Raw genomic sequence first — 114,172 nt, 5'->3', positions numbered from 1 at the left:
GCGGGGCCGTCGGCCTCGCGGCTCTGATCGGGGCGTGGTCGCTGCTGTCCACCACGGTCTTCGGCCCGGGGGACGGCGTACCCACCCCCTGGGCGGTGGTGGCGAGTGTGTTCGACGACGGCTGGACCTTCTACAGCCCGCATGTCACACAGACCGTGGGCGAGGCCCTGACCGGGTATCTGCTCGGCAACGCGCTGGCGCTTGGCCTGGCGGTGCTGGTGCTGCTGGTGCCCGTACTGGAGCGGGTGGTCACCCAGATCGCGGTGGCCTCCTACTGCCTGCCGATCGTCGCGATAGGCCCGATCCTGTCGCTCGTCCTGGACGGAGACAAGCCGATGTCGGCGATGGCCGGACTGTCGGTCTTCTTCACCACCCTCATCGGCGCGCTGCTCGGGCTGCGCTCGGCCGATCCGGCCTCGCTTGACCTGGTACGCGCCTACGGCGGCGGCCGCTGGCAGCAGATGCTGCGGGTCCGTCTGATCGCCGCGCTGCCCAGCACGCTGGCCGCGCTCAGGATCGCCGGGCCGGCGGCGCTGCTCGGCGCGATCATCGGCGAGTACCTCGGCCGCGTCGACAGCGGGCTCGGCATCGCCATGACCATCGCCCAGCAGCAGCTCGACGTACCGCGCACCTGGGGCATAGCCCTGGTCTCGGGCGCGGTGGCAGGCGTGGCGTACGGCGCGGTCGGGCTCGTCGCCCGTTACGCCCTGCCGTGGTCGCGCACGACGACAGTGGAAGGCGCAGGCGCATGAGCACCGCGACACAGACACGAACGGCCCCCGCGTTGCGCTTCGCGGCGGGCGTGCTGCGCCCGCTGCTGAACGTGGTCGTGACGATGGCGGCCGTCATCGTCCTGTGGATCGTCTTCCTGCAGATCTACGACCTGGACCCGCTGGTGGCCAAGTCACCGGTCGACATCTTCCACTACCTGTTCACGGGCGCGGACGCGGGCGCCCACCGCTCCCTGGTCTCCTCCGGTCTGGGCCGCACACTGCTCGACGCCGGGTTCGGCTTCGTCGCCGGGCTGGTGGCGGCGGTGGCGGTGGCGGTCGTCTTCGTCCTGGTGCGGAGCGTCGAGCAGGCGCTGCTGCCGATGGCGGTCGTCGTGCGGTCCGTGCCCCTGGTGGCGATGACGCCGCTCATCACCCTCGTCTTCGGCCGCGGTCTGATGGCCACCACCGTCATCAGCGGCCTGATCGTCTTCTTCCCCGCCCTGGTCACCATGACCTTCGGCCTGCGCTCCGCCTCCCGCCAGGCGGCCGACCTGTGCCGCGCGTACGGCGCCGGGGACTGGACCATCGCCCGCAAGGTCATGCTGCCCAGCGCCGTCCCCGCCTTCTTCGCCAGTGCCCGCGTCGGCGTCCCCGGGGCCCTGATCGGCGCGATGCTCGCCGAATGGCTCTCCACCGGACAAGGCCTCGGCTACGCCATGCTCAAGGACTCCTCCCTCTTCGACTACGACCACCTCTGGGCCTCGGTCGCGGTCCTCACCGCCGTGTCCGCACTCGCGTACAACGTCATCGCGGCCATCGAGGCCGTCGCCCTGGCCCGCTTCGCACCGAACATCCGGCCGGGCACATGACCATCCTGTCCGTCGTCCGACTGTCCGTCGTCCGACTGTTCGCCGCCCTTCCGCCGGCGGCTCAGGAAGGCGCCCGGAGCGCGTCCACCGGTTCCATCCGGGCCGCGCGCAGCGACGGGTAGAGACCGCCGAGCAGGCCGACGAGGGCTCCGGCGAGCGGGGCGCCGAGGGCGAGGTTCAGGTCCAGGACCGGGGTCCACTCCTTGAACACGCCAACACCCACCACGACGGCGATGCCCAGGGCCGCGCCGACGATCCCGCCGAGCAGGCCGATCGTCGTCGACCTCGGTCTCCAGGGTGAGGCGGCCGTCGGTGATGCGGACACGCTGCACAACCGGTGTGGTGGGGTCCGGGGAGCCCGCCACCGGTGTCCGGTCGACCGTCACGCTTATCTGAGTTCGCGGAGCCGACAGCTGCGCCGGGGAGACTCGCCCTGGCGCAGCTGGAGCTCAGCCCGGCAGTGCCCGGGTGAGCACCTGGAGGACCAACCCCCCGGCACCCGGCCGGAGTTCACCGAGCTCGTCCCAGCCCCACGCCCGGAACGCGGCCCGCGCCCCCGTGTTGGCGGAGTCGAGCAGTACGACCACCAGTTCCGCGTCGCCGGCGGAGAGCAGCCTCTCCTGGAGGCGGCCGGCGATCCCGCGACGGCGGTGCTCCGGCAGCACCATCAACTCGGTGATGGCGAACACCTTCCCGGAAGCAGTGAGTTCCTCGACCTCGTCGGGAACCGCACCGACGAATCCCCGCCACCACGAGCCGTCACGGTGCAGCGGATACCCGTACGCCACCCCCGCGGGTTCGTCGTCGTCGCCGTCCTGGTCGTCGGCCACCACCATGTCGAAGCCCGGCCGCTGGACATCCTCCGCGAGTCGGGCCAGGAAGCGTTCCCGGTTGCGGTATTCCTCGCCCGCGGGTTCCTCGTAGGCAGCCACGTGCAGGTCCGCCAGCTCCTCCCGGTCGCTATCGGCCTGCCACCGGCTCAGCCTGCGGAAGAACACCTCGCCCATACCAGTCCCCTCGCCCGCGACGCCCGGCAGTCAGCCTGCCCCGCCGCCCCCGAGCTTATGCGGGACGCCCGGGTGCCGGCTCCCCGGTCACAGGATGAGGAGGGCGGCCGCCCAGAGGACGTAGAGCACCGTCAGCAGCGGGCCGAGCGGGAGGCCGTGGTCGCGGTCCGGGCTCTCCTCGGTGGGGCGGAGCTCCGGGTGGGCGTGCATGGCGGAGATCTCCTCCGCAGCTCTCACGTACGACGGGCGCAGGCGCAGCCGGCGTTCCATCCAGGGCCAACCCAGGGACGGCGCCCACGTCCTCCCGTCGACGCGGCGTATCTCCAGGGCACCGCCGGTGCAGCCGACCGCGCGCAGCTCTTCCCAGGTCACCTGGCGGACCTTGTACGCCCCGGCCAGCCACAGCCCCGAACGGTCGGCGGTGACACGCCAGTTGAGGAAAATCGCCAGCCATCCCGGCGTCAACGCCCCCACGTCGTCCAGGGCGAACTGGATAACAGCCGCGACGAACACCGCGCCGAGCACCGCCACGCACCGGGTGAACACACCCGGTCCCCAGCGCACCGGTCGGCCGACCGGCCGCATCGACGCCGCGATCCGCTCCACCAGCTCCGGATCCCGCTACTCGACGGCATCCTCCACCGGCCATTCGAGCTCTGGCCCCTGTCCGCCCTTCGGCAACCGCACCGGCCCGGCCGTGAGCAGGACCACTGGGTCCCCGTCCCAGTTGGCGGTGACGATCACCAACTCGCCCGCGTCACAGGGCGGCCCATACAGCACTGCCTCCCGCAGCCGGGTGTCGACATCGGGCCAGTCCTCATCCTCATCCTCCTCCTCGTTCTCGTTCTCGGCTTCGGCTTCGGCTTCGGCTTCGGCTTCGGCTTCGGCGTCGGCGTCGGCGTCAGGGGGATCGTTCTCACCAGCCCTGTCGTCGATGACCGGGTAGGCCAGGCAGCGCAGCAGCGGCGTACGGCCGGCGGTGTCGTCGGCGGCGTAGATCCAGGTGTCGGCGTTGTGGTCCACGCGTTGCAGTATCCGCAGTACGGGAACCGGCGCACGGCGCAGCGCGGCGGCCCGGCGGCGGGCCAGGGCGCCGACGGCGAGGAGCGTCAGTCCGGACAACCCGGCGGCCAGGACGAGCAGTTGCCAGCCGAAGGCGTCGTACGGCTCGGCGGCCAGGCGGTTCCAGTCGCCGTCGGACAGGAGCGTCACGACACTGTCGGTGTCGTAGTCGTCGGGGTAGGCGGCGTCGACGGTGCGCTTCGAGCCGTCCGAGGCGCGGACGCGCAGCGTGTCCTCGCCATGGCCGGTGACGACGGCCGACACCGATTCCGCCTTCGCGGCCCGCTGCTCGTCCTCGTGAACGCCCCGCAGGCCGAGCCCGACCGCCACACCGGCCACGGCGCACAGCACGAGCCCGGCAACGATCGGGACGACTCCTCGCCGCAGCGGACCGATGCCTTCGGGGAGCGGGTGCCGTGCTCCTGCGGCGGCTTGTTCGGCGAGGCGCCGCTGCCGCCGCCGAAGAGCGAGCCGCTGCCAGGACGCGGCCCAGCCGAAGGCGAGGGCGGCGATCACCGCGGCGTTGGCGGCATCGGCGGTCCCGGCCTGAGGGAACTCCTCCACCGCCACGATGACTGCCAGCACCGGTCCCGAGACGAGCGTGAGTTCCGGCAGCCGGAAGTACCACAGCAGTTGCACCACGGCGAGGCCCATCTGGATCATGCCCAGCCAGTCCGGCCCGCACGGGACCGCCACCGTGCAGGACGGCTCCGGTTCCAGGACGATCGCCGCGATCACGGTCACCAGCAGCGCCAGTGCCGGCCACCGGGGCTCCGCCCAGCGCGGCAAACGGGGCTCCGCCCAGCGCAGGGCGTCGTGGGACAGCCAGGCGGGAGCACCCGCAGGTGCGGCTGCGGAGGGAAGGGGAACGGGAACGGGCAGATCGCTCACGCGAGCGATTATGCGGTCCCTGCACTAGCCGTCGCCGGGCGGGGACGGCTGGAGGGCCCGGCAGGATCGGCCAGGTGTCCGCGACCCGACCCGTTCACCGCCGGAAGCGACGGAAAACGGGTGTGGATCGCCGGTGGCCGTGACCAGCGCGTCGGCGCACCCTCTGGTCGGGGGCGCCGTCCACGTCGATCCGCTGCTGGGACTGCCCCGCGAGAGCGCGCCGAGCACGTTGCCCGCCCCGCCGTGCGTCAGGAATACCTTCGCCCAGAGCCTTCACCTGCGGAAAACGGGTTCGGGCGATGCTGTGACAGCGCCGCCGAAGAGGGGCTCTCAAACACCCAGGCCGTCAGCACCCTGGCCGTCAGCGCCCGCCCCCGTTGCCCGCCCGCCCCGGGAGGTCCTGCTCGGCCCAGATGATCTTTCCGGCCTGGGTGTAGCGCGTACCCCAGCGGCGGGTCAGCTGGGCGACCAGGAACAACCCCCGGCCGCCTTCGTCGGTGGTCCGCGCATGGCCCATCCGGGGCGAGGTGTTACTGGCGTCGGACACCTCGCAGATCAACCTGTCATGCCGGATCATGCGCAGTTTGACGGGTGCGGTGCCGTGCCGGATGGCGTTGGTGACCAGCTCGCTGACCACCAGTTCCGTGGTCATCACCAGGTCGTCCAGCCCCCATCCGAGGAGCTGGCGGACGGCCAGCTCCCTGGCGCTCGAGACGATCGCCGGATCCGTCGGCAGGTCCCACGAGGCGACCCGGTCGGCGCCCAGCGCATGCGGCCGGGCCAGGAGCAGAGCGACGTCGTCGGTCTGCGGGCCGGTCAGCAGTTTGTTCACGACCGCCGAGCACAGTTCCTCCGGCGGCAGGCCGGACTGCGCGAGCACATCGCTGAGGCGGGACAGCCCGACGTCGATGTCCTGGTCGCTGGTCTCGATGAGGCCGTCGGTGTAGAGGGCGATCAGGCTTCCCTCGGGGAGGGATATCTCGGCGGACTCGAAGGGCAGCGAGCCGAGGCCCAGCGGAGGGCCCGACGGGAGGTCGGGGAAGGTGACCTTGCCGCTGGGGCTGACCACGGCGGGCGGCGGATGTCCGGCCCGGGCCATGGTGCACAGCTGGGTGACCGGGTCGTAGACGGCGTAGAGGCAGGTGGCGCCCAGTACCGCGGTGGCGATGGGCTCGTCGTCGCCACCCTTCTCCTCCGTCAGGCGGATCACCAGGTCGTCCAGGTGGGCCAGCAGCTCATCGGGCGGCAGATCCATGTCAGCGAGCGTCTGTACGGCGGTACGCAGCCTGCCCATGGTCGCCGCGGCGTTGAGGCCGTGTCCGACGACATCACCGACGACCAGCGCAACCCGGGCGCCGGACAGCTGGATCACATCGAACCAGTCGCCGCCCACCCCTCCCCGTACGTCGGTCGGCAGATAGCGCGAGGCCACCTCCATGGCGGCCCCACCGTTCAGCCCCTGCGGGAGCAGACTGCGCTGCAGGGCCAGCGCCGCGGCATGCTCACGGGTGTAGCGGCGGGCGTTCTCCACCCACACCGCGGCCCGGCTGACCAGCTCCTCGGCGAGCAGCAGATCGTCCTCCTCGAACGGCTGCGGATGCTCCATCCGGATGAAGGTCGCCACCCCCAGCACGGTGCCGCGCACGGACAGCGGCACCCACATCACCGAGTGCATCCCGAATTCCGCGATGCTCCTGGCCCGCGCCGGGTCCTTGGCGACCCACGCGGTGGTGGCCGGGTCCAGGAACGGTTCAAGCACCGCGGTGCCGTTGGCCATGCTCTCGAAGTACGGCGAGGACCTGGGTGCGTCGATCGAGTCGCCGGTGGCGATCACCGACTCCGGGCAGCCCTCGTGGATCGACTGCTGCCCGGCACGCCGCACCAGATACGCGCTGTCGGCCGGCCCCGAACCGGGTTCGTCGCCGTGCAGCACCGCTTCCAGCAGATCGACGGTCACGAAGTCGGCGAGCCTCGGCACCGAGAAGTCGGCCAGCTCCTGGGCGGTCCGCATCACGTTCAGCGTGCCCCCGATACGGGCGCTGGCCTCGCTGAGCAGTGCCAGGCGCTCCCGGGCCCGCCATCTGTCGGTGACGTCCATGCCCATGTAGCAGACGCCCAGCGGGTTGCCGTCCGGGTCGTCGAGCCGAAAGAAGGAGGTGGAGTAGGCGTGTTCCTCGTGCGGATCCGCCCAGGTCCAGCCCCGGTACTCGAAGTCGATGACCGGCATGCCCGACTCCAGCACCCACCGCATCTGCGCTTCGAGCGCGTCGGTGTTCAGGCCCGGCAACGACTCGGACATCCGGCGCCCGAGCCGCTCGCCGCGCGGGACACCGCCGTAGCGCTCCAGGGTGTCGTTCATCCACACGTACCGCAGGTCCGGGCTGAGCACGGCCATGCCGAGCGGTGAGCGGGTGAGGAAACCTTCCAGCACCTCTCCGCTGACCGCCCAGGTCGGGGACTTCGACACATCGATCGCCGATACGAGCCAGGCCCTGCGGTCGTCGGTGTCGGACATCGCGGTCACCCGCAGCCCGACCTCAAGACGGTGGCCGTCGCGGTGCCGGACGCCCACCAGGCCGCCCCAGCTCTCCCGGGTCCCGCACTCCTCGGCGACCTCGGCCGCCCGTGACGCGTCTTCGGGCTGCGCCAGCAGAGTGGCGGCGGAGCGGTCGAGGACCTCCGCCGCGCCGTATCCCAGGAGCCGCTCAGCGGCCCCCGTCCAGCCGATGACCGCGCCCTTCGCGTCGATCACCGCAGCAGCCACATTCGCCATCTCGAACGGTCCATGCGTTCCGTCCGGTGTTACCTCCCTGGGGAGCATCATCACAGCCGTCCCATCTGGCGGATGGCATATGGACGATTCTATGACATATCACCCGGCGCTGCCCCACGCGGACCACCCCTGGACCTCGGACCTCGGACCTCGCCCTAATCCTGCCCCTCGCCGGTGGTGAGCCGGGCGATCATCAGCGCCACGAGGATGATCGCGCCATAGATGGCCTGGATCCAGAAGGACGACACCTGCGCCAGGGTGAGCAGGTTCTCCAACATGCCCAGCAGCAGGACCCCGAGCAGCGCCCCGGCCAGGGACCCCTTGCCGCCGTTCAGACTGATGCCACCGATGACAGCAGCCGCGAACACGGTGAAGATCAGGCCCTGTCCCTGGTTGGCGTTGATCGCCCCGACCCGTCCGGCGATCACCAGACCGGCCAGCGCGGCCAGCGTCCCGCCGATGACCAGAACCCCCCAGGCCACCCGGTCGACCCGGATGCCCGCGGCTCGCGCGGCGGGAGCGTTGCCGCCCACCGCGTACACCGCACGTCCCAGCCGGTGGTGGCGCAGCGCCCACCCGGCGACGGCGAAACAGGCGCCGGTCACCCACACGGAGACGGGGACGCCGAGCCAGTTGTCGGACCCGAGGGTGAAGAACGCGGCGGGGGCGTCGAACAGGGTCTGGCCGGACACCATGCCGACCAGGACTCCGCGCAGCACGATGTTCATCGCCAGGGTCACGATGAAGCCGTTGAGCTGGAGCTTGACGATCAGCAGACCGTTCACGGCCCCGATCAGCGCCCCGGTGAGCGGAATGACCAGCAGGCCGAACCAGGTGGGCAACTCGCTGCCGAAACCCGCCGAGGCGGCCGGGATCACGACCATGAAGCCGAGGACCGGGGCGAGCCCCGCGATCGACTCCAGCGAGAGGTCCATCTTGCCGCTGATCAGGATCATAGCCTCGGCGAGCACCAGCAGCCCGAGCGCCGAGGAGGCGCTGAGCACATTCAGCAGGTTGTCCCGCGCGAGGAAGCTCTCGTTGCCGACCGCACCGATGACCAGCAGCAGGAGCACCGCGGGCAGCAGCGCCAGGTCGCGGATCCGGCCCAGGGCGATCGTGCGAACGGGGCGGCGGACCGCCCTGTCCACTCCGTCCGCCCTGTCTGCTCCATCCGCTCTGTCTGCTTTATCCGCTCTATCCGGTCCGTCGCCGGGCGTCGGGCCGTTCTGCGCGGTGTCATTCATGGCCGGTGCTGACCCCTTCGATCGAGGCCACCAGTTCCTCGTCGGTCCAGCCGACGGTGTACTCGGCGGCGAGAGAGCCGTTGAACATCACCAGGACGCGGTCGCAGGTCCGTAGGTCCGCCAGCTCGTCCGAGACGACGAGCGCCGCGCGTCCCGCGGCCCTGGCCCGGTCGACGACCGACAGCAGTGCCCGCTTGGACTTCACGTCGACACCCGCCGTCGGATTGATGAGCACCAGCACCCTCGGGTCGGTGGCCAGCGCCCGGCCCATGACGACCTTCTGCTGGTTACCGCCCGACAGGTCCTTGACCGGCTGGTCCGGGCCGTCCGTCGTGATGTCGAGACCGGTGATCGTCCGCCGGGCGAAGACGTCCCGGGCCCGGCGCGAGATCACGCCCAGCCGGCCCAGCCGGTCCATGATGGTCATGGAGGCGTTCTCGGCCACCGACAGCTGCGGTACCAGCCCTTCGTGATGCCGGTCGCGCGGCACACAGCCCACGCCCGCCGCGAGCGCCGAGGTGACGCTGCCCGGCCGCGTCGGACGGCCGAGAACCTCGATCCGCCCGCTGTCGGGCCGGTACAGCCCCGCCAGCGCCTCGGCGACGTGATGGCTCCCGGAGCCCGCGAGCCCGGTCAGCCCCACCGTCTCGCCGGACCGGACGGCGAAGCTGACGTTCGTGAAATGCGGGCCGCTCAGCCGTTGCACCCGTACGGCCACGGGCGCGTCCGCCGGCTGCGACCGGATCGCGCCGAAGCCGGGGACCGCATCCGCGCCCCGCTCTCCGGTCATCGCCTCGATGAGTTCCGTCCTGCCGAGCTCGCCCACGGGTGCCGTGGTGATCCAGCGGGCGTCCCGGAAGACGGTGACGACCTGGCAGACGGCGTAGATCTCCTCCAGGTGGTGGGAGATGTAGAGAAAGGTGATCCCGGCCCGCTGCAACCGCCGGACATGGGTGAACAGGCGGTCGATCGCCCGGCTGTCCAGCTGTGCGGTCGGCTCGTCCAGAATGATGAACCGGGTTCCGCGCGAGATCGACCTCGCGATCTCCACCATCTTGGCGTCCTCGACGGTGAGAGCGCCGGCCGGCACGTTCTCGTCGACCTCCACACCCCATTCGTCCAGCAGCTCGCGGGCCGCCGAGCGCATCCGCCGCCAGCTGATCACCTGGCCGTGAACCGTGGGTTGTCGGTTGACGTACAGGTTCTCGGCGACAGTGAGGTCAGGGATGATCGTCGACTGCTGGTAGACGCAGGCGACCCGCCGCTGCCACGCCTCACGGTCCGCCGGGCCGGGCGCGGGTTCGCCGTCGAAGAGGACAACGCCCCGGTCCGGCCGCTGCAGCCCGGTCAGGATGGCCACCAGGGTCGACTTGCCGGCCCCGTTACGGCCGACCAGGGCGTGCGACTCACCGGGCCGGACGGCGATCCGCACGTCGTCCAGGGCCACGGTGGGCCCGTAGCGCTTGCGGATCCCGTGGGCCTCGGCCACCGCGCGGCGGCCGGCGCCATCGGCGCGGGGTTCGGTCAGTGGCGTCTGGTTCATCGCGGTCTCGCTTCCTGGGACCCGGGGAGACGGCTCCCGGGGAGACGGTCTCCCCGGCGATCAGGAGCTCTTGCCGATCTGGTTGCCCCACAGCGACGCGTCGTCGACATTGCCCTCGGTCACCAGCGGTGCCGAGAGCTGGTCCTCCAGGATTCCGCTGGGCAGCCGGACGATGGTGCTGTCGTGGTCGGTCGGGCCCGGCTGGAAGGTCTGGCCCTCCATCGCCTGCTTGATGTAGAAGATGCCGTATTTGGCGTACTGGTCGGCCGGCTGGGAGACGGTCGCGTCGATCAGGCCTTTGCGGATCGCATCCAGCTCCTGCGGGATGCCGTCATTGGAGACGATCACGATGTGCTTGGGGTTACCGGCCGCCACCAGCGCGTCGTGCCGCCGCAGCGTGCTCAGGGTGGGGGCCAGATACACCCCGCCGGCCTGCATGTAGATGCCCTTGATATCGGAGTTGGCGGTGTACAGCGCCTCCAGACCGGCCGCCGCCTTCTCGGCGTTCCAGGCGGCGGGAATGTTCAGCACCTTGATGCCCCGGTAGTTCTTCTTGATGCACGCACTGAACGCCTCCGACCGGTCCCGCCCGTTGATCGACGCCAGATCGCCCTGGATCTGTACGACCTTGCCCGTCTTCACCGCGTCGCCGATCCGCCGACAGGCCTTCTCCCCGTAGGCACGGTTGTCGGCCCTGACCACCATCGCGACCTTGCCCTTGTCCGGCGCCACATCGACGGCGACCACCGGCACGCCCTTGCGCTGCGCGGCGTTCAGCCCGGCGACGATCGCCGCGGAGTCCAGCGGCGAGACGACCAGGCCCTTCGCGTTCTGGGCGAGCAGATTCTGGATGTCGGTGATCTGTTTGCTCGGATCGGCGTTGGAGTTCAACCTCTGAAGCAGGCGAACGTCCTGGGCGGCGGCTTGTTTGGGGATGTAGGAGTTGTACGACTCCCAGAACGGCGAGGTGAGGAAGGGCAACACCACCCCGACCTCGCCCGAACCGGTGCTGGTGGTGCTGCTCGTGCCCCCACCGCAGGCGGTGACGGCCGCCCCGCAGCCAAGTGCGAGGGCTGTTCCGACAGCGGCGATGCGTCGCTTCATGGTGCTCGGCTCCGAGTAAGTGGACGGTAGTCGGTCGGTAGCTGGTCGGTAGCTGGTCATCTCAGCCAGGTCAGCAATGTCAGCAATGTCAGCAATGTCAGTGGAAGGAGTCCGGACGTCTGCGGATGCCCTGTATCCCTCCGTCCACGGCGAGTGCCGTCCCGGTGGTGGCCCCGGCCAGCGGCCCGGCGAGATACGCGATGGCGTCCGCGACCTGCTGGGCGGTGACCAGACGGCCGCTGGGCTGGCGGGCGATGAGAGCAGCGCGTTCGGCCTCCGGGTCGTCGGCATGTCCGAGCAGCCGACGTACCCAGGGGGTGTCCACGGTGCCCGGGTTGACGCAGTTGACCCGGATGCCCTCGCCGATGTGGTCGGCGGCCATCGCCAGGGTCAGCGCGAGCACCGCGCCCTTGCTGGCCGCGTAGAGCGCCCGCTGCGGCAGCCCGGCCAGCGCCGCGACAGAACAGGTGTTGACGATGGCCGCGCTGGGAGACCGGCGCAGATACGGCAGTGCCGCCCGGCTGGTGCGGACGATGCCGAGCACATTGATGTCCAGCACGTGGTGCCATTCGTCGTCGGCGTTGTCCTCCACGGTGCCCAGCGCGCCGATGCCGGCGTTGTTGACCAGCACATCCAGACCTCCGAACAGGTCCGCCACCCGGCTCACGGCGTCGGCCACCGACGCGGCGTCCCCGACATCGGCCTGTACGGGGTGCAGCCGTGCGGGCACGGGCCCAGGCATCCGGTCGAGCACCGCCACGCGGCACCCCCTCGCGGCCAGGGTCTCGGCGGTGGCCAGGCCGATCCCGGACGCCCCGCCGGTGACGACCGCGGCCAGCCCCTGGAATTCCTCCCCGGGGTTCATACCGGGGGGCCTTCGGCCGGGGGCACGTCGTACGGGGGCTGCCAGGCGGCGCCGCCGGGGAACGCGTACGTGGCGAGCGACTGGGGCCGCATCGCCGAGCTGAAGCCGGGGGCGGTCGGGGCCGCGTACCGCCCCCGGACGATCACAACCGGGTCCAGGAAATGCTCGTGCAGATGATCCACGTACTCGATGACCCGGTCCTGGAGGGTGCCGGAGACCGCGAGACAGTCGAACATCGCCAGATGCTGCACGAGCTCGCACAGGCCCACCCCGCCCGCGTGCGGGCACACCGGGATCCCGTACTTGGCGGCGAGCAGGAGGATCGCCAGGTTCTCGTTGACTCCCCCGACCCGGCAGGCGTCCAACTGCAGAAAGTCGATCGCGTCCGCCTGGAGCAGTTGCTTGAACATCACCCGGTTGTGCACATGTTCGCCCGTCGCCACCCGCACCGGCGCCACTTCCCGGCGGATCTCCGCGAGACCGAGGATGTCGTCCGGGCTGGTCGGCTCCTCGATCCAGTACGGGTCGAACTCCGCCAGCCGCCTGATCCACCCGACGGCCTCGTCGACCCCCCAGCGCTGGTTGGCGTCCAGCGCCATCCGCACCCCGGGGCCGATCACCTCCCGCGCGGTACGGCACCGCCGTACATCGTCCTCCAGATCGGCGCCGACCTTGAGTTTGATCTGCCTGAACCCACTGTCCACGGCCTCCCGGGCCAATCCGGCGACCTTGCTGTCCGAGTAACCGAGCCAGCCAGGAGACGTGGCGTACGCCGGATACCCCTCAGCGAGCAGACGGGCCTCCCGGTCCTCCATCCCGTCCCGCGCCCGCCGCAGAATCCCCAGCGCCTCATCGGGGGTCAGCGCGTCCTCCACATAACGGAAGTCGACCAACGCGACCACCTGCTCGGGCGCAAGGTCGGCCAGCAGCTTCCACAGCGGCTTTCCCTCCCGCTTCGCGTACAGATCCCACACGGCGTTCACCACTGCCCCGATGGCCATGTGCACCACGCCCTTCTCCGGCCCCAGCCATCGCAGCTGACTGTCACCGACGAGCGAGCGAGAGAAACCCCCGAGGTCGGACAGGACCTCTCCCAGCCGCAGCCCCACCACATGCGGGCGCAACGCGTTGATCGCCGCCACCTCGACATCGTTGCCCCGGCCGATGGTGAAGCAGAACCCATGCCCCTCCAGCCCGTCCCCGGCATCGGTGCGGATGATCACGTATGACGCCGAATAATCCGGATCGGGATTCATCGCGTCCGACCCCTCGAGCCGACGAGACGTGGGAAACCGGATGTCGTAGGCGTCCAGCGCCGTGATCCGCCCCCACGTCGGGTGGGGCGTCATGGCAGGCGGCTCATCGACGTCATCGGGAGGACTCCAGAGAATCGGGCCTGACGGCAGGGTTGGACACCCAAATGAGTTTATATCCCCCCAAAGCCCCCGCCGCGACCACACGCCTGTGTATCCGAGGGCTTGCCCGAGGGGTTACCCGAGGTCTTGGACCGGCATCCTGCAAGCGGTCCAGGACCGGCGCACACCCTGTTGCACGCACTCTGCGGTACGGAGGGACCAGGTCGTCACCGCCGAGCGGGTCCGGCACCAACTGATGGAATTCGTGCGGGAGATCCTGCCGCCCGGCGGGACCCCGAGGAGGAACGACCGTGACCGACCCCCACACCCTGCACACCGGTCTGGCGCTGGCGGGCGAGCTCGCCGCAAAGGACGACGGCAGCGACTTCACCACCTACTTCAACACCCTGCTCATCGTCGGCATCACGACGATCATCGTCATACGCCAGTTCACCGCCCAGCAGGTCACGAACCGCATGTTCTTCTGGGTAACCGTGCTCATCGTCCGCGGCTGCGTTCCGCCGGGGCCCGCGGAGATGAAGCCGGCGAGCATCGCCCTGCTCGTCCTCTCCCTGCTCGCCTCGGTCGTCTTCGGCCTCCGGCGGGGAGCGGCCTTCCCCATGTGGCGGGACGCCGAAGGACGCGTCTTCCGCAAGGGTGACCGTCGGATCCTCGTCCTGTGGCTCCTGACCGTGGCTGCGCGGCTGGTCTTCGGTGGCATCGGAGCCGTCGCGTTCCACGAATCCTTCAACGCCGACGCGCTCTGGCTCGGCATGGGCGTCACGCTCGCCGTGCAGCACGTGGTCATGACGCGCCGCAAGGCGGGCGCACCGCTGCGCGTCGCGGACGGCGAAGCGGTACCGGCGGCCCGATGAGGGACGCCTGCACTCCCGGGCCCTCGACCACTTCATCGTCGCCGCGGAGCACGGAGGCTCCATGTGCCTGACGGACGTCAGCATGGGGATCGCCGCCGCCCTCACGGCTGTCCGGCTCGCCCAGCACGACCCGAAGGCGGCCCGGGCGATCACCGAACCGGCGTTGTCCACGTTGCGTGGGCTCGTTTCCTGGACGCGGGCCATTGGCCTGCTTCCCGTCGCGGTCGAGTCCGCGTCGGCCTGCGGGCACCGCTTGGCGGCCGAACAACTCGTGACGGAGACCGAGTCCGGTGTTGGCGACCGGGATGCGCCGGCTTCCCTGGCCGAGCTGGAACTGGCCCGGGGGCTGCTCCGCGCCACCGAGCCGGCGAAAGCCGCCGAGCACTTCGCCGAGTCGCAGCGGAGGTGGCAGGAGATCGGCCAGCCATACGAGGTGGCCAAGGCCGCGGCATGCCGGGGGGACGCCCTGACGTGCGCGAAGCCGGAGGACGCGGCCGTACACCTGACCGAGGCCGTGCGCGGCTACACCGGCCTCGGTGCGGTCGGTGACGCCGCGCGTTGCCGGCACCGCCTGCGTGAACTCGGCGTGGTGGCGGTGGGGCGCCGTGGCCGGCGTAGCTACGGGAGCGAGCTGTCTCCCCGGGAACTGGAGGTGCCGAGCTGCTGGCCGGCGGCGCCACCAACCAGGACATCGCCCAGACCCTGTTTCTGTCCTCGCGCACCGTTGAGAAACATGCGGCCCGGGTGCTGACGAAGCTGGGCACGCCGAGGAAAGACGTCCACACCGCCCTGCCGGACTCCGGCGGGCAACCGCTCGGCGGGACACGGCTCGGCGGGACACGGCTTGAGCGTTGGATCTTGCGCGCGACGCCGCCCGTCGGCCATATCTGGCCACGGCGAGGACGAGGAGGCCCCGGCAGCCGTGTACGCCAGTGAGGATCAGGCCCGCCGGCGAGTGCGTCTGCGGCCACTCGCGAGCGCCACTGAGCCCCCGGACGATGTGTCCAGGGGCTCAGTGGCCGAACGGCGGACCGGACGGCCTATGTGGTTGATCGAGCTTCAGCCCCTGCCTGCGATGGGCTAGTCCTGTCGGGTTGCTGTACCCCGCCGGGTCCGCTTCATGACGAAGAAGGCCGAGCCTCCGATGAATGCCAGCGCGGCTGCAATGGCGGCCATGATGCCGGTCTCGCTGCTTGAGTCGGCCGCGGCGAGGTCTGGCGACACCTCCTTCGGCTGCTGGCCGGAGGCGGCGCTCACGGGGTCCAAGTCGACGCTCTTGTCCGTGTGGCCGGAACCGCTGTGGCCCAGAGCATCCTCGAGGCCGCCTGGCAGGAAGTCGGCCCACGAGGGCTTGCTGCCCTGGTCGTGGCCGTCGTCACCGTGGCCGGGCTTGCCGTAGTCGTCGTTGCGACCCTGCTCGCCCTCGTCGCGACCGTGCTCACCCTCGTCGTGACCGTGGCCGGGCTTGCCGTGGTCGTCGTCACGACCGTGCTCACCCTCGTCGTGACCGTGGCCGGGCTTGCCGTGGTCGTCGTCACGACCGTGCTCACCCTCGTCGTGACCGTGACCGTGACCGTGGCCGTGATCGCCCGAGTCACCCTTTTCGCCCTTGTCGCCGCGAGGCCCCTTGGGTCCTGCGGGTCCTGCGGGTCCGGCGGGTCCGGCGGGTCCTGCAGGTCCAGCGGGTCCAGCGGGTCCTGCGGAGCCGGTGGGTCCGGGGCGACCTGCGGGTCCGGCGGGTCCGGGGCGACCTGCGGGTCCGGCGGGTCCGGCAGAGCCGTTGGGGCCGGGGGAACCTGCGGGTCCGGGGGAACCGTTGGGGCCGGGGGAACCGTTGGGGCCGGGAGAACCGTTGGGGCCGGGGCGACCTGCGGGTCCGGCGGGTCCGGCAGAGCCGATGGGTCCGGGGGAACCTGCGGGTCCGGCGGGTCCGGCAGAGCCGTTGGGGCCGGGGCGACCTGCGGGTCCGGCGGGTCCGGCGGGTCCGGCAGAGCCGTTGGGGCCGGGGGAACCTGCGGGTCCGGGGGAACCGTTGGGGCCGGGGGAACCGTTGGGGCCGGGAGAACCGTTGGGGCCGGGAGAACCTGCGGGTCCGGGGGAACCTACGGGCCCGGCGGGTCCGGCAGAGCCGTTGGGGCCGGGGGAACCTACGGGCCCGGCAGGTCCAATGGGGCCAGGAGCACCGGGGGCGCCGGGGCTGCCGGTCGGGCCAGGGGAGCCAGTCGGGCCAGGAGAGCCCGTCGGGCCGGGAGAGCCAGTCGGGCCGGCAGGTCCAGGCGGGCCAACGGCGCAGGCCGCCCTCGTGATGGTGTTCTTGTCCATCGTGACCGCGCCATTGCGCGCCAGGGCACGGCCTTCGATAACGGCGCCGTTATTCAGTGCGATGGATGTCAAGGCCAGGATGTTGCCCTTGAACTGGGAGGTCGTGTCGATGGTGGCGGAGCTGCCCACCTGCCAGAACACGTTGCAGGCATTTGCTCCGTTGATGAAGGCCACGACGCTCGCCGGAGCCGTGATCAGGGTCGAGGGGATCTGGAAGATGAAGACGGCGTCGGGGTTGTTCTGGCCGTCGAGAGTGACCGTTCCGGTGATGTTCAGCGTCGACGAGGCCGTGTAGACGCCGGGCGCCAGCGTTAGTCCGCCGATGTCGGCCGGAGTGGCGGTGCCGGGTCCCCGGCTTGCCGCGTCGTTGTAGGCGACGACGAGGTCGGACTTCGCCTGAGCGGCGGCGGCGTCGGTGATGTGCTTCGTTCCGTTGACGATGCCGGGCGGAAAGCCGGGCACCGCGGTGCCAGGATGGAGCCCCAGGTCTCCGTTGATGACGGTGGGGTTCGTGTTGGTGATCGTCGAACCGGCCAGGACCGCGTAGTTGGTGGCGGTCCCCAGTCCCACGGGGGCTTCCAGGGCTTGAGCGAGGTTTGGGACCCCCAGGGTTGCCGCCGCCAGGAGCGCCGCGGGGAGCAGGACGAGGGCTCCCCGTCCGAACAGATTGCGTTTAGGTCTTCTGTCGGGTGGACCCGACCGGATGACATCCAATGCCATAGCAGGACCTTTCTTGTTGCTTCGGGTCTCAGTCCTCCCGAAAGGGGCTCCCGAGCACCCGCGACGATGACTACTCAGGGCTGCAAGCCCCTCTACCTGCGCCGGTGCGCAGGCTCCCCCTGAGGGGGGACAGAGGCGACTCCCTGCCCGAGGTAGTGATACGCCGTCACACGGGAGTAATCACGCACATTTCACAGCAATAGGCAGAAAATCAGAAAAACTGATCTATATGAGTGACGTGATGTCAGGGACCGGCCGCACGTCCGGGCGAATCCGTGGTGTCGTCAAAGTGGAGAGCGCGCCGACGGCGTCCCCTACCGCCGCGTTGCTGCACCGGCGGACATCCCGTGGGTGACCGCAATCCGCTGGCGAAGTCCGGAGTTCGGCAGGGAAGCCAACTGCTGGTGGGCAAGCACCCCATGGCGGCGGGCCGCCCGTAGGAGGTATGGCGCACCTGCCGTCTTGCCAGGTGGGCGGAGTGCCGCGAACCGTGACGTCGACAGCGTGTGCGGCTGCGGACCTCAAAGCCGGCGTCGGGCGGGACGCGAAAGAGCCCGGCCGGGGTGACTGCGGACCGGCTGGGCTCTGGGTTTGTGGGCGAGTGGGTGCTCTGGTCAGAGGTTCTCGTCGTGCAGGTCCTCTTCGCGCAGCAGGTCGTCCTCGCGGCGGCGCGAGGTCTCCTTCTGCCCCTGCTTCTGCCCCTGCTCGCGGGACGACTTGCCCGGCTGGGGGTGCGCGGGGTCTCCGGGGCGCTGGTGCTCCTGTGCCTCGCGGCCCTTGCCCGACTTCTGGCGCTTGTCCTGCGTACCGCCCATGACGGCGACTCCTTCTGATGCGTGGGTACGGATTCCTCTCAGATCACGCTGACAGGCACATTGACGGTCTGCATCATGTCGACGACGAGGCGGGGCACACGGGTGACGCCGTCCCCGATGCGACGGCATCGGAAGGCGGGCCATCCCTTCAGTGCCGAGATGGGCGCGATCCCCCTCCCGCCTGCTGTCAGGAGCCCGTCTCATGCTGGAGCGCACGCTGCGCAAGGACCGCACGGAGGTCACATTCGTCCTGCCCGCCGACAGCCCACCCGGCCCGGTCAGCGTGGTAAGCGACTTCAACGACTGGCAGCCCGGTGCCCCCTGAGCTGGGCGCCGGGCACGGGCGCGACGCCCTGTATTTCGCACGCGAGGGCTTCACCGTGCAGGCCACCGACTTCAGCCCGGTCGGTCTGGAGCAGCTGCGCGGCTCCGCCCGGGACCAGGGCAGCGTTGCTGCAGGTCAGGCCCACTCGTGAACGGCCCCCGGGATCCTACGACCCAACCACCGTACAGAACACCGAAGTTATTAATCGTCAGCTCCCTGCTAATGCCCTGCGCCGGAATAAGGGCCCACAGGGTCACTGCCCGATGCTGTTGAGCTCTGCGATCGCCTCGTCGGGCAGTTGCAGGTCAGCCGCGGCGATGTTCTCCCGCAGGTGGGCGACGCAGGAGGTTCCGGGGATCAGCACCGTCGACGGCGAGCGCTGCAGCAGCCAGGCGAGCGCCACCTGCTGCTCGGAGGCGCCAAGGCGGCGGGCGACATCGCGCAGGGTCCGTGACCGCAGCGGGTGGAATCCGCCGCCAAGGGGGAAGAACGCGGCGTAGGCGATGTCCTCCTCGGCGCAGCGATCGACGAGGTCGTCGTCGGCGCGGTCGACCAGGTTGTACTGGTTCTGCACGGTGACCACGGGGGCGATGGCCTGGGCCTGGGTGAGCTGGGCGTGGGTGATCCCGCTGAGGCCGAGGTGACGGATCAGGCCCTGCTCACGCAGGTCGGCCAAGGCGCCGAACGGCTCGGCGATGGAGGACCCGTCACCGTCGAATGCGGCCGCGCGCAGGTTGACCACGTCCAGGGTCTCCAGGCCGAGGTGCCGGAGATTCTCGTAGACCTGGTCCTTGAGGTCGGCGGGGTCCAGGGAGGTGATCCAGCCGCCGGCGGCGCTGCGGCGGACGCCGACCTTGGTGACGATGTGCAGACCGGCCGGGTAGGGGTGCAGGGCCTCCTTGATCAGTTCATTGACGACAGTCGGCCCGTAGAAGTCGCTGGTGTCGATGTGGGTGATGCCGAGCTCGACCGCTGCGCGCAGCACGGCGATCGCCTGAGTGCGATCCTTGGGCGGTCCGAAGACACCGGGACCGGTCAGCTGCATCGCGCCGTATCCCATCCGAGTGATGCTCAGGTCGTCGGCGAGGGTTAACGTCTGCAGGGCGGGGTTACTCATCGGAAGGCCTCTCGGGTCTGTTCGCGGCATCGTTGCGGATCGCCGGCGCGTCCATTGGGTAAGTTTCCATATTTGCGGCGGAGGCAGGGATGCGGTCGGGTGGCCAGGGGCGCGAGTCCCTGGCCACCCGGCTGGTAGAAGACGAGCGGGCCTTGATTATTCGTGAACCTTGAGGCCGAGCCTCAGACCCCTCGTTCCTGCACGTCACCGCCGCTTCGTTAGCTGAACTCGACGGGAGTTCAGCCAAGGAAGCTCGCCGTGAGGTACGGCGAGCGGGCTGCTGACGTCAGCCAGTTCGGGCTGCATCGGGCGTGCTGGAAGATTCGCCAGCGTTTGACCGTGGCGATGCCATGCTCGACCGGGTAGCGGAGCCGGGCGTGGGCCCGGTTCAACGACCGTTGCCCGACGCTGAGTTCTTTGCGGGCCGGGCGTCTGGTGGGAACGGCGGCCGTGCCGCCGGCGCCGGTGTACGCCATGTCGGCCAGGGCCGGGATGCGGAGTCGGCCGCAGGTCTTCACGATGCGGTGGGTGCGGGCGGCGGTCAGGTCGTGGGTGCGGTCGGGCAGGGCCCCTGAGATCCACACGAGCTTGCCCGTCGGGTCGGTGATGACCTGGTGGTTCGCGCCGTGGCGGCGGTGCTTGCCGGAGTGGTCCGCGCGGCCGTCGCCGACCTGGTCGCACTCGGCGAGGGTGCCGTCGATCAGGACGTACTCGGCGTCCGCGTCGCGTAGCGCCCGGGTCAGGCCGGGCGCTACGCGGGCGAGCAGGTCGGTGACCTGATGGACGTAGGCGTGGGCTGTGCCGACGCTGATCCGGAGACCGGCCGCGATCTGGGCGAGCGTGTCGTGCTTACGCAGGTAGCCCAATGCGACCAGGGCCCGTTGCGAGGGCCGGAGCTTGCATCTGCGGTCTCCCTCTCGGATGACGATCAGCGTGGTGACCCACTCGACGAGCGCGTACGGCAGGTCCAGTGCGGCGGGACAGGTAACCACCAGGGCTCCCCGGCAACAGAGTTGAGACGTCAGATACCTCACTCAACTGCTCGGGAGCCCTGTCCGCTCTCCCCCCGCCTGCGACCGCCCGACCGTCACCCGATCGGTGGCCCCCCTGAAAAGGCTCCTTCACAGCCGCGCCCAAACCTCCTGAAGCAGCATGCAGATACCAGCGGCACACCGGCGGTTCATGCCACGGACGCTGCCGGATTGTTTCCGATAGCGGCCTTGGCGATGTCATCCTGCGGGGAAGTTCGAGCGACCGTCGCAAAGTTGAACGCCTTGTCGCGAATGGTGATTGTCCACGAGAGTCCAGACCTCTCGCCCACGGTAAGTCCCAGCACGATGATCGGCATATGCCACTCGTACTTCATGAGCGTGCCTTGATCCGCAAGGGTTTCCGAGCCGTCGTGCGCCGATACATTGCCGTAGTTGTTGACGGCAAAGACGTCGGGCGTGGCAATCATCTTCCCGATTCTGGCCTGGCCGGCTTCAATGAAGTCTTCTCGCCGCTCGACGCGAGACAGTAGGTCAATCTGCCGTTGCTCCTCGGCGCGATAGTAGTCACGGATCTGGATTCCCGTGCTTTGCGCGATTACGCTTCGCGGCACCGTCAGAAAGTGAAGCGAGTTGCCAAGGGGCAGCTTCGGCGAGTAAAGACTGTTCTTGAGGACGAACATGTTTGCGCTGTCGCGGTCAAGGAAATCCGCCCTCATTCTTTCCAAAAATGAGCCGATCTTGACCGGCGAGTCACAGCTTTCGGCAAACGTGACGGGGAGTTCCTTGTTCGCACCGGAGGGTGAAGTCTCAACGGGCGGCAAGAAGTCTGCCAGCTCATCAGCCCGGATCCCCAACTCTGCGAGGCCTTGGGTGATCTGGAAGCCGTCCTGCCGAGTCTTCAGGGTCCTCATCAGCGCCTGGTGAAAACGGAAGGTTTTGTATCCGTCTTGCAGCGGAAACGGCACGCACGTAAAGATGCCTTGCCGGTGCGGGTCGGAGCGATAGGTGACGGAAGCGACCAGAAAACTGTCGTAGTAGCTTTCGTACTTTTCCGCAAGGAGCCCTTGGAAGGACGAGAGGGGGAAATCCTCAGGAGTGTCGAAGGTCAGCTCCACCAGGTGGCACTTGGAGAAGAGCGGATTCCCCCGAAAGAAGTGCGTCATGGCCTCCTCGAACTCGGTGAGATCGAAGACCCTGTCAACCTTGTATGTTGAGAGCGCCGGAAAGAACTGTGACGCATCTATGAACGAGAACGTGGTCAGGGAGAGCCGAAGGACTTTGTCGGCGATGGAGAGGGGCATTTGGTTACCTCCATTAACTGGTGTGTGCCGGGAGGCGCCGCCGGCGATTTCCCGTCAAAACGCGCCACATGGTGCCCGGGGTGCACAATATTGTCGGCGGTTCAAGCAAGTACTGGACTTTCAGGAATTTCTCGGCCACGACCATGTCCGTTTCGGCTGCGGCGAGCACCTTGTCCATGTAGGAGTTGATGAGCCGCACGGGAAGTGGTCTCGGGCCTTCGATCTGAGGTAGGGCCAGGTCACTGCCGGTCGCCATCCGCCAGGCGACGCCGATGGGTTTGGCGGCCTTGCGGAAGAATCGTTGCGCGACCTGATCCAGGTCACCGCTCAGCGAGTCACGCAGCGCCATTGCCTGGAGCGAGGCCACCGTCATCCCCTGGGCGTAGATGGGGTTGAAGCTGGATATCGCATCGCCCACCACCAGCAGCCTGCGCGGGAATCGGGTCAGCTTGTCATAGCGACGGCGCACGCTCGCCGGGAACCGGTGCGCAGAAATCTCGCTGAGCGGCTCAGCGTCGCGGATCGCCGCGAAGACGTGTTCGGGAACCAGCGGCCTGGCGAACTCCATCCACCCGGCCGGGTCGGTCGGCGGATGGTGATCGCGGTAACCGATCAGCGTCAGGACCCAGCGGCCGTCCTCTTCCTCGAGGAATTCCGCGCCCATGGGGCTCCCCGGTGCGTGCCCGATGATCACGACCTTCTCACGGCCCATCGAACCAGGGGCCGGCCGCAGATACCGGCTGGTGTACATGATGTCGACGTCGATACGCTCCTCGAGCGGCGGCTCATATCCCATCTCGACCAGCCACTTGGTGGTCCGTCCAGACCGACCGGTTGCGTCCACCACCAGATCGGCGGGAATCACATCCTCAGAGCCGCTGCCCTGGTACCTGACAAGCACACCGGTGACAGTGCCATTGTCCGAGGTGGTCTCGAGACCGGTGACCTGGCACTGGTCGATTACCTTGATTTGCGCAAGAGCCCCGATCCGGGCGCGGAGCCGACTCTCCAAATGCGGCCGGCTCGGCTGGTAGGTGCGGGACAGATCGGCGTACTCGCCGTCCATGCACAACAAGTGCCCGCCCAAGCGCATCCGCAACTCGGCAGGTCCGTCGATTACGGGCGCGCCACCGGCAACGAAGTCGTCGAGTATCCCGGGGAACAGCTCCTCGAAGATCTTCGCACCCTTGGAAAGCAGGCCATGAGCGTGGCGGCCCTGCGGCACACCTCGCCGCTGAGTCCTCTGCCCGTCCGGCAGCTGGTCACGCTCTATCACCGTTACCCGGTCGAATGCCTCGGAGAGCACCCGAGCGGCAAGCAGACCCGAGATACTCGCGCCCAGCACCACCGCATGTTCACCGATACGCTTCACTGGAATTCCTTCTGGTTGGGCAAGTATCTCGTGTGGGTTACGTCATGCAATACATGGGTGATCGCGGCCGATACTCGGGCGATAGTTTCCCGAATCCTTCGATTCGGACATCATCGAGATGTTCGGTGCGCATCGCGAATGTATGTGCTCCATAGGTTTGGCCACCGCACGTGGCGCAGTATTGACTTGTTCGTTCCATCGAGCGCGGCTCGCGTGGCTGAAATTCACGTCGGATGCGAGGCTCCAGCGCGCGCCGGCGACCAGGCCGGCGGCACGTGTCCGGGCACCGGTACCGGGCCGGAGTTCCGGGCTGCCAGTAGTAGTCGCGGGCGTCCCTCGTACACGCGGGCGTCCCTCGTACAGGGGATAGGAGTGCAGGCCGGCCGGTAGGCGGGCCGACTCCCGGACGGCCGACTGGCCGTCGCCCTGAGCCCCGATCGGTGGATCGGGGCTCAGGTGCAGTCGCGCCTGCCATGGAGTCAGGGGGCATTGCCTGATCGCGAACTGACCTGTTTTTTGCCGGGCTTGTTCGTGACGTGCCGTCATGAGTGGCTGGTGGATGGGGCCCTGGAGAGCAGAACAGGCACGGCTCCGGTGATCATGTGGTTGTCGAGACCCATGCGAACCGAGCGAGACCGTGCCTGCCCGAACCTCATCTCCTATCCCCGCACCGCTGGAGCCACTGGCCCGTGCTGTCGTCGTCCTCAGCCCCCGGGAGGTCGTTGACCTGCGCCGTTTCCTGGACCGCGTACCTGATCCGCGCGGCCGGTGCGGTCGGCGCTACCCCGCGGTCACGCTGCTGACGGCCACGGCGGTGCTGGCCGGCGCGCGCTCGTTGGCCGCCGTCGGCGAGTGGATCGCCGGTGCCCCGCAGCAGGTGCGGGCCGCGCTCGGCCTGCCGCCGGACCCGCTCACCGCAACGCATGGAACCCGGCACCCCACGCCGCTACTGAACTTGATTGGGTGATGTCGGAGCTGTTTATCGGAGCTGTTCGTCGGAGCTGTTTGCCTGATTGCGGCGAAGTCGTTGCGGTAGCCCTGGGGTGTGCGGTACGTGCAGGGCGGCGGGTTGACCGACGCCGGGAGGGCTGTCCGGGAGCGGGAGCGGCTGCGGTCCGTGGAACGCTTCGAGGGCGGGGACAAGAACCGGGAGATCGCCGCCGCGTTGCGGGTCAGCGAACGGTCAGTGGAGCGGTGGCGCCGACAGTGGTGCGAGCGCGGCGAGGCAGGGGTCCTGTCGTGCTGGTCTGGGACAACGCCCTCATCCACCTCGTTCCGCCGCTGCGGGCGTTCTCCGAAGCGAACTCGCACTGACTGACGGTCTTCCAACTACCCACCTACGCACCGGATCCCAACCCACAGGAGGGCATCTGATCGCTGGTCAAGCGCGACATCGGCAACCTCGCCGCCGCCGACCTCGGCCAGCTGACCCGAGCCGTCAAGCGCAAGCTCAAGCTCAAGCTCAAGCAGATCCAGTACCGCCCGCACCTCATCGACGGCTGCCTCGCCGGAACCGACCTGATCACGGACAGCTGACCGACATCACCCAATCAAGTTCAGTAGTGCTCCACGCTGATACGTGTTTGACGCTTCGGGATCCGGGACGATGCGGCTGTGGCGAATCGTCCTGCTGCGGCGGGGTCTCCCTCGACGTCGCGGCCCTCGTGCGCACCGTAGCGATCCTGCAACTGGTGCCGTTCGCCATCGGGTTCATCCTGCGCCACTACGCCACCAACACCGCCGTGGCCTGGCACCCCACCCCAGTGAAGGTCTCCAGCGTGACCTTCCTGATCGTGCTGACCGGCATGCTGGTGGGCAACTGGAGCGACGTCGTCGCCCTGGTCGGCTCCCGCGCCCTGTTGGCCGGGTTCGTGTTTCTCGATCCTGGCCTTCAGCGTGGGCACGCTGCTGGCCACCGGCGACCGGGTACGACGTACCACCATGGGGTCGGTCGCCGCCGTCCTCGGCCGCCGCCGCACGCCTCAGTCACCCCGACGTGGTCCACGCTGGAGAGCCGGATGATTCCGAGGTCGATTCCGGTGGCACCAGGCGAAACAGTGCATGCCGCGCAGGCTGAAGATCAAGCTTGGATTGACCTCACGTGTGCCGGTCGTTTGCCGCTCTGGGAAATAGCCCGCAGGGACTCATGGGGTGAGGAGTTCGCACTCCTTGATGACCAGCACTGTTCCGTCCTCGCTGAAGACCCGACATTCTCCCCTGACGGTGACGGTGACGCCCAGGGGGACACTTCGCACAAGCCGGAATGATTCCTTAATTCGGTGGTCAAACGGCAGCACGAAGATGGCGAGGTGGGGGCCTCCGGGGACATCTGACACCTCCACCACCGGCGTACCATATTGACTTTCGCCCGTTCGGATTGAGATTCCCTCGAGAGTGAGGAATTTCCCATAGTAGGCACGCTCGGCGGCGGCGCGGTCCGCGGCGAATTCGTTGTGGAGGTCTCGAATTTTCATTGGTTGCCGCCTTCTCTAGTGTCGCGTGATCCTGCTGGTCTTATTCGAGTTGTCGTCGACCAGTGCTCCGCGCTTGAGATCTTCTTACGGTTGGCCTTCTTGAGGATGCCGTCTGCCGTCTTGGTCCAGGCGAATGGGTGGGCGCGGTCATTCCAGCCGTCGATGTAGGTGCGGAGCTTGGCGCTGAGGTCTTTGCCCGAAGTGTAGGTGCCGCGGTGGATGGCTTGTCGTTCGGCGATGGAGGAATCAGCTTACGACGAGGTTCATCGAGGAACGGGGCAACCGCTCCAACTCGCCACGGTCACCCTCACGCAACACCAACGCCGCAGCATGACGATTCGCCACAGCACATCGTCCCGGATCCCGAAGCGTCAAACAAGTTATCAGCGCGGAGCACTACCTGAACTTGGTTGGGTGATATCGGAGCTGTTTGCCTGATTGCGGCGGGGTCGTTGCGGTAGCCCTGGGGTGTGCGGTACGTGCAGGGCGGCGGGTTGACCGACGCCGGGAGGGCTGTCCGGGAGCGGGAGCGGCTGCGGTCCGTGGAACGCTTCGAGGGCGGGGACAAGAACCGGGAGATCGCCGCCGCGTTGCGGGTCAGCGAACGGTCAGTGGAGCGGTGGCGCCGGCAGTGGCGCGAGCGCGGCGAGGCAGGGGCCCTGTCGAAGGTCCGCCCGGGCGCCCTCGGCTCGGAGATGCTCAGATCGCCAGGCCGGAGCGCGAGTTGGAGCGCGGTCCGCTCTTTCATGGGTGGGCCGATCAGCGGTGGACACTGGCCCGGGTCAAGACGCTGATCGGCCGGCTGTTCCACGTCTCCTACACAGTGGAGGGCACCTGGCGACTGCCTGAAGCGGCACGGCTGTTCGTGGCAGCAGCCGGCTCGCCGTGCGATCGAGCATGACGACGCGGCGGTGGAGTTGTATAAGAAGGAGGTCTGGCCGCGGGTAAAAAACGTCGCGCAAGACCGTACGCGGCTCGCGCACCGCGACGGCCCCCGCGATCCAACTGCCGGCCGCGATGAACACCACGGCGTGGTCCTGGCCCCGCGTCAGATCAGCTCCAGAGCAACGAGATTCCCGCCTTCGCCCCGCTGCTGGACGACCTCGACCTCACCAACACCATGCCGACCACCGATGCCCTGCACACCCAACACGCCCACTGCCGCTACCTCATCCGCCGCGGCGCGCACTACCCGGCCATCGTCAAGAAGAACCATCCCGGCATCCATGGCCAGCCTGCGCAACCTCGCCATCAGCACGTTCCGCCAAGACGGCGACACCAACATCGCCGCCGCCCTCCGCCGCACCGGCCGCGACTACCGCCACCCCCTGGAAACCTTCGGCCTCAGCTGACAGACCAGGACAGATCGCCACATGCAATACCCCTGAGCATGGAGTAGATCCCTCAGATCATGGAGCAGATCCTTCAGACGGTGATACCGGCTGGAATTTTTCGGCCAGACAGCGGTGATCGGCTTCCCGAACCAGCCAGGGTATGAACAAGATTCCGCCTACCCGCCGTGCGCGGGAGGGGGAGTCAACAGAAATCTCATGAACCAATGCATGATTGTGCCCTTTCGGCGTCGTCATGACTGGTTGGGTCTGCCCTTGTGCGCGCGGTGATCCCGCTTTACTTCGGCACTACAGGAAGAGCCAATGGTCGACATCACCGGCACCGCTGAAACCACCGATACGCTGTCGAGGTCCCGCGGCGACGCGGAACTGCGAGCGAGCAACCGTGCGATCGTGGAGAAGTACATGAATACCCGCGGGCAGGATCGCCTGCGTCGGCACCTTCTGTTCACCGAAGACGGCACCGGTGGTCTCTGGACGACCGAAACTGGTCAGCCGATCGTCATCACGGGCAGAGATCGACTGGGTGACCACGGCCAATGGTCGCTCAAGTGCTTCCCCGACTGGGCCTGGACGAACGTCGAGATATTCGACACGCAGGACCCCAACCAGTTTTGGGTCGAATGCGACGGTGAGGGAACGATCCGCTTCCCCGACTATCCCGACGGCTACTACCGCAATCACTTCCTGCACTCCTTCCTGTTCGAGAACGGGAAGATCAAGCGCCAGCGCGAGTTCATGAACCCCTGCCAGCAGTTCAGGGCTCTGGGCATCGCCGTCCCTCAGGTCAAGCGGGCCGACATACCGACCTGAACGCCGTTCGCCGGGCGTCTTCTTATCAATCAATGGAGAAGGTCGTTATGGGAAACATCCTTGCCGACATCGATAGGGCCCAGGCGCGCCATCAGCCCGAATGGGACAATCCCTCACAGGTCGAGCTCGTACGAGCGATGCTGTCATCCGTCACACCGCTGGTGACCGCGGCGCAGGTGGAGAACCTCCGCTCCCACCTGGCCCGCGTCGCCACCGGCGAGATGCAGGTGCTGCAGGCCGGGGATTGTGCGGAGGACCCAGCCGAGTGCACCGCTGGGCACATTCAAGGCAAGACCGGACTCATCGACCTGCTCGCCCAGAACCTGGAGACCGCCACCGGCAAGCAGACGCTGCGGGTCGGGCGGATCGCAGGGCAGTTCTCCAAGCCCCGCTCCAGCCGGGTCGAAAAACTCGGCGATGCCGAACTGCCGTCCTTCTTCGGGCACATGATCAACGGGCCCGAACCTACCCACGAGAGCAGGCGTCCCGATCCACTGCGCATGCTCACGGGCTACATGGCGGCGCGGGAGATCATGATGCAGCTCGGGTGGGTCGGGTCAGCACCTCGGCTTGACGGATCTGTTGTCTGGTCCAGCCATGAAGCGCTGCTTCTGGACTATGAGATATCGATGCTCCGAGAGCTCGACGGCGGTCGGCACTGGCTCGGCTCCACCCACTGGCCGTGGATCGGCGAGCGGACCCGGCAGATCAACGGCCCGCACGTCGCACTGCTCGCCCAGGTGGTCAACCCGGTTGCCTGCAAGGTCGGTCCGTCAATGACCGTCAGCGAGATCGTCGAGCTGTGCGACCGGTTGGACCCGGAGCGGGAGCCGGGCCGGCTTTCACTCATCGTGCGCATGGGCGCCGACCTCGTCGCTGAGAGGCTGCCCCGGCTCGTCGAGGCTGTGCAGTCGGCCGGGCACCCGGTGGTCTGGCTCAGCGACCCGATGCACGGGAACACCGATTGCGCGGCTGACGGCACCAAGTACCGGCTCGTGGAAACCGTCGCCCGGGAAGTCCGCGGCTTCCGGCGGGTCCTGGACCTGGCGGGGGTTCCGGCCGGGGGGCTTCACCTCGAGGCGACCCCCGACGACGTGACCGAGTGCGTGCTGGACACGGCCGAGCTGGGGTCGGGCCCCGTCACCAGCCTGTGTGATCCGCGGCTCAACACCCCCCAGGCCATCAAGGTGGTCTCGGCGTGGTCCGAGTACTGAGATTCATAAAGAGGGAGCCTTGTGATGACGGGAATACCGCCGATCGCGCCTTACAGACTGCCACCGAGGGATGCGCTGCCGGGAAACACCGTGCGCTGGACCGTCGACCCGGATCGGGCGGTGCTCCTCATCCACGACATGCAGAGCTATTTCCTCAAGCCCTTTGAGGACGGCATGCGCAGCGAATTGGTGAGTAACATCGCCGACCTCAAGAAGCGCTGCGGAGCGCTGGGGGTGCCGGTGGCCTACACCGCCCAGCCCGGCGGGATGACGGACCGGCAGCGTGGGCTCCTGAAGGACTTCTGGGGCCCCGGCATGCGCACTGACGAGACCGAACGCGCGGTCGTTCCCGAACTCGAACCCGACGCGGACGACTGGGTGAGCACGAAATGGCGCTACAGCGCGTTCTTCGGGTCGGAGCTGCTGCAGCGCATGCGCGCGCTACAGCGTGACCAGTTGATCATTTGCGGCGTCTACGCGCACATCGGTGTGCTGTCGACCGCTTTGGAGGCGTTCTCCAACGACATCCAGCCTTTCCTGGTCGCCGACGCGCTCGGCGACTTCTCCGAAGACCGCCACAAGATGACCCTCGAATACGCGGCACGGTGCTGCGCCATGGTGGTCCGAACCGAGGACGTGCTCGCATGAGCGCCCTGCTTGAGCAGGTTCTCGCGCTGGAACTCCCCGCCTTCGCGATCATCCACCGTCCCGAAAGCGGCTCCCTCGGCAAGCTGGACATCCTGACCGGCCAGGTGACCGAGTACAAGTCGCTGGACGACATCCCGTTGGCCGACGGCTCCGGGCCGGGTCCCGCGCTCGACACGCTGGTGCTCGTCCCCTACCGGCAGCTGGCCGATCGCGGCTTCGCCGCGCGGGACGACGCCACGCCCCTGCTCGCGATGAGCCTCACCGCTCGCGACACGGTGCCGGTCGCCGAAGCGCTCGCCGGCTTCCCGCAGGTCCCGACGGAATTGGCCGACGGACACTTCGACGTGGACGACGACGCCTATGCGCAGATGGTGCGTCAGATCGTCACCGAGGAGATCGGCACCGGCGAGGGCGCCAACTTCGTGATGAAGCGCTCGTTCGTCGCGGACATCGGCGACTACTCGCTGACCAGCGCCCTGTCGTTCTTCCGGCGGCTGTTGGAGCGCGAGGAGAAGGCCTACTGGACCTTCATCATCCACACCGGCCGCAACACTCTCGTCGGTGCGACACCGGAGCGCCACATCTCGCTCGCCGGCGGCACGGCCGTCATGAACCCGATCAGCGGCACGTACCGGTATCCGTCCGGCGGCCCCAGCTTGCAGGGGGTCATGGAGTTCCTCGCCGACACCAAGGAGACCGACGAGCTCTACATGGTCCTCGACGAGGAACTGAAGATGATGGCCCGGCTGTGCGATGACGGCGGGCGCGTCCACGGGCCGTACCTGAAGGAAATGGCGCGGCTGGCGCACACCGAATACCTGATCGAGGGCAGGACCAACCGCGATGTGCGTGAGGTTCTGCACGAGACGATGTTCGCCCCGACCGTCACCGGAAGCCCGCTGGAGAGCGCCGCCAAGATCATCTCGCGCTACGAGCCGAAAGGACGCGGCTACTACAGCGGGGTCGCCGCGCTGATCGGACGGGACGCGGCCGGACAGCAGACACTTGACTCGGCGATCTTGATCCGGACGGCCGACATCGATCCCGCCGGCCGGATGAACATTTCCGTGGGGGCCACACTGGTGCGCCACTCCGACCCGATGGCTGAGGCCGCCGAGACCCGCATCAAGCTGGCGACCCTGCTGAACGCGCTCAAGTCCGACCGTTCATCCGGCTACGCGGCCAACCCGGAGGTCCGCGCCGCCCTGGAGCGCCGCAACGAGGGGATCGCGTGCTTCTGGCTCCGGGACAAGGCTGACTGCCCGCCGGCCGGGGCCTTGCTGGACGGCATGAGGGCACTGGTCGTGGACGCTGAGGACACCTTCACCGCGATGCTCGACCAGCAGTTGCGGTCACTGGGGTTGTCTGTGGAGGTCCGCCGCTTCGACGAGCCGTACGACGTGGCGGCCTACGACCTGACGGTCTTCGGTCCCGGTCCGGGAGATCCGCGGATGACCTCCCACCCCAAGATCGCCAAGCTGCGGCAGTCGATCGACACCGCGCTGGCGAGTCGTCGGCCGATGCTGGCCGTGTGCCTGAGCCATCAGGCACTCAGCATGAGGCTCGGCTTCGACCTGCACCGCCGCGAGGTACCCAACCAGGGTGTACAGCGTGAGATCGAACTGTTCGGCGTGCACGAACGAGTGGGCTTCTACAACACGTTCGCCGCGCACAGCGCGGTGAGCAAGCGAACCGTCGAAGGGATCGGCGTGGTCGAGGTGAGCCGAGACGAGGAGACCGGCGAGGTGAACGCGCTACGCGGGCCGGGCTTCGCCTCGGTTCAGTTCCACGCCGAGTCGGTACTCACCGTCGACGGCCCGCGCATCATCAGCGAGGCGATACAGGGGGTACTCGGCCGATGAGAGTGGATGTCGTCTGGTGGGACCTGGCCAGGTCCCACCAGACCGTCGAATCCCTGGAGAAGGATCTTCGTGACGGCTCCGTCGAGCCGTGGCGCGAAGTCAAGGGACTGCGCCTGAAGCTGTGGATCGCCGACCGTGAACGCGGCCGTTGGGGCGCGGTCATGTGGTGGGATTCTGACGTTCCGGCAGATCAGCAGCTGCCCCCCAACCGGGCGGCCGAGCTGATCGGGTACGCACCCGACCACCGCGCCGGCTTCGACGTCGCAGCGGTGGCCGAGGGGATCGACTCGCTCGGCCTCGCCTTCTCCGCCGGGCCCTCGGTACCGGCACAAGCCGCGGAGTGCCGATAATGCACCGATACATGGTCGTAGATGCTTTTGCCAGCGAGCCGCTGCTGGGCAACCCGGTCGCCGTCTTCTTCGACAGCGAGGATCTGACCGGTGAGACGATGCAACGCATCGCGAAGGAGATGAACCTCTCCGAGGTCACCTTCGTGCTGCCGGCCGAGCAAGGCGGCGACGCACGGATCAGGATCTTCACCCCGGTGAACGAACTGCCGTTCGCCGGGCACCCGATGCTCGGTACAGCCTTCGCGCTCAGTCGGACCTGGCGACGCGACAGGCTGCTGCTGGAGACCGCGATGGGTGTGATCCCGTTCGAGCTGGGCACCCGCGACGGCGCCGCGTGGGTCCAGATGGAGCAGCCGGTTCCCAGTTCGAAGCCCTACGATCTCGCCACGGAGCTCCTGGCCGCACTCGGGGTCGAGTCATCGACGGCCCCGGTCGAGATCTACCACAACGGGCCGCGTCACGTGTTCGTGGGGTTGAGCGACGTCGAGGCGCTTTCCGCTCTCCACCCGGATCATCGCGCCCTCTCGCGCTTCCCCGACATGGCCGCCAACTGCTTCGCCGAGGCAGACGGGGGTTGGCGGACGCGGATGTTCTCCCCCGCCTACGGGGTGGTCGAGGACGCGGCGACCGGTTCCGCTGCCGGGCCTCTTGCGATTCACCTGGCCAGACACGGGTTCGCCGAGTACGGGCGAGAGATCAAAATTACCCAGGGAGTGGAAATGGGACGCCCGTCGGTCATGAGGGCGACCGCCGAAGGGGTCGGCGAGTCAATCAGCTCGGTCCTCGTCGGCGGGCACGCCGTCATGGTTGCCGAGGGAACAATCAATGTCTAGAGGGGGGCCTTTCATGGACGCAAGTGGATACGAGTCCCTCAGCGGGAAGGTCGACCTCCCCTTCCCCGAGTACGACCAGCCGCCGTCGGAGCCTCTCCAGCTGGTGCGTAGCTGGCTTTCCGAGGCACGGGAAAGCGGAGTCCGCGAGCCCTCCGCGCTGGCGCTGGCCACTGCGGACTCCCGCGGCCGCGCCTCCAACCGGATAGTCGCCATCACCGATGTCACCGACCTCGGTCTGGTGTTCACCAGCCACAGCTGCAGCCAGAAGGGACGCGAACTCGCCGCTACGGGGTGGGCGTCGGGTTTGCTGTACTGGAGAGAGACCGGTCAGCAGATCATTCTCTCCGGTCCGGTCGTGCTACTGCCCGACGCGGAGTCGGACGCCCTGTGGTCCGCCCGGCCGATTCCGTTGCACGCCATGTCGACGGTCACCCGGCAGAGTGAGCCACTGGAGGACGTCGAGGCCCTGGGCGCCAGGGCACGCAGCCTGGAACTGACCGGGTCGCCCCAGCCCCGGCCGGAGTTCTTCGTCGGCTACCGGCTGCAGCCCGACGTCGTCGAATTCTGGTCCGCGAGCTCGGACCGGCTGCACCGCAGGCTGCGCTATGACCGCGACTCGCTCGAGTGGCGTACGAGCCGGCTGCAACCGTAGTCCCCCGCTCCTTCGACGAACCCTCCTGGCGCTCACCGCCTTTCACGGCTTCGGCGGCATCGTCGTCGTGCCCGGACACACCCGACCCTTTCCATGAGGAAGAGACAATGCCTCTTACCGCAGACCAGATCCTGGATCTTCCGTTCGACGTCCAGCCCGATCCGGACGAGTTCATCCGCGCCGCCATGGAGTGGCACTTCAATCCCGAGACCGGCTGCAAGTTCTGGCTGGACCGAGCCGCTACTCTCGGCTTCGATCCGCGAGCCGATGTCAAGACGCACGGGGACCTCCGGCTCTTCCCGAACGTGGCCGCGGAGCTTCGTGACGTCCGTGGCGAGGACCTGATTCCCAGGGGATACGGAAATCAGCCCGACGTGGTCGGGTTCTTCGAAAGCGGCGGCACCACCGGCGCTCCGAAGCGGGTCGTTCTGATGCGGGACTGGCTTGACCGCATGGTGAGTTGGAGCAACGCGAACCTGGACCGCCACGGTGTGCCGCGCGGAGGGAACTGGCTGGGAATCATCCCGACCGGACCGCACGTCGTGGGCACCCTGTTCCGGCAGCACGCCGTGACGCACGGCCGCCACGGCTTCACGATCGACCTCGATCCGCGCTGGGTGAAGCGGCTCATCGCCGACGGTCAGTTCGGGCAGGTCGACGCCTACGCCCAGCACCTCATCGACCAGGCCGCCGAGGTCCTGCGGACGCAGGACATCGGCCTGCTCACCATCACGCCCCCGCTGCTGGAACGGCTGGCCAGGGACGAGAAGCTGGCCGCCCTGGTGAACGAGCGGGTGAAGTGCATCAGGTGGGGAGGCACTCAGATGGACGCCGACTCCCGGCACCTCTTCAAGACCGAGGTGTTCCCCGAGGTCGCGCTGTGCGGCGAGTACGGAAGCACGATGATCATCGGGGTCGCGGGCGAGCGCGCCGGGATCTCCGTCGACGATCCGTGTGTCTTCGACTCGTTCTCCCCCTACGTGACCTTCACGGTCGTCGATCCGAAGAGCCTTGAGCCGGTGCCCTACGGAGAGCGGGGCCGGGTGCTGGTCAACCACGTCAGCAAGTCCTTCCTGCTGCCCAGCAACCTGGAACGTGACCTCGCCACACGGATTCCTCAGGTGAACGGCTTGGTCGGGGACTCGGTCGCCGACATCTCCACGGTCGCGGTCTTCGAGGAAGAGGACGTCATCGAGGGGGTTTACTGATGATCGACCTGCCCGCGCTCGGTGCAACGGGTGCCTACCGCTCCAGGAACATGCAGACGGTCACCGATGTGGCAGGCACTGCCCTCGCGGAACTGAGCCTCGTGCCGCCGTTGTACGTCAACCGCACCATGGCGGCGCTGCGCCGGAGCAGCATCATGCCGGCCGACGAACGGGCCGACGCGATGATCCGTGCGGCCAAGCTCTTCGCGACCGCGACGATCGACGGCCTGACCGTCGAGGAGTATCAATACGCTGTCAGCAGGGTCGGTGGAGTCCCGATCTCCTCCGTCGTCGCGGCGACCACGACGGTCGCCGAGCGGGTGGCGAAGGCTCATGCGAGCGTCCAGTACGCGCGCCCACGGGGGGCGGTCGACAATTGGCGCGATCCGCTGACGCGGACCGGGCGTTCGGTGTGGACACGGCGCGGAGACGTGTTCGCCGTGCACGCCGCGGGCAACCATCCCGGCACCCACAGCATCTGGCCGGAGGCACTGGCGCTGGGCTACCGCGTCGCGGTCCGCCCGTCGAGCCGCGATCCCTTCACCCCGCACCGGCTTGTGGCGGCACTGCGGAGCGCGGGATTCGCCGACGATCAGGTGGTGCTCCTGCCCACCGACCACGCCGGTGCCGACGCCATTCTGCGCGGCGCCGACCTGGGGATGGTGTACGGCGGCGAGGAGGTGACCCGCAAGTACGGCGAGGCCGCGACGGTGTTGCCGCAGGGGCCGGGTCGGTCGAAGATCCTCATCACGGCCGACGTGGACTGGCGCGACCACCTGGACGTGATCGTCTCATCCGTGAGCGGCCACGGCGGGACCGGATGCGTGAACACGACAGCCATCTTCGTGGAGGGCGACCCGACTCCGCTCGCCGAGGCGGTCACGGCGCGGTTGTCCGCCGCGACCCCCTTGCCGCCCGAGGATGACAAGGCCGTACTCCCCGTACAGCCGGTCGCGGTCGCCAAGGCGATCGAAACGCACCTGCTCAAGAAGGCGGCCGGCGCCCGGCCCTGGCTCGGCGGCGACGGCGTCGTGGGCGAACTCGGGGACGGGAGCGCCGCGCTGCTGCCCGCCGTCTTCCAACTCGACGATCCGGCCGCTCCGCAGGCAGGTGTGGAACTGCCGTTCCCGTGCGTGTGGATCGCGCCGTGGACACCCGAGGCCGGCACGGAACCGCTGAAGAACACGCTCGTGCTCAACGCGATGACCCACGACACCCAGCTCATCGACCGCCTGCTCGGCGAGCCGACCATCAGCAACCTGTACCTGGGAAGCCAGCACACCCACTGGATGGATCCCTCGGTACCGCACGATGGCTACCTGGCCGACTTCCTCATGCGGAACAAGGGCGTCATCCGGAACTGACTCCCCGTGCCTGTCAGCCGCCACTGAAAGTGGTTCCGGCGACGCTCACGTTCGCACCGTGAGCGCGGTTTTGATGTCGCCCGCGGCGGCTCGCCACCGGGACGCTCCCTCCAACTCCAACTAGATCGAAAGGGCCATACCTTGTCCCACTCTGTCGAACCGGCCGACGTCCTGATCGTCGGCGGCGGGGCGGCCGGCGCAGTGCTCGCCGCGCGCCTGAGCGAGAACCCCGCCCGGCGCGTCGTGCTGCTCGAGGCCGGGCCGGACTACGGCCCCACCCAGTTCCCCGCCGCGCTGCTCGACGCCAACCGCATCGCCGATCTCGATCACGACTGGGGATACACCTCACGGGGCGGGCGACTGAGCCCCACGATCGCCGCTCTGCGCGGCAAGGTGATCGGCGGGAGTTCCGCCGTCAACGCCGGCGCCGCCCTCCGCGCCCGCGCCCACGACTTCGCCCGCTGGGCCGAGAACGGGCTCGACGACTGGAGCTTCACCGACGTCCTGCCGTACTTCCGCGCCCTGGAAAACACCCCCACCGGCCAGGACGAGTTTCACGGGCGAAGCGGGCCGATGCCCGTGCGCCAACTGGCCGACTCCGATCTGACCGCCGCGCATCGTGGCTTTATCGACGCTGCGGTCGCCCGTGGCCACAAGCGGATCGCCGACTTCAACGGTGCCGAGCAGGGCGGCGTCGGAGCCTTCGCGGTCAACGTCCTCGATGGGATCCGACAGAACACCGCACTGGTCTACCTCACCGCTGAGGTGCGCGCTCGCCCGAATCTCACCGTGCACGGTGCAGTCACCGTCGACCGGGTCCTGTTCCGCGGTGGCAGTGCGACTGGAGTGGTCACCGCCGACGGGGTCGTGCACAATGCCGACGAGGTGATCCTCTCTGCCGGGACCTATGGAAGCGCGGCGATCCTGCTGCGCTCCGGCATCGGCCCCGCCGGCGAACTGGCGTCGCTCGACATCGAGCCCCTCGCCGACCTACCCGTCGGACAACACCTGCAAGACCACCCTTTCTACCCCGCGGTCTATGCACTCGCCCCGGGGCGATCGGAGATGACTCCGGCCCTTGGCGCGCTGCTGTGGACCGCCTCCAGCGAGGCCGCGGACGGTGAACTCGACCTGAACGTCGTCGCCGTGCATCCCAACGGGGCTCCGTTCATGCCCACCGGCGGCGTCATCGCCCTGTCCACGGCTCTCGTGCTCCCCGACGCGCAGGGCACGCTGCGCCTCGCCAGCCGCGATCCGCTTTCCCAGCCCTTGATCGACCACAACTACCTCGGCACCGAGCGCGACCGCCGACGCATGCTCGAAGGCGTACGAATCGCCCGTGATCTGGCCCGTGACCCGGCACTCGCGCCGTCGCTCGCCGAGCTTCTGATGCCGCGCGAACTGCCCGACGAAGCCGAGGAACTGACGCGGGTAATCGAATCCAGCCTCTCCATCTACGGTCACCCCACCTCCACCGCCCCTATGGGTGCCGCCGACTCGCCTCAGGCCGTCGTCGACTCCCGCGGAGCCGTGCACGGACTCGCCGCCCTGCGTGTCGTGGACGCCTCGATCATCCCGTACGTGCCCTCCAGCGTCACCAATCTCACCACGATCATGCTCGCCGAACGCATCGCCCACCTCGTCTACAACCACTGATATCCGTAGGCGGCCGAGAGGCTGGCCACTCACCTTGATTGTTCTGGGGCCGAGCCCCAGGCCCCGCGTTCCTGCACGTCACCGAGCTTCCCTGGCTGAACTCGACGGGAGTTCAGCCAAGGAAGCTCGGCTTGGGGCGCGGCGAGCGCCGCATCCGATGGGTGCGGTGGTTCGGCGCACTTCACGCAGGCCAGGCCACGCAATCAGACCTCTGTTGAGGAAACGAGGCTCACGCTACGAATCTGACTGATGGAGGCTCCGAACCCGCGTCAGGCTGAATTGCTACGTCTGGGGCTGCTGTGCAGGAACGGACTGCAGGTTTTCAGGGTCCTCTGGACAGGACTTGTTTCGAGCATGCGGATGGATTCCAGCGCGCTGAGCCTGTCGGCCAGGTAGTCATGCAGTTCACTGGGACTCTTGCACAAGACGAGGGCCACCAGGTTGGTTGGGCCGGTGGTAGAGGCCAGGAAGGCTAGTTCCCTGTGTTGGATCATGGTGCTCGCTACCTGGTTCAGGTGCGCGGGGGCGACCGACATCCACAGCAGGGCTTGCGTGGTGATGCCGTATACCTCCGCACTGATCTCGACGTCGAAGGTGAGCATGCCGCCGGCCTGCAAAGCAGCGAGTCGGCGCGTAATGGTCGAGGGAGACTGGCCGGTCTCGGCGGCGAGGTCTGTGTAGCTGATGCGGCCGTTATTCTGCAACGCGGCCAGCAGGTGCCAGTCCGCTTGGGTCAAAGACGAGCGGACCTTGGGCTCTTCAGCGTCATCTGACGAGTCGAGTGCTCGGCGCAGTTGTTCCTGCTGCTCGTTGGTGAGAGCGGTAGTGTGCCCCTGCCATGCGGTGGGACCGCCTAGATAGGTGTGCAGCAGACGGTGCGCCGACACCTCGGCGATGTTGGCCACACGAGGGATCTCGCGGAACAGCAGCGTATGGTGCGCCACGGAGTTCGTGACTAAGCATATTTCGGTTCCCCCGGACACGAGCCGCACCCAGGTGGTGTCGTCCCGCCGAGCCAGGCTCTGCGCGACACTCTGAGCGGTGTTCGGGCTGGCCGTGAGCCTCAGAATCCACTTCCCACCCGACGGTTGCCGCGGGTTCACCACCCCGACAACGCGAAGCGCCAGCTCGCTGCTCAGCCGCCCGTAGCGACGGGCGACTGTTTGCGTGGAGACGCCCAGAACCTCGGCGATCCGGCTGAACGGCGCCCGACCGTCGATACGCAGGGCATGAATAATGCAGTGGTCCAATTCATCGACTGTGGGGACCGTTGGCTCAGAAAAATCGCCACGTCTAGGGCCAGGGACGCTCAGCAAGGTTTGCGGCACCAGTTTCCCTCGGATAGCATGGGACAGGACCTCGTCAATGGGACTTGGCTGCCGGCGGACTTGGCGGTCGGCGACGGCGTTTTCCATCACCAGGACCCCGGCGAGTTCCGTTCCATGGTGATGGTCAGTCAGTTCTCATGATCGGTCATGCCTTGCCGGACTCGGCGCGCGCGCATGGAGTCGCATAATCGTGGTTTAAGGAATACATGTTCGGTATCACCAGCCTGCTGACCTCGGCCGCGGGACCCAGCGACCTGGCGATCCGCCAACAGCTGCACTGATCCGCCGAGTACCGGCAGCACGTCCTGGATGACACCTTCGAGGAGGAGCGCCGTCAGGCCCGCACTGCACGCCTGAGCCTCTCCACCCTGCACGACCTGGCATTCCAATGCAGCCGCTGCCACTACACCAGCCCCCCGACCAGTTCATGAGCTACTACGGACCATGACCATCACCACGAAGTGGACATCATAGGTCAAGAGGAACTCGCCGGGGTCCTGACTCATCGCCAGGGCTCGGTCGGCGGGATCCTCTAGGTTCAATCTTCGGGCGAGTGTACATGTTCTTGCTCTTCGTGGGTACGGCGGCCCGCCCAGGGAGCTGACGATTAATAACTTCAGTGTTCTGTGCGGTGGTTGAGTCGTAAAGATTTCGGAAGACACCGTCTCGCGCGGGGCGGCTGAACCGGACGCAGGGATGTCGCCCTCGGTGCGTGTGCGTCGGCCCGGGGCGGGGCGCAAGCGGCTGCGCGAGCACGACCCCGGTCTGGTAGCCGCGCTCTTGGCGCTGGTGGAGCCCGGGAAGCGCGGAGATCCGGAGTCCCCCTCGCAGTGGACGACCAAGTCGACCCGCAAACTCGCCGCCGAGCTGTCGGCTCAGAGGTACCGCATCGGCGCGGACACCGTGGCCGCCGTGCTGAATGAGGAGGGCTTCTCCCTACAGGCGACCTCGCGGACCACCGAGGGTGCCCAACATCCCGACCGGGACGCCCAGTTCCGCTACATCAACGACAAGGTCTGCGAGTTCACGCAGGCAGGCGAGCCGGTGATCAGCGTGGACACCAAAAGAAGGAAGTGCTCGGCGACTGCGCGGTGGCCGGTCGCGAGTGGCACCGCGCCGGTCAGCCCGTGCAGGTCCGCGCACGACTTCCCGGAGAAGAAGGCGGTGCCCTACGGGATCTACGACCTGGCCGCGGACGCCGGGTGGGTCTCGGTCGGCTGCGACGGGGACACTGCGGCGTTCGCCGTGGCCACCCTGCGCCGCTGGTGGGAGGCGGAGGGACGGGGCCCGCTACCCAAACGCGACCCGGCTGCTGATCACCGCGGACGCCGGCGGGGCGAACGGCTACCGGGTGCGGACCTGGAAGAAGGAGCTCGCCGACTTCAGCTACGCGGCCGGCCTGGAGGTCGTGGTCTGCCACTTCCCTCCGGGACATCGAGGTGGAACAAGATCGAGCACCGCCTGTTCTCGCGGATCAGCACCAACTGGCGCGGCAGGCCGCTCGCCAGCCATGTAGTCGTCGTCAACACCATCGGCGCGACCACGACCCGCACCGGGCTCACGGTCCGCGCCGACTCGACCCCGGCGCCTACCCGACCGGCACCACCGTTCCCGACCACGTCATGGACCGGCCCCCCCCTGGAGCCGCACGAGTGGCACGGCACCTGGAACTACAGCATCCGACCCGAACCGCTTGACCCCGAACCCCCGCGCCCGTCACCGGAGTTCGGCCGCTTCCCCACGAGGGACAAGGCCCCCGCATGGCTGCACCATCCCAGCCTGACCGGCATGGAGCCCACCGCCTGGCAGACTCTGCTCGGCCGCTACCGCGACTACCTGGACGAGCACCCGCCGATCATGATCCCCGGCAAGAAGACCGGCCCGGCACCGGCAGCCACCACCTCTCCACCATCGCTCCGACCGCCTCCTGGTCTGCGCCCTCAAGACCCGCTGGTCCCTGCCCCAGCCGCCGCTGGCGTCTTTCCTCAGCGGCTGCAAGGCCATGATCGGCGCCGCCGTCCGCGACGTCGGCCGCGACCTCGCGGCTCTCGGGCACACCGTACCCACTGGTGCCATCACCGTGTCCGCCGCCGAGCAACTCGCCGCCATCGCCGGACACACCCTCGTCCCGGACAGCACCAAGATCCCGAAGTAATTTCCGCCAGCTCCCAGGGCTCAGCCTGGGAGCGCAGAAACATAGCCCAACTCGGTCCGTTACGTCGTGGGGCCGGGTCGATACCGTGCCTCCCCAGCCGTCGTTCTCGCGGGCCATGCGCAGCAGAGCCTCGTGATCGAGGGATGCCGGCGCGGACACCCCGGGTTCTTGCGCCGCGATTTCTCCGCCCAGCGTCGTTTCACCACGGCCCGGTGCCACTTGAGGATTCGCGGCGTTGACGGGAATCCGCAGGCCCGCGTGCCGGGCTCGAGGTATCAGAGCCAGGAACGCGGCGAACAACGCCCGATCCGCCCATGTCAGCTTCGGGCGCGCGGTCACGCGACGTTCGAGCAGCGCGACTGGGTGGCCAAAGAGAAGGATCTCCGCGTCTTTCCAGGCCGGCGATCATCGCCGAACCGGCACGAAAATCGTAACCTGTGCCCTGCGGGTGACCTGCACGGACGGCATTATCGGCAAGCACAGGAGGAGTGAGTCGAGCTTCCTTCGCTGAACTCCCGTCGAGTTCAGCGAAGGAAAAAACATGGTGATTAATCGCGAAAACTCGAAGAATTCGCGAATAATCGAGGTCAGCCGACCGGCGTCTCACCGGTCGAGATGAGCTTGCGGTATTCCTTGGCGTCCAGGACGAGGTCCTCGTCCGACGGGTCGAATATCATGCCGTAGATGGCGTGAAAACCCTGGTAGTCAAGCTGGCAGAACTCCAGCGATTGAGTGACCGGGGCGAGGTACTCCTCGAGGGGCCGTCGGGCGAGGCCTTCCGCGGCGTAGGTCTCCAGGGTGCTGCCGACCGTGACGGCCAGCCAAGCCTTCTTGCCGTGCAGCGCGGAGGGGGAACCGTCGAAGGTGAAGGCGAAACCGTGAACCAGCACCGCGTCGATCCAGGCCTTGAGCATGGAGGTTACGTTGTACCAGTAGACCGGGAACTGGAGAACGACGGTGTCGTGCTCGCGCAGCAGCTGCTGCTCGCGTGCGACATCGATGTTGAAATCGGGGTAAGCCTGATAAAGGTCGTGGACGGTGACGTTGTCCAAGTCCTTGATCTCGGCGAGCCGGGTGGCGTTGGCACGGGATTCCGTGAGGTTCGGGTGGGCGACAATGACGAGGGTGCGATTGGTGGTCACTGACTGTTCCTTTTCTCGTGTAGGACGCGAACCCATGTGCGTCACTGTCAATGTTGGCGAGCGGGTCGGCCATGGCCGCGGGCATGCGTTCTTCTCGAGCGCTTTGAAAGGGCGATCGCTTTCGGAACGAGCGGCTGTGTCTCTGTAAGTAAAGGCGGTCGGTGATCCGGGCGGCGTTTCTCACGCAATATTGACGGACTCGTTCCACCGGCAACCGTCCGGGTGGTGGATATTCACGCGGACCCCCAACGCCCCAGGGCTTCGGCCAGAGGCATTGCATGTTGGCGATCTGTCCTGGTCTGTCAGCTGAGGCCGAAGGTTTCCAGCGGGTGGCGGTAGTCGCGGCCGGTGCGGCGGAGGGCGGCGGCGATGTTGGTGTCGCCGTCTTGGCGGAACGTGCTGATGGCGAGGTTGCGCAGGCTGGCCATGGTGCGGGGTAGCGCGGCGGTGCGGATCGGCCGTCAGCCGCGCGACCGCGGGGTAGCGCCGACCGCACCGGCCGCGCGGATCTTCGAGCGGCTCGTGGCGGCCTCTGGGCTGCCGCCGATCCGGCTGCACGATCTGCGGCACGGTGCGGCAACGCTCATGCTGGCGGCCGACATCCCACCAGACCCGGAACGACTTCCGGGCACCCGCCCGGGACAGGGCAGCACCCCGATGAGTGGCTGGATCAGCCAAGGATCCGAGGAGTTTCGAAGCGGGGAGCTACACACCCGCATTGGGATGAGAAAGGCAACCTGCCCCCTTGACCCGGGGCGGAGCAGATGACCGTTCTCGCAGGTCAGCCTCGCGGAAACAGCGTAGCGGGGTTCAGTCGAACGTCCACAGCCTGTGTGGATCAGACACGTCCCGGTTGCGCCAGGCTCGGCTCATTCGGCTGAACGTCACCAGTTCCGCCACCGGGTAGACCAGGGAAGGGACTTGGCTTGGAGATTGCGGAACTGCCGGCCCGGACATCATCCTGCGCGGCCACCCACTGCACCGAGTTCTTCACGGTCGGCACCCTTGGCGGTGTGCCCGGTCAGCTGCCACGACACCAGCTCCGGCGTCTTCGCCTTCACCGACACGACTCTCGCCATGGGCCTGGGCCCCTGTGGGGGGGGCGACCGCTTTCGCGGTCGACGTCCACCTGTACTGACCCCCTGGCCCCCTCTGGTTCAAGCAGGAGCGCAGCGAGTACCCCATTCGCACGCCCTAACGGGCATATGCGACAACCGGCGATTAGCTTGACCGTTATGGGAGATTAATCCGCCCGTTCGATCCTCCTCCGAATGTTCGTACGGCGGCGCTCCCCTTCCGATCCATCCCACCCCAGCCGGAGTAGCCATGCCCATGCTGCTGATCCAGGGCTCGTTCCACCTCAAGGACACCCAGCCCGACGGAGACACCGTCCATTTCATCGCCGACAACCCGGACGACTGGCAACTCGTCGGGGGCAAGAACCCCGTGCAGCTCACCGCCGCAGACCACGCCAAACTACGGCTGGAGGGCATCGATGCCCTCGAAACCCACTACGCCGGTACACACCAGCCCCTGCAACACGGTCATGCCGCGGCGAGCGAGCTCCTCGACTGGCTCGGCTTCACCAATGTGCAGCGCAAGCCGGACGAAACCGTCACGGCATCGACGCCGTCAAGTACGCCCGGATTCATCCTGACCCGGGGTGCCGACCTGTTCGGCCGCGTGATCGCTCTGGTCGGCCGAGGCAACCCTCCGGGGACGAGCGGCACGGAGATCAGCGTGGGCGTGCCCCTGCTGAAGCAGACGGCCAACCATCACCTCGTCTCGGAGGGGCTGGCGTTCCCGACCTTCTACCGCAGCCTGTTCACGGACCTGCGTGTCGAACTGACCACGGCGGCCCAGCAGGCCCGGGCGGCCGGCAAGGGACTGTGGCCCGATGACGTGACGACGTCCGGGGTGAAGATCACCGGACTGTCCTCCATCACCGACGACGCGGTGATCTTGCCCAAACTGTTCCGGCGGCTGGTGGACTTCCTGAAGCTCGACATGGCGGTCACCTGCTTCCCGGCCTTCCTCGCCGGTAAGGAGGACAAGGTCACGGTCCTGTCCACCGGCGAACGTTTCCCCGGTCTGCACAAGGTGGTCACCATCAGCAACGCGAAAACGGTCCGACTCACAAACCCCGCCGAAGATCTCCTCTTCGACGAAGGATGAGCGCCATGACCGACGGCCCGACTTCCTGGCACTGTCCGAACTGCTGACCGGGGAGCCGTCCCTCGACGCCGCGCTGGCCGACGCCTACCAGCAGCGCCTCGCCCGCGCCTGTCCGGCAGCCCTGCCCGGGCTCATCGCCGCGTACCGGACAGCCGACGCAGCGCCCGATTCCGCGGCCGCCCTGCAGGCGGCCCTGGACGCCGACGCCGCGCTGGCCCGGGTCGCGCGCGAGACGATCGCCGTCTGGTACACCGCTCAGTTCGCCCGGCCCGATGACACCCAGGATCCACCGGAATCCCCCGCGCAGTACCGCGCCGACCTGGTGTGGAAGGTGATCCAGACCCACCCAGTGTCCGCCACTCCCGTCCCACCGTCGCCGAACGGGTACGGCTACTGGACCCACCACCCCTAAGGCAAGGGCACAGGCCCATGGATACCCCGTACGACGTCGTCATCGTCGGAGCCGGTGTGGTCGGCGCGCTGTGCGCCTGTCAGGTCAAGCAGGCCAGACCCGATGCGCGCGTCCTGCTCCTGGACGCCGGCGACAACGCGCCCGAAGCGCGCGAACGGGACAGGTACGTGGACGCCTACCAGGTCTCCCCGGCCAAGAACGTGCCCTCGCCGTACGCGGACCTGCCCAACAACAAGCTGGAGTACGCCCCTTCGTCGGACGGCACCGGCGACGCAGCAGTGATGAACCGCTACTACGAAGAGGCGGGCCCGGACCTGTACAAGAGCGGCTTCCAGCGGATGGGGACGGTTTGGACGAACCGCTGGTGGGCTCCGTACTCACGCCGAGGAGCTTCGCCACTGCGGTGCGGAAGTCGGACATCGTGATGCCTGCGGGGGGTCCGGCTTGCCGGCCTGCCACTCCTTGGGGGCTATCACCGACTTCCCGGACCAGCCGTGCGCACAGCAGAGGGCCGCGCTCACCTTGTGCATCGCTTCCAGCTGGGCTTCCGGCCAGTTCTGGCCGCTGCCGGTGTTGATTCATTCGAAGCCGTAGAAGTGCAGGGTGCCGTCGGTGTCGTGGTGGACCACAACGCCGTGGACCGAGCCCCAGGCGCCCTTGTGGTTACGGTTGTGGATGCGCCAGCTGCCGTGCTCGACGACGCGGACACCGGACTTCTTCAGAACGGCGAGGAACTGGTCTGCGGACAGTGGCTGAGCCACGTCGTGACACTTTCTCCCCCGCGCCTCCGCGCCGTTGGCCTGCCAGGAGCCACCTGACGGTCCCTCGTAGTGCAGCCGCCGGCCATGGGCGGCGGCGGGTCGCCCGGCGCGCGGAGCCTTGTCCATCCAGCGTCGCCGTGTCCCGCGTAGGAGACCCTGTTGCAGGAACGAGAGACGCCCTGCCCCGGTGGTCGGGGCAGGGCGTCACCGGTGGGTCATGAGATGGGAGGCGGCCGTGCCGTCATGCTCGCTCAGGCCATGTCGAGGCCGAACTTGCACGTCAGGGTCTGGTGGTAGGTGTGCCCTGCCTGGGTGTAGTCCGTCTGGCAGCCTGTGAAGGGCTTGGTGATCTTCCCGGTGACCTTGATCCGTGCAACCGCGTACTTGTCGCTGAGCACCGATGGCCCAATGGTGTAAGGGTGCCCGGCATAGTTCGTGTACTTGTCGAGATCCACATCGCCGGCGGTGGGATGCGCGGTCTCCTGGTAGCCCAGCCGGTAACCGGGCGTGTCCTTCACGGAGTAGACGGAGTAACCGAGGACCTTGGCCCCCGCCGGGATGTTGAGGAGCTTGATCCCGGTGACGGAGACGGGCTGCTTGGACGTATTCCTCGTGAGGGGGAAGGCCATGCGGTAGACGTCACCGACCTTGACGTCCGAGAAACCGAGGGCACCGGTTGTTCCCGGCCCCTCCGCTTGCAGCGCCGTCCCCGGGGTGACCCCGCCGCCAGTAGTCGTCCCTGCGCAGCCTGCCGTGAGAGCCAGCAGGGCCGTGACGGTGAGCGCCCGGCTGCGACCGCGCCGACTAGTACGAGTAGATGACACCGGGGTGCCCCGAAATCTTGCCCTTGGCGCCCCAGATGTCATGCTCTTCGCCTCCCGACCCTGCGGTGATCTTCTGGAAGTGCGAGGCACCGTACTCCGTGTCGAGGCTGATCGACACCCCGAACACCTTGGCGGCAGTGCCATAAGTGACCGAGTCACCAGAGGTGATGGTCACGTACTGCTTCTTGCCGAGGACCGCACGATAGGCGGGATTCGATTTCCGGTATGCATCCAGGCCGTCCTTGGAACTGACATCGGCGCCGTACCTCGCCACGGCGCCCCCGGCCGGGATTTCGTAGCCCACTGGAACTATGGAGTACGAATGTGTGGTCTTGCCCTCGGGGCAGGCGTACTGGTGGTCGACGTCCTGGTATTTGACGGGAATCTGGAAGCGCTTGGCCCAGCGGGGCCCCTGGTTCGCGAAGCCGACCGAGTGGCCGGTGGTGTTCTTGCGGGAGATCTTTGAGGTGATGGACCAGTTTTTCCCGTCGACGCTGGTCGCGACCCCCCAGGTGCTGGACAGGGTGTTGTTGTACTCGAAGGCGGCGGTGGTGTCGTAGTAGGCGTGAGCCTCGCCGATGGTGGTGTAGTAGTCATGCTGCTTGATCACGTGCTTGCTGGGTATGCACCCTCCGCCGAGCTTCGGCTTCACGGCGCTGTAGTCGACTCCGTCGACCACGTCCGGTGAGAAGCCGGTGGTGGACGCGCCGTCCGCCGACTGCCAGGTGTTCCCCGACGTGGTGGGAGAGCTATCCGTGTCGTTCGCGCTGTCCGCGTTGTCTGTGGTGTCCGCGCCGTCGACCAGTGTCGAGTCTGCGGGCGTCACCAGCGTCCCGTCCACGTCGGGGTGGATCGCCACGGTGTCCGACGTCTCGGCGCGAGCAGCGACCGACCCCTCCGTGGTCGCGGAACCAGTGGCCATTCCGGCATCCACGTAGTCGGTACCGGTCAGCAGCGTGCCATCCGCGGCTTGGCCGTAGAAGGACGCCTCCAGGGAGAGCACGCCTCCGTTGTTGTCCGCATAGGTCTGCAGCGTGCTCGGCAGGGTCGAGGGCAGCGTGAACGACCAGCTGCCGTCCGAGGCCGTGGTCGCCGTACCCACCGTCGTCGGCGTGATCGTGCTGCCGTCCGCCGGCACCTCGTCCACCGGCGTCAGGGTCACAGTCGCACCGGCCAGCGGTGAACCGTTGCCCAGGGTGAAGACTCCCTTGACCGTCGGCGCTCCGGACACCGCGGTCAGGGTGCTCGGGCTGGGCGCGGCGGTGATCGTCGGACCGCTGCTGGGAAGGGCCGCGGAATCCGTCGGCTTGACGTCGGTCGCCGTCGGCGTCGGCGAGGGCGTGGGGCTACTGGTGCCCGTGGAGCCGCAGCCAGGCGTGTCCAGTGCCGCCGTGCAGGCGGCGTGGGCCGGTGCCGAGATCGCCAAGCCCATGACGGCCGAGGCTGCGACAACACTGAGTGCAGTGGCCAGAGTCAGCCGTCTGCCAGATATTTCGGTCATGAATAAATTCCCCGATTCCCCGATTCCCCGATTTCCCCCTGGAGTTCCCCGTATTTTCCGGGTCCCCGATGGGGCAAGTGAAGCCTCACGAAGCGCGGCTGCGAAATGCGGCGGGGCATGATCGATCGCCTTTGATGCGTTCCTCCGCCTTGCGCCGCGCTGGTCAGGTTCTTTGCGGCTTGACTGGAAACTAACGCGGTAAAACTTAAAGGGTCAACGAGCTTGGGGATCGTTTTGCCATAGAGATCAACTCGCTTTGCCGGTGAGCTCAAATTGTGCTCAAGTCCTGCGGAAATCCCCGGATCCCGCCGCGGTCTCAGGCGCTCTACGCGTCTCGTGACAACTACCGGCCGTCGATCAGCCGCTCGGCGAGGTACGGGGAGAACGTTCCGGCCGGGGTCGTAGGGCCCACGCCACACATGCCGTCCGAGTCACCCGGGACCAGCCGCTCGCCGTACGGTCGAACAGCACCGCACGGACCTTGTCGGCGAGCCACTGCGCCTGGTCGGCCCGCTCCCCCACGCCGGTCACCTGGTGCGTCCGGGCGGCGTCCGCATGCCAGTCGGCGAACGAGGGGCCGAAGAACTGCCCCAGTCCCCAGTGCGTCCCCGGGAGCCGCGTGACGCTCACACTGAAGGCCCTCCGCGATCTTCCACGGAAGGCCTTCAGCGCCAAGGAAAAGCAAAAGCCCCAGGTCACGGCGAGTGAGAATCCTGGGGCTTCGCAGAGCCGCCTTCGGGATTCGAACCCGAGACCTACGCATACGAGACCGTGAGGGATCGTGTTGTGTGGTGTTCCGCCGTGCCACGTGGTGACGTTGTGCCTGATCAGAGCACGTGCAACAGGTTGACCCGTGCCACCCGATGCTGCACCGTCCAAAGGCGTCCGGCCACCGACTGGCCACCGAGTCGGGCACCTAGGTGGCAAGGAACCGGATCACCGGAGTTGTCGGCCCTCCACAGACACCTCTTGCGGGCGGTCGTCCTCGTCCAGCGAACCGCTCCGGAGGAAGCCTCTCCAGCGCAGCCAGTGCCGACCAACCTGGTGGGTTGATCCCTCGACCGGTCGGCCGCGACTGGCTGTGTCTGGGACCGTGGGCGCACACGCTCATGCCTGCCCCGTACGCGCCGTTGATGGTGTCGGACTGGCATTTCGCCGCCGACGGATACCGCGGTAGTTGATCAGGCTGGGAAGGATCAGCTACTCGGTTTACTTGGTGCACCCGATGTTGCTGGCGGTGACTGACTGCAGCACAACCGGCAGTAACGGCTCGATCCGTACCCACAGCCCATCCGGCACGATTTACGGCGACTGCTGACCCTTCCTCATGTACCGGTCAGCAACCCCACAACTACCCACACTCCAGGGCCACTTTGTTGGGAGTTCTTACTGATGGTTTCAGAATGAAATGTGTTGTGGGGCTTGGCAGTTGGGTGTCGTGTCGGCAGGATCTGTTGGGTGCCTGCTGATCTTGTGCCTGATGACTTGTGGGAACGTGTGGCGCCGCTGTTGCCGGCTCGTGCGCCCAGGCGGCAGCGGTATCCCGGGCGGTTGCGCGTGGATGACCGGGCTGCGTTGCGTGGCATCGTCTACGTGCTGTGCAAGGGCGTGAGCTGGCGGGACGTTCCGGCGGAACAGGTCGGCTGCAGCGGGGTGACGGCCTGGCGGCGTCTGCGGGACTGGACCGAAGCCGGCGTCTGGCCGCAGCTGCACGAGGTGCTGCTGGCGGAGCTGCGGGCAGCGGGTCTGCTGGACATGGACCACGCCGCGATTGACGGCTCGCACGTCCGGGCACTCAAAGGGGGGCTGACACCGGACCTTCGCCGGTCGACCGGGCCCGGCCCGGCAGCAAGCACCACCTGATCGTCGACCGGCATGGCACCCCTCTGGCCGTCTCGCTGACCGGCGGGAATCGTCACGATGTCACTCAGCTCATGCCGCTGCTGGACGCCATCCCGCCCATCCGCGGCCTGCGCGGCCGGCCACGCAGTCGCCCCCGACGGCTGTTCGCCGACCGCGGCTACGACTACGACAAGTACCGCCGCCTCATCCGGGCCCGTGGCATCACCCCGAAGATCGCCCGCCGCGGCACCCCGCACGGCTCCGGACTCGGCAAGACCCACTGGGTCGTCGAGCGCACCTTCGCCTGGCTCCACCAATTCAAGCGACTCCGCATCCGCTACGAGATACGCGCCGACCTCCACCTCGGCCTGCTCCAACTCGCCTGCAGCATCATCTGCTTGCGACGACTCCGAACCTCATTCTGAAACGATCAGTTAGCCTTCAGCTATCCCACCCTGATTGGCGGATCCGTCGCAGGGGAACTGGGCAGCCTGCGCACCGTTGACAGTGTCGGCAGATGATCGTCGGCGTCCCCGACTCGGTGATCTCCTCAAAGCACTGCGCAGTGTGTCCTCGACGGCGTACGACTCGCGCAGGAACTCCGGGTTCCAGGCGTCCTCGACCACCACCGGCTGCCTCGACCACCAGGCCGCCCCGCTGCTGCGGAGCACCTTCTCCGACGAGATCGGCTGCGAACTGTTCCCCGTGACCGCCGAACTGTCCCGGCTCGCAGGCTTTGTTGCTGCTTAGACGTCATCTCAATTGGTGGATGACTGTGTAGATAGTCGCTGGCAGACGTGCTGTGGTGGCGGTTGAATGCCTTGGTGAGCGACTACTGGACACCCGCGCATCACGCGGTCGAGCACGAGGATGCCGAGACCCTGGCCCGGTTGCTGGCCCACGGTACCGATCCTGATGAGGCCTTCAGCAACATGACGCTGCTGACGCACGCGATCGACGCCGAGGGCGACGGCTCCCTGCAGAGCGGCCAACCGTTGACCGTGCACACCACTGCCGTGCTGCTGGCCTTCGGGGCTGACCCGGAGCTCGCCGATCCAGACGGTCGCACCCCCATGGACATCGCCAAGCACTACGGCCACGACCTGGCGGTGAAACTGCTGCGGACCCACATCAGCGGCCGAGCCGCCGGTAACAGATGAGGGTGCAGGCGATGCTCGTGAAAGCGAGGAAATGCTCGGCCTTGCGCTCATAACGACGGTGGAGACGGCGGCAGCCGGCGAGCCAGGACATGGTGCGTTCGATCGTCCAACGGTGACGTCCCAACCGCTGGGAGCTCTCAACTCCCTTGCGGGCGATACGGTGCCGGATGCCTCGGCTGCTTAACCATCGCCGCAGGTGGGCATAGTCGTAGCCCTTGTCGGCATGAAGCTTGTCGGGCTTGCGACGTCGGGGTCCCCGGCGGGAGCGGACCGGCGGTATGCCCTTCACGAGCGGGATCAGGGCCTGGCTGTCATGGACGTTGGCACCCGATATTCCCACGGACAGGGGCAGACCGGTCCGCTCCGTGATCAAGTGGATCTTTGAGCCGTACTTGCCCCGGTCGACAGGATTCGGACCTGTCAGGTCCCCCTTTTCAGGGCGCGCATGTTCACTGAGTCGATCGCACACCGAGACCAGTCCAGGTCACCGCGGGAGCCGAGTTCGTCAAGGACAAGGCGGTGGAGCTTCGCCCAGACCCTGGCCTTCGTCCACTCGGTGAAGCGGCGGTGAGCCGTCGCGCCGGACGGCCCGAAGGACGCGGCCGGCAACTGCTGCCAGGTGCAACCGGACGTTGCCACGAACACGATGGCAGCCAGCACTTCACGGTCACCGTGCCGCCGCCGACCACCGCCCTGAGGCCGTGAGGGCGCCTCCGGAACCACCCGCTGAAACAGCGCCCACAACTCGTCCGGCACCAGCCGCTCAACGATCCCCACCACAGCCAAGAGCCTAACAAGCCAGCCAAATGAGATGGCTTCTTAAGCCTGGCGCCACATGTCGGACAGACGCACGCCATGGAGTGTGCGCAAACGCCGCAACTCCCAGCGGGCCAGAAGCACCAGAGACACCGGGCCGGTCAGGCCGAGCAACAGGCGCATCGGCATCGAGACCTTGTCGTACATGGGGTCCCCGAGCGACGGCAGGACAATGGCCAGGACGGTGAAGAAGGGCACTACCGCCGGCAGGGCGTCGTTGATGTCGGCGGCACGCCCTCCGTTGAGGACGAGCAGCAAGCTTCCGTATCCGCCGAAAGAAACAGCCACAGCCCGCAGACGGCGGTACCGGGCGAGGCCGGCGGCCAGTGGGAGAGGCCGGTCTGCATACAGACAATGAAAGCGGTGAGTGTGAGGACGAACGCGAGGAGCGGGCCACGCCACCGGGCAGCCGCAGCCTGCTTGCGGCCCCTGGGTGACAACGCGATCACAAACCATGCCACGTAGAAGTTCAGCTGGACGGCACTGAAGCCGTAGGCGAAGCTCTGGCCGAACTGGCCGGGTATCTCCCGCAGAGGCATCAAGCCGAGGACCCACCACGCGCCGACGGTCAGTACCAGCCCCAGTACCAGCCGCCAGAGCCGGACCCTCCCGATCACAGGGTCCACGACCCGGCCCTGACGGGTCGGTGTACACAACCGGTGTGCGGCGATCACCGGCACCAGCCAACCCAGCCACCACAGAGCCCCACGCCGTGCCCGGGGAACCGTACGGAATATGGGTGGCGGAGCCTGGAGGGGCGGTCTTCCCGCCGCCGGCCCCGCACTCGGTTCCCCCGTGATCGGATACCCCACCGCTACCGCCCCCCGCTCTCGTAGCGGAAGGCCCCTTGGCCGAGACCCGGTACCTGCACCACCGGGCTTCCGGCCTCCTTCGGCGCCGAGGACAGCACGTACTTGTACTGCTTGACCGCGGTGGCCACGTCCCTCCATGCGGTGCAGTAGACGGTGGAACGGCCATCCGCCTTCGTCCCGGCCGTCCGGAAGCCCTGCAGGCAGGCGGCGCCGCTGCCCATCGCCGGATCGGAGCCGCGGCTGGTCTGCTGCCCCTTCGGCGGACCGTCCGTCGGCGCGACGGCGGCAGTCAGCGGGCCGAAGTCGACTTTCGGGCAGAGGTCCGTCAGCGGACGGTAGTCGCCCGGCCCGTTCGTCGGTGCGGCAGCCGCCGTTGGCGTGCCTCCGACGTCGGCTGCCGCCTTCCCGTCCCCGCTGCTGCACCCGGCCGGTGAGCCATGGACGAGCACCGCGCCCGTACCCCATCTCGCCGCACGAATGCCTTTGCCTGTTTGGGACAACCCCATGTTCTCTCCCCTCAGTGGCCGCCCGTCTACGGCCAACGGCGTCACGACCGTCGCAAAGCGCAGTCCCGAATCCATCGGGGAAAGTACGTAATCCTCTACGTAGAGAATGGGACGGGAACCGCCGGGTTGCCTCAGCCGACGACGATCAGCGCCACCAGCAAGGGCCTGCCGTGCGTCAACGTCAGGTGCACCCCGTTCCCGCCGGCCAGGTCGCCGGGCCGCTGGTCACAGCGCAGCACCGCCAGCACGATGGCGGCGATCTTCCCAGCGGGCAGGGCCCGCCACCGTGAGCCGATCTTCTTCAGGTGGCCGCGTATCAGGTCGGCGAGGTAGTTCAGTGTGGTGCTCGACAGCGGTAGGCGGGCGGTGTAGACAAGGCCGTCAGGGCCCTCGGTAAGACCGTTGTTTTTCTTCACACCAAACTCAACTGCCGCCGGGGGAGCGCCAGTTACGGGCTCTGACCGCCATGGCGTCCACGCGGTCACGAGCGGGCGGTGAACCGTCCGTCGGGCCGTTTGTGCAGCCAGCCGCGGTCGGCGAGTTTGGTCATCTTCGCCCGCAAAGGTTCCAGCTTGCCGCGCACCGAGGTGTTCAGGCCCAGCCGCTCGCCGACCGCCCTGACCTGCACCGGGCCGTCGGCCTCCCGCACGATCGCCAGGATCCTGCGGTAGTCGCCGGGCAGCGCCCCCTCGTCGGCCGCGTCGCTGCGGTGCGGGATGAGCAGGACCGCCCGCCCGGCCACCTTCGCCGGTACCGGAGCGACAGCACCAGCGTCGGCCTGAACCTGCTCGGCCAGGCGGTTCAACACCCGCTCCGCGATCGCCAGTTCATCCCGCTCGGCCTGGACCTCCTGAAGCTGCTTGGCCAACTGCTCGGCGAGGGCGTCCAGTTCGCTCCGACGAGCGGTGATCCACTGCCGCTCCTGCATCCCCGCAGCCTCTCACGGTCTCGTGGCGTACCGACCTGCTGACGGATCGTAGGCGGAGGCCGGTCGCGGGCGCAGCCGAACCGGCACTCAGCCGGAACCGGACTCGCCCGATGATCTACACCATGGTCATCGGCCACCGACCAGCGCGAGTGCCCGAGTCGTCACTCACACCAGACCCGTGACCTGCGAATTCACGATGCACACCACTCAGTGGCAGCTTCAGCGCCTCACATGGCGCCACGGATGCAAGGACGCTCAGATCTGCGGCGAACGCCTCCACCGGTTCGAGCCGTGCCCGGCGGATTGCCGGACGCACAAGAACTACAAGCGGGGTTGCCCCAAGCCGTGCCCGAAGGACTGCCGGAAGCACGCCACCGCATGTCCCGAGCGCAAGGGCGGCGGCCTGGTCTTCACGCGCCCGAAGACCAAAAAGAGCACGAACCCCGTACCGATCCCGCCGCCGTTCATCCCCTACCTGTACTCACACAAGGAGCAGCAAGAGGAGATGCGGACCGCCGCCGGCGACGAGTGGCAGGAGTTCGACGCGCTCTTCACGCGGCCGGACGGCCGTCCCCTCGACCCCCGCGCCGACTGGGAAGAGTTCAAGGAACTACTTGAGGAGGCAGGCATCACCGACCGTCGCCTGTACGACGGGAGCCGCCACACCGCCGGCACGATCCTGAACGAACTCGGGGTGGACATGCCCACGATCATGGAGATTCTCCGGCATACCCAGATCAGCCAGACCAAGCGGTACGTGAAGGGCCGATCCCACCTGTCCAAGGACGCGATGCGCCGTATGGGAGATCACTTCATGCCGCAGCCTGAACCCTCAATTGAGACCACAATTGAGACCACGGACAGCAAGGCGGCTCGCGCCATGCGCCGCCGCCGCGTCCGATAAAAGCAAAAGCCCCAGGTCACGGCGAGTGAGAATCCTGGGGCTTCGCAGAGCCGCCTTCGGGATTCGAACCCGAGACCTACGCACTACGAGACCATGAGCGTTCGTGTTGCATGGTGCTTCGTCACGCTGTCCGGTGACGTTTCGCCTGATCAGAGCACGTACAACAGGTTGACCAGTGCCATCCCGTGATGCACCGTCCAAAGGCGTCTGTCCACCGACTGTCCACCGGTGGGGCTCTCACCTACCCGTCAGTGAGACTACCGCTGAGCTGCCAGCGATTCTGTCGACCGGTCGGAGAGACGAGCGAAGATCACTGTCGGACCTCTACAAGCTATCTGCCAGTGGATTCCTCCACGGAAGCCTTCCTGATCCGCGTCAGAGGGTCGCGATTCAGCCGCCGCCGACAGGAGGCCCCGGCGAGCCTGCCGATCGTCCGGCTCCTACTGATGCCTGCATCAGCTACTCCAGGGGGCACACTGAAGGTCGTCTTCTGACGCTGAGCACACCTGGGTGACCGGGTGCGCCTCGTCTACCGCTCGGCGCCGATGGCGCATCTGATGGCGGCCCGGTCGACGACGATGGGGCTGTGGGTGGCGTACATGATCTGAGTGCCTCCTTCGGGCGCGGAGGCTGCCAACTCCTGCCACGATTTCGCGAATCGCTGCGGCGGATGCTGGAAGCGCTCATGTTCCTCGATGACGAGGCGCAAGGGCCCCGTGCCCTCCTTCGGGCGTCGACGATCCGTACTTCGGTCTTCCGCCGTGGACTTCTTCGGCTTCCTCGTAACGTCCGAGTGCCCGGAGGTTCTTCACGAGACGCGAGTGCGTGTGTTTGGTGCCCGAGTGGTCCTTTCCGCCCACGCGCTCGAATCTCGGCAGCAAGCCGGCGTTGACGGCGCGTGCCGTCTCGTAGTCCCCAAGCGTGTGAAGGGTTATGGCGATGCTCGCCTCCGCATTCAGCGTCAGTAGGGAGTTCTCGCCTGACGCACGTCTCCGCCGCTGGTGGATGTCCTGGTACAGGGTCAGCGCGGTCCGGTGCCGCTCCAGTCCGAAGAGGGTGCCCGCGAGGTTCTCGGTGGCCAGGATCGTCGTCTCGTGGTCCTCTCCGAGTTGCTGCTCACAACGCCGTACGGTGTCCTCGTTGAGAAGGAACGCCGCACCGTATTCGCCGAGTTGGGTGAGGCATGCCCCCAGGTTGCAGGCCGCGCGGAGAGTGGCGGGATCGTCGTCTCCGAACTGGCTCGCCTGCTGCTGGTGGACCCGCTCGAACAGCGGCCGAGCCCGTTTCGGCTCCCCTTGTGCGTACAGACACGCGGCGAGCCGCGACGTGGCATTGAGTGTGTCGGCGTGCACCTCCCCGAGCTGTGCCTGCCAGTCGCTGTGGACGAGCTCCGCGAGGAGGACGCCTGTCTTCGCTTTTTCGGACTCGTAGAGGTAGTAGAGGACACGGATCAGCAGGGCACGGAAGTGCTCCGACTCGCCGCTCGCAACGCCGGCTTCCCGCAGGTAGCCGAGGAGCGTCTGTACGTCCGCCGTGATCAGGGCGTACGAGTTCCAGGTGCGCGGATCGTGCGGGTCGAGGACAGGCATCGCCGTGAGCCGGTCCCGGACCGCGCGGCACACCTCGTCCAGTCCGGCCGGATGGCGGCGGAACAGCCCCATGACGTCTGTATGGGCCTGCGCCACCGCGGAGTCGACGGGATGCGTCATGATGCCTGCCTCCTGTCCGCCGGACCGGCGGCTACGAGTTGTGCGAGCCGGACGCCGTCCACTACATCGGGCGCCAGGCCTTCGGGAGAGGTGCAGGCGAGCCCGCGTGCGATGGCCGAGCCGAGGGTGGCCGCCGCGCCGGTGCCCAGTGCGTCGAGCACGGTGTCCGGCGCGTGTTCCAGCAGCCACATCGCGGAGGACCAGTCACTCGAAGCGTTCTCGTAGAACTTGCGGAGGGCGACCGCCGGGGACCGCTCCAACAGGACCGGGAACAGACGGACCACGACATGCCTGCGGATCCACTCATAGAACGGATAGCGGGGGTCGCAGCGGTCGGCTTCGCCCAGGAGGCCGACAGGATCCACCAGGTCACCGAGGACGGGCGACACCGCCAGGGCGACCAGTGCCTCCACACCGATCGCGGAACCGTCACCGGCTTTCGCGATGACCTCCGCGGCGAGCTCGCGAAGCCTCTGCTGGTTCTCCGGCCTGACTTCTGCGGCGAACGCGAGCAGTTCCGCTGCCGCGGGCAGCTTACCGTCGTCGAGCAGCTTCCGCAGGCGTTCGATGAACGAAGGGCTGAGGGGGGCGCCGGGCGCGGGCCTCACGAGGTCCACGGCGGCGGCGTAGACCGGGTTTTCGAAGCGGACCTTCGGCGTGCGGATCCGGTGTCCTGGCACCTCACGGGCGATCCGGTACTCGTGGTACGCGCATGCTGCCGCCATGATCTCGGCCAGATCGCGCCGGCCCAGGTCGTGCTGGAGGCTGAGATTCTCCGGATGGACCTGCGTGAACGACTCATGGGGGCTCCTCCCGTCGATCACGTCCCCGGCGTACGCCTCCGAAACCCACACAGCCTGGGAGAAGTGATGTGCGAAGGACAGGTAGGTCTGCCCCTCAATCGCATCCATGTCGTCCGTACGGCAGCCCAGAGCACGCACGGCGAGCTCGAACCGGACACGGTGGTCGGGACGCGCGTACGCCCACGCCTCCTGCTCCGCGACGTGTGCGTCGGGAACCGTCCACCGGTGGCGGGGCAATTCGCCGAGCGCCCGATCGACCTCCTTGGAGAACACGTCCGCCTCGGGCCAGTGATAGGAGTAACTGCTGACGGGACCGTGCGCGGCCCGGTGCAGTTCCGCGAAACCGATGGCCCGCTCCCCGGGGTCGGCGAGGGAACGTACGACGGCGCCCGCCACGGAGCGGTCCCGGTGCGCCAGCCCCTCCGCCAACCGCCGCACCGCTCTGGCGGTGTTGCCGCTCGAGTAGAGCTCGACCGCGCGGACGACGTCGGCAGGATCGCGAAAGAAGTGATCTCGCACGCGAGCGCCCCAGGCATGACTCAGATTGAAAACGGCCATGAAACCGCCGGTATTCATCCGTTCCCAGTCGTTCCTTGCCGGAGGCTCACTCGACGCCGGCAACGGACTCGCGAAGCTCGCACCGACACCGTCGCCGCCACGAAGCGGTGCGGGCTCCTCCCCGAGCTTCAGCAGTTCCTCCAGCATCTCGGCGGCCTGTCGGGGCTCGCCTCGGGTGACGCGGAGGTGGGCGATGCCCGCGAGGACCGAGTACCGGTCGTTTCCGAAGACCTCCCGGGCCGGGCCCGCGGTCGCGGCCATGGCCCTGTCCCGGTCGTACCAGTCGTCCCTCCAAGTGGTTCGGGCTATACCCCGGGCCATCTGTTCCGCCCGGTCGACGTCGTACTCGGCCATGGTCTTCAGCACGTGAATCAGTGCGTCGTCGCGTTTCCCACTGCGCATTGAGTGCGCCTTCGCATCGGCAGGCGGCTCGGGGAGGGCGGCGTGGATCCGTTCCACGAGCCGCAGTTCCTCCGCCCGGTTCGACTGCCCGAGGGCCTTCATCACATCGAGTCGATCCCAGGCGGCGGCCCGCAGGAAGCCGTGGGCCTGCGCGAGGTATCTGTCGGCGAGAGTCCGCGCGCGCTCGGGCCGCTCCCAGCGGGTCCAGAGCCGCATACCGTCGAGGAGTGAGCGTCCCGGCCCCGTCGCGACCGTGTCCAAACGGGCCAGCAGAAAGCGCGCCGTGGTCCTGTCCACGTCGGCCAGGACACCTGCCGCCTCGGCCAGACAGTCGTCGAGTCGCTTCTCGAACAGTCGGTCTTCGGTTTTCCTCTCCTCGCCGGCCGCGAACACTTGCGCGCGCACCTCGGCGAGCAGCCGCCGACCGGTGTCCGGATCGTGTGCCGCCCACCGGGAGGCCAGCCTCGCCAGCGCCAGGACAAGGGTCACCGGATCCACGGTCTCCAGGGCGGACTCGGCCGCGCGCAGCAGCTCGGGGACCCTTCCGGGATCGGCGCGCTCGGCCAGGTCCAGGTAGTCGGACCAGCGCCCCTTGCTGATCCCGTCGATGAGGGCACGGGCCTTGTCCAGGTCTGGTTCGGCGACCACGGCGGCGCGGTACACGGCGTCCGGCGCCTTCTCGGTGCCGGATCCTCGCGACGCCCCCTCCCCATCGGTACCGGATCCTCGCGATCGCACCTCCTGTCCGTGCTGCCACAGCCGCAGCGCGCGTTCGAGATCGTGCGGTGCCACCAGTCGCGCGGCCGCCTCGGCCGCGGTCCGCGCGTCCCGGGTGCCGTAGAAGCCGCCGCTTTTCGGGATCGTCAGCGCGGACTCGACCAGGAGGTCCAACAGGTCGTCGGGCGAGGGGTCGCCGGGTTTGGGGCGTGCGTAATGCAGGATCTCCGCGAAGGCCGTGAACTGCCACAGCGACGGCTTGTTCCCGGCCGCGTGCTCCAGGGCCTCCCTGAGGCGGCCCGTTCGGGTGAGCAGGCCGATCACCCGGGGCGGGAGCGCACCGCTGAACTGTGCGGCCTGGTGACGTACGACCGCGAGGTACGTCACCGCGGGCAGCCCGGTGGCGACAGGCGCGGTGTCCGCGACGTGGTGGGCGATGCTGTCGACGAGTTCGAGGAACCGGCCCTCGGCTCCGAACTCGACCCTGGCGGCTTTGCGCAGACCGGGGCAGACCAGGTCGACGGCCTCGTCGAAGCTGCCCGGCCCGGTCTTCAGGAGGTGGGCGGCGAGGTGGGCCAGGCCGTAGCGGTCCACCTGCGACCAGTCCACCGCTGCCCAGCTCGGCGCGGCGCCGCGGTAGTGCCGCACGATCCGTTCGTGCCACAGGGTCTCGTCGACCCAGCACTCCGGGTGCTTGTCATGGGCTTCCCGCCCGCCGAGGAACTCGCTGATCGAGGCGTGGAAGAAGGCGATCCGGTCGTTTCGGCGTTCCAGCAGCCAGCGCAGGCCATCGAGGAGCTTCCGGGCGGGATCCGCGCTCACGGGAGTACCGGACAGCGCGGTGAGCTGCTCCTCCGTCAGTGCCTCCCGCGCCACGGTCAGCACGCCGATGATCGGCCGGCCGACCCCTTCCCAGCCGGACGACGGACCGCCCCTGCCCCTCGGCCACGGGGTGAGTTCCTCGCGGACCAATTCCACGAAGAACCCGTACAGCCCGGGCAGATCGCCCGGTACGCCACTGAAGGCGAGCAGCCTGCCGACCATCTCGTCGTTCTGTTTCTCGGCGGCGTCGATCAGCGCCCGCGCGTAGGTGGCCAGAAACAGGAAGTTCCCGGCGGCCCTGTGGACGGCGTACCGCTTGGTGCTGCCCGGGAGACTGCCCCTGGTCCTCTCCGCGGCGATGACGGCTTCCGTCTCCAGGACACGGTTCGCGTATGTGTGGAGGTCGCCCACGACCTGGGGTGAACCGGCGTCGATGACCACGTCGGTGAGACGGTCCTCTCGGGCCGCGCGGAACAGCCGCAGCCCGGAGTGCGGTCGTGAGGTGATGACCACTTTGACGTTGGCGGGCAGTTCTGGAGAGCGCGCCAGCCAGCGCAGGAGCCCCTTCCTGGGCTCGGTCGTGTCGTCGTCGGCTATCTCGTCCAGCGCGTCGAGCAGGATGACGATCCTGGCCTCGGGATCCTGCGCGGCCAGCACCTGCGCGGGCCCGATCAGTGCCAGGTGCGCCAGGTTGTCCGGGTCCAGCAGCCGGGGCTCCAGGTTCGCGGTGCCGATCTCGACGGCGCTGGCCCTGCCCGCCACGTTGCGCATCCGCTGCTCGACTTCCAGGGTGGCGGTGCGGTGGAACGGCGACACCGTGAGGTCGTCGATCTTGATGCCGACCACGCGGCCCTCGGCCGCGACCGAGTCGATGTGCTGCTTGATCACCACTTCGAGGTGTTCCAGGGCGAAGATCTCCGGGCGCACACGGGCGAGCTGGTGCCCGATGGCCAGCAGGAAGGACTGGACGTCCCCGCCGGTGAGCGCGATCCGGCTGTCCCGTCTGAAGAAGTACCGAAGCCGTTCGGGGTGTGCCCGCGCCAGACCGGCGAGCAGGCTGGTCTTGCCCGCTCCCGGCTCGCCCGTCACCAGGACGTACTGGCCCCGGTCGGAATCCAGAGCCCGCTCGATCTCGTCGTACAGCCACTCGCGCTCGACGAAGTCCGCCTCTGTCCGCGCTCGGACGACGTCCTCGAAGGCACGGCCCGCCCCGGCCGCTCGTGCGGTCACTTCTCGTCCCCGGTGGTACGGATGTCCGCCCCGACGAATGTCCCGTCCAGGCGATCGATCTTGGCGGTGCCCTTGATGGTGCCTTCGGGGCGGTCCGTGCGCACCAGGGTCGCGGTCCCCGCTACCTCCTTCGCCTCAACGTCGATCTGCACCAGGGGCCCGCCGCTCTCGTTCATGGGAACGGCGGGCCCCTCAGACGGCCGCGGCGCTTGTTCCGCGCCTCGACCCACTTCGCCGGTCCCGGGCCCTGCGGTGCCCGGCGCGGTCACCTGCCGGACCGGCTCGAGGTCCAACTGCCATACGTCGACGCCCGGGACCCAGATCGAGGCCCGCCCCCGGTATTCCTTCTCCTCAACCTGTACCTGACGGAACTGGTCCGCCGGAATGCTCGTGTACGCGGCCCCGACGACATCGTCGAAGACCGTCGCCGACACGGCGACGGCCAGGCAGGCATCCGGCGCCACGTCCAGAGCCCTGCGCAGGGCCGCGCAGTCGAGGATGCGTCCGGTCTCGACCGGGGCCCGCCCGACGAAACCGTTGGCGCCCAGCGAGGCCGGGCCGAAGTGGACGGCTGCCCTGAGCCTGAGCCGGGCTTGTGCTACCCGGTTCCCGTTGAAGGCTCGTAGTCCCGCGTCCAAAGCTCGCATGAACGTGTCGATCAGGTCGGGCTCGTAAGCCTTCTCGGGCAGGACGGCGAACACGGAGTCACCTCCTTGCTGGGTCACCCATCCCGCACGGTCCAGCCGGGACGTGGCCGCTGCTCTGCCCAGCAGCCGCATGATCCCCTCCTGGAACTCACGCTGCGTCACCGCATCGGCGCGGCCGTATCCCTTCGCGTCGACCGCCAGCAGCAGCCTGCGCTCGAACGCTCCGGCGCCGTTCGTTTCTTCCGTACCGTTCGCTGTCATGACACCTCTCGCTGCACGCACTTGAGGGGGCAGGCCCCGTTTTCACCCAAATCCTTTGCCAGCCAACCGATTTTGCTCCTCGACAGAATGGCGCCCGCTCCCCCCTCGTACGAGCGCCGGTCCTGCAGTCGTACACCCGCGCCTCGGTGTGAACCCTGTGGAAATACGGGATGCCGGGATCTGTGAACGCTCGCGAGGCTCCAGAACCCGCAGAAGTGACTGGTTCGGCCAGGGCTGTCATCCGTTACTGGATGCAGCGCACCCCCGCCGACGGAGGAGACGTCCATGACACCCAGCGTCCAGGCAACCGACAGCCGCTCCGCGCAGTACATGTTCACCGCGCTGCAGACGACCCACCAGCACGCGGACGCGAAGGCCGGCATCCTGGCGGCGGTGCAAGCAGGACTGGCCGGCACGGCAGGGGCATGGAGTCGTGGGGTCGTGCTCGTCTGCGAACAGGGAGGCGCGGCCGGGGCGTTCGCGGGGACGCTGCTAACCCTGTTCGTCTGCGGCCTGATCGGTGGCGCGGTGAGTCTGGCAGCAGCATTGAGTCCGCGGTTGCTGCGAGGTCGGGCCGCCAACCGGTACAGCTTCGTCCACCTTAAGTCGGGCCCCGACATCCTGCCCGCCGAAGACGCGCCCGCGGACGAGGCCGCGGATCGCAGGGAGTTGTCACACACCGTGCGGTTCCTCGCCCACGTCGCCGTTCTCAAGTACCGCTGGTTGACTGGAGCGGTGGCGTGCACGGCCGTCATGGGCGTCAGCGCGGGACTGAGCGTGGCCCTGCAGCCGATGCTGCGCTGACGTCGGTTCGGCTTCGGTCATTCGTCCGCCAGGTCCGCAAGCCGCCTCAGCCAGGGCAGGTTCCTGATGACGGTGGCCCGGTAGCCCGTCTCCACCAGGCACTCTTCTCGTAGTTCGCGCAGTACCTTGTGGATCGTCGTCTCCGCGGCGCCGATCAGCGTTGCAAGCTCCGGCTGCGTCAGTCGGATGTCGATCACCACCCCCTCGGCCCGGGGAGTTCCGTAGGACGCGGCGAGCTCCACCAACACCCGGGCCAGACGCACCTTCGCCGGATACCCCCGAAAGTCCAGACGCCTGCGGTTGGCCCAGCGCAGCCGATCGGCGACGACCGCGGTCAGGGCCATGGAGACCTCGGGGCGGCGCATGAGCAGTTCCCGCAGTGCACCGTCCTGCAACACCCGGGCGGTCAGCGGACCGCAAGCGGTGACCGTCGCCGAGCGCGGGGCGGACCCGTCCATGGCGGCCATCTCGCCTACCGTGTCGCCGCCGGCCCTGACGGCCAGGAGCGAGGTCTCACCGTTCTCCACGACCGCTGTGACCTTCGTGAGACCGGACGACAGCAGTAGTACGTGCCTGTCGTTCATCCCCTGCCGCATCAGCACGGCATCCGCATCGAACCGAACCCCGGTCCCCAGGTCGAGCAGTTCCCGCCGCGCCGGGGAAGACAGCCTCCCCAGCAGACTGCGCGCCGGCCATCCCTCGGCCTCCTTGGGCACCGTCACGTGCATCCACCATCCCTCCACGTTCAGGCATGGTCATCAAGGAGGGCCTCTCCGAAACAACCAGGGGGTCCCGTCACTGTGCCCCTGCAACCGAGGCTCCGAAACCCCGCCCGGACGTGATGCCGTATGTGTTCCTGCGGGCCTCCCGACCTGGCCCGCGGTGGTCCTTGCTTGCTTCTACCAGTAGCGAGATCGCCATGGCGACACCCGCACCCCGGCCGCCACCTCTGTGGCCAACGCGGTGGCCACCAACTCCACTTCGGTCACTCGGGCTCCTTTTGGTTGTGCGGGTTGTGCGATGTCGTGTCCATCACCCTGGTCGAGGGTGCTGCAATTCTGATGAAATTTCGATGACTCACGGGAACGGGGGCTTCACGTGGACGGCGGATCTCCTCAGCCGCTTCGATTAGAGGTGCTCGGGCCGTTACGGGCATGGCGGGGTGGAACACCCCTGGAGCTGGGTCCAGCCAAGCGGCAGGCGGTACTGGCCGCGCTTCTGCTGCGCCAAGGGGCCCTGGTGAGTCATGAGCGGCTGCTCGACGCGGTGTGGGGGACGGAGCCGCCCGCAGGCGGTCGCAAGGTGCTGCCGACTCACGTCAACTCGCTGCGCAGGGCGCTCGATCCGGCAGGCACCCAGCCCGCGGAGTCGGTGATCCGCAGCGGCAAGGGCTGGTATCGCTTCGTCGTCGAGGGGGTCCGGCTCGACACGGCGGAGCTGGACGTGCGGGGTGACGAGGCACTGCGCACCGTCGCGTCGGGCGATCTGGCCAGCGCGGCGGATCAGTTGTCCGCGGCCCTGGCGCTGTTCAGGGGCGAGCCCCTGGCCAACCTTCCGGGACCGTTCGCGCAGGAGGAGCGGCAGCGGCTGGAGGAGCGTCGGCGGACGCTCCGGCTGGAGCGGCTCAAGTGTCTGGTCCTGCTGGCCCGTTTCGGCGAGGCCCTCGGCGGGCTGGGCGGGCTCGCGGCGTTCGACCGCTACGACGAGGCGCTGACGGCCCTGCGCCTGCGGGCGCTGTACGGCTGCGGGCGTCAGGCGGAAGCGCTCAAAGCCTACGAGGACTTACGCGTGCGACTGCGTGACGAGCTCGGAGCCGATCCCGGTGAGGAACTGCGTCGGGTGCACGAAGCGGTGCTGCACCAGGACGACGCCTTTCTCCTGCGTCCGCCGGCTCCTTCGCCGCCCCGGCTCACCAAGCCGCGCGAGAGCGCCGTGCCAGCCGAACTCCCCCACGACGCCCCAGGCTTCGCCGGCCGCACCGACGAACTCGCCCGGCTCCACGCCCTGCTTCCGCCCACGCAGGAGCGGGGGGCTGCGAACACTGTGGTCATCTCCGCCATCGGTGGCGCCGCTGGCATCGGCAAGACCGCGCTGGCCGTGCACTGGGCACATCAGGTCCGCGACCTCTTCCCGGACGGCCAGCTCTACGTCAACCTCCACGGCTTCGACCACGACCGGGAGCCCCTCGAACCCGGCGAGGCCCTTGAACTGCTGCTGCGCAGCCTGGGGCTCGCGGCGTCGGAGATCCCCCCGCACCACGAGGCCCAGGGCCGCGTGTTCCGGACCCTGCTGGCCGGCCGGCGCATGCTCGTCCTGCTGGACAACGCGGCCTCAGCTGAGCAGGTACGTCCGCTACTGCCGTCCAGCCCGACCTGCGGTGTCGTCGTCACCAGCCGCAACCGGCTCGGCGACCTCGTCGCGCACGACGGTGCCCATGCCCTGTCACTGGACATCCTCCAGCCGGACGAGGCCCGCGCGCTGCTGAGCCGCACCCTCGGCGCGGACCGGGTGGCCGCCGACGAGCGCGCGGTCGGCGAACTGATCCGGCTGTGCGGCAGCCTTCCGCTCGCCCTGCGCGTGGCCGCCGCCAGACTGGCGGGCGACCCGGGCCTGCGGACGGCCGACCTCGTCGCGGAGATGGCCGAGGGCAACAGGCTTCAGGCGCTGGAGCCGGAGGGCGAGGCCAGCTCCCCCTTGCGGACGGCCTTTTCGGTGTCGTACCAGGTTCTGGCGCCCGGCGCTCGTCGGCTGTTCCGCCTGCTCGGTCTTTTCCCTGGAGCGGAGTTCACCGCCGAGGCCTCGTCTGCTCTCCTGGACACACCGCTGCCGCAGGCGCGCCGTCTGCTCGGTGCTCTGGCCGCGGCGCATCTGATCGAGTCCGCCACGGCGGGCCGGTACCGGTTCCACGATCTCCTCCGTGAGTACGCGCAGGAGCGGGCTCTGGTGGAAGAGGCGGCGACGGATCGTGAAGCAGCGCTGAAACGGCTCCTGATCTGGTATTTGAACGCCACCCGCGCCACCGCGGGAACCTGGCTCTTCCCGGAACTGCCCCGCGACCTCGGCCACGGCGGTCAACCGGGTCTGCCATCCCCCACCGAAGCCTCACAGTGGCTGGAGGCGGAACGGGCCAATCTGCTCGCCTTCATCAACCATGCCGCCCAACACGGTCCCCGCCTCGTCGCCTGGCACATGGTCAACGCGCTGTTCGGCTACTTCTGGCTTCAGCTACCGCGCGCAGCGTGGCAGGCCATCGCGCTGACGTCGCTCGAGGCGGCCACGGCCGAATGCGACCTGTTCGGCCAGGCAGCCATGCACTTCAGCCTCGGACTGATCCAGTCAGACCGAGGGGATCCCAGCCAAGCCCTGGAGCATCACTCCCGCGTATTGGACATAAGCCGGGAGCTCGGTTGGGCGACGGGCGAGGCAGCGGCTCTCGGCGGCACAGGCCAGGCGGAGTGGTACATGGCGCGTCTCGACAGCGCGCACGAGCATGTCACCGCCGGTATGCGGATCGCCCGTGAAGCCGGAAATCCCTACTTTGAAACATTGGGGTTGGTTGTCATCGGTCTGACCTGCCGGGATCTGGGCCGGCTGAACGAGGCTGCCGAGCAGCTCGAGTTGGCCGTCATCCGAAACAAGCAGATCAGCTGGTGGGACGACAGCCTGGCTTTGCAGAATCTGGGCTGGGTGTACTGGGAGCTCGGCCGTCTGACTGACGGTCTTGGCGTCCTCGTACCCCGGGTGACCGCCGGCGAGGGGGACGGGAACCGTACCGCCCGCGCCACGGTGCTCGACGCAGTAGCCAAGATCAATATCGCACTCGGCCGACACGACGAGGCGCTGGAACAGGCCGAGCACGCCTTTGCCATGGCCAAGGACAAAGGACGGCGCTGGATTCAGGCCAGCATTCTCAACACGGTGGCCACTGCCCACCGAGAACTGGCACATTTCGACCGATCGATTCGGCTCGGCACGCAGTCGCTCGCCTTAGCCCGCGAGTCGAGATACAGACGCCCCGAGGCGGACAGCCTCGTGGGCCTCTCCCTTACCCTCAAGGAGATGGGCCGTAACTCCGAGGCCCGTGCCCACGCCGAGCGGGCCCTAGCAGTAGCACGCGACCACTCCTTCCGCGTGGTGGAGGGCCAGGCCCTGACGGTGCTGTCCGAAACAGCGGACTCCGAGGAAGCACACGTCACAGCCGTCAGGCTCGGCCAGGAGGCCCTGGCGGTACACCGCGAGACCGGCCACCGCCCCGGCGAGGCCCGCACCCTCTTGGCACTCGCCCGTGCTCACCGGAAGACCGACGGTGCTGCCGCTGAGCTGATGAGGCAGCAGGCATGGGACATTTTCTCGGACATCGGGGTGCCTGCGAAGGAGTACAAGGATCCCGCCCGGTGACGTTCCGGCGGCCGTACCCGTCAGGCCCGTTCCCGCCGTGTGCTCCGGCCCGTAGCGGTAGGTGCGGAAGACCGCATTCTGGGCCCCTCGGGAGGATTCCAGGCCCACGCCGGTGCCCCCCGACCTCATCCCCGGCGGCCACTGCGTGCACTCACGGCCAACCATCACCAGGACCCGAGCCGAACGTGAGAATTGTCCGGACCGGACAGTCCCGACGACGCTTCTCGTCCAATCGGAGACTGGTGGATCTCACCCATCACCCCAGGAGCAGCAAGGGTGCCTGATGGAGTGTCACGCACGCCTGTCCACCGTTTGTCCACCGGGACCTCTTGCGTCAGCATGATCCATCACCTAAGAGCAAGGAAAGGAACAGGTCAGAGCGTTAGATCGTCGATCTCGTCACAGAAACCGAACCTCCGACCTACGCATTACGATGCACAGATCACAGGTGCCCGATTTGCCACAGTTCCAAGGTCAATGAAAAGAAAAAACCCCAGGTCAGAGGCTTGGCCTGGGGTTCACCATGGAGCCGCCTTCGGGATTCGAACCCGAGACCTACGCATTACGAGACCATGGGGATTCGTGATGTCTCGTTCCTGCTCGTGCCACCCGGTGCTGTTCTGCCTAATCAGAGCACGTACGGACAGTTCTACAGTGACGCCCTGTATTACCTCGTCCAAAGGCATCCGGCCGCACTGTGGCCGCACATGGCCACACCCACGGGTGTTCCGGGCGGCCGGAACGCCATTGTCACCCTCCTACAGGGCAGCCGCAATGCTCCTGCTCCTGCTCCTGCTCCTGCTCCTGCTCCTGCTCCTGCTCCTGCTCCGAAGTGCCGATAACCGGTGAAAGAGCCCGCACCAGTTGGCGCCAGGGTCTGCTGGGTCATCTCTCGTCGAACCGTTCATCGAGGATCTCGGCAGCCCAGCCACGCAGCCGTCGGCGCATGGCCTCTACCTGGCCACCATCGACGCCGTAGGCCTCGTACTCCCGGTCCGGCCAACGGTCGACCGCCCGCAGCGCCTGGGCGAAATAGCGCGGATCGAACCCAGCATCGTGCTCCGACGCCAACTCCAGCAGCCGACCACCCGAGTACCGCCCGGAAGCAAGCGCGGCATTCACATCGAGGTAATCACGCGGCGCGGCCCGTCCGAACAGCGTGGTCACCTTGTTGGCCACCGCGTCGTCAGGGTGCAGTACGGGACCGATCTCCAAAACAGCAGGCGACCGAGCCCGCCAGTCGCACCCGAGCTCCACCTTCGCCGTGTGTCCCTGTTCGTCAGTAACCGCGAACCGGGCGAACACCCCACCGGACTTCTCCACCTCAACGGTCAGGTCTACCTCCCGGTACGCCGCAGCCACCGCATCGACTGCCTCGGAGAAGGCAACCGGGTCAGCGTTGTCCGTGAACAGGTCGACGTCATCCGACAGCCGCTCCAGAAACCCGTGCACCTGCACCGCATACCCGCCGGCCAGGACAAAGCCGTACCTCGCGGCGGCTCCAAGACCGATACGGGCGAGCCGGGAGTGAAACGGATCCATGCCGACGAATACTATGCAGCCCTGCGGGCCAGCTCCGGGAAGCGCCCCTCCCACATCAGCCGCACCCGCGGCGGAAGCCACAGCCTCTGCCACACGGCTGAGAGAAGCACGCGGTCGAGGAACTGCCGCAGTTCCTCCACATGCATGGCCTCGCGGATGACCGTCTCATAGAGCATCCGCAGGTCAACGTCATCCGACAGGTCGTAGGCACTCTTCGGTGTCCAGTCCAACGCGGTCGGCAAAACCACGACCCCGTCCGTCGGACCGGCCAGCTCATCCAGGGTCTCCGGAACCGTGTACGGCCGGATCTCCGCATACCGCACCCGTGTCTCCATGCGCTCAGTATGCCCAGCCTCGTCCCGGACAGCCACAGCCACCTGCCGTCGATCAGGGCCTGCAGGAGCCGGAGCGGATCCGTCCGGGTCAGGCCAGTGGGTAGCCCTGAGCGAGCAGGGCTTTGCGGAACGCGGGGAGCTTTTCAGCGGGGACGACCAACTGCAGCTCACCGAGGCGGGTGCAGAGGGCGCGCAGGCGGCGGTCACCCGCAAGGAGAGCAGCCAGCGCTTCGTCGGCGCACTCGATGAGGTGGGCCGTACCGGTGTCGCGGACCTTGGGACCTTGCCGAGTGGGTGTTCTGGACCAGCGCACCTCACGGGTCGCTGGTCCTGCGGAGAGCCAGAACAAACCCGGTCCGAAGTCAGACTGCGAGCGGGGCTCGCAGCGCGAGACGTTCCACGCCCAGCACAGCACGCTCGCGCCCGTGGATCGTGCCCATCTGATGCAGCCTTCACCAGTCGATGCCTCCAGTGGCCACCCGGACCAGGAGAGCGAGGGAATCGAGGACGGAAATGTCCTGATCGGCTGCGGTCCGGTCAGGATTTTTGGATCATTGACCCGTGGATGACTGGTCCGGGTGGGACGACCCCGCCGAGTTGCGGATCCGGCTCGACGTCGCGCTCGAGCGGATCGCCGAGCTGACGGAGGAGAACCGGCGGCTCCGGGAACGCCTCGGAATGCCGGCACCCGACACCGTGCCCGAGCGGCCCGAGGCGGTGGAAAGGCCGGCGCCGCCCACGTCGCCCGAGATGCCGTACGGCAGTGGCCTGCCCTACGCCGACGCGGCCTCCGCCCCGCAGGCCAAGGTCGCCCTGTTCCGCGCACTGTTCGTCGGCCGCGCGGACGTATACGCGAACCGGTGGGTGAGCGCGAAGAACGGCCGGACCGGATGGAGCCCGGCCGAGGAGAACCCCTGGGACAAGACCAAGTCGGAAGCCGAGCGGGTGTTCTTCCCGCTCACCGACCAGGTGATCTTCCGGCACCTGAGTCGGCCCGAGCCGGGACAGCGCGAGCTGCATGTGGGCCTGTACCCGATGTTCCCCGACGACACGACCCAGTTGCTGGCATGCGACTTCGACGACAAGGACTGGCAAGGCGACGCCGCCGCCTACGTGGCGGCCTGCACGGAAGCCGGGGTCCCCGCCTTGGCGGAGGTCTCCCGCTCCGGGTCCGGCGCACACGTATGGATCTTCTTCACCGCGCCGGTACCGGCCAGCCTGGCCCGCGCACTGGGCATGGCCTTGTTGCGGCGCGCGATCGACGCTCGCGACGGGATGTCCCTGGCCAGTTACGACCGGCTCTTCCCCGCCCAGGACTTCCTTCCCACGCACTCCAAGGGCGGGGCCCGGTTCGGGAATCTGATCGCGCTGCCGCTGCACGGGGCCTCCCGCACCGCGGGCACCACGCTCTTCTGCGACCCTGCCACCTGGACACCGTACGAAGACCAGTTCGCCTACCTGTCGCACACCGAACGCCTGGCGCCCGGGCAGGTGCAGGAGTTGGTGGAAACGTTGGGCCCGCTGCAGGCCGGCCCCAGCCCGACCACGCCGGTGCTGCCGGCCCGGCCGCGCCGCAGCGCGCTGGGCAAGGCCCCCAAGACGGTCAGGGCCAAGGCAGGAGCGATGCTCCGCATCGCCACCACCGGACTGCCACCGCAACTGATCGCGGCGCTCAAGCACGCCGCGTCCTTCCACAACCCCGAGTTCTACCGACGCCAGAACCAGCGGTTCTCCACCTTCAACACCCCACGCCTGATCTGCTGCTTCGACGCCACCGACCCGAAGTGGATCGCCCTGCCCCGGGGGCTTCGCGACGAAGCCGCCAGCCTGATCGCCGCCGCCGGCGGCACCTTGAAAGTCACCAGCACCTTCCCCGACCAGGCCCCGATCGACGCCCGGTTCACCGGCGAACTCACCGCCGTACAGGCCCGGGCCGTCGAAGCGATGACCGCCCACCCCACCGGGGTCCTGGTCGCCCAACCCGGTGCGGGTAAAACCGTGATGGCCTGTGCCCTGATCGCGGTTCACGCCCGGCCCACCGCGATCATCGTCAACCGGGCAGAGCTGCTGGCCCAGTGGCGCGAGCGTCTGGAGACGTTCCTCGACCTCGGTGAACACGCCGTCGGGTCGCTCGGCGCGGGCAAAGACCGCCGCGGCGGCGTGGTCGACCTGATCATGCTGCAGTCGCTGGCCCATCGTGAGGCCGCCACAGGACTGCTGGACGGCTACGGCCTGATCGTCGTCGACGAGTGCCACGCCAGCGGGGCTCCGGCCGCCGAGGCCGCGATCCGCAAGGTCAAGGCCGAGCGGTGGATCGGCCTGTCCGCCACCCCGTACCGGGCCGACCAGATGGACGCCCTGATCACCATGCAGTGCGGGCCGATCCGCCACGAGATCGAAGACCAGAGCAGCTTCGCCAAACACCTCATCGTGCACCGCTGCCACTTCACCACCGAAGAGCCCGGCACCGACGGCGCTTCCATCCAGGCCATCTACGGGGAACTCGCCGCCGACCAGGCGCGCAACCAGCAGATCGCCGCCGACATCGCCGACGCCTCCTGGCGTGGCCGGTGCAGCCTGGCCCTCACCAATCGCATCGAGCACGTCAACCAACTCGCATCTGCGCTCAAAGAGCATGGCATCGAAGCACGGCATCGAAGCACTGCTCCTGCACGGCGGCCTGCCCACGACCGACCGGGACCGCGTCCGTGCCGAACTGTCCGGCGCCCGTACCGGTCCCTTGGTACTGCTGGCGATCGACAAGGTCGCCGGGGAAGGGCTGGACGCACCCGTGTTGGACACGTTGTTCCTGGCCAGCCCCATCTCGTTCAAGGGCCGGGTGATTCAGCAGGTCGGCCGGATCATGCGCAACACCGAGGCCAAGAAGAGCCACGTCGAGGTCCACGACTACCTTGACTCGGAGGTACCGCTGCTGGAGCGAATGCACCACAAACGCCGCAGGATCCTCGACCGCAGAGGATCACCACCGCGGCCCCGCCACGGTCGGACCCGCAGTCGGGTCGGACACCGCGTCCCGGTGGCGAACCGGGCACGCCCCGCGTTGCCTCCGTAGCCGAGGACCGAGCGCAGGAGCCAACCACCGCCCAGGTCCGCTCGTGGGCCCGAGGCCAGGGCATCGACGTCCCGCCCCGGGGAAAGCTGCGGGCGGCGATCTGGGACGCCTACCAGGCCGCCCACCCCAGGCGCCCGTGAGGATGAACCGTTCCGGGTGCGGTGGACAACTCTGAAAGCAACGGCGCTGGTGCAGCCGAAGCCCACCCAGCCTCATGGCGGGCTGGCCGTGACCTACCGGACCGTGGGCGATCTCGACGCGGCGGGCAGCGGTGCCCAGCTCGCCATCCACCGCATAGCCCAAGAAGCCCGGACCAACACGCTCAAGCACGCCAGCACCGACTCCACCGCCGCAGTGACTGCGGCCGCACACGCCGACCGGGGCGCATCCGCGCGGCCGCCGAGCCGGAAGCCGCGGTCATCCGTTCCGCAGGGACATCAGCCATGCCAGGTCCGCCGTGGCCTGGCTGCGGACCGCCCGTTCACGGGTGAACAGTTCCTGGGTCTTCGTCAGTACCAGCGTGTACGGGCGCCCCTGCCTCCGGGTCTGGTGGCGCACCGGCAGCTCGGCCGAGTCGATCCTGGTGTGCACATGCCGCCGCCCCTCCTTCGCCAGCGGCCATTCGAGAACCCGCCGCGACCGGGACCCGAGGAAGGCGCCGAGGACACCGCACAGCTCGCAGCCGCACCCGTCCCAGGCGACTGACCAGTCGTCAGCAGCGCGTGGCGGCCGCTCGCACACCGTGCGGAGCCGGTCCGCGCTGTCCTGTGCGAGCGCGTCGAGCCCTGCCACGCCCCACTCGGCCGACGTGCTCGCCTCCGCGGCGCGGCGCAGCAGTGGCATCAGGCACTCGAGCACCGTGTTGCCGCGTTCGCGCAGCGCTGCCAGGATCCCGTCCCTCAGCTCTTCGTCGGCCGCCGCCAGGACGTGTCGCAGCGGCAGGGCCAGCTGCTGCAGCCGCGCACGGCGGATCTCGGCCGGCCCGGTCGTGGTCCACGACCGCAGACCACTGTCCACCGCGGCCCAGACCCCGGCGGACAGCCGCCGTGCCACCGCCGGCGCCCGATGGGCACGCAGCGCCGCGCACAGTTCCGGCAACCGCTCGGTCCACTGGTACTGCTCCGGTTGGAGGCGGTCCTCCGATACGAACCAGGCGTCGACGACCCGGCCCGTCCATCCGGTCCCGTACCGCTCGGCTGCCGAGGCCAGTGCGCCCGCGTGCTCCAGACCGAGCGCGCCCGCCCTGAACGGCTCCAGCAGCATCGCTGCGGTCTCGGCCGCATCCAGGCTCTTGGCCACCTGCAGCGCGCAATCCAGCAGCTCGGGTTGCGGACGGGTGTGCTTCCAGAACGGTGCGAGGGACTGGGCCTGGTTGCGCGCCCGGTCCAGGTCGCCCCGCGCGATGCCGACGCGCAGTTCCTCCAGGGCCCACCGCGATCCGGCCTCGCCGCGTACCGCGAAGGCCCGCTCACGCGGCCACACGACAACCGCGGCCCGCCGGTACCACCGGTCCAGCGTGTTGCCGTAGTTGCCCATGTAGCCCTCGTACTGGGAGTCGTAGGGCGTCAGGTCCGCGCTTTCGGTGCTCGTGCACACCTCGTAGTCCTGAACCCGCAACGAGATCTCTTCGCCACCGGTGCCGTCCGGACCGGTCCACCAGCCCAGGGTGATCTCGTCGTCGATCAGCTCCTGGAGGACGTAATCCCCATCCTCGCCGACCTCGCCCGCATCACCGTCCTCGTCCTCGTCGTACCCGTGGTCGTCCCAGGGATCGTCCCCCTCGGGATAGGCATCCCAGGTCTCCTTCACCTCGGCCAGGGCGAGCACCGACTCGCACCCGGCCTGCCCGGAAGCGGCACGCAGCAGAGCGGCACGCCCCGCGTCGGCGCCCTTGAGCCGCTCCCAACTCAGACCCCGCTGGGTGTACTCGTGATCGAGTAGGTACACGAGCCGGGTCGGCGGATCCAACTCACGGGTGTCGTAGCGCGGTTTGGCGGGCGAGCCGAAGTGCCGACCCAGACTGTGTGCCAGCTCCGCCAGCGGTCCGGACGCCTCCGCCGAAGTCCCCGGCTCGGCGAGCAGGTTGAAGGTGAGCGCCACCCGGTACCCGGTTCGGACCGGAGTGACCTGGTGCCGGCAGTCGGCGTAGAAAGCGACGAGGGTCAGATCCGTCTTCGAGGCACGGTAGGCGCACTGGCGCCCGGCGTGTTCGATGACCAGCTCTCCCCCTGTGTGCGCCGAGGGCAGGGAGAGCACCAGCGTGCCCACCATGGCGTCGTCCTTCTCCGAATCCTGGTGCGGAAGGAAGAACTGGCCCTTGCCGTACACCAGCATCGCGTGCGGCTCAGCCCGCAGCCGGGTCGACGACGGGAGACCGAGAGCGCCCCGGAAATGCTCCAGCGCGCCGCTCAGCAGCGACGGCCAGGAAGGACCGGAAGGACCGGCAAGACTGATCTGATCCGGCAGGATCTGCCAGGTGTCACGCACACTGGTGTCGCTCAGCGTCTCTTCGCCCCGCCCGAACAACGCAGGCCGTGCCACCGAGATCAGCCGCTTCACCTGGGGCGCCCGCAGCGGAAGGTTCACCGGCCCGACCCCGGCCACCTCAAGGCCCAGTCCGGCCACAGGTGCCTCCAGCCGGGCACTGAAAGCCCCCGCCTTCTTCGCCCCGCCGAGCAGCCCAGCAAGCCGTTCCCTCGGTGTCACCACCACGTTCCTGCCCTCCGACCCCTGCGGGTACGTCGTTCTCGGCCCGATCCTACGAACCCGGCGACACCGCCAGGACCGTAACCGTGGATGGGCCCCGAACGAGGCATCACAGTCAGGTCCCGTGAGATGAGCCGCAGCACCTGTCGGTAGGCTGCACGGCCGTGAGCGAGTACCAGTACTACGAGTTCCAGGCCATCGACCGACCGTTGAACAAGGACGAACTCGAAGGGGTGCGGGCGCTGTCGAGCCGGGCCCGGACCAGCGCGACGCACTTCGTCAACGAGTACCACTACGCCAACTTCCGCGGCGACGAGCGCAAACTGATGGAGCAGGTGTACGACGCCCACCTGTACTTCGCCAACTGGGGCTCGCGGCGCCTGATGCTGCGCCTGCCCACCACACTGCTGCCCGCCCGCAACGCCGAACCGTACTGCGCGGAAGACGCCTTGACCTGCTGGACCAGGAAAGGGCACCTCCTGCTCGACTTCTCCTACTCGTCCGAAGACGGCGGCGAATGGGACTTCGAGACCTCCTTCTCCCTCGCCTCCTTCACCACCCTGCGTGCCGAACTCGCCGCGGGCGACCTGCGCCCCCTCTATCTGGCCTGGCTCTCCGCGCTCACCCGCTGGGAGCTGGAGGAAGGCGTCGACGAGGACGAGTACACCCACGCCATCGAGCCGCCCGTACCCGCAGGCCTTGCCCAACTCACCGGTCCGCAGCAGGCCTTGGCGGACTTCCTGCACGTCGACCCGCATCTGCTCACCGCGGCTGCCCGCGTCGGCGGTGCCGCCCCTTCCCCGGCGATCGACAAGGACGCACTGGCCGCCTGGATCCGAGCCCTGGCACCACGCGAGAAGGACACCCTGCTGCTGGACGCGGCCCTGGGCACCGCCCCGCAGCCGGGCCCCACTCTGCTGGCCCGCCACCGCGCCGCGTCCCGTGGTACGGCCGAACCGTCCACCGCTTCCCGGCGCCGCTCAGCCGCGGGGCTCCTCGACGCCGCCCACGAGGTGCGCAGCGAGCACACACGACAGCAAGAGCAGGCCCGCGACCAAGCCCTCCGGGCCGAACAGCGGGCTCACGAGAGCCACCTGGACCGCCTGGCCGAGAACGCCGAGCAAGCCTGGCAGGACATCGCCCACCTGATCGGGCAGAAGCAGCCCGGCCCCTACGACAACGCCGTCACCCTGCTGAAGGATCTCCGCGAGGTCCACGACCGGGCGGGTACCCCCGAGGAGTTCGCCCGGCGCCTGCACGCCCTGCGCGAGCAGCACCGCGGCAAGTCCTCGCTGATGCGACGCCTCACCAACGCCGGCCTGACAGCCCGCTGAGGCGCGCTCAGATGGAGGCGGAGCGCCGCGAGGGCGGCCGCGCGGCCAGTCGTGGACAGGGAGATCAGGGCGTCGATGAACCGTTCCGACTCGAGGTAGCCGAGTTCGCAACCGGTGTGCCAGAACCTCCCAGCAGCCGCTCGGTGTCCTTCCCCTCCATCACGGTGCCGTCGCCGTGGGCGAAGCCCGCAGCAAGCACTGGATGGGCCGCTCGTGCCCTGTGCGTCTGGGACGGAGCCTGGGACCAATGGCTCCCGCAGAACAAGATCAGACCCTGGTGCACGGCCTGACCGACGGAACTGCCGTGCTCGTGGCCTCCGTCCTGCGGGAGCATCCCGACTGCGCCCAGCACTTCAGCGGGCCTGGCCGACGATCGATACGCCGACACGGACCTGCGCCTCGCAGTGCAGGAGGGCGCCGATGCACCAGAAGGCCAAAAAGCCCTTGCCTCACCGATCACGCTGGGCGTGAGTTCGACTGCAGCGGCCCAAGCACCTGCCGCACGCAGCTCGACGATCACCTGCGTGCCCACTTGGCGGGTTCGAGTCCATCGGCGTGGTTGTCGAATACCAACAAAGCATCGGTCAACGATGAGCCCAGAAACTCGACCTCCGATGGCCGCTCCGGCACTGTCGCTGCACTCATGGCCGCACACTGGCCGCACATGGTCCTCGATGGCGCCTCAGCCAACGCCATCGTTCCCGCAAAAACCCAGCTCAGAGACCCTGAGCCTAGGCATCACCGCAGAGGCCACACCTTCGACCTACGCATTGCGATGCGCAGACTGCGCGTGTCCGTTTGGCCCGAATCCCAAGGTCAACGAAAAGAAGAAACCCCAGGTCAAAGGCCTGACCTGGGGTTCACCATGGAGCCGCCTTCGGGATTCGAACCCGAGACCTACGCATTACGAGACCATGGGGATTCGTGATGTCTCGTTCCTGCTCGTGCCACCCGGTGCTGTTCTGCCTGATCAGAGCACCTGTGAACAGTTCCACCATGACACCCTGTGTTACCCCGTCCAAAGGCGTCCGGCCGCACTCTGGCCGCACACGGCCGCACACGGCCGCACCTACGGATGTAGTAGCCCTCCAGAACGGCATTGTCACTGTCCTACAGGGTAGTAGCTGGACTCCGTGGGGTGACCGGTGGTTCGACGCGGGACGGTGCGGGGTGGAAGGGCGGTGGGAGCGAGTGCGCTCGTCGGAGGTGAGGTGACCGACCGCGCTCATACTCCTTCTCACACCGGCTCGTTCGCAGGCGTCGGCGAACGCGGCACTCGTATATTGGGCGAACCGTGGTCGCAGTGAAAGATCGCGCCGCCGAGACTGCCGCGGGTCTGCTCGGCCGCCGCCAGGGCGTCAACGACGAGTTCGGCCCGCATATGGTCGGCGATCGCGCAGCCCACCAGGCGGCGTGAGCACAGATCGATGACCGTCGCCAGGCAGATCAGGTCCGCGGCCTTGACTGCGGCCGGGTCCGGGATCGTGGTGCGGTGCTTCTTGCGCAGGCGCAGGCCGGCGAGCCCGATGGTCCGCATGACGCGGGCGACACGCTTGTGGTTCACGCGCTCGCTGTCCTCGCGGAGTTCGGCGGTGATGCGCGGGACTCCGTAAGTGCCGTCCGAGGCGGTGTGCGCGGCCCGTATTCGCCGCGCGAGCTGGTCGTCGGCGGCCTGCCTGGCGGCCCGCGCGGGTGCGGTCTTACGCCAGTAGTAGAAGCTGGACCGGGCGATCCCGATGATGGTGCACAGCCGCTTGACGCCAGCCGGATCCTTGGAACGCGGCGCAGAGCGCGCTCCGGGGCGCCGTCCGTCAGCGGACCGGATCCAGTTGCGCAGCGTCTCGGTGTTCACCCTGAGATCAGTGGCGACCGACTTGATCGTCGCTCCCGGCCTCGAGCGGTACAACGCGACCGCGACCGCTGTGAACTCGGCGGGATAGCGCTTCATAGCCATCTGTGCGGGACTCCATATCCACCCGGACCATCAAGATCCAAGCGTCTCTGGTTCCAAAACCCGGGGTCAGGTCCCCCGCCGCTGCTTCCCCCATTTCCCAGCAGCCGGCAGCCGACTTGGCCAACTCCCCCCGCCTGCAGCCTCACCACACGGCTGCGAAAACAGCAAAAGTCGAGCACCTCCCTCGGCCTCGGCACTCCCCGTCGAACTGGAGGAGCCTGTCCACCACTCGGGGGACAGGCCCTATCCATCATCCTTCACTTGGTGACCGGGCGGCCTGCCGTGAAGATGTGTCGGATCCGGCGGAGGGCGCCCAACTCGGCCAAAGGGTTACCGTCGATGACGATGAGGTCGGCACGCATTCCGGGAGCCAGGACGCCTGTATCGGAGAGTCCGAGGGCGTGGGCGGGGTTTACGGTGGCCATGTCGACGATCTCGCCATTTTCGAAGCCGAGCGAGGCGAAGAACTCGAGCATTCCGACGTAGTCGCCGAACCGCGCCCCCGGCACGCCGGCATCTGTGCCGGCGATGAACCGGACACCGGCCTCCCGCATCTCCTGAATGACCTCGACCATGGCCTTGCCGCGTTCGGGTCCCATCTGCTCGAGGAACAGCTGCCAGTCCCCGGAGATACAGCGGCAGACGGAAATATCGTTGTCAACGATACGCCGAGTGGTCGCTGGGTCGTAGACGATGCCCTCCGCGGTGCGCCAAGAACAGTGTTCAATGGTTCGGACGCCGGCGGCCACACAATGACCAATGGTCTCGGTGCCGTGAGCGTGAGCGGCCACTCCCAAGCTGTAGCGTGCCGCTTCCTCAACGATCAGGCGCAGTTGGCGGGGGGTGAACTGCGCCTCCCACATACGCGGACCATTCGGGGTGAGTGCGCCGCCCGAGGCCATCACCTTGATCACGTCGGCACCGGCTGCCGCGTTGCGGGCGATCTGTGCCCGGATGTTGTCGTCCGTGGTCACTTCACCGCCGAGAAAGCCGCAATGACCACCGTGCGAGGTCAATGGTGCGGTCGCTGCGACGATACGGGGCCCGACTGTGGCCCCGGAGTCGATGGAGGAGCGCAACGCCACGGTGAGCCCGTCACGGTCACCGAGATCCCGTACGGTCGTCACTCCAGCGGCCAGCAGTTGCTGGGCGCGCTCCGCCATGGCGGTGGAGAGCTTGCCCGGGTCGGCGTTCGCCACCGCGCTGATCAGGTCCGGACCCGCATCAAAGGCAAGGTGGACATGACAGTCCATCATTCCGGGCATCACTGTCGCTCCAGGACACCGCAACCGAGGTACTTGCGTATCCACCGACGCGTCCAACTCGGCGGCGGTACCTAAAGAGGCAATGACGCCGGATTCGACGAGCACGGCGCCGTCGACGGTCACCTGATTCGCGGGCCCGGCGATGACACGATCCGCAGTGATCAGTACCTTGTTCACGATTTCCTCTCGCGTAAGGCGTGGGATATAGCGATGAGTTCACGGGCGTCGGCGCCCAAGTCGTTGCTGGCTGGTGACGCGACGCGAGCGGCCGACAACTCGGTGTGCGGGCACTCAGCCCTCGGCTTCAGCGCCAGCGCCTCGGTGATGTGCCGAGCGAGTCGGTCGGCCGGGCCACGGGCGAGATCGGCGTCAGGCGCGACACGCGTCAGGTAGGGGCTCAGGAGCACCAGTCCGTCGCGGCATTCGATGAGCCGACGATAGAACCTCTGCTCGTGGGTACGACGATGCCACTTGGAACCGGCCGGTGTCTGGTTCAGGACGAGTTCCGGGTAGGCGTCGGTGAGGACCGTCCACAGGGGGGTGAGCTCCTGGCGCATGCGGCGGTGGTGCACGGTCGACCGCAGGCGGGTGATCAGCTGCACACAGGCCGAGTAACAGATTCCGATGAGGACGCTTCCCATGGCCCAGTTGGAGATGGACCAGTTCACCGTGTTGAACGCCTCGTGCGACCCTGGTTCGTCGATGCGCAGAACCACCAGGATCATGCGGTTGACCGAGGTGATCGTCAGTCCGAGGAGTCCCAGGGCCATGGTCCGCAAGCCGAGTCGGAGGTGCCGGGACACCCTGCGCCCGTAGCGCAGGGCCCAGAGCGCGGAGGCCAGATAGGCGTAGACGAAGCAGGCATTGCCGATGAGGTAGAACGAGGCGATGGCCGGCTCCGCCATATACGGGGTACCCAATGAGTGACCACGCATCGTCGCAGGTGTGGCGATCATGGAGATCATGAGGGCCATCAGGGCACCGGCGAGGAGGCCGACGTTGATCCGTAGGCTCCGACGATAAGCGTCCGTGCCACGCGTGGAGGAGGCGAAGAACAGGATGAGGGCGAACAGGCCGGACATGTAGATCCCGTTGAATGCCATCTTGCCGACACCGACGGCCGTGGCCGCGTCGATCGCGCCGTTGACCTCGGGAAGGCTGAGGACTTCTCCGCCCAGCAGCATGAGCAGGGAGGCGACAAGGAAGCGCAGTACCCTGCCGTGGGGAGCGCGCGCCAGGTCGATGCCCTTCCACAGCACTCCGATGCTCAGCAGGGTGATCAGAGGTACTTGGAACATCACATCCACCCCCAGTGGGGGTTCAGTGCGGAACGCAGCGGACCGAGAGCCGGGTCCTCGGACGTACGGGGAGTGACGTAGTCGATGACCACCGCCCACTCCTGGATGATCGTCGCCACCAGTTCGGCCTCGCGTTCGTAGTCCTCGGTGTAGCAGGTGCGACGAAAACCCCGTGTGGTCAAGTCGTGGGGAAATTCCGGGCCGAGATCGGGGAGGTCCTCACTTACGTCACCGTCGTCCTGATGATCAGCGAGGATATGACCTATCTCATGCAGGATAATGTGATCCTGGTGAACGCGCGTGGTTTCCTCCTGATAAAAGACCACCTCTTCGTTCGGTCGGGACATCCAGAGTCCGAATGGGCCTGGCACTGGAAGCGCCCAGGGAATCAGTCGGATAGGTTTGTTCAAATGTTGACCGAGTTTGAGGCATAACTCGTCAACGCGCAGGCGCGGTTGAATGTCAAGTTTCCGCAGCAGCTGCCTGCAGTGGCGACGGAGTTCACGTTCGCGTACGGTCATGGTTTCCTTCCTCGTTCTCCAGGGCAGGGATCGGGGCACCGTCCTGATCGAGGATCGCAATCATCTTGAGCAGTTGCTTGCGCATGGCCGGCGTCATCGCGCCCGCCCTCATCGCGATCGCCCGCACCTGGTGATCTGCGAGTCGCTGCCGCAACAGCTCGTCCTCGGGGTCCTCCTGAGCGACCAGCCACTGCACCGTGACCGGCGGCGTCCCCGGTGGGCGGTGGTCGTCGAAGAACTTGGCAAGACCCTCCAGCACGCTCAGCGTCGGGTTGCTGTGTGAACCGTTGCGAAGCATCGTCAGATAGCTCCGGGACAAGGTCGTCGGATGCGACGGGTCAGTGGTGACCGCCTTGGCCACCTCGGCGGTGGAGTACTCCCGTTGCCGACCGTGTGCGTCGACCCATCGCACCATCGCAAACAGCGAGTTCAAACGCTCGGACAATGATTGCTGCCGTTCCCGGTCGCCGTTCGACTCCATGGCCACGCTCCTCGCGCCAGTTCGACCCGTCACGCCTTCGGGATGATACAGCCGTCACACTGCAGCACTTGTTGAACCACATCCCATTTCAGCCCCACTTTGCCACGGATCGGTGCTAATATATTCGACGTCTTGCCAACAAGTGCGCCATTCTCAAATGCGGACAGACGCGGTGATCAAGGTCGCGACTCCGGGGGGGCAGCGCGCATGTACCCCCAACGCGCGGGTGAGGAGGCGCTTCACATGCGTACCAGCAACTCCGTGCTCCCGACGGGGAAGCCGTGGGTGGACTCGCCCTGTTCCGAGTGGCATTCGCCCCGTCATCCCAGAGTTGCCCGTCCCTACGGAGACCCGTCGCCGTGGCGGCACCTTCCAGAAGCCGGGCCCTTGGTGACACGTGTACTCGTCGTACGGTCGGCCCCCACGTACAGAACCGCAAGAGGATGGTCAGGAGTCACGCCCTCTACAGAATGGGGCCCCGGCCTACGTGCTGGTGGGCCCGAACGATGGTGGCGGAAGGTCCAGACGATTTCGTTGCGGACCCGGTGGTCGCCCACCCATTTCCGGCTGCGTAGCCCCTCGGACAGCAGTGAGCCGACGAACTCCCGCTCGGCATCGGACAGCTCATGACGGCGTACCACTCCGACGACTTGGCCGAGCGCTGTCACCGATCACCGCGGCACGTCACCAAGGCCGAGCCGCCCTTCGCCGACACGGCTGCCAAGCTCCGCCGCAGGACCAACGAAACCGCGAAAGTCGATGACGGGCGTGGGCCAGTTACCCCAATGACCCCGGCACGCATCGACTTTTGCTTCATTCCGATGCAATACCGGATCCCCTTCATTCGCCGTTCGCCAAGCATCCGACTGCAGTCGGATTCCGGCGATGCGCGCCCTTCTATTCTATGTATGCATGCATGGAGATGCTTACTCAAACACCATTCTATCGAACAAAGGTGGAGGCTGTCTCGGTATGAAATACCAGTCCACGAAAACGGTCGTGCCGCGTATTCCGCATCGTGCACCCGCAGAATCCGCGCCCACTCGACCGCAGGAGCGGACGGATCGAAAGGCCATACGCGTACTCGCCGTGGAAAGCGAGTCACAGGACGCCGAACTGCTCATTCTGGGACTGCGCCGACATGGGTACAAGGCGGAGCAGGTCCAGACCGGCGCCGAGGCGCTTCAGCAGTATCGGAAGGCCGACCTGCTGCTCATCGACCTGGATCTGCCCGACCTGGACGGTGTGGAACTGTGCCGCAGCATTCGGGCCGTCTGTGACGTCGCCATCATCGTCGTCACCGCCCGTGACACGGAACTCGACAGGGTCCTCAGTCTGCGCGCGGGAGCGGACGACTATGCCGTCAAGCCATGCAGTCTGACCGAATTGGCTGCTCGAATAGAAGCCGTGATGCGCAGGGTCCGGCTGCAGCCATTCGTCCCCGAGGACATCATCGCGGTCGGCTCGCTGCACATCGATCACCGCACCCGGGAAATCCACCTCGACGGCCAGTACATAGAGGTGACCCGAAAGGAATTCGATCTGCTCTATCTGCTCGCCTCACGGCCGGGCAGTGTATTTTCGCGGAAACAGATCATGACCCAGGTGTGGAGCGACCCCAAAGCGAAACCCGGCCGGACGATAGATACGCACGTCAGCAGCCTGCGCAGTAAACTCGGTTCCAGCCGATGGATCACCACGGTGCGCGGCGTCGGTTTCCGTTTTGGACCTTTCTGATTTTTTCGACGGCCCTCGCACGGCTGTTGCCCCGACTGCCGAATCCTCTCCCGGGGCTCCTCCAAGAACTCCGGCACATTCCAGGCCCTGTGACAGAGGATCCGGGACCCGACGATCAACGGCGATCGCGGCTTCCGGGCCGGCACAGCCCCTGGGCCCCGGTCGTAGGCTCCGGACGACGCGGCCGACGACGCGCGGCAAGTGGCCCTCAGCGGCCCGATCGCCCGGCCGTGAGCCGGTTCCAGGAGTGACACCACTTCCAGCGGCCCCAGTAGACCCAGGGACCGTCGATGCAGTGTGCCGCCCCTTGGCGACGCGGTGTCCTTCACCACCTGCTCGATGCCGAGGCGCAGGTCGTCCACGGACGGACCCTCCCGGTCGACCACGATGGAATTGGGGACGGGGACGATGATCTGCGGTACCCGCTGGGTCTCCGCCACCGCGAACGTACCGCTCCGTGGTGCACCACGGCAGCGGCCCCGGGCAGCGGTACGTATCCCGCTGCGCGGGCTTCCTCAGGATGTCCATGAGTGGCAGGCCGCAACCGGGGCCGACCACAGGTTCCGTTGTCGAACCGCTTGTTGAACGCCTGCGACTCGGCGACGGTGCCGGCGGTCGTCCGTCGGCGGTGAAAGCCGCCGCGTATTCCTCGAGCCGACCGGAATCAGCGACGTTCAAGTGCTGGATTCCTCATTGGACATACGCATATCGGCGTCGTCGTTCGCGGGTGGGCGGGGCCGGCTGGCCTCAGATCCACGGCCTGGCATAGGCGTTGAGCCGGGCGGTGGCCACAGCGGTGGCCTGCGTGATGTCGTCGGGGTACCGACCGGGATGAACGCGTGGCGGATCCGGGGACGGTAAGGCCCGTAGGCCCAGGTCTTCTCCGGCCCGCGGCTTCGGTCGGTCCAGAAGGTCGTCGAAATGGCGGCGGGTACGGCGACTACCAGACGACGGGCCGGAGCTGTCAGAAGGCGGTGCCCGCGGATTTCTCGCCGGTCTCCACGGCGCCGCCTTCGCGCTGCCACCGGATGATTCCGCCCTCCAGCGGGTGATCACGCCGACCGCGGCAGATACGTACCGCTGCCGGTCGGTCGACCACCATGCCGAGCATGTAGCGGGTCTGTACCGACAGGCGCTTCATGGCATCGCCACGATCTCGGTCTGGGCCTCGAAACGCGCCCCGAGGTCCCGCAGTCTGCTCTCGCACCCCGCGCGCGTGTGCGCCGACGCGACGGCGCAGGTGAGGAAGTCCGACGAGCCCGAGGCCGCCGGAATCACCTGTCCCACCCGGCCGTAGAGCCAGAAGCGTTCCACCCAGGGGTCGTCCGGGACGGCCGGCAGGGAGCGGACGTGGCCCGGTCGCTTCATCATCAGCACCTGCCCCGCCATGGACAGCGGTCGCGGCCGTGTCCCGTCGCGCCGGCTCGGCTCCAGCAGGGGCAGCGGGAGTCCGACGCCCGCTCGCGTCGCGTACTCGCCGAGGTTGTAGCCGAACAGGGTGTGGAAGACCTCACGGACCTTGGCGCCACCCGGCCGGCACGCGATCTCGCACAGCACGAGACGGTCGTCCGGCGTGTGGAAGATCTCCGCGTGGAAGCCGTGGTCCTGCAACCTGCCGTAGGGCCGTCGCAGGGCGGCCAGCGCCCGGTTGGTCAGGGACAGCAGGCGTTCGGTGAGCGGGTCGTCCGGGTCGAGGGTCAGGTCGACACGGGCGCCCGGGTCCCAGCCGTAGGAGGCCAGGTCGTACTGGTACTCGGAGGGCCAGGCCACCGCGGTGCGTCCGTCACACACGAGACCGTCGACATGGCACATGCGGCCCGGGACGAACGACTCCAGGATCAGGTCATCGCGCGGGGAGTCGGCGAATACCCGCGCGGCGTGGCTCCGCAGCTCGTCCCGGTCACGCAGGATACGCAGGCCGATGGAGCTGAAGCCCGCCCGTTCCTTGAGCACCAGCGGGAATCCGAGCTGCTCAGCGAAGGCCAGGGCTTCCGCGGCGTTCTGCGGCACCGTGTACCGGGCGACCTCGATGCCCGCCTGCTCAAGGCGCTCCTTCATCAGCGCCTTGTCCCGGAACGGCAGCACGTCGGCGGTCCAGGCTCCCTCCAGCGCCCGGCATTCGCGCAGCCAGGCCGCCAGGATCACGTCACCCTCGTGGTGCGCCACGACGTGCCGGACAGCGAACTCGTTCGCGAGCTTCTGGGCCCGTGCGAGTACCAACTCCTCGTCCTCGAAGTCGCCGAGGATCTCCAGGTGCGCAAAGCCGTGGTCCCCCGTCGGCACCTGCTCACCGAACGGCACGAGCTTGTCGTGGGCGGCGAGGACGACGATGCCCCCCGGGTAGTCGGCGAGCCAACGCCCGTACGGGAAGGGCTCGAACGGGTTGCGGTGCAGGATCAGTACGCTCATGCCACGCCCCCTGTGACGGGCGCGAGGTCTTCGGCCTCGGTGACCCGACCGCGGCTGCCACTGCCGTCGGCACCGGCGATCCGGATCTCGACCGTGTCACTGACGAGCTCCGCGCCCCGCCGGATCGTGGCCGTGGCGTCCGGCCCTGTGACGGCCACCAGGCCGAGCCGGTCCCAGTTGTCCTTCAGAGCGCGCACGGTGTCGCCGATCGCGGGTCCCCGCGCGCCGGGCCTCACCTCGGTGTAGCAGACGCCGTCCCTGAGGCCGATCAGGTCGAGGAAACCGCGCACACGCTCACGCACCTCCTCGGCCACGGCCACCTTGAGGCGCGCCGGCACGGCGTGGCCGAGCTCGGCGAAGTGGCGGGGGCCGACGAACTTCTCGGTGATCGCCACGACGACGTGCCGACCGGCGAAGCTGAAGGACTCGACGCTGAACTCGGGTCCGCCGACGTACTCCTCCATCAGGAAGTCCTGCAGGACGAACAGTGTCGAGATCCGGTCGGTGTGCGTTCCGCGCAGCCGTTCCACCTCCGCCCAGACGCGGTCGGCGTCGGCGGGGGCGGCGACCCGGAAGACACCCAGGCTCGCCGTGCCGTCGGCCGGCTTGACGATGAACGGGTAGCCGTGGCCGGCGGCGAAGGCGTCGAGGTCCTCGCGCTTCAAGAGCGGAGCCGCGCCCACCGCCTCCGGGTCCCGCACGGTCAGGTGCAGACGCATGGCCCACCTGTCGCGGATGCGCCTGGCCACCTCGTACCCGGTGCCGCCGAGGCTGAACAGGTCGTTGATCCGCCCGGCGTTCTCCAGCCCCGCTTCGGTGATGGAGAGGGCGGCGGCGAATCCCGGCGACTGCCGCAGCGCCCGGGCGGCAGGCTCGACCTCGGCCCACTCGGTGTAGTGAGGACCCGGATGACGTCCGCGAGTCGCTCCTGTTCGGCACTGAGCTTGCTGGGATGCTGCAACAGCAGGATGTGCAGGCCGAGTTGCTTGGCCTTCCGCACGGTCTCGTCGTCGGCTCCTACAAGCAGCAGTGCGGTGTCCGGGTTCAAGCGGGCCGTTCCTTCCCTGGAAGTGTGTGCGGCAAGAGGGACTTGGGGGCGCCTTGGCCCTGGTCACGCGTCGGCCTCCGCCGCCGGGGCGGGGGGACCAGATGCTGAGGTGGCGCTCGCCAGTGTCGGGCAGGATGGTGACGACGGTCTTGCCCGCGTTCTCCGGGAGCCGGGTGAGCCGCCGGGCGGCGTGCACCGCCGCGCCGGAGAAGATCCTGGCAGGCACGCCCAGGCTGCGGGCGAGCCAGCGGGCCGTGTCCATCGCCTCTCGTCGGAGACGGTCAGTCGTTCGCGTGCTGCCGGGCGTACCGCGAGCTCGGGGTGGCACGGTGCAGTTCCTCGGCCCGGTCGATGGCTCCCCGATGAAGACCCTGCGGCCGAGTTCCGCGCCGGGGTGGATCTCCACGCTGGTGACCGCGTCAACGAGAACCATCAACGCCCGAGTGACACCGACAGCATGAAGTGTGCCGGCGCCGGGGTCGACATCATGAGTACGCGCTACCTGTCTACTCCAAGGGTCAGTGACGATCGCCGGACGGCGGTGACTCGGCGGCGGTCACAACGGCGGGTTGCCGTGCTTGCGGGAGGGCAGGTCGGCGTGCTTGGTGCGGAGCATCGCCAGGGACCTGATGAGCACCTCGCGGGTGTCGGCCGGGTCGATGATGTCGTCGACCAGGCCGCGTTCGGCCGCGTAGTACGGGTGCATCAGCTCGGCCTTGTACTCCTTGACCATGCGGGCCCGCATCGCCTCGGGGTCCTCGGCCTCGGCGATCTGACGCCGGAAGATGACGTTGGCGGCACCTTCGGCGCCCATCACGGCGATCTCGTTCGTCGGCCAGGCGTAGGTGAGGTCCGCGCCGATGGACTGGCTGTCCATGACGATGTAGGCACCTCCGTACGCCTTGCGCAGGATAAGGGAGATCCGGGGGACGGTCGCGTTGCAGTAGGCGTACAGCAGCTTGGCGCCGTGGCGGATGATTCCGCCGTGCTCCTGGTCGACACCGGGCAGGAAGCCGGGGACGTCCAGGATGGTGATGATCGGGATGCTGAAGGCGTCGCACATCTGCACGAAACGCGCTGCCTTCTCGGAGGCCTCGATGTCGAGCACCCCCGCGAGGGTCTGCGGCTGGTTGGCGACGATGCCCACCACCTCACCGTCCAGGCGTGCCAGCGCGCAGATGATGTTGCGGGCCCAGCGCTCGTGGACCTCCAGGTAGTCGCCGTCGTCGACGAGTTCCTCGATGACCTTGGCCATGTCGTAGGGGCGGTTGCCGTCGGCCGGGACCAGGTCCAGGAGCGCGGTGCTCCGGCGGTGGGCCGAGTCGTCGGAGACGGCCGTCGGAGGCAGCTCCCGGTTGTTCTGCGGGAGCATCGACAGGAGGTAGCGCACCTCGGTGATGCAGGTCTCCTCGTCGTCGTACGCGAAGTGTGCGACGCCGGAGGTCTCGGCGTGCACGTCGGCGCCGCCGAGGCCGTTCTGGGTGATCTCCTCGCCCGTCACCGCCTTGACCACGTCCGGTCCGGTGATGAACATCTGGGACGTCTCGCGGACCATGAAGACGAAGTCGGTGAGGGCGGGACTGTAGGCCGCGCCGCCCGCGCAGGGGCCGAGCATGACGCTGATCTGCGGGATGACGCCGGAGGCCTTGGTGTTGCGCTGGAAGATGCCACCGTAGCCGGCGAGCGCCGAGACGCCCTCCTGGATCCGGGCGCCCGCGCCGTCGTTGAGGGAGACCAGCGGCGCACCGGCCGCGATGGCCATGTCCATGATCTTGTGGATCTTCGTGGCGTGGGCCTCGCCCAGCGCGCCGCCGAAGATCCGGAAGTCATGGGCGTAGACGAAGACCGTACGGCCCTCCACCGTGCCCCAGCCGGTGATCACACCGTCCGTGTAGGGCTTCTTGGCCTCCAGGCCGAACCCGGTCGCCCGGTGCCGGCGCAGCTGCTCGACCTCCTGGAAGGAACCCGGGTCGAGGAGCAGTTCGATGCGCTCCCGTGCGGTCAGCTTGCCCTTGGCGTGCTGCGCCTCGGTCGCCTTCTCGCCGGGGCCGGCCAGGGCCGTCGCACGGATCTCGTGCAGCTCGGCCACGCGCCCGCGCGCGTCGTCGAGTTGGTGCCTCTCCTCCGGGCGGTCGTCCAAGACGGTCATCGCTCTTCTCCTCACAACTGTGGCGGGCTCTTGGGCCGCGCCTGTCTCGGCAGCGCCCGGACACTTCCACCGACGAGCACCGCCTGGGGCGGCAGCCGACGCACGACCTGCCGCGGCGCGCCTCCCCTGATCGCGGCCGCGGCGGCGTGGTCGCTGCCGCAGGGCACGTCCACGACGGTCCAGTCGGCGGGCCGTGACGGGGTGTGCGGCCCTTCGTCGCCGATGTATACGTCCGACATCCAGCCGCCGACCCCGACGCCGGTCCCCTTGAGGTACGCCTCCTTGCGGGCCCACAGCCGGGCGAACAAAGCCGGGCGGTCCCCGGGCGCGTGCCCCTCCAGATCGCGCCACTCGCTCGGGTGGAGTGCCGAAGCGCACGCATCGACACGCTCCGGTCGCGGTAGCCGCTCCACATCGACGCCGACCGGTGAGCAGGCCACGCCGATGAGGACGGCACCCCGGCTGTGCGACAGCGAGAAGTGCGCACCGGAGTCGACCAGCACCGGGCGCCCGTGCGGAGCGCCGCACCGAGGACACTCCGCCCGTGCGAAGGCGATGTCCTGCGGCGCCCTCCTCAGGTACGCAGCCAGCAGCCGCCGCAGCGCGATATGGGCGACCACGTACCGCTCGCGGTCGGCGGACCGCCGGAACGCGTCCGCGCGACCGCGCTCGGCTTCGTCCAGCTCGTGCAGCGCGAGCGGACCGTGCAGGCCGACCGTCTCGGGCGCGGGCAGCAGCCAGAGGTCCAGCCTCCCCCGCCGCAGCCGCGGGGCGGTCATGCGGCCCGGTTGCGTACGTCGTCCAGCAGGCGGGCCTGGCACAGCGTCTCCTCGGCCGGAGCGGCGCCGGCGCGCACCGAGGCGACGAAGGCGGCGATCGTGGCCGCCACCTGGTCGTGGGGCGCCAGCCGGATCTCCTCATGGGCCCCGCCCCGGTGCAGTTCGATCACCGGGACGAACTCCGTCGGCGGGGTGAACGCACGGTCCACCGCGATCCGGCCCGTACTGCCCCACAGCTCGTACCGGGAGAGGTACGCGTGCTCGATACCGAAGGTGATCTGTGCCGTGCTCCCCTCGCGTGCGCGCAGGAGGACGGCGCCCGAGGTCTCGACCTCGCGACCACGCCCCCGCGTGAGCTCGGCCCCGACGACCTCCAGTCCGGGGCCGAGGAAGTGCAGGGCCGCGCGCAGCGGGTAGAGGCCGACGTCCGCCAGCGCGCCGCCGCCGAGCTCGGGCCGGTGGCGGATGTCCGTGTCCGCAAGGGCCGGGATGGTGAACGCCGCGTGCAGCGCCCGGAGTTCACCGATCGCTCCGTCGGCCACCAGGCGCCGCACCGCTTCGTGCCGCGGGTGGTGGACGAACATGACGTTCTCCATCAGCGCCAGCCCGCGGTCCCGGGCCAGGCCGAGAAGTTGCCCGGTGCGGGTGGCGTTCGTCGTCAGGGGCTTCTCCGCGAGCACGTGCTTGCCGGCGTCGAGAGCGGACTCGACCCATCGGTCGTGCAGCGAAGCGGGCAGCGGCACATAGACGGCCTCCACCTCCTTGAGGTCCAGCAGTTCGGCGTAGCCCCGCACCGCGCGGCCGCCGAAGCGCTCCGCGACCCGTTCCGCCTTCTCCAGGGAGCGGCTGGCGACCGCGACCACCTCGGTGTCCGCACCGGCCTCGAAGCCGGGGAGCATCCGACGCACGGCGATGCCCGCGCAGCCGATCACCCCGATGCGCACCGGTTCGCTCATCGGGCAGTCACCGTCATCGCGTTGAGGCACGCCAGCAAGGTGCGCCCCTGAACGTTGACGTAGTGGCCGTGCCGGACCAGGGAAGTGAGCTGTGCCGGGGTGACCCAGGTGTAGCCGGGCGGCGGGTCCTGTGGTGCGTCGGCCTCGTCCGCGTCCACGATCAGATAGCGGCTCTCGGCGTTGAGGAAGCGCCCGCCCTCCTCCGAGTGGACAGCCTCGTAACGGATACGGTCTCCGCGCGCACGCAGCACCGTGTCGAGGAAGCGCGGCCGGTCCCGCGCGTCGAGGTGGGCGTAGTTGTCCGGGGTGTACTGCACGGTGGGACCCAGTTCGATGGTGTCGAGGAAGCCTCCCTCGACACGGGCGTGCACCAGGACGTGGGGCACGCCCTCGAACTCGCGGGTGAGGAAGGCGGTGACACCCTGGCCCACCGGTTCGAAGAGGGGCTGGGTCCACCCCGTGACCTCGCGGTTGCCCGCCCGCACGGACACCGCCACCACCCGGAAATAGCGGCCGTCCTCGTGCTCGATCGCGTTCTCGCCGTGCTTCCACCGGGGAACACTCACTAGCGGGACCCGCTCGGCCCGCACATCGTGCCGGGCGCGTTCCCCGGTGATCCAGGAGAACAGCTCGATGTCGCTGAGCAGCGCTCCCGCTCCGGTGTCCGGATGGGGCAGGCAGGACAGCACGGTGCGCGAGTCCATGTTGACGACGTTGTCCCGGGGCAGCAGTTCGCTGATCTGACCGAGGGTGAGCCAGCAGAAGTCGTCGAGCAGCGGCACGTCACCGGTCGCCTCCACGATCATGTTGCGGTTGGACTTCCGGTAGAACCACGAGCCGTGTTCGGACTGCAGCACATCGGCGATGACGCGCCCGCGGCGCGGACCGACGAAGTACTCGATGTACTTCACGTCCGCGCCCTTGTGGGCCTTGGTGTAGTTGCTGCGGGTGGCCTGAACCGTGGGCGAGAGCTGGAGCAGGTTCGGGTTGCCCGGCTCCATCTTCGCCTGCATCAGGAAGTGCGGCACCCCGTCGAACTCCTTGACGAGGATGCCCAGGATGCCCACCTCGGACTGCTTGATGATGGGCTGGTACCAGTCGGCGTACGGACCGTCCCCGTAGGGGCCGTCCTCCTCGGTGACGTGCAGCCCCTCGACGGTGAAGAAGCGGCCGCTGCGGTGCGCGAGGTTGCCGCTGCGCTGGTCGAACGACCAGCCGTCCAGCTCCGCGAACGGTATGCGGTCCACGCGGAACTCGTTGACCCGGCCGCGCTCGGCCAGCCAGGCAGCGAAGTCCCCGGTGCGCAGCTGGACGCCTTCCGTGACCGCCGCGGACAGCGCGATGCGGTCTTGCACACGCACGTCCGCGCGCGCCTGGAGCAGAGAACGAAGGGACGAAGAAGGCATCAGAGGACTCCCTGGGTCAGGTGCGCCGGACCGCGGGGGCCGGACACGACGGCGTGGGTAAAGCGGCGAGAATCCGCCGGTGGTGGTCGGGCCCGAAGCCCGGACTCGCCACCTGCGGCACGAGAGCACGCACCTTCTCGATGGAGATGGCGTGCTGACCACCGGCGTCCCGGTACTCGTGGCGGGCCCGAAGACCGAGTCCGTGCCGCAGGCGGTCGACGATGTCCTGCACCGGGACGGCGTACCCCGCCGCCACGTTGACCGTCTCGGACCGCAGGCCGCGGGCGAGCAGCCGGTCGATGACGGTGGCCACGTCCTTGACGTCGATGAGGTCGCGGGCGGCCCGCTTGTGCACCCGCGTCGGCAGAAGCCGGTGCTCCGGCTGGTCGGGCCCGGCCCGACGAGATGCCCGAGCCGCAGAATCAGGTGGTCGGCCCCGGAGTCGCGGAGAATCTCCTCAAGAGCCGGCTTGTGTGCGCCGTACGGTGTGCACGGCGTCACCGGGGTGTCTTCCCGGCCGGGGTCCTCGGCCGGCCCGTACATGCCGGTGGCAGCGGTCGAGAGGAACAGCATCCGCTGCCCGCCCGCCACACACCGCTTCGCGACCTCGCGCAGCAGCGCCGCCTCGCGCGTGAAGTACGCGTCGGAGGTGCCGCTGGCCCGGGTCGTCCCCTGCCGCGAGGGCCGCGGTGTCCGGATGCCGGCGGGCGCAGGTTCCGCGCCAGGAATCCGGTTCCCGAAATGGCCTTACGTCGTCGTCCCGATCTCCGGGAGGGAAGTGGTCGGCAGGCTCAGCCGTGGGCGGCCACGAACTCTTTGATCGAGGCGGTGACGTAGTCCAGCATCTCGTCGGTGAGCGCCGGATAGACCCCGATCCAGAAGGTGTGGTCGGTGATGATGTCGCTGTTCGTCAGGTCGCCCACGATCCGGTACGGCTGGCCGATGTAGGCCGGGTGCCGGGTCAGGTTGCCGCCGAACAGCCGGCGGGTACCGACCTTCCGGTCCTCCAGGAAGGCCACCAGCTCGGCGCGACTGAACGGCGCCTCGGGGTCCACCGTGAGCACGAAGCCGAACCAGCTCGGGTCGGAGCGGGGGGTGGCCTCCGGGAGCAGCAGACCCGGTACGCCGTCCAGGCCGTCCCGCAGCCGCCGCCAGTTGCGCTTCCTGGCGTCGATGAAGTCGTCCAGCTTGGCCAGCTGGGTCAGCCCCAGGGCCGCCTGGATGTCGGTCGCCTTCAGGTTGTAACCGACGTGGGAGAAGATGTACTTGTGGTCGTATCCGGCGGGCAGGGTGCCCATCTGGTAGTTGAAGCGCTTGAGGCACTTGTCGTTCTCACCGGGCTCACACCAGCAGTCCCGGCCCCAGTCCCGCAGCGACTCCACGATCCGGGCGAGGCTCAGGTTCGAGGTCAGTACGCAGCCGCCCTCACCCATGGTGAGGTGGTGCGCCGGATAGAAGCTGACGGTGGTCATGTCGCCGAAGGAGCCGGTGAGCTTGCCTTCGTACAGCGAGCCGACCGCGTCGCAGTTGTCCTCGATCAGGAACAGGTCGTGTGCCTCGGCGAGTTGGGCGATCTCGGTGACGGGGAACGGGTTGCCCAGAGCGTGCGCGATGATGATCGCCCGTGTCCTCGGGCCGATCGCGGCCGCTACCCGGTCGGCTGTCGCGTTGTAGGTGGTGAGGTCCACGTCCACGAAGACCGGGACGAGGCCGTTCTGCAGGATCGGGTTGACGGTTGTCGGAAAGCCCGCCGCGACGGTGATCACCTCGTCGCCCGGCTTCAGCCGCCTGTCCTCCAGGACGTGCGAGGTCAGCGCCGACACTGCCAGCAGGTTCGCCGATGAACCGGAGTTGGTGAGGTGGGCCTTGCGGCGCCCCAGCCGTCGGGCGAAGGCCGACTCGAACTTGCGGGAGCTCCGCCCGGCGGCGATGCGCATCTCCAGCGCGGCCTCCACCAGGGCTGTCCGGTCCGCCTCGTCCAGTACCGCGCCGGACGGCCAGATCTCCGTCGTACCGGGGACGAACTCCCGTTCCGGGGAGACCTCCTGGTGGTACTTGCGGACCTCTTCGAGTACCAGTTCCTTGCGGTCGCTCACGGGGATTCCTCTTCCATGTCCGGTGCGTTGGCCGTGATACCGAGCGGTGGATGTCCCGGCGGCAGTACGGGCGCGAGCAGATCGCGCAGGGAGTCGTCGAGGGACCGGCGCGGCCGCCAGCCCAGCAGCCGTTCGGCGCGCGCGATGTCCAGCCGTTGCCACGCGACGTCGGTGCGCGAGGGCGGGCGCTCGGGGTCCTCGACGACCGGGACCTCCAGACCGCTGAGCGAGACCATCCGATGGATCAGCCTGCGCATCGGGACCGCCTCGCCGCGGCCCACATTGATCACCCGGCCCGTGACGGCCGCTCCCGGTGCCGTGGCCGCGGCCAGCACCGCGGCGACGGCGTCGGCCGCGTCCACCAGGTCGCGGGCCACGCGCAGCGGCGGGAGCCGCAGCTCGGCGGCCTTCTCTCCGCGCGCGTGAGCGCGCGCGGCCTCACCAAGATGGGCCGCGACCCGGCCGAAGAGACTGCCCTCCGGCACTCCGGCACCTATCACGTTGGCGAGCCGGAGCACCACGCCGTCGACGCCCCGCTCGGACGCGGCGCGCAGGACGGCCCGTGCGCCCAGGAGCTTGGTGCGTCCGTACGCGGTGACCGGGGCGGGCGTATGGTCCTCGTTGGTGGCGGCGTCCAGTGCGCCGGCCCCGTACTCGTGGACGGTGCCGAGCTGGACCAGCCGTACCGGCGGACCGGGCAGCCCGGCGAGCGCCGCGACGAGGCGCTCGACCAATTCGGCGTTACCTGCGGCCATCTGTTCCTCGTCTGCCCGCCAGGCCCGGCCGGCCGCGTTGACCACCACGTCGGCGCCGGTCGAGTCGAGGAGTCCGGCGATCTCCTCCGGCGCCGCCGCGAGCAGATCTAGGCGTACGGGCGTGCGGTCCTGCGCGGAGTCGTACCCACCGGTGCGGGACACCGGGAGGACCCGGGCTCCGAGCGCGGTGAAGGCCTCGCCGATGTGGCGGCCCAGGAATCCGGTGCCGCCCAGGACGACGACCGAGAGCCCGGCCGCCGGACGGGCGTCAGGCCGCACGGCTCGCCCCGTGCTTGACGGCCTTCCACCAGTCGGGGTTGTCCCGGTACCAGGCGACCGTCTCGGCCAGGCCCTCCTCGAAGCCGGTCAGCGGGGTGTAGCCAAGCTGCTCACGGATCTTGGAATCGTCGATCGAGTACCGCAGGTCGTGCGCCTTGCGGTCCGGGACCAGGCGGATCATCTCCTCGCCCGCGCCGGTCAGTTCGAGCAGCTTCTCGGTCAGGGCGAGGTTCGTGTACTCGTTGCCGCCGCCGATGTTGTAGATCTCGCCGGGCCGCCCATGGTTGAGCACCAAGTCGATGCCGCGGCAGTGGTCGTCCACATGCAGCCACTCGCGGGCGTTGCGCCCGTCGCCGTACAGCGGGACCTCGCGACCCTCCAGCAGGTTCGTGACGAACAGGGGGATGACCTTCTCGGGGTGCTGGTACGGCCCGTAGTTGTTGGAGCAGCGCGTGATGGATAGGTCCACGCCGTGTGTGCGCCAGTACGTCCGCGCGACCAGGTCCGACCCGGCCTTCGAGGCGGCGTACGGCGTGTTGGGCGCCAGCGGCCACTCCTCGGTCCAGAAACCCGCCTCGATCGAGCCGTACACCTCGTCCGTGGAGACGTGCACGACCCGTTCCACACCGCTCTCCAGCACGGCGTCCAGCAGGGTCTGGGTGCCCAGGACGTTCGTGCGGAAGAATTCGCGGGCTCCCACCAGGGAGCGGTCGACGTGGGACTCGGCCGCGAAGTGGACCACGGCGTCGTGGCCCGGCACCAGTTCGCGCATCAGGTCGCGGTCGCAGACGTCGCCGCGGACGAACACCAGCCGCTCACGCGAAGCGGGCAGGTTGTCCCGGTTGCCCGCGTAGGTCAGCTTGTCCAGGGCGGTGACCTGGGCGTCCGCCCAGCCGGTGTACTCGTCGGCCAGCAGTTTGCGGACGAAGTTGGAGCCGATGAAACCGGCCGCTCCGGTGACCAGGATCCTCATGCCGCGACCTCCACTCGGGTGTGGTCTCCGACGACCAGGCAGTGGTGGTCCGTGCCTCGGCCGGTGGTACCGACGAAGGCGTTCCGCCCGATCAGCGAGTCGCGCAGGCCATGGACGCCGGTGACCGATGCCTCGTCCAGGGCTATGGAGCTCTCCAGCCGACTGTCGATCACCAGGCAGTCCCTCCCTATCGAGGTGTACGGGCCCACATGGCTCTCCTCCACGACGGTGCCGGTGCCGATGATCGCCGGGCCCTCGACCCGGGATCGCAGGATGCGCGCCCCCGCTTCGACCACGACCTGGCCGACGAGGACACTGCCGGCGTCGACGTGACCGTCGACGCGCCGGCTCAGGCCATCGAGGAAATGGCTGTTGCACTTCAGGACGTCCTCGACCTTTCCGGTGTCCTTCCAGTAACCGTCGTACCGGCTGGCCCGGACGTCCGCGCCGGAGGAGAGCAGCCACTGGATGGCCTCGGTAATCTCCAGCTCGCCGCGGGCGCTGGGCTCGATGGCCTCCACCGCCTCGTGGATGGCGGGCGTGAAGAAGTACACACCGATCAGCGCCAGGTCGCTGCGCGGCTCCTGCGGCTTCTCCACCAGCCGTAGCACCTCGCCGTCAGGGCCGAGTTCGGCGACCCCGAAGGAGCGAGGGTCGGGCACCTTGTACACGACGACCTGGGCGGCAGGGCGGTGCGTGGTGAACTCCTCGGCGATGCCGACGACCCCGTCGGGCAGCACGTTGTCGCCCAGGTACATCACGAAGTCGTCGTTGCCGAGGAAGTCGCGGGCGATGGACACGGTGTGGGCCAGTCCGCGTGGTGCGTCCTGGGGAATGTAGGTGATCCGCAGGCCGAACCGGGAGCCGTCGCCGAGCACGGCCTCGATCTCGGGCCCGCGGTCGCCGACGATGACGCCGACCTCGGTCACCCCCAGATCCCGGACGCCCTGCAGTACGTGGACCAGGACGGGCTTGTTGGCGATGGGGATGAGCTGCTTGGGCATCGAGTAACTGAACGGCCGCAGGCGGGTACCGGACCCGCCTGCAAGCACCAGAGCCTTCATCGAGAGGTCCTTTCGGTTCGCGTGTTCATGCCGGCCGTTCGAGCGCGGTGACCACCTCCCGGGCCTGAGCGTGAGGTGTGACCTCGCCGGGTCAGAGTCGCTCTTGGGCCGTACCGAAGCGTCGGACGATCGGCATCTCCACGTACCGGTACAGCAGCCATGCCACGGTGACTGAGGCGACAAGGGCCGATGCCAGATAGGCGATCACCATGGCCACCGAGTCGAACGGGCCGTGCAGCAGCTTGATGTTGAGGGTGTAGAGCACCAGGTAGTGGCAGAGGTAGAAGGCGAACGACATATTGCCGAGCAGCACCATCGTGCGCGACGACAGGAACGTCGGGCGCCGTGCGATGTCCCGCTGTGCGGCGGCGACGATGAGCAGCACGCTGGAGATGAAGAGGGGTGCCCGCCAGCCGAACAGCAACGGGCTGTAGCTCGCCGCGACGTAGCATGGCACGAACGAGACCAGTACCCATGGCAGGCTCACGCGCGGGAAGCGGCCGGAGGTCACCAGGAGCGCGGCGAACACTCCGGCGAAGAAATCGCAGAGGCGGCCGAGCGGGAAGACGTAGGCGAACCACATCTCGAAGCCGGTCGCACTCGGCGCGCCCACGAGCTCTCCGGTCCCGGCGGGCAGGACGTAGGCAAGGATCGGTACGAGGAAGGCGACCGCCACGCAGAGGGCCAGGCCGGTCCAGGCCACACGGCGGCCCACGCCGCGGAACCACCGGATGACGAGGGGGAAGACCAGATAGAACACGGCCTCCACGGCGAGGGACCAACCCGGCGCCAGGACACTGAAGTTGACCTGCGGGTTCGGTACCCACACCTGGACGAGGCCCGCGTAGGCGAGCAGGTCCTGCCAGCGGACGCCCACGTCCCACAGCAGCACCGCCGCCACGACGCCGACCACGTAGTACAGCGGCAGGATCTTGACGAACCGGCGGCGGTAGAAGCCGCTGGTGCGGTCGGTGGAACGTGCGGACCAGGTAAGGACGAAGCCGCTGAGGGTGAAGAAGAAGCTCACGCCGAGGCCCGCCAGCGCGCCGGCCGCGGCATTGAAGCTCGCGTTGGTCCGCTGGTCGGCGAAGCTGGGAAAGACCAGGCTCGAGGCGTGGCTGACGAAGACTGAGAGCGCCGCGAAGAAGCGGAGTCCGGTGAGCGAGTCGAGCATGGCACGGCCGACGTGGGCGGGCGGCGCCCCCTCCTGGGGGGCTGCCGCCTGCTGGCGTCTCTCTGCTTCCTGTTTCATGGACCTTCCTTCGAAGGAGTACAGCCCGCGGGTCAGCTGCTGTGTCGCGGGTGGGCTGCCGGCTGGGGAAACAAGAAGGGGACGCCGGAAACGGCGTCCCCTTCACCCGACCACCCGGAGCATCGCCCCAGAAGTCAACTGGATTGGATTCTCACGACATCGCGGGCGTGATGTTGTGATTGGACCGGAAAAAGTTGGTCGGGTCGTACTTCGCCTTGATCTGGGCGAGTCGTTCCCCTGTGGCCCCGGGGAAGACCGCGTTCCCGATCTGCTCCTGCGTCACGTCCATGATGAAGTTGACGTAAGCGCCGGAGTCGGACTGCCGCATGGCGGTCATGAACTCATCGACCCAGGCGGTGTGGACAGCAGCCTCGGCCGCGTCGGCGTACATGGCGGACAGAAGCGCCATGATCTTGCTCTGCCGGTGAGCGAAGGCCGTGGCGTCGTTCGGGATCCGCGCCATGGCCCCGCCGAGCACCCGCAGCTGCGCCCCGGCAACCATCGCGCTCGAGGCGGTGACGCGCTCCAGGATGAGCTCGGCGGTCTCGCGGTCGACCTGGTCGATGAACATGTTGCGCGAGACGGAGATGGGGCGCTCCATGGGGTCCGCCGGGGGGAACATCCCTGAGTACGGCATGGCCTGCACCATGTCGGCCAGCGGCGGGACGATCGCCCGGAACCGGCCGATGACCTTCTCGCCCTCCTCGGCGGGGCCGGCGTAGCACAGCATCGCCAGAATGATCGGCTTGCCGTGGTACTCCGCGGGCACGAAGGGGAAGGGGGGTGCCGTCCACACGTTGATGATCGTGGAGAGCTCCTCAGGGGCGGCCACCGCCTCGGCGACGAAGGCCTCGAGGATCTCGGGAGTCACAGGGGTCACCATCATGCCGCCGTACACGCCGTCGAGCTCGTGCAACCGGAACTTGAAGCGGGTCGCCACCCCGAAGTTGCCGCCACCGCCACGGATGGCCCAGAACAGATCGGGGTGATCGTGCTCGTCCACCACCAGCAGTTCGCCGTCAGCCGTGACGATCTCCGCGGCCAGCAGATCGTCGATGGTCATTCCGTGCTTGCGGGTCAGGTAACCGATTCCGCCGCCCAGGGTGATGCCCCCGACCCCGACAAGGCGGCCGTCGCCGAATCCGGTCGCGAGCCCATGCTCCGCGGCGGCCTCGGTGTACTCGCCGGCGGTGATACCGGTCTCGGCCCAGGCGGTACGGGCCTCGACGTCGATCTCCAGCGCCCTCATGTTGGACAGGTCCAGGACGATGCCACCCTCGCAGACACTGTGCCCGGCCGGGCTGTGTCCACCGCTGCGGATGGCCAACTCGAGCCCGGTCTCTCGCGCCAGCGCCACGACGCTCGCCACCTGTGTGGCGTTCCTGGGGCGCAGGATGACGGCGGGCCTGCGGTCGATGTCGCCCGCGTACACGCTGCGCGCCGTTTCGTACTCGGCACCACCAGGCCTGATGACCTGTCCGTACTGCTCATCGGTGAGTTCCCCGACAGATAGGGGAATGCGGCCGAGAGGTGCTGTCACAGAGTGACTCCTTAATATCCGTCGCTGGTTGATTCGCGTCTCCGGTCCACGGGATTCTGTAGACGCTCCGACCCTGTCACCCGAGTCTTTTCTCTGTCAAACCCCAGAGGAAAGTCCCGCTCAATCTCGAGTGACATCGAGTTGCCCATTCCCAGCATGCGGACACGTGCCGTCGCGGCGGATTTCACGCGCGACGGAGGCACTATTTCAGTACGAGGCTCCCGCGCTGCGACACGAAGCGCTTCGCATGTACGCCCTATTCAGATTGCCCTGGCCTCGATGAGGCAGAACCCGGGCCCCCCGAGCTGTGTCACGGATACGACCTCGAGGCCCGCCCGGTGGCACACCTCGTCGAACTCGGCGCGAGTGCGCTCCCTGCCGCCCCAGTTCACCAGCATGTTGATGTCGCCGAGGTAGAGCCCCACGGCATGGGGGTCGACCACCTCGGACAGGACGGGCTCCACGATCAGGACGCGTCCGTCCGCCGGAAGCACCTCGCGGACGTGGCTGAGGATCGTGACGCACCGGTCGTCCGACCAGTCGTGCAGGATGCTCTTGATCAGGTAGGCGTCGGCGCCTTCGGGAACCGACGTGAAGAAGTCCCCCGGCACCACGGAACAGCGGTCCGTGAGGCCGTCGCGCCGCATGGTCTCCGGAGCCTGGGCCAGGCCCTCCTCGGTGTCGTAGAGGATGCCGGTGAGGGAGGTGTGCTCCCGCAGGACGCCGGCGAGCAGGGTGCCGTCGCCGCCTCCGATGTCGGCGACCGTGGTGAAGCGGCCGAAGTCGAAGGCGCCCGGCAGCACCGCCGCGGTGGCCCGAGTCGCCTGGCTCATCGCCTCGTTGAAGCCTGCGGAGCGCTCCGGGTGGTCCTTGAGATAGCTGAAGAAGTCCTTGCCGAAGGCCTTCTCGAACGAGGTGTCCCCGGTACGGAGGCTGTCGGTCAGGTGCTCCCAGCCGGGCTGCATGAGCCGCTCCATGAACCCGGAGGAGGTGACCAGCGAAGCCATGGAGCCGGGGCGCCCCGGGTCGAGGAGGGCGCCCGCAGACGTCACCGAGAAGGCGCCCGGCGCGGACTCCTCGAGGAGGCGCAGGCCGGCGAGGGCGCGGAGCAGCCGAAGTGTGGGCTGCGGGGCCGTGCCGGCTTCCTCGGCCACGTCGGTGGCGAGCCTTTCCTTGTCGCCCATCAGCTCGATGATTCTCAGGTCGATGGCCGCGCGCACGGTGTGCGCCGCCAAGGTCCCGAACATGAGTTGAACGACGTATCCGCGGTCCTCCGTCGTTGCCGCCTGGCCCTCGTCGTGCGCCACAGTGGTTCCCCTTCCGCTCCGCCGGTGCGCGATCCGACCACCAGGGCCGACCCCGCAAGTTAGGTGACCTACGTGCTGGATATGCGTCAGACCGATCTCCGAGTGCAGTCGGCCAGGTTTTTCTCATAGCCGCCCGGGCTATTACACCCGAGCCTTTCCACTGTCAAACGAGAGATGAAACACCCGATCAAATTCAGCCAAAGCGTCGAGCTCCCTATGCCGATGCCAGGGGGGTTATTAATCCACCGCGCAACCTGGAATTAACGGAGAATACAAGCATAGAGAGAGGAGACCATGGGGGTCTGGTGAAACCCTCGGGCCACCAGACCCGTTCCGCGGTGTACGACGAGACCGTCAGGCAGACGCCTTCACGAGGGTGAGCACGCGTGCGCCGTAGGCGAGGGCGTCGGACGCCGAGTCGATCCTCAGACCCGCGGCAGCCGCAAGCTCCTGCCACTGGGCGTACGTGCGTTCGCGCCCCCCGAAGTAGGCCATCATCCGGATGTCGCCACTCGTGAAACCCGGATCCGGCTTGGAAGGCGACTGGTCGGCGCACTCGATGAGCAGCAGAGAGCCGCCCGGCTCCAGCGCCTCCACACAGTTGCGCAGAATCCGCACGGCGTCGTCGTCCGACCAGTTGTGCAGCACGAACGACACCGTGATCAGGTCGGACGTCACCGGCAGCGGATCGAAGAAGCTGCCGTCGACCACGTCGACCTTGCCGGCCAGCCCGGCTGCCTCGAACTTCTCTCGTGCCCTGGCCGCCGGGCCGGGGAGTTCCAGCAGGGTGGCGCTGATCCCGGGCTCCTTCCCCAGCACGGTGGCGATCAGGTCGCCGTCGGCACCGCCCACATCGAGGATGTGACGCACACCGGTCCAGTCGTGTCGTTCCACCGCCTCGCTGAAGATGCGCGTCTGGCCGTGAGCCATCAGGTCGTAGAAGGTGGCGCCAAGGACCGCGTCACCCGAGACGTCGTCCCAGAATTCCTTGCCGTACCGCTTCCTGTAGATGGAGCCGCCGTCGCGGACGGCGTCGAAGAGGTGAACGAGTGCGAGGTCCGCCCGCCCGATCATGTGCGTCGGGTCCAGCCACCCCACCTGGGACACCGGGTGGCCGTGGGCCAGCAACTCGCCGAGGGCGGTGGGCGCGTAGTTGCCCGGCGTGGACTCCGCCAGCACATCGATGGCGACCAGGTGCCGGACCACCCTCCCCAGCGTCTCCTGATGAGAATCGGTCACCTTCGCGAGCGACTCGAGGTCCTGGACGCCGTCCTGCATGTGGTCGACCAGCCGCAGGTTCGCGGCCACCCGCAGCGCCATGGGGGTAACCAGGTCACCGAGCCGCATCAACGTGGCGAACTCCGGGGGGAGTTCAGCGACCACGGAGGGGGACGTCAGTTCATCCTTGGACATGCGATTCTCCGATCAACGTGGGCGATGTCAGGCCTTGTTCGTGTGCGGGGCCGAACCACCTGGTGAGCGCGGTCTTGAGGGCCGCGGTGGCGGTTCCCGGCGTGGCCGAGCCGACGGGGGCGGTGGGCGCCACCCAGGCGACATGGCCGTCGGGGCGGATCAGAACGGCCGCGGGGGCCGGGACGTCGCCGATCACCGGGTACGTCCAGTGATCGTCCTGGCACTCCGCCTCGACGAGGTCCACCCGGTCCGTCCAGCCGTCGAGGGCGGCGCGGAGCTCGGGTCGTCCGGTGAGGTCGAGCAGAACGGGTCGTGCGGTGTGCAGCAGCTCGAAGACGCGTGTCTGCCCCGAGGGTGACTTGATGTCGAGGTCGGGCATCCGGCGGCCGAGAGCCGAATGCCCGTCGCCCACTGGGTAGTGGACGTCGAGCTGGGTGCAGGCGCCGCCCAGATACCGATTGGCGTCCTCGAACCGGACAAGGGCGCCGAACACCTCGCGGAGCGCCTCGGTCTGCGCGTCCGGGCGCCAGAGGACGGTCTGTGCGCGGGTACTGCCAAGCATGCGCTCGGCGGCCGGGTGCCGTTCGTCGTGGTAGCTGTCGAGCAGCTCCTCGGAGGCCTGCCCACGCACGACGGCGGCGAGCTTCCAGCCCAGGTTGACGGCGTCCTGGACCCCCAGGTTCATTCCCTGTCCGCTGGAGGGGAAATGGATGTGCGCGGCGTCCCCGGCCAGCAGGACCCGTCCTTCGCGGTACCTGTCGGCCTGCCGGGCGGCGTCGCTGAAGCTGCTGAGCCAGTGCGGGCTGTGCATGCCGAAGTCGGTACCGGCGATCCTGACGCATGCCTCGCGGAGCATCTCCAGGGTCACCGGGGCGTCTCGGCTCGTGGCCTTGTCGAACTCCATGGTGATCACCCGGTGCGTGCCGGGCTGGTCGGAGTCGAAGATCATGAAGGACCCGTGCTCCCGGCGGCCCTCGGGGCCGAAGACGATCCCGGGGGGCGGGTCGGTGAGCTTGACGTCGCCGAGCAGTGCGGTCACGGTGGCCGGTGTGCCGGGGTAGCCGATGCCGGCCAGTTTGCGTACGGCGCTGCGGCCGCCGTCGCAGCCCACCAGGTAGCCGGCGCGCAGCAGTTCGGTGCCCTGGGCCCCGGCGACCTCCACCTCGATCCCGGTCCCGTCCTGGCGCAGACCGATGACCTCGGCGGACCGGCGCAGCCGTACGCCCAGCTCGATCGCACGTTCCTCCAGGAGTTGCTCGACCCGGGACTGGTGGAGGGCGAGCGCGTACGGATGTCGCGTCGGGAGGTTCCCGATGTCCAGAGGTATGAAGGAGAAGTGTGCGAGCGGGCCCGTCCTGCCGGCCGCGAGGAACCGGTCCGCGATCCCGCGCTGGTCGAGGAGCTCCACGCTCCGGGCGTGCAGGCCGCCGGCCCGTGATTCACCGCTTCGTTCCGCGAGCCGTTCCAGTACCAACACGTCCACCCCGGCGAGCCGCAGCTCGCAGGCGAGCATCAGCCCGGTCGGGCCGGCACCGGCGACTATCACATCCGCCACAGAACACCTCTCTTGTTCCGCCGTACATCTGCATGCAGGCGATGTCGTCGACGGCTCTACGGCAGTCGTCTCGGGGCATGCGGGAGGCCGCCGGCCCCTGACGGCCCCCCGTCGTCCCTACCGGAAGTCGGCCGCGTGATCGGCGGCCCACTGGTCAAACGTGCGTGCGGGGCGGCCGGTGACCTCCTCGACCGTCGGTGAGATCTCCGCCGGCACACCGGCGCGCCCCGCCTGGAACCTGAGGGTCATGTCCGCGAGGTCGGCCGGGACCCGGTTCCGGATCATCTGCTCGCGCGCGACGGCCGGCGGCACCTCCTCGTACCGCACCGGACGTCCGATGGCCTCGCCGATCCGCCGGGCCTGCTCGGTCTGGGTGAGCGGCTCTGGCCCGGTCAGCACGTACTTCGCGCCCACGTGCCCGTCCGTCCGCAGCATGCGGGTGGCGACGTCCGCGATGTCACGCTCGTCGATGAGCGCCATCTCGGCCTCCGCGTACGGCCCGCGCACCACACCACCGGCGCGGATCTGCGGCGCCCACTGCAGGGTGTTGACGGCGAAACCGCAGGGCCGGACGAGAGTCCACTCCAGCCCGGACGTCTCGACCTCGTGCTCGATCTCCTTGTGGTACGCCACGATCGCGTTGTCGGCGCCGTCGGTGGTGTACTCGACGGACGACGACGAGAGCATGACGACCCGGCGTACCCCGCGTTCCCTTGCGGCCCGGAGGATCGGACCCCCCGTGCCCGGCGAGGGGAACAGGAACAGCGCGGAGACGCCCTCCAGCGCGGGCTCCGCCGTCTCCGGCCGGGTGAGGTCGCCACCGACCACCTCGGCCCCCGCCGGCAGGCGGGCTTTCTCCGGGCTACGGGTCAGCGCGCGTACCGACTCGCCCGCGGCGAGCAGTTGGCGAACGACATGACGACCGACGTTCCCGGTCGCTCCGGTCACCAGAAACACGGACCCCTCCCCATCTCCGACCTCTCTGGATCAGCCTCGGCAACGTCATTCCGCACGTGACCGCTCCCTCAGGCCGGCGAAGCGGCCGCCCTGGAAGATCAACGGCCTCGCGTCGGCTCCCAGGGACCAGTCCTCCGCTTCGGCGATCACCAGGTGGTGGTCCCCCGCGACCTGAACCGTCCTGATCCGGCAGTCCAGCCAGCCGAGTCCGTCCGCTGTCACGGGGCGCCCGGCGGGGGTCCGGGCCCAGTCCCGGTCGGCGAACCGGTCCGCGCCGGATGCCGAGAAGGTCCGGCAGATCTCCTCCTGCGTATCGCTGAGGATCGAGACCGCGAAACCGCCCGTGGCCCGGACGGCCGGCCACGTGGTCGAGGTCAGCGCGGCGCAGAACGCGATCAGAGGCGGATCGAGTGACACAGAGGTGAAGGAGTTCACCGCCATGCCGACCGGCCCGCCGTCCGACTCCGCGGTCACCAGCACCACTCCGGTGCTGAAACATCCCAGTACGTCGCGGAAACTACGCTGGGTCAGCACGGTCGCATCCCTTTCCCGGGTGTCAGCGAAAACCGTCGGCGTTGTCGCGCGCCCACTCCGCGAACGTCCTCGCCGGCTTCCCGGTCACCGTTTCGACGGTGGGCAGGGCCTGGGTCTCCGTCAGGGTGGGGCTGCCGAGGAACTCCAGGGTGGCGGCCACGATCTGGGGCGGCATGTGCGCGGCCATCGCCTCCTGGGCCCGCTCCGGAGTGATCTCCTCGTGCCGCAGCTGCCGGCCGATCGCCTCGCCGATCGCAGCCACCTGCTCGACGGGCGTGATCGGCGCGGGGCCGGTGAGCGCGTAGGCCGCGCCGACGTGCCCGTCCTGGGTGAGCGCGGTCCGGGCCACAGCCGCGATGTCACCGGAGTGGACAGCGGGCAGGGCCACCTGCCCGTACGGCGTGCGGACCACGTCGCCCACCGCGAGCTGGGCTGCCCAGGACCGGGTGTTGGAGGCGAACTGGCCCGGACGCAGGAACGTCCACTCCAGGCCGGACTTCTCCACGGCGCTCTCGGCCTCCTGGTGCACCTTGCCGATGAAGGAGTCCGGGCGGGTCTCCACGGCCATGGTGGACAGCAGCACGACCCGCCGCACCCCGGCGCGGGCCGCCTCCTCGAGCACGGCGGTCTCGTTGCCGGACATCATGAGGAAGAGGGACTCCACCCCGGCGAAGGCCGTGGCCAGCGACCGCGGTGTGCCGAAGTCCCCCTCGGCGACGTCCACGTCGGCCTGGAACCTGGCCCGCGCCGGGTCCCGGGTGAGCGCGCGGACGGCGACTCCCTCGGCACGCAGTTGCCGCAGCAGCTCGCCGCCAACGTTGCCCGTGGCTCCGGATATCAGAATCATGACGTCACCTTTCGGAATGTGTTGGTGTGGTCGGCCACCCATTGGGCGAAGGTCAGCCCGGGCCTGCCCAGGAAGGGGTCGACCGGCGAGATCTCGTGCGGGCGGCCGACCATCTTGGCGAACATTTTCAGCCGCGCCTCCACGGCGTGCGGGGGGACTCCGGCCCGGAGCCACTCCTGCCGCGCCTCGTCGTGGCTGAGTTCCGCGAAGCGGACCGGCTCGCCTGTCACTTCGCCGATGATCCGTGCCCGGTCGGCGTAGCTGAGCGACTCCGGCCCGCTGAACAGTGGTGTGTCGCCCGCAAGTTCGTCGGTCAGCAGGGCGCGGGCGGCCACCGCCGCGATGTCGCGCTCATGAACGGGGGCAGTCCACGCGTCCCCGAAGGGGAAACGAGCGACGCCGTCGGTCCTGATCTGCTCGGCCCACTCCAGGGCGGTCGCCGCGAACCCTCCGGCGGGCCGCAGGAACGTCCATTCCACACCGGTCTCCTCGATCTGACGCTCCAGATCCCGGTGCTTCACGCCGATCATATTCTTGGGGTCGTCGTCGAGGACCGAGTAGGACGACAGGGCGACGATGCGGCGGACCCCTGCCGCCTTCATCCGGGCGATCGGCTCCGCGGAGCCCCCGGGGAAGGCATTCATGACGAAGAACACCGAGGTGATGCCGTCCAGGGGCAGATCGGCGGTGGCGGCCACCTCGACCTCGGCGGGCAGGCCAGCCCTGGCCGGGGCGCGGCTGAGAGCCCGTACCTTTCGGCCGGCCGCGAGCAGCTCGTCCACGAGCGGCCTGCCGACGGTCCCGGTGGCTCCGGTTACCAAGATCATTACTGTCTCCTTAGGACGGCCCGACGAGACCCTGAAGATTCATGGTGTAGGCGAGCCCCGCGGGCTCGAACTGCATGACCGCGTGGCTGGCGACCGAGCGCACGTCCCGCCAGTACCGCCCCAGCGGGTGCCCGTCCTCCTGGGCCCTGGTGCCGCCGATCCTCAGCAGCCGATCGGTCGCGCCGACCAGCATCTCCAGCGCCAGCGCGCAGTCCCTGCGGTTGCGGAGCGCGAGCCCCGGCGGCACGGCAGCACCGTCCGCGACGGCGGCGGCCCGCTCCAGCAGCATCTGGGCCGCGTCGATCTCGCCGGCGGCCCGTGCGAAGTCCACCTGGTAGGGCTGGCCGGCCGCAGCCCGGGGACCCGTCGGGGCGACCGCCACGAGCTGCTCCGCGATGGCGAGTGCGGCACGCGCGGCGCCCAGTACGGGAGCGACGAACATCAGCCCGCTCACGGCGGGGTTCGACAGCTGGGTGTAGCCCGGCAGGCCCACCATCACGCCCCGCATCGCGTCCTCGCGCAGGCAGGTGCGGTGCTCGGGCACGAACACGTCGTCCAGGACGACCGTGTGGCTGCCGGTGGCCCGCATGCCGAGGGAGGACCAGGTGTCTTCGTAGGTGTAGTCCTCGCGCGGTATCGCGAAGAGCCTCATCGGCTGCCCGCCGGACTGCGGACCGGGGGCGGGGCCGGTCAACAGCGCCCAGCCGAAGTGCTCGACGCCGCTGACGTAGGTCCAGGACCCGGAGAGCCGGTACCCGCCCTCCACCGGGACCGCTGTACCCATCGGCTTGAAGACGATCGCCGCCATCACGTCGGGACCGTCCGCCCAGATGTCGGCCTGGCCCTGCTCGGGCATACAGCAGATGTACCGGGCGGAGTAGGCGGCGACGCTGGCGAGCCACGCCGTCGAGGGGCACTCCTCTGCGAGCTTCGCCACTACGGCGGTCAGGTCCGTGTGGTTGCGCTCAGGCCCTCCCCAACGGGTCGGCACCCGCCACTGGGCGAACCCGGCGTCCACCATCGCCCGGATGACCTCCGGGCTCACCCTGCGCTCGACGTCGGCCTGCGCGGCCTGCGCCCCGGCCAGCTTGGCGAGCTCGGCCAGCGCCGCCTGTGTCTCTGTCGAAAGTGACATGCCGGTCGTTCCCCTTTCACGCACCGTCGAGGACGGGCGGGATGTTGTGGTTGACACGGAACAGGTTGTGCGGGTCGTACGCGGCCTTCAGCGCGGTCAGCCGCTGGTAGTCCGGCTCCGCGTAGGCCCGCCGGACCCGCTCGGGGTCGGAGTCGTGGTCGTACAGGAAACCCGGCAGCAGCGCGCCGGTGTCCCAGGGCCGCAGCCGTCCCATGACCTCGTCCGCGGCCCGGCGCACCGCGCCCGCCTCCTCGGCCGGGGCCGGCATCCGCAGCCACAGGTGGAACGCCGCGTCCCGGGCGCCCACCGCGTGCGCACGGGCGGGCGGCCGGCTCAGCGCGCCACCGAGGTGGCGCAACTCGATGCCGGGGAACGGTCCTTCGGGCGCCGCCGGATCGATGAGCGAGACCAGCGTCTCGACCGCCGCGTCGTCCAGCTCGTACAGCAGCGCGCTGCGGAAGTGCACCCTGACCGGGCCCTTCGGGTCGTGGTGCATCTCGGTGATCTCCGCGTACGGCATCGCGGCGCAGGTGTCGTTCTCGGGCGTGAGCGCGCGCAACGGTTCCACCAGCCGGGCGCCTGACGCTTCGTCGCCGGTGTAGACGATGTGCACCTGCACGAACGACCGGCCACGCCAGTCCTCGGGCAGCTGTGGCACGTCCGGGAGCCGCAGCAGAGTCACCGAGGACGACATCTCGTCCGGCTGATCCTTGGCCCAGGCCAGGTAGGACCGCATCACGTGCGCAGCGTGCGCGGGGTCCTCACCCGGGTAGTAGAGCTCGCCTCCGTAGACGGTCCGCAGCGGCACCAGGTCGATCTCGGCCGTGGTCACCACGCCGAAGTTGCTGTTGCCGCCCCGTACCGCCCAGAACAGATCCGGTTCCTGGGTCGGCGAGATGGTGCGGACGCGGCCGTCGGCCGTGACGAGCTCAAGGGAGCGGACATGGTCCGCGGCGAAGCCGTACGTGCGGCAGGTCAGCGGCAGTCCGCCGCCGGTCAGGTAGCCCATCACCCCGACCTGGCCGGAGGAACCGCACAGCGGCGCGAGGCCGTGCTCAGCGGCGGCGGCGAGCACGTCGCCCCACCGTAGCCCCGCGCCGATCCGGGCGGTTCGAGCCCGCGGATCGACCGACAGTTCCCGCAGCTCCCTGGTCGAGACGAACACCGCGCCGTCGGCGGGCACCGACTTGCCGTGCCCGGTCGACTCCACCGCGACCGGCCGGTCCGTCGTAGCGGCGAACCGGACGGCGGCGGCCACGTCGTCGGCGTCGGCGGCGATCACGACGGCGGCAGGACGGTGCTCGACGGTGAGCAGCCAGCCGGAGCTCGCCTCCTCGAATCCGTCGTCGCCCCGGTGGAGCGTGCGTCCGCGGATCGGCGCGCCCAGGCTCACGACGTCGTGCCAGGCGGCCGGTTCGTCAGCCACTCGTTCGCCGGCGGACTCGGCCGTGGTGGAGTGCACCATCACGCCGTCGGGGGTGTAGATCCGGGCGGTGCCGACTCCTGTGTGCGTGTCCCCGTCGAGGTGGGCTTCGACGTGCGCCCGGAGGTGGCCCTGGTGGCCGCTCGCCGGGGTGAAGGTCTCGGTGAGTTCGTAGGTGAATCGCCCCTCCTGCCCGGCGGCCCAGGTGCCGGTGCCCACCGTGACGGGGGTACGCAGCGCGATCGTGCCGTCCGGCGCGAACGAGATGGTGTAGGGGTCGGTCTGACCGTCGTGGCGCACCAGACCGGTCCAGACACCCACGGGGGTCTGGACCGCGTCGGCGGCGGAGTTCGTGTTCAGCATGTCAGCCATCCGTCTTCTCCAAGGACTTCGCCGGATCGTCCGTCTCCGCGAGCGGCGGAGGGCCCGGCAACCGGGTGTTGCGCAGCAGGGCCGTGGCCGCCGCGGCCAGCAGCACGGCGAGCACCGCACCGACGATCGCGGTCGTCTGCAGGCCGTGCACGAATGCCTCGCGGGCCACCGACAACAGCCGGGAGCTGTCGGCGGCCGGCAGTTTGTGGGCGACGTCGACCGCGGCGGCGAGAGAGTCCCTGGCCGCCTCGCCGAGGGGGCCAGGGAGCCCCTCGGGGAGCTTGTCGGCCAGGTTGGCCCGGTACACCGCGAAGCCGATGCTGCCCATCACCGCGATGCCCAGTGCGCTGCCGAGCTCGGAGCCGGTCGCGCTCATCCCGGACGCGGCACCGGCGCGCTCGGGCGGGGCGGCGCTGACGATCATTCCGGTGCCCAGCACGGTCAACGGGCCGAGCCCGAGCCCGATGACGGACGTCCCGCCCACCGCGAGGAACAGGTCGGAGGGGCCGCTGACGCGGCTCAGCAGCAGCATGCCGAACGCGGCGACCACCAGACTGCCGGAGAGCAGGGTGCTCAGCTTCATCCGTCCGGCGAGCGCCGGCCCGCTCATGGAGCCGACGAAGACTCCGAAGGTGATCGGCAGCGACCACAGCCCGGCCTGGACCGGGGACAGGCCGCGCACGAGCTGCAGATACTGCAGGACGAGGAACTGTGACCCGGCGGCCAGCAAGGTGGCGAGCACCACCATGCCCAGGGCGATGCCGAACAGCCTGTTGCGGAACAGCGAGAGGTCGACCAGCGGCTGCTCGAGCCGGCGCTGGCGCGAGAGGAAGAGCGCCGCCAGCGCCAGGCCGACGACGACGGCTATGCCCGGCTCGGCGCCCAGGCCGTCCTGGGCGATCCGCTTGATGCCGTAGATCAGGGCGAGCATGCCGATGACGGACATGATCGCGCTGATGAGGTCCGGACGTGCGACCGAGCGGTCCCGGTACTCGGGCAACACGATCGGACCGAAGATGATCAGCAGCGCCATCACGGGAACACCGATCAGGAAGACCGAGCCCCACCAGAACCACTCCAGAAACGCGCCACCGACCAGCGGGCCGATCACCGTGCCGACCCCGAAGAAGCCGGTCCAGGCGCCGATCGCGGCACCCTGCTGCTTGGGGTCCTGGAACAGGACCCGGATCAGCGAGAGCGTGGAGGGCATCAGGGTGGAGCCCGCGATGCCCAGCAGCGCCCGCGCGGCGATGAGCATCGCCGGGTTGACCGAGAACGCCGAGACCACCGAGGCCGCTCCGAACGCGACCGCGCCGATCAGCAGCAGTCGCCGACGGCCGATCCTGTCCCCGATCGCGCCCATGGGGATGAGGAAGCCGGCGATGAGGAAGCCATAGATGTCCACGATCCACAGCAACTCGGTGTTGCCGGGCCGCAGGTCGGCGGTGATTGTGGGCAGAGCCAGATGCAGGACGGTCAGGTCCATGGCGATGAGCATGGTGGGAAGCGCGAGGACCGCCAGCCCCAGCCATTCTCTTCGGGTCGCTCGCGGTGCTGCCGCCCTACCCACGTCGGTACTCAAAGAAAAGTCTCCTTGCGTTGTCATTGGCTGAGCGACGGGACCCGCTCACGTCGGGACGGCGTCACGACCGCACGTCGTTCCAGTCCGCGAGCAACCCCGAGGCGAGCGCCGCACGCACCCCGGGTGCCTTCGCGTCCTTCTCCGACATCAACGGAGGCTCGCCGAACCCCCAGGGGAGCGCCAGGTCCGGATCGAGGGGGTTGATGTCGATCTGTGTGCCGGGCACGTGCCGCGTGGAGACCACGTAGCAGATGCAGGCGTCGTCGGTGAGCGACAGGAACCCGTGCCCGACCCCCTCCGGCACGTACACGCACCGGCCGGACTCGGCGTCCAGCTGGGTCACCTGGTGCGCGCCGAAGGTGGGCGACCCCACCCGCAGGTCGACGACGATGTCGCGGAGCGCCCCGCGCACACAGGTGACGTACTTGGCCTGGCCCGGCGGTACGGCCACCCCGTGGATACCGCGGAGGGTGTTCCAGCGGGACACCGAGTAGTTGATCTGTTCGGGCCGGAAGGGACGCCCGGTGACCTCCTCGACCTGGTCGTAGCGGAACGCTTCGAAGAACGAGCCCCGCTCGTCGGAGATCTTCTTCGGGGTGAACACGAACGCGCCCGGCACCCGGGTCTCGACCACATCCATGTCCGGTTCAGCCCCGGGTGCGGTGCTGCTCGGCCATCCGCTCCAGCACCGGCACGATCTCGCCGGGGCCGGGGGCGGCGGTCATGTCCGCGTACACGGCGGCGGTCCCCCGCCGGAACGACGGCTCGGTCAGCATCCTGGAGAGCTCGCCGCCCACCTGCGCCGCGGTCAGGCCGTCGCTGTGGAGGACCACGCCCGCGCCCTTGGCCTCCAGATAGCGGGAGGTGTTCAGCGCGCTGCCCAGCTCGTCCCTGACGATCATCTGGGGCACGCGGTGCGCGGCCGCCGCGAAGAACGTGCCGAAGCCACCGTGGTGGATGACCGCCGAGCAGGTCGGCATCACCTGCGTGAGCGGTATGTAGTCGAACAGCCGCACGTTGTCGGGGACGCGCACGTCTTCGCCCAGCTGGTCGGCGTTGACCGTGGCAACCACCTCTACGTCCATGTCGGCCACCGCCTCGAAGGCGGCCATGACCCGCGCGTCCGGGCCGTCGTGGACCGTACGCCCGGTGACGCCCAGCGACAGGCAGACCCGGGGCCGCGACGGCGGCTGCGACAACCACTCCGGCATCGGGGCCGCCCCCGTGTACGGCACCCAGCGCATTGGGACCCGGCGCAGTCCTTCGTACCTGGGCAGCTGCGAGGGGATCGGGTCCACGGTGAAGTCGCCGAACACCAACTCGTCGGAGAAGTCGTGGCCGAACCGCCCGAACACCGGCGCCAGGGTCGCGGCCAGCGGATCCGTGTCCGCGCTCACCCCTGACGCCGGGTCATTCATACGTTCGACCAGGCGGCCACGGATCCAGCCGAGGTAGTCGGGGCCCCACATCAGCCGGGCAGACGCGGCCCCGGACTCGCGGGCCGCGACCGAGCCCGCCGGACAGGCCGGATCCCAGATCACCAGGTCCGGGCGCCAGGTCCGGGCGGCCTCGACCAGGTTGTCGGCGAGCTCCTGGCGCCCCTCCTCGTCCGGGTGGTACCGCTTGTTCGCGGCCACCAGGTAGAAGCGGATCGCCCGCCAGAGCTGGTCGAAGTCGGAGCCGGCCTCGAACCCGAGCGCGTCGCTGAAGCGGTCCAGCTCCACATCGGTGACCGGTGCGGGCGGCGAGGTGCGCTCGCCGAGCCCGACCGCCGTGAGCCCGGCCGCGGTGATCTCCTCGACCAGACCGGTGTTGCCGGCCACCCGCACTTCATGTCCGGCGCTCTGCAACGCCCACGCCAGCGGGATGCTGGGGTACAGGTGAGCGGTCAGTGGTGCGACCGCGAAAAGAATCCGCATGTGAATGCCCCTAGCTGTCGTGCACGTCAACGCGGACCGGC

The 114,172-nt window shown here is 68.4% G+C and carries 105 protein-coding genes and 12 pseudogenes (2 of these 117 only partly in view); 42 read left to right on the top strand and 75 right to left on the bottom strand.

Translation table 11 applies throughout. From position 1 onward, the window contains the following. Both OG734_RS27585 and OG734_RS27580 read left to right on the top strand, forming a co-directional pair. Positions 1-752 carry the 3' portion of an ABC transporter permease gene (locus tag OG734_RS27585; protein ID WP_330290178.1) on the top strand. Its footprint begins 28 nt before the window's first position, so the window shows 752 of its 780 coding nt (coding positions 29-780); its start codon lies beyond the left edge, outside the window; the stop codon is at positions 750-752. Further along, positions 749-1,582, top strand: coding sequence for an ABC transporter permease (locus OG734_RS27580; RefSeq protein WP_330290177.1), 834 nt, complete (start codon positions 749-751; stop codon positions 1,580-1,582). Before OG734_RS27585 ends, OG734_RS27580 begins: the two co-directional genes overlap by 4 nt. Before the next feature lie 61 nt (positions 1,583-1,643). Here OG734_RS27580 and OG734_RS27575 read toward each other — a convergent pair whose 3' ends face one another. The 10 genes from OG734_RS27575 to OG734_RS27530 all read right to left on the bottom strand — a co-directional run bounded on the left by OG734_RS27575 (position 1,644) and on the right by OG734_RS27530 (position 13,420). Next, positions 1,644-1,907, bottom strand: a complete 264-nt coding sequence (locus OG734_RS27575; protein WP_330290176.1) for an ABC transporter permease — start codon at positions 1,905-1,907, stop codon at positions 1,644-1,646. A 124-nt stretch (positions 1,908-2,031) separates the two neighbouring features. Further along, complete coding sequence (locus OG734_RS27570) at positions 2,032-2,589, bottom strand: GNAT family N-acetyltransferase (protein ID WP_330290175.1); 558 nt, start codon at positions 2,587-2,589, stop codon at positions 2,032-2,034. Positions 2,590-2,676: 87 nt separating this feature from the next. Further along, complete coding sequence (locus tag OG734_RS27565; protein WP_330290174.1) at positions 2,677-3,195, bottom strand: hypothetical protein; 519 nt, start codon at positions 3,193-3,195, stop codon at positions 2,677-2,679. Between the two features lie 15 nt (positions 3,196-3,210). Continuing rightward, positions 3,211-4,542, bottom strand: a complete 1,332-nt coding sequence (locus tag OG734_RS27560; RefSeq protein WP_330290173.1) for a hypothetical protein — start codon at positions 4,540-4,542, stop codon at positions 3,211-3,213. 361 nt (positions 4,543-4,903) lie between these two features. Continuing rightward, positions 4,904-7,366, bottom strand: a complete 2,463-nt coding sequence (locus tag OG734_RS27555) for a SpoIIE family protein phosphatase (RefSeq protein ID WP_330290172.1) — start codon at positions 7,364-7,366, stop codon at positions 4,904-4,906. A 104-nt stretch (positions 7,367-7,470) separates the two neighbouring features. Next, the gene (locus OG734_RS27550) at positions 7,471-8,463 is read right to left on the bottom strand and encodes an ABC transporter permease (RefSeq protein WP_330290171.1); all 993 of its coding nucleotides are present in this window, start codon (positions 8,461-8,463) and stop codon (positions 7,471-7,473) included. Positions 8,464-8,551: 88 nt separating this feature from the next. Further along, positions 8,552-10,102, bottom strand: coding sequence for a sugar ABC transporter ATP-binding protein (locus tag OG734_RS27545; RefSeq protein ID WP_330290170.1), 1,551 nt, complete (start codon positions 10,100-10,102; stop codon positions 8,552-8,554). 60 nt (positions 10,103-10,162) lie between these two features. Further along, the gene (locus tag OG734_RS27540; RefSeq protein WP_330290169.1) at positions 10,163-11,206 is read right to left on the bottom strand and encodes a sugar ABC transporter substrate-binding protein; all 1,044 of its coding nucleotides are present in this window, start codon (positions 11,204-11,206) and stop codon (positions 10,163-10,165) included. Between the two features lie 97 nt (positions 11,207-11,303). Beyond that, positions 11,304-12,071 (bottom strand): SDR family NAD(P)-dependent oxidoreductase, encoded by a 768-nt coding sequence (locus OG734_RS27535; RefSeq protein WP_330290168.1) that lies wholly within the window; start codon positions 12,069-12,071, stop codon positions 11,304-11,306. Continuing rightward, on the bottom strand, positions 12,068-13,420 hold the full coding sequence (locus OG734_RS27530) for an L-fuconate dehydratase (RefSeq protein ID WP_330290167.1): 1,353 nt from the start codon (positions 13,418-13,420) through the stop codon (positions 12,068-12,070). The genes OG734_RS27535 and OG734_RS27530 overlap by 4 nt, the downstream gene beginning before the upstream one ends. 317 nt (positions 13,421-13,737) lie before the next feature. On the opposite strand from OG734_RS27530, the gene OG734_RS27525 reads away from it, so the two are divergent. The 3 genes from OG734_RS27525 (at position 13,738) to OG734_RS27515 (ending at position 15,237) form a co-directional block, all read left to right on the top strand. Then, positions 13,738-14,301, top strand: coding sequence for a hypothetical protein (locus OG734_RS27525; RefSeq protein ID WP_330290166.1), 564 nt, complete (start codon positions 13,738-13,740; stop codon positions 14,299-14,301). 61 nt (positions 14,302-14,362) lie between these two features. Then, positions 14,363-15,052 carry a hypothetical protein gene (locus OG734_RS27520; RefSeq protein WP_330290165.1) on the top strand — a complete coding sequence of 230 codons (690 nt, stop codon included), beginning with the start codon at positions 14,363-14,365 and terminating at the stop codon, positions 15,050-15,052. Then, complete coding sequence (locus tag OG734_RS27515) at positions 14,962-15,237, top strand: helix-turn-helix domain-containing protein (protein WP_330293801.1); 276 nt, start codon at positions 14,962-14,964, stop codon at positions 15,235-15,237. Before OG734_RS27520 ends, OG734_RS27515 begins: the two co-directional genes overlap by 91 nt. Before the next feature lie 144 nt (positions 15,238-15,381). Here the strand turns inward: OG734_RS27515 and OG734_RS27510 are convergent, their stop codons facing one another. Further along, positions 15,382-17,193, bottom strand: coding sequence for an ice-binding family protein (locus tag OG734_RS27510; RefSeq protein WP_330290164.1), 1,812 nt, complete (start codon positions 17,191-17,193; stop codon positions 15,382-15,384). Positions 17,194-17,957: 764 nt separating this feature from the next. Beyond that, the gene (locus OG734_RS27505) at positions 17,958-18,158 is read right to left on the bottom strand and encodes a hypothetical protein (RefSeq protein WP_330290163.1); all 201 of its coding nucleotides are present in this window, start codon (positions 18,156-18,158) and stop codon (positions 17,958-17,960) included. Positions 18,159-18,360: 202 nt separating this feature from the next. Between OG734_RS27505 and OG734_RS27500 the strand changes: the two genes are divergently transcribed. Both OG734_RS27500 and OG734_RS27495 read left to right on the top strand, forming a co-directional pair. Beyond that, positions 18,361-18,483: a hypothetical protein gene (locus tag OG734_RS27500; RefSeq protein ID WP_330294046.1), complete on the top strand. Its 123-nt coding sequence runs from the start codon at positions 18,361-18,363 to the stop codon at positions 18,481-18,483. Beyond that, entirely contained in the window at positions 18,473-18,634 is a 162-nt protein-coding gene (locus OG734_RS27495; RefSeq protein WP_330290162.1) for a class I SAM-dependent methyltransferase, read from the top strand. Before OG734_RS27500 ends, OG734_RS27495 begins: the two co-directional genes overlap by 11 nt. Before the next feature lie 102 nt (positions 18,635-18,736). Here the strand turns inward: OG734_RS27495 and OG734_RS27490 are convergent, their stop codons facing one another. From OG734_RS27490 to OG734_RS27475, 4 genes are all read right to left on the bottom strand, one after another. Beyond that, positions 18,737-19,600 (bottom strand): oxidoreductase, encoded by an 864-nt coding sequence (locus tag OG734_RS27490; RefSeq protein ID WP_330290161.1) that lies wholly within the window; start codon positions 19,598-19,600, stop codon positions 18,737-18,739. Between the two features lie 239 nt (positions 19,601-19,839). Beyond that, entirely contained in the window at positions 19,840-20,592 is a 753-nt protein-coding gene (locus OG734_RS27485) for a transposase family protein (protein ID WP_330290160.1), read from the bottom strand. Positions 20,593-20,780: 188 nt separating this feature from the next. Continuing rightward, positions 20,781-21,893, bottom strand: coding sequence for a hypothetical protein (locus OG734_RS27480; protein ID WP_330290159.1), 1,113 nt, complete (start codon positions 21,891-21,893; stop codon positions 20,781-20,783). A gap of 13 nt (positions 21,894-21,906) precedes the next feature. Beyond that, the gene (locus OG734_RS27475) at positions 21,907-23,265 is read right to left on the bottom strand and encodes an FAD-dependent oxidoreductase (RefSeq protein ID WP_330290158.1); all 1,359 of its coding nucleotides are present in this window, start codon (positions 23,263-23,265) and stop codon (positions 21,907-21,909) included. A gap of 637 nt (positions 23,266-23,902) precedes the next feature. On the opposite strand from OG734_RS27475, the gene OG734_RS27470 reads away from it, so the two are divergent. The 3 genes and pseudogenes from OG734_RS27470 to OG734_RS48070 form a co-directional block, all read left to right on the top strand. Continuing rightward, on the top strand, positions 23,903-24,232 hold the full coding sequence (locus tag OG734_RS27470; RefSeq protein ID WP_330290157.1) for a transposase family protein: 330 nt from the start codon (positions 23,903-23,905) through the stop codon (positions 24,230-24,232). Positions 24,233-24,310: 78 nt separating this feature from the next. After that, positions 24,311-24,439, top strand: a pseudogene (locus tag OG734_RS48075) (IS630 family transposase); the annotation flags it as partial. A gap of 56 nt (positions 24,440-24,495) precedes the next feature. Continuing rightward, positions 24,496-24,801: pseudogene (locus tag OG734_RS48070) on the top strand (transposase); the annotation flags it as partial. A gap of 20 nt (positions 24,802-24,821) precedes the next feature. On the opposite strand, the gene OG734_RS48065 reads toward OG734_RS48070, so the two are convergent. Both OG734_RS48065 and OG734_RS48060 read right to left on the bottom strand, forming a co-directional pair. Beyond that, positions 24,822-25,181, bottom strand: a complete 360-nt coding sequence (locus OG734_RS48065) for a hypothetical protein (protein WP_443064918.1) — start codon at positions 25,179-25,181, stop codon at positions 24,822-24,824. Positions 25,182-25,409: 228 nt separating this feature from the next. Next, positions 25,410-25,739: an OB-fold protein gene (locus tag OG734_RS48060; protein ID WP_443064917.1), complete on the bottom strand. Its 330-nt coding sequence runs from the start codon at positions 25,737-25,739 to the stop codon at positions 25,410-25,412. Between the two features lie 470 nt (positions 25,740-26,209). On the opposite strand from OG734_RS48060, the pseudogene OG734_RS27455 reads away from it, so the two are divergent. Beyond that, positions 26,210-26,659, top strand: a pseudogene (locus OG734_RS27455) (winged helix-turn-helix domain-containing protein); the annotation flags it as partial. Positions 26,660-26,787: 128 nt separating this feature from the next. Here OG734_RS27455 and OG734_RS27450 read toward each other — a convergent pair. Next, positions 26,788-26,955, bottom strand: a complete 168-nt coding sequence (locus OG734_RS27450) for a hypothetical protein (protein ID WP_330290153.1) — start codon at positions 26,953-26,955, stop codon at positions 26,788-26,790. A gap of 10 nt (positions 26,956-26,965) precedes the next feature. Here OG734_RS27450 and OG734_RS27445 point away from each other — a divergent pair, with 10 nt between their 5' ends. The 11 genes from OG734_RS27445 to OG734_RS27395 all read left to right on the top strand — a co-directional run bounded on the left by OG734_RS27445 (position 26,966) and on the right by OG734_RS27395 (position 37,691). After that, positions 26,966-27,091: a hypothetical protein gene (locus OG734_RS27445; RefSeq protein WP_330290140.1), complete on the top strand. Its 126-nt coding sequence runs from the start codon at positions 26,966-26,968 to the stop codon at positions 27,089-27,091. Between the two features lie 303 nt (positions 27,092-27,394). Further along, positions 27,395-27,904: a PhzA/PhzB family protein gene (locus OG734_RS27440; RefSeq protein ID WP_330290152.1), complete on the top strand. Its 510-nt coding sequence runs from the start codon at positions 27,395-27,397 to the stop codon at positions 27,902-27,904. A 47-nt stretch (positions 27,905-27,951) separates the two neighbouring features. After that, positions 27,952-29,118 (top strand): 3-deoxy-7-phosphoheptulonate synthase, encoded by a 1,167-nt coding sequence (locus OG734_RS27435; RefSeq protein ID WP_330290151.1) that lies wholly within the window; start codon positions 27,952-27,954, stop codon positions 29,116-29,118. 24 nt (positions 29,119-29,142) lie between these two features. After that, the gene (locus OG734_RS27430; RefSeq protein WP_330290150.1) at positions 29,143-29,766 is read left to right on the top strand and encodes an isochorismatase family protein; all 624 of its coding nucleotides are present in this window, start codon (positions 29,143-29,145) and stop codon (positions 29,764-29,766) included. Then, positions 29,763-31,628, top strand: coding sequence for an anthranilate synthase family protein (locus tag OG734_RS27425; protein WP_330290149.1), 1,866 nt, complete (start codon positions 29,763-29,765; stop codon positions 31,626-31,628). The genes OG734_RS27430 and OG734_RS27425 overlap by 4 nt, the downstream gene beginning before the upstream one ends. Then, positions 31,625-31,978 (top strand): hypothetical protein, encoded by a 354-nt coding sequence (locus tag OG734_RS27420; protein ID WP_330290148.1) that lies wholly within the window; start codon positions 31,625-31,627, stop codon positions 31,976-31,978. The genes OG734_RS27425 and OG734_RS27420 overlap by 4 nt, the downstream gene beginning before the upstream one ends. Before the next feature lie 11 nt (positions 31,979-31,989). Then, a complete protein-coding gene (locus OG734_RS27415; RefSeq protein WP_330290147.1) occupies positions 31,990-32,811 on the top strand; it encodes a PhzF family phenazine biosynthesis protein in 822 nt (273 codons plus the stop codon). Positions 32,812-32,824: 13 nt separating this feature from the next. Beyond that, positions 32,825-33,463 (top strand): phenazine biosynthesis FMN-dependent oxidase PhzG, encoded by a 639-nt coding sequence (gene phzG, locus OG734_RS27410; protein ID WP_330290146.1) that lies wholly within the window; start codon positions 32,825-32,827, stop codon positions 33,461-33,463. A gap of 107 nt (positions 33,464-33,570) precedes the next feature. Continuing rightward, positions 33,571-34,671, top strand: coding sequence for a phenazine antibiotic biosynthesis protein (locus OG734_RS27405; RefSeq protein WP_330290145.1), 1,101 nt, complete (start codon positions 33,571-33,573; stop codon positions 34,669-34,671). Beyond that, positions 34,671-36,035 (top strand): aldehyde dehydrogenase family protein, encoded by a 1,365-nt coding sequence (locus OG734_RS27400; RefSeq protein ID WP_330290144.1) that lies wholly within the window; start codon positions 34,671-34,673, stop codon positions 36,033-36,035. Before OG734_RS27405 ends, OG734_RS27400 begins: the two co-directional genes overlap by 1 nt. 141 nt (positions 36,036-36,176) lie before the next feature. Further along, positions 36,177-37,691, top strand: coding sequence for a GMC family oxidoreductase (locus OG734_RS27395; protein ID WP_330290143.1), 1,515 nt, complete (start codon positions 36,177-36,179; stop codon positions 37,689-37,691). A 269-nt stretch (positions 37,692-37,960) separates the two neighbouring features. Here OG734_RS27395 and OG734_RS27390 read toward each other — a convergent pair whose 3' ends face one another. Then, positions 37,961-38,941, bottom strand: coding sequence for an Lrp/AsnC family transcriptional regulator (locus OG734_RS27390; RefSeq protein WP_330290142.1), 981 nt, complete (start codon positions 38,939-38,941; stop codon positions 37,961-37,963). Between the two features lie 774 nt (positions 38,942-39,715). Between OG734_RS27390 and OG734_RS48055 the strand changes: the two are divergent. From OG734_RS48055 to OG734_RS27380, 3 genes and pseudogenes are all read left to right on the top strand, one after another. Beyond that, a pseudogene (locus OG734_RS48055) lies at positions 39,716-40,255 on the top strand (ISAzo13-like element transposase-related protein); the annotation flags it as partial. Positions 40,256-40,370: 115 nt separating this feature from the next. Next, positions 40,371-40,645: pseudogene (locus OG734_RS48050) on the top strand (ISAzo13-like element transposase-related protein); the annotation flags it as partial. A 376-nt stretch (positions 40,646-41,021) separates the two neighbouring features. Further along, on the top strand, positions 41,022-41,174 hold the full coding sequence (locus OG734_RS27380; protein ID WP_330294045.1) for a hypothetical protein: 153 nt from the start codon (positions 41,022-41,024) through the stop codon (positions 41,172-41,174). A gap of 587 nt (positions 41,175-41,761) precedes the next feature. On the opposite strand, the gene OG734_RS27375 is transcribed toward OG734_RS27380, so the two are convergent. Together OG734_RS27375 and OG734_RS27370 are read right to left on the bottom strand one after the other, a co-directional pair. Then, positions 41,762-42,316, bottom strand: a complete 555-nt coding sequence (locus tag OG734_RS27375) for an NAD(P)H-dependent oxidoreductase (protein WP_330290141.1) — start codon at positions 42,314-42,316, stop codon at positions 41,762-41,764. A gap of 302 nt (positions 42,317-42,618) precedes the next feature. Continuing rightward, positions 42,619-42,744 carry a hypothetical protein gene (locus tag OG734_RS27370; RefSeq protein ID WP_330290140.1) on the bottom strand — a complete coding sequence of 42 codons (126 nt, stop codon included), beginning with the start codon at positions 42,742-42,744 and terminating at the stop codon, positions 42,619-42,621. A 79-nt stretch (positions 42,745-42,823) separates the two neighbouring features. On the opposite strand from OG734_RS27370, the pseudogene OG734_RS27365 reads away from it, so the two are divergent. Then, positions 42,824-42,919 (top strand): annotated as a pseudogene (locus tag OG734_RS27365) (tyrosine-type recombinase/integrase); the annotation flags it as partial. A gap of 353 nt (positions 42,920-43,272) precedes the next feature. Here OG734_RS27365 and OG734_RS27360 read toward each other — a convergent pair. Continuing rightward, a complete protein-coding gene (locus OG734_RS27360) occupies positions 43,273-43,395 on the bottom strand; it encodes a hypothetical protein (RefSeq protein WP_330290139.1) in 123 nt (40 codons plus the stop codon). Positions 43,396-43,642: 247 nt separating this feature from the next. On the opposite strand from OG734_RS27360, the gene OG734_RS27355 reads away from it, so the two are divergent. Genes OG734_RS27355 through OG734_RS27350 form a run of 3 tightly spaced genes read left to right on the top strand, consistent with a single transcriptional unit; the run spans position 43,643 to position 45,328 of the window. Continuing rightward, on the top strand, positions 43,643-44,491 hold the full coding sequence (locus OG734_RS27355) for a thermonuclease family protein (RefSeq protein WP_330290138.1): 849 nt from the start codon (positions 43,643-43,645) through the stop codon (positions 44,489-44,491). Beyond that, complete coding sequence (locus tag OG734_RS48045; RefSeq protein WP_443065106.1) at positions 44,469-44,903, top strand: sugar dehydrogenase complex small subunit; 435 nt, start codon at positions 44,469-44,471, stop codon at positions 44,901-44,903. The genes OG734_RS27355 and OG734_RS48045 overlap by 23 nt, the downstream gene beginning before the upstream one ends. Positions 44,904-44,920: 17 nt before the next feature. Next, positions 44,921-45,328, top strand: a complete 408-nt coding sequence (locus OG734_RS27350) for a hypothetical protein (RefSeq protein ID WP_330290137.1) — start codon at positions 44,921-44,923, stop codon at positions 45,326-45,328. Positions 45,329-45,481: 153 nt separating this feature from the next. Here OG734_RS27350 and OG734_RS27345 read toward each other — a convergent pair whose 3' ends face one another. The 4 genes from OG734_RS27345 to OG734_RS27330 form a co-directional block, all read right to left on the bottom strand. Beyond that, on the bottom strand, positions 45,482-45,790 hold the full coding sequence (locus OG734_RS27345; protein ID WP_330290136.1) for a hypothetical protein: 309 nt from the start codon (positions 45,788-45,790) through the stop codon (positions 45,482-45,484). Between the two features lie 125 nt (positions 45,791-45,915). After that, positions 45,916-46,488 carry a hypothetical protein gene (locus OG734_RS27340; protein WP_330290135.1) on the bottom strand — a complete coding sequence of 191 codons (573 nt, stop codon included), beginning with the start codon at positions 46,486-46,488 and terminating at the stop codon, positions 45,916-45,918. Next, complete coding sequence (locus OG734_RS27335) at positions 46,469-47,989, bottom strand: hypothetical protein (protein ID WP_330290134.1); 1,521 nt, start codon at positions 47,987-47,989, stop codon at positions 46,469-46,471. Before OG734_RS27335 ends, OG734_RS27340 begins: the two co-directional genes overlap by 20 nt. Before the next feature lie 357 nt (positions 47,990-48,346). Further along, positions 48,347-48,619, bottom strand: a complete 273-nt coding sequence (locus OG734_RS27330) for a DUF4224 domain-containing protein (protein ID WP_330290133.1) — start codon at positions 48,617-48,619, stop codon at positions 48,347-48,349. Between the two features lie 505 nt (positions 48,620-49,124). Here OG734_RS27330 and OG734_RS48040 point away from each other — a divergent pair. The 4 genes and pseudogenes from OG734_RS48040 to OG734_RS27315 all read left to right on the top strand — a co-directional run. Then, a pseudogene (locus OG734_RS48040) lies at positions 49,125-49,250 on the top strand (acyltransferase family protein); the annotation flags it as partial. Positions 49,251-49,447: 197 nt separating this feature from the next. Next, positions 49,448-50,256, top strand: a protein-coding gene (locus OG734_RS27325) for an IS5 family transposase (protein ID WP_330290132.1) whose coding sequence is annotated in 2 segments (ribosomal slippage) — positions 49,448-49,787 and positions 49,787-50,256 — 810 coding nt in all. Because the reading frame shifts where the segments join, the coding sequence is not laid out codon by codon here. A gap of 142 nt (positions 50,257-50,398) precedes the next feature. Beyond that, positions 50,399-50,581, top strand: coding sequence for a hypothetical protein (locus OG734_RS27320; RefSeq protein WP_330290131.1), 183 nt, complete (start codon positions 50,399-50,401; stop codon positions 50,579-50,581). A 74-nt stretch (positions 50,582-50,655) separates the two neighbouring features. Further along, positions 50,656-50,991 carry an ankyrin repeat domain-containing protein gene (locus tag OG734_RS27315; RefSeq protein WP_330285397.1) on the top strand — a complete coding sequence of 112 codons (336 nt, stop codon included), beginning with the start codon at positions 50,656-50,658 and terminating at the stop codon, positions 50,989-50,991. Here OG734_RS27315 and OG734_RS27310 read toward each other — a convergent pair. The 5 genes from OG734_RS27310 to OG734_RS27290 form a co-directional block, all read right to left on the bottom strand. Then, positions 50,963-51,762, bottom strand: a protein-coding gene (locus OG734_RS27310) for an IS5 family transposase (RefSeq protein ID WP_199820873.1) whose coding sequence is annotated in 2 segments (ribosomal slippage) — positions 50,963-51,423 and positions 51,423-51,762 — 801 coding nt in all. Because the reading frame shifts where the segments join, the coding sequence is not laid out codon by codon here. The two genes, OG734_RS27315 and OG734_RS27310, sit on opposite strands and share 29 nt — an antisense overlap. A gap of 48 nt (positions 51,763-51,810) precedes the next feature. Continuing rightward, positions 51,811-52,065 carry a hypothetical protein gene (locus OG734_RS27305; RefSeq protein ID WP_330290130.1) on the bottom strand — a complete coding sequence of 85 codons (255 nt, stop codon included), beginning with the start codon at positions 52,063-52,065 and terminating at the stop codon, positions 51,811-51,813. Positions 52,066-52,621: 556 nt separating this feature from the next. Then, positions 52,622-53,125 (bottom strand): hypothetical protein, encoded by a 504-nt coding sequence (locus OG734_RS27300; RefSeq protein WP_330290129.1) that lies wholly within the window; start codon positions 53,123-53,125, stop codon positions 52,622-52,624. A 131-nt stretch (positions 53,126-53,256) separates the two neighbouring features. Beyond that, positions 53,257-53,541: a hypothetical protein gene (locus OG734_RS27295; RefSeq protein ID WP_443064916.1), complete on the bottom strand. Its 285-nt coding sequence runs from the start codon at positions 53,539-53,541 to the stop codon at positions 53,257-53,259. 65 nt (positions 53,542-53,606) lie between these two features. Continuing rightward, positions 53,607-54,053, bottom strand: coding sequence for a hypothetical protein (locus OG734_RS27290; protein ID WP_330290128.1), 447 nt, complete (start codon positions 54,051-54,053; stop codon positions 53,607-53,609). Between the two features lie 208 nt (positions 54,054-54,261). Here OG734_RS27290 and OG734_RS27285 point away from each other — a divergent pair. Further along, a pseudogene (locus OG734_RS27285) lies at positions 54,262-54,957 on the top strand (tyrosine-type recombinase/integrase); the annotation flags it as partial. Positions 54,958-55,486: 529 nt separating this feature from the next. Here the strand turns inward: OG734_RS27285 and OG734_RS27280 are convergent. From OG734_RS27280 to OG734_RS27265, 4 genes are read right to left on the bottom strand one after another with little or no spacing between them, the layout of a single operon-like run. After that, positions 55,487-55,666: a hypothetical protein gene (locus OG734_RS27280; protein WP_330290127.1), complete on the bottom strand. Its 180-nt coding sequence runs from the start codon at positions 55,664-55,666 to the stop codon at positions 55,487-55,489. Next, on the bottom strand, positions 55,641-56,666 hold the full coding sequence (locus OG734_RS27275) for a tetratricopeptide repeat protein (RefSeq protein WP_330290126.1): 1,026 nt from the start codon (positions 56,664-56,666) through the stop codon (positions 55,641-55,643). The genes OG734_RS27280 and OG734_RS27275 overlap by 26 nt, the downstream gene beginning before the upstream one ends. Next, positions 56,663-61,198 (bottom strand): AAA family ATPase, encoded by a 4,536-nt coding sequence (locus OG734_RS27270; protein ID WP_330290125.1) that lies wholly within the window; start codon positions 61,196-61,198, stop codon positions 56,663-56,665. The genes OG734_RS27275 and OG734_RS27270 overlap by 4 nt, the downstream gene beginning before the upstream one ends. Further along, complete coding sequence (locus OG734_RS27265) at positions 61,195-62,106, bottom strand: hypothetical protein (RefSeq protein WP_330290124.1); 912 nt, start codon at positions 62,104-62,106, stop codon at positions 61,195-61,197. Before OG734_RS27265 ends, OG734_RS27270 begins: the two co-directional genes overlap by 4 nt. A gap of 285 nt (positions 62,107-62,391) precedes the next feature. Between OG734_RS27265 and OG734_RS27260 the strand changes: the two genes are divergently transcribed. Beyond that, the gene (locus OG734_RS27260; protein ID WP_330290123.1) at positions 62,392-62,910 is read left to right on the top strand and encodes a Pycsar system effector family protein; all 519 of its coding nucleotides are present in this window, start codon (positions 62,392-62,394) and stop codon (positions 62,908-62,910) included. Between the two features lie 17 nt (positions 62,911-62,927). Here the strand turns inward: OG734_RS27260 and OG734_RS27255 are convergent, their stop codons facing one another. After that, positions 62,928-63,632 carry a Crp/Fnr family transcriptional regulator gene (locus tag OG734_RS27255; RefSeq protein WP_330290122.1) on the bottom strand — a complete coding sequence of 235 codons (705 nt, stop codon included), beginning with the start codon at positions 63,630-63,632 and terminating at the stop codon, positions 62,928-62,930. A 376-nt stretch (positions 63,633-64,008) separates the two neighbouring features. On the opposite strand from OG734_RS27255, the gene OG734_RS27250 reads away from it, so the two are divergent. After that, positions 64,009-67,308 carry an AfsR/SARP family transcriptional regulator gene (locus OG734_RS27250; protein WP_330290121.1) on the top strand — a complete coding sequence of 1,100 codons (3,300 nt, stop codon included), beginning with the start codon at positions 64,009-64,011 and terminating at the stop codon, positions 67,306-67,308. An 885-nt stretch (positions 67,309-68,193) separates the two neighbouring features. Here OG734_RS27250 and OG734_RS27245 read toward each other — a convergent pair. From OG734_RS27245 to OG734_RS27235, 3 genes are all read right to left on the bottom strand, one after another. After that, positions 68,194-68,850: a nucleotidyl transferase AbiEii/AbiGii toxin family protein gene (locus tag OG734_RS27245; protein ID WP_330290120.1), complete on the bottom strand. Its 657-nt coding sequence runs from the start codon at positions 68,848-68,850 to the stop codon at positions 68,194-68,196. An 11-nt stretch (positions 68,851-68,861) separates the two neighbouring features. Further along, positions 68,862-69,185, bottom strand: a complete 324-nt coding sequence (locus tag OG734_RS27240; protein WP_330290119.1) for a hypothetical protein — start codon at positions 69,183-69,185, stop codon at positions 68,862-68,864. An 88-nt stretch (positions 69,186-69,273) separates the two neighbouring features. Continuing rightward, positions 69,274-69,498, bottom strand: a complete 225-nt coding sequence (locus OG734_RS27235) for a hypothetical protein (protein ID WP_330290118.1) — start codon at positions 69,496-69,498, stop codon at positions 69,274-69,276. Positions 69,499-69,863: 365 nt separating this feature from the next. On the opposite strand from OG734_RS27235, the pseudogene OG734_RS27230 reads away from it, so the two are divergent. The 3 genes and pseudogenes from OG734_RS27230 to OG734_RS48030 all read left to right on the top strand — a co-directional run. Beyond that, positions 69,864-71,513: pseudogene (locus tag OG734_RS27230) on the top strand (TOTE conflict system archaeo-eukaryotic primase domain-containing protein); the annotation flags it as partial. Positions 71,514-71,820: 307 nt separating this feature from the next. Next, positions 71,821-72,258 carry a DEAD/DEAH box helicase gene (locus tag OG734_RS48035; RefSeq protein WP_443064915.1) on the top strand — a complete coding sequence of 146 codons (438 nt, stop codon included), beginning with the start codon at positions 71,821-71,823 and terminating at the stop codon, positions 72,256-72,258. Next, positions 72,165-72,398, top strand: a complete 234-nt coding sequence (locus tag OG734_RS48030; protein ID WP_443065105.1) for an Lsr2 family DNA-binding protein — start codon at positions 72,165-72,167, stop codon at positions 72,396-72,398. The genes OG734_RS48035 and OG734_RS48030 overlap by 94 nt, the downstream gene beginning before the upstream one ends. A gap of 277 nt (positions 72,399-72,675) precedes the next feature. Here OG734_RS48030 and OG734_RS27225 read toward each other — a convergent pair whose 3' ends face one another. After that, entirely contained in the window at positions 72,676-74,964 is a 2,289-nt protein-coding gene (locus tag OG734_RS27225) for a 2OG-Fe(II) oxygenase (RefSeq protein WP_330290116.1), read from the bottom strand. Positions 74,965-75,128: 164 nt separating this feature from the next. Between OG734_RS27225 and OG734_RS27220 the strand changes: the two genes are divergently transcribed. Next, positions 75,129-76,298, top strand: coding sequence for a hypothetical protein (locus tag OG734_RS27220; RefSeq protein WP_330290115.1), 1,170 nt, complete (start codon positions 75,129-75,131; stop codon positions 76,296-76,298). Positions 76,299-77,512: 1,214 nt separating this feature from the next. Here the strand turns inward: OG734_RS27220 and OG734_RS48025 are convergent. The 6 genes and pseudogenes from OG734_RS48025 to OG734_RS27195 form a co-directional block, all read right to left on the bottom strand. Next, positions 77,513-77,739: pseudogene (locus OG734_RS48025) on the bottom strand (transposase); the annotation flags it as partial. 66 nt (positions 77,740-77,805) lie between these two features. Next, positions 77,806-78,246: pseudogene (locus OG734_RS48020) on the bottom strand (IS3 family transposase); the annotation flags it as partial. A 263-nt stretch (positions 78,247-78,509) separates the two neighbouring features. After that, positions 78,510-79,694: an amidohydrolase family protein gene (locus OG734_RS27210; protein WP_330290114.1), complete on the bottom strand. Its 1,185-nt coding sequence runs from the start codon at positions 79,692-79,694 to the stop codon at positions 78,510-78,512. After that, positions 79,691-80,815, bottom strand: coding sequence for an MAB_1171c family putative transporter (locus OG734_RS27205; protein ID WP_330290113.1), 1,125 nt, complete (start codon positions 80,813-80,815; stop codon positions 79,691-79,693). The genes OG734_RS27210 and OG734_RS27205 overlap by 4 nt, the downstream gene beginning before the upstream one ends. Beyond that, complete coding sequence (locus tag OG734_RS27200; RefSeq protein ID WP_330290112.1) at positions 80,815-81,336, bottom strand: hypothetical protein; 522 nt, start codon at positions 81,334-81,336, stop codon at positions 80,815-80,817. Before OG734_RS27200 ends, OG734_RS27205 begins: the two co-directional genes overlap by 1 nt. After that, positions 81,317-81,817: a hypothetical protein gene (locus tag OG734_RS27195; protein WP_330290111.1), complete on the bottom strand. Its 501-nt coding sequence runs from the start codon at positions 81,815-81,817 to the stop codon at positions 81,317-81,319. The genes OG734_RS27200 and OG734_RS27195 overlap by 20 nt, the downstream gene beginning before the upstream one ends. A gap of 972 nt (positions 81,818-82,789) precedes the next feature. Between OG734_RS27195 and OG734_RS27190 the strand changes: the two genes are divergently transcribed. Continuing rightward, a complete protein-coding gene (locus tag OG734_RS27190) occupies positions 82,790-83,554 on the top strand; it encodes a response regulator transcription factor (RefSeq protein ID WP_330290110.1) in 765 nt (254 codons plus the stop codon). 964 nt (positions 83,555-84,518) lie between these two features. On the opposite strand, the gene OG734_RS27185 is transcribed toward OG734_RS27190, so the two are convergent. Genes OG734_RS27185 through OG734_RS27175 form a run of 3 tightly spaced genes read right to left on the bottom strand, consistent with a single transcriptional unit; the run spans position 84,519 to position 86,682 of the window. After that, entirely contained in the window at positions 84,519-84,695 is a 177-nt protein-coding gene (locus OG734_RS27185) for a hypothetical protein (RefSeq protein WP_330290109.1), read from the bottom strand. Beyond that, positions 84,692-85,963, bottom strand: coding sequence for an ATP-grasp domain-containing protein (locus OG734_RS27180; protein ID WP_330290108.1), 1,272 nt, complete (start codon positions 85,961-85,963; stop codon positions 84,692-84,694). The genes OG734_RS27185 and OG734_RS27180 overlap by 4 nt, the downstream gene beginning before the upstream one ends. Further along, the gene (locus tag OG734_RS27175; RefSeq protein WP_330290107.1) at positions 85,960-86,682 is read right to left on the bottom strand and encodes an ATP-grasp domain-containing protein; all 723 of its coding nucleotides are present in this window, start codon (positions 86,680-86,682) and stop codon (positions 85,960-85,962) included. Before OG734_RS27175 ends, OG734_RS27180 begins: the two co-directional genes overlap by 4 nt. Between OG734_RS27175 and OG734_RS27170 the strand changes: the two genes are divergently transcribed. Then, entirely contained in the window at positions 86,681-86,860 is a 180-nt protein-coding gene (locus OG734_RS27170; RefSeq protein ID WP_330290106.1) for a hypothetical protein, read from the top strand. The two genes, OG734_RS27175 and OG734_RS27170, sit on opposite strands and share 2 nt — an antisense overlap. Positions 86,861-87,567: 707 nt before the next feature. On the opposite strand, the gene OG734_RS27165 is transcribed toward OG734_RS27170, so the two are convergent. The 25 genes and pseudogenes from OG734_RS27165 to OG734_RS27045 form a co-directional block, all read right to left on the bottom strand. Beyond that, complete coding sequence (locus tag OG734_RS27165; protein ID WP_330290105.1) at positions 87,568-89,160, bottom strand: acyl-CoA carboxylase subunit beta; 1,593 nt, start codon at positions 89,158-89,160, stop codon at positions 87,568-87,570. 11 nt (positions 89,161-89,171) lie between these two features. Continuing rightward, positions 89,172-89,939 (bottom strand): 4'-phosphopantetheinyl transferase family protein, encoded by a 768-nt coding sequence (locus OG734_RS27160; protein ID WP_330290104.1) that lies wholly within the window; start codon positions 89,937-89,939, stop codon positions 89,172-89,174. After that, complete coding sequence (locus OG734_RS27155; RefSeq protein WP_330290103.1) at positions 89,936-90,895, bottom strand: Gfo/Idh/MocA family protein; 960 nt, start codon at positions 90,893-90,895, stop codon at positions 89,936-89,938. Before OG734_RS27155 ends, OG734_RS27160 begins: the two co-directional genes overlap by 4 nt. Next, entirely contained in the window at positions 90,892-92,301 is a 1,410-nt protein-coding gene (locus OG734_RS27150; protein WP_330290102.1) for an NDP-hexose 2,3-dehydratase family protein, read from the bottom strand. The genes OG734_RS27155 and OG734_RS27150 overlap by 4 nt, the downstream gene beginning before the upstream one ends. Positions 92,302-92,317: 16 nt before the next feature. Next, a complete protein-coding gene (locus OG734_RS27145; RefSeq protein ID WP_330290101.1) occupies positions 92,318-92,656 on the bottom strand; it encodes a hypothetical protein in 339 nt (112 codons plus the stop codon). A 77-nt stretch (positions 92,657-92,733) separates the two neighbouring features. After that, positions 92,734-92,916 (bottom strand): annotated as a pseudogene (locus tag OG734_RS27140) (NAD-dependent epimerase/dehydratase family protein); the annotation flags it as partial. A 176-nt stretch (positions 92,917-93,092) separates the two neighbouring features. Beyond that, positions 93,093-94,397 carry a lipopolysaccharide biosynthesis protein RfbH gene (rfbH, locus tag OG734_RS27135; protein ID WP_330290100.1) on the bottom strand — a complete coding sequence of 435 codons (1,305 nt, stop codon included), beginning with the start codon at positions 94,395-94,397 and terminating at the stop codon, positions 93,093-93,095. After that, entirely contained in the window at positions 94,394-95,431 is a 1,038-nt protein-coding gene (locus OG734_RS27130) for an NAD-dependent epimerase/dehydratase family protein (RefSeq protein WP_330290099.1), read from the bottom strand. The genes rfbH and OG734_RS27130 overlap by 4 nt, the downstream gene beginning before the upstream one ends. Beyond that, the gene (gene rfbB, locus OG734_RS27125; protein ID WP_330290098.1) at positions 95,421-96,404 is read right to left on the bottom strand and encodes a dTDP-glucose 4,6-dehydratase; all 984 of its coding nucleotides are present in this window, start codon (positions 96,402-96,404) and stop codon (positions 95,421-95,423) included. The genes OG734_RS27130 and rfbB overlap by 11 nt, the downstream gene beginning before the upstream one ends. Continuing rightward, positions 96,401-97,468 (bottom strand): glucose-1-phosphate thymidylyltransferase, encoded by a 1,068-nt coding sequence (locus OG734_RS27120; RefSeq protein WP_330290097.1) that lies wholly within the window; start codon positions 97,466-97,468, stop codon positions 96,401-96,403. The genes rfbB and OG734_RS27120 overlap by 4 nt, the downstream gene beginning before the upstream one ends. 91 nt (positions 97,469-97,559) lie before the next feature. Then, positions 97,560-98,720, bottom strand: coding sequence for an acyltransferase family protein (locus tag OG734_RS27115; protein WP_330290096.1), 1,161 nt, complete (start codon positions 98,718-98,720; stop codon positions 97,560-97,562). Positions 98,721-98,871: 151 nt separating this feature from the next. Further along, a complete protein-coding gene (locus OG734_RS27110) occupies positions 98,872-100,260 on the bottom strand; it encodes an FAD-binding oxidoreductase (protein WP_330290095.1) in 1,389 nt (462 codons plus the stop codon). Between the two features lie 260 nt (positions 100,261-100,520). Continuing rightward, positions 100,521-101,567 (bottom strand): methyltransferase, encoded by a 1,047-nt coding sequence (locus OG734_RS27105; protein ID WP_443064914.1) that lies wholly within the window; start codon positions 101,565-101,567, stop codon positions 100,521-100,523. A gap of 354 nt (positions 101,568-101,921) precedes the next feature. After that, positions 101,922-102,980: a methyltransferase gene (locus tag OG734_RS27100; RefSeq protein WP_330290094.1), complete on the bottom strand. Its 1,059-nt coding sequence runs from the start codon at positions 102,978-102,980 to the stop codon at positions 101,922-101,924. Continuing rightward, entirely contained in the window at positions 102,967-104,535 is a 1,569-nt protein-coding gene (locus tag OG734_RS27095) for an FAD-dependent monooxygenase (RefSeq protein ID WP_330290093.1), read from the bottom strand. The genes OG734_RS27100 and OG734_RS27095 overlap by 14 nt, the downstream gene beginning before the upstream one ends. Before the next feature lie 117 nt (positions 104,536-104,652). After that, positions 104,653-105,492 (bottom strand): SDR family oxidoreductase, encoded by an 840-nt coding sequence (locus OG734_RS27090; RefSeq protein WP_330290092.1) that lies wholly within the window; start codon positions 105,490-105,492, stop codon positions 104,653-104,655. A gap of 45 nt (positions 105,493-105,537) precedes the next feature. Then, complete coding sequence (locus tag OG734_RS27085; RefSeq protein ID WP_330290091.1) at positions 105,538-106,026, bottom strand: flavin reductase family protein; 489 nt, start codon at positions 106,024-106,026, stop codon at positions 105,538-105,540. A 22-nt stretch (positions 106,027-106,048) separates the two neighbouring features. Continuing rightward, positions 106,049-106,873: an SDR family oxidoreductase gene (locus OG734_RS27080; protein WP_330290090.1), complete on the bottom strand. Its 825-nt coding sequence runs from the start codon at positions 106,871-106,873 to the stop codon at positions 106,049-106,051. Next, a complete protein-coding gene (locus OG734_RS27075; RefSeq protein ID WP_330290089.1) occupies positions 106,870-107,700 on the bottom strand; it encodes an SDR family oxidoreductase in 831 nt (276 codons plus the stop codon). Before OG734_RS27075 ends, OG734_RS27080 begins: the two co-directional genes overlap by 4 nt. Before the next feature lie 10 nt (positions 107,701-107,710). Further along, on the bottom strand, positions 107,711-108,835 hold the full coding sequence (locus OG734_RS27070; protein ID WP_330290088.1) for an acyl-CoA dehydrogenase family protein: 1,125 nt from the start codon (positions 108,833-108,835) through the stop codon (positions 107,711-107,713). 16 nt (positions 108,836-108,851) lie between these two features. Beyond that, positions 108,852-110,630: an FAD-binding oxidoreductase gene (locus OG734_RS27065; RefSeq protein WP_330290087.1), complete on the bottom strand. Its 1,779-nt coding sequence runs from the start codon at positions 110,628-110,630 to the stop codon at positions 108,852-108,854. Next, positions 110,623-112,212 carry an MFS transporter gene (locus OG734_RS27060; RefSeq protein ID WP_330290086.1) on the bottom strand — a complete coding sequence of 530 codons (1,590 nt, stop codon included), beginning with the start codon at positions 112,210-112,212 and terminating at the stop codon, positions 110,623-110,625. Before OG734_RS27060 ends, OG734_RS27065 begins: the two co-directional genes overlap by 8 nt. Before the next feature lie 61 nt (positions 112,213-112,273). After that, entirely contained in the window at positions 112,274-112,852 is a 579-nt protein-coding gene (locus tag OG734_RS27055) for a dTDP-4-dehydrorhamnose 3,5-epimerase family protein (protein ID WP_330290085.1), read from the bottom strand. Positions 112,853-112,859: 7 nt separating this feature from the next. After that, a complete protein-coding gene (locus OG734_RS27050; protein ID WP_330290084.1) occupies positions 112,860-114,131 on the bottom strand; it encodes a nucleotide disphospho-sugar-binding domain-containing protein in 1,272 nt (423 codons plus the stop codon). 10 nt (positions 114,132-114,141) lie between these two features. Continuing rightward, positions 114,142-114,172, bottom strand: the final stretch of a protein-coding gene (locus tag OG734_RS27045) for a nuclear transport factor 2 family protein (protein WP_330290083.1). 485 nt of this gene lie beyond the right edge of the window; 31 of the gene's 516 nt are visible here — the last part of the coding sequence; its start codon lies off the right edge, out of view; the stop codon is at positions 114,142-114,144.

This window comes from Streptomyces sp. NBC_00576 (genome assembly GCF_036345175.1).
Taxonomy (GTDB): domain Bacteria; phylum Actinomycetota; class Actinomycetes; order Streptomycetales; family Streptomycetaceae; genus Streptomyces.
The sequence above is the reverse complement of the archived record's forward strand: the minus strand, read 5'-3'. Positions and strand labels throughout refer to the sequence as shown.

Coding starts and splice junctions, on each gene's coding strand:
- OG734_RS27205 (WP_330290113.1), bottom strand. CDS start 80,815: ATGTTCCAAGTACCTCTGATCACCCTGCTGAGCATCGGAGTGCTGTGG.
- OG734_RS27080 (WP_330290090.1), bottom strand. CDS start 106,873: ATGATTCTGATATCCGGAGCCACGGGCAACGTTGGCGGCGAGCTGCTG.
- OG734_RS27180 (WP_330290108.1), bottom strand. CDS start 85,963: ATGAGCGTACTGATCCTGCACCGCAACCCGTTCGAGCCCTTCCCGTAC.
- OG734_RS27415 (WP_330290147.1), top strand. CDS start 31,990: ATGGTCGTAGATGCTTTTGCCAGCGAGCCGCTGCTGGGCAACCCGGTC.
- OG734_RS27170 (WP_330290106.1), top strand. CDS start 86,681: ATGGCCCACCTGTCGCGGATGCGCCTGGCCACCTCGTACCCGGTGCCG.
- OG734_RS27175 (WP_330290107.1), bottom strand. CDS start 86,682: ATGCGTCTGCACCTGACCGTGCGGGACCCGGAGGCGGTGGGCGCGGCT.
- OG734_RS27490 (WP_330290161.1), bottom strand. CDS start 19,600: ATGAGTAACCCCGCCCTGCAGACGTTAACCCTCGCCGACGACCTGAGC.
- OG734_RS27245 (WP_330290120.1), bottom strand. CDS start 68,850: ATGGATCCGTTTCACTCCCGGCTCGCCCGTATCGGTCTTGGAGCCGCC.
- OG734_RS27160 (WP_330290104.1), bottom strand. CDS start 89,939: ATGACCGCCCCGCGGCTGCGGCGGGGGAGGCTGGACCTCTGGCTGCTG.
- OG734_RS27195 (WP_330290111.1), bottom strand. CDS start 81,817: ATGGAGTCGAACGGCGACCGGGAACGGCAGCAATCATTGTCCGAGCGT.
- OG734_RS27480 (WP_330290159.1), bottom strand. CDS start 21,893: ATGCCCCTCTCCATCGCCGACAAAGTCCTTCGGCTCTCCCTGACCACG.
- OG734_RS27380 (WP_330294045.1), top strand. CDS start 41,022: ATGATCGGCGCCGCCGTCCGCGACGTCGGCCGCGACCTCGCGGCTCTC.
- OG734_RS27115 (WP_330290096.1), bottom strand. CDS start 98,720: ATGAAACAGGAAGCAGAGAGACGCCAGCAGGCGGCAGCCCCCCAGGAG.
- OG734_RS27055 (WP_330290085.1), bottom strand. CDS start 112,852: ATGGATGTGGTCGAGACCCGGGTGCCGGGCGCGTTCGTGTTCACCCCG.
- OG734_RS27150 (WP_330290102.1), bottom strand. CDS start 92,301: ATGCCTTCTTCGTCCCTTCGTTCTCTGCTCCAGGCGCGCGCGGACGTG.
- OG734_RS27065 (WP_330290087.1), bottom strand. CDS start 110,630: ATGGCTGACATGCTGAACACGAACTCCGCCGCCGACGCGGTCCAGACC.
- OG734_RS48035 (WP_443064915.1), top strand. CDS start 71,821: ATGGCATCGAAGCACGGCATCGAAGCACTGCTCCTGCACGGCGGCCTG.
- OG734_RS27580 (WP_330290177.1), top strand. CDS start 749: ATGAGCACCGCGACACAGACACGAACGGCCCCCGCGTTGCGCTTCGCG.
- OG734_RS27070 (WP_330290088.1), bottom strand. CDS start 108,835: ATGTCACTTTCGACAGAGACACAGGCGGCGCTGGCCGAGCTCGCCAAG.
- OG734_RS27505 (WP_330290163.1), bottom strand. CDS start 18,158: ATGGGCGGTACGCAGGACAAGCGCCAGAAGTCGGGCAAGGGCCGCGAG.
- OG734_RS27350 (WP_330290137.1), top strand. CDS start 44,921: ATGGATACCCCGTACGACGTCGTCATCGTCGGAGCCGGTGTGGTCGGC.
- OG734_RS48060 (WP_443064917.1), bottom strand. CDS start 25,739: ATGAAAATTCGAGACCTCCACAACGAATTCGCCGCGGACCGCGCCGCC.
- OG734_RS27355 (WP_330290138.1), top strand. CDS start 43,643: ATGCCCATGCTGCTGATCCAGGGCTCGTTCCACCTCAAGGACACCCAG.
- OG734_RS27275 (WP_330290126.1), bottom strand. CDS start 56,666: ATGACGCATCCCGTCGACTCCGCGGTGGCGCAGGCCCATACAGACGTC.
- OG734_RS27520 (WP_330290165.1), top strand. CDS start 14,363: ATGTGCCTGACGGACGTCAGCATGGGGATCGCCGCCGCCCTCACGGCT.
- OG734_RS27345 (WP_330290136.1), bottom strand. CDS start 45,790: ATGGACAAGGCTCCGCGCGCCGGGCGACCCGCCGCCGCCCATGGCCGG.
- OG734_RS27500 (WP_330294046.1), top strand. CDS start 18,361: ATGCTGGAGCGCACGCTGCGCAAGGACCGCACGGAGGTCACATTCGTC.
- OG734_RS27425 (WP_330290149.1), top strand. CDS start 29,763: ATGAGCGCCCTGCTTGAGCAGGTTCTCGCGCTGGAACTCCCCGCCTTC.
- OG734_RS27540 (WP_330290169.1), bottom strand. CDS start 11,206: ATGAAGCGACGCATCGCCGCTGTCGGAACAGCCCTCGCACTTGGCTGC.
- OG734_RS27545 (WP_330290170.1), bottom strand. CDS start 10,102: ATGAACCAGACGCCACTGACCGAACCCCGCGCCGATGGCGCCGGCCGC.
- OG734_RS27260 (WP_330290123.1), top strand. CDS start 62,392: ATGACACCCAGCGTCCAGGCAACCGACAGCCGCTCCGCGCAGTACATG.
- OG734_RS27420 (WP_330290148.1), top strand. CDS start 31,625: ATGAGAGTGGATGTCGTCTGGTGGGACCTGGCCAGGTCCCACCAGACC.
- OG734_RS27555 (WP_330290172.1), bottom strand. CDS start 7,366: ATGATGCTCCCCAGGGAGGTAACACCGGACGGAACGCATGGACCGTTC.
- OG734_RS27535 (WP_330290168.1), bottom strand. CDS start 12,071: ATGAACCCCGGGGAGGAATTCCAGGGGCTGGCCGCGGTCGTCACCGGC.
- OG734_RS27360 (WP_330290139.1), bottom strand. CDS start 43,395: ATGGCGAGAGTCGTGTCGGTGAAGGCGAAGACGCCGGAGCTGGTGTCG.
- OG734_RS27165 (WP_330290105.1), bottom strand. CDS start 89,160: ATGACCGTCTTGGACGACCGCCCGGAGGAGAGGCACCAACTCGACGAC.
- OG734_RS27265 (WP_330290124.1), bottom strand. CDS start 62,106: ATGACAGCGAACGGTACGGAAGAAACGAACGGCGCCGGAGCGTTCGAG.
- OG734_RS27405 (WP_330290145.1), top strand. CDS start 33,571: ATGCCTCTTACCGCAGACCAGATCCTGGATCTTCCGTTCGACGTCCAG.
- OG734_RS27370 (WP_330290140.1), bottom strand. CDS start 42,744: ATGGCCAGCCTGCGCAACCTCGCCATCAGCACGTTCCGCCAAGACGGC.
- OG734_RS27440 (WP_330290152.1), top strand. CDS start 27,395: ATGGTCGACATCACCGGCACCGCTGAAACCACCGATACGCTGTCGAGG.
- OG734_RS27290 (WP_330290128.1), bottom strand. CDS start 54,053: ATGCAGGAGCGGCAGTGGATCACCGCTCGTCGGAGCGAACTGGACGCC.
- OG734_RS27185 (WP_330290109.1), bottom strand. CDS start 84,695: ATGAAGCGCCTGTCGGTACAGACCCGCTACATGCTCGGCATGGTGGTC.
- OG734_RS27430 (WP_330290150.1), top strand. CDS start 29,143: ATGACGGGAATACCGCCGATCGCGCCTTACAGACTGCCACCGAGGGAT.
- OG734_RS27100 (WP_330290094.1), bottom strand. CDS start 102,980: ATGTCCAAGGATGAACTGACGTCCCCCTCCGTGGTCGCTGAACTCCCC.
- OG734_RS27155 (WP_330290103.1), bottom strand. CDS start 90,895: ATGAGCGAACCGGTGCGCATCGGGGTGATCGGCTGCGCGGGCATCGCC.
- OG734_RS27335 (WP_330290134.1), bottom strand. CDS start 47,989: ATGACCGAAATATCTGGCAGACGGCTGACTCTGGCCACTGCACTCAGT.
- OG734_RS27570 (WP_330290175.1), bottom strand. CDS start 2,589: ATGGGCGAGGTGTTCTTCCGCAGGCTGAGCCGGTGGCAGGCCGATAGC.
- OG734_RS27075 (WP_330290089.1), bottom strand. CDS start 107,700: ATGATCTTGGTAACCGGAGCCACCGGGACCGTCGGCAGGCCGCTCGTG.
- phzG (WP_330290146.1), top strand. CDS start 32,825: ATGGACGCAAGTGGATACGAGTCCCTCAGCGGGAAGGTCGACCTCCCC.
- OG734_RS27400 (WP_330290144.1), top strand. CDS start 34,671: ATGATCGACCTGCCCGCGCTCGGTGCAACGGGTGCCTACCGCTCCAGG.
- OG734_RS27435 (WP_330290151.1), top strand. CDS start 27,952: ATGGGAAACATCCTTGCCGACATCGATAGGGCCCAGGCGCGCCATCAG.
- OG734_RS27050 (WP_330290084.1), bottom strand. CDS start 114,131: ATGCGGATTCTTTTCGCGGTCGCACCACTGACCGCTCACCTGTACCCC.
- OG734_RS27300 (WP_330290129.1), bottom strand. CDS start 53,125: ATGGGGTTGTCCCAAACAGGCAAAGGCATTCGTGCGGCGAGATGGGGT.
- OG734_RS27530 (WP_330290167.1), bottom strand. CDS start 13,420: ATGACGCCCCACCCGACGTGGGGGCGGATCACGGCGCTGGACGCCTAC.
- OG734_RS27200 (WP_330290112.1), bottom strand. CDS start 81,336: ATGACCGTACGCGAACGTGAACTCCGTCGCCACTGCAGGCAGCTGCTG.
- OG734_RS27240 (WP_330290119.1), bottom strand. CDS start 69,185: ATGGAGACACGGGTGCGGTATGCGGAGATCCGGCCGTACACGGTTCCG.
- OG734_RS27450 (WP_330290153.1), bottom strand. CDS start 26,955: ATGGTTCTTCTTGACGATGGCCGGGTAGTGCGCGCCGCGGCGGATGAG.
- OG734_RS27190 (WP_330290110.1), top strand. CDS start 82,790: ATGAAATACCAGTCCACGAAAACGGTCGTGCCGCGTATTCCGCATCGT.
- rfbB (WP_330290098.1), bottom strand. CDS start 96,404: ATGAGGATCCTGGTCACCGGAGCGGCCGGTTTCATCGGCTCCAACTTC.
- OG734_RS27445 (WP_330290140.1), top strand. CDS start 26,966: ATGGCCAGCCTGCGCAACCTCGCCATCAGCACGTTCCGCCAAGACGGC.
- OG734_RS27120 (WP_330290097.1), bottom strand. CDS start 97,468: ATGAAGGCTCTGGTGCTTGCAGGCGGGTCCGGTACCCGCCTGCGGCCG.